General features: G+C 73.6%; 91 protein-coding genes, 1 tRNA gene and 1 pseudogene (1 of these 93 cut by a window edge). 45 read left to right on the plus strand and 48 right to left on the minus strand.

What is annotated here, in order from left to right; all coding sequences use genetic code 11:
- The first annotated feature begins 254 nt into the window (after window positions 1-254).
- The 13 genes from AB0J57_RS29205 (at window position 255) to AB0J57_RS29265 (ending at window position 17560) form a co-directional block, all read left to right on the plus strand.
- The gene (locus AB0J57_RS29205; protein ID WP_366131328.1) at window positions 255-1484 is read left to right on the plus strand and encodes an ROK family transcriptional regulator; all 1230 of its coding nucleotides are present in this window, start codon (window positions 255-257) and stop codon (window positions 1482-1484) included.
- Between the two features lie 23 nt (window positions 1485-1507).
- On the plus strand, window positions 1508-2836 hold the full coding sequence (locus AB0J57_RS29210; RefSeq protein WP_366131329.1) for an ABC transporter substrate-binding protein: 1329 nt from the start codon (window positions 1508-1510) through the stop codon (window positions 2834-2836).
- A complete protein-coding gene (locus AB0J57_RS29215) occupies window positions 2833-3774 on the plus strand; it encodes a sugar ABC transporter permease (protein WP_366131330.1) in 942 nt (313 codons plus the stop codon). Before AB0J57_RS29210 ends, AB0J57_RS29215 begins: the two co-directional genes overlap by 4 nt.
- Window positions 3775-3779: 5 nt before the next feature.
- Window positions 3780-4661 carry a carbohydrate ABC transporter permease gene (locus AB0J57_RS29220; protein WP_366131331.1) on the plus strand — a complete coding sequence of 294 codons (882 nt, stop codon included), beginning with the start codon at window positions 3780-3782 and terminating at the stop codon, window positions 4659-4661.
- A 5-nt stretch (window positions 4662-4666) separates the two neighbouring features.
- Window positions 4667-5932 carry a 6-phospho-beta-glucosidase gene (locus AB0J57_RS29225; RefSeq protein ID WP_366131332.1) on the plus strand — a complete coding sequence of 422 codons (1266 nt, stop codon included), beginning with the start codon at window positions 4667-4669 and terminating at the stop codon, window positions 5930-5932.
- A complete protein-coding gene (locus tag AB0J57_RS29230; protein WP_366131333.1) occupies window positions 5923-6984 on the plus strand; it encodes a BadF/BadG/BcrA/BcrD ATPase family protein in 1062 nt (353 codons plus the stop codon). Before AB0J57_RS29225 ends, AB0J57_RS29230 begins: the two co-directional genes overlap by 10 nt.
- Before the next feature lie 171 nt (window positions 6985-7155).
- A complete protein-coding gene (locus tag AB0J57_RS29235) occupies window positions 7156-8478 on the plus strand; it encodes a hypothetical protein (protein WP_366131466.1) in 1323 nt (440 codons plus the stop codon).
- A gap of 17 nt (window positions 8479-8495) precedes the next feature.
- Window positions 8496-9587: a glutamate ABC transporter substrate-binding protein gene (locus tag AB0J57_RS29240; protein ID WP_366131334.1), complete on the plus strand. Its 1092-nt coding sequence runs from the start codon at window positions 8496-8498 to the stop codon at window positions 9585-9587.
- Between the two features lie 40 nt (window positions 9588-9627).
- Window positions 9628-10896 carry a hypothetical protein gene (locus tag AB0J57_RS29245; RefSeq protein ID WP_366131335.1) on the plus strand — a complete coding sequence of 423 codons (1269 nt, stop codon included), beginning with the start codon at window positions 9628-9630 and terminating at the stop codon, window positions 10894-10896.
- The gene (locus AB0J57_RS29250; protein WP_366131336.1) at window positions 10896-13403 is read left to right on the plus strand and encodes a tetratricopeptide repeat protein; all 2508 of its coding nucleotides are present in this window, start codon (window positions 10896-10898) and stop codon (window positions 13401-13403) included. Before AB0J57_RS29245 ends, AB0J57_RS29250 begins: the two co-directional genes overlap by 1 nt.
- A gap of 3 nt (window positions 13404-13406) precedes the next feature.
- On the plus strand, window positions 13407-14849 hold the full coding sequence (locus AB0J57_RS29255; protein WP_366131337.1) for a protein phosphatase 2C domain-containing protein: 1443 nt from the start codon (window positions 13407-13409) through the stop codon (window positions 14847-14849).
- A 79-nt stretch (window positions 14850-14928) separates the two neighbouring features.
- Window positions 14929-16296, plus strand: a complete 1368-nt coding sequence (locus AB0J57_RS29260) for a VWA domain-containing protein (protein WP_366131338.1) — start codon at window positions 14929-14931, stop codon at window positions 16294-16296.
- A 52-nt stretch (window positions 16297-16348) separates the two neighbouring features.
- Window positions 16349-17560: an FHA domain-containing protein gene (locus AB0J57_RS29265; protein WP_366131339.1), complete on the plus strand. Its 1212-nt coding sequence runs from the start codon at window positions 16349-16351 to the stop codon at window positions 17558-17560.
- Here AB0J57_RS29265 and AB0J57_RS29270 read toward each other — a convergent pair.
- On the minus strand, window positions 17557-18534 hold the full coding sequence (locus AB0J57_RS29270) for a methyltransferase domain-containing protein (RefSeq protein WP_366131340.1): 978 nt from the start codon (window positions 18532-18534) through the stop codon (window positions 17557-17559). The two genes, AB0J57_RS29265 and AB0J57_RS29270, sit on opposite strands and share 4 nt — an antisense overlap.
- Before the next feature lie 94 nt (window positions 18535-18628).
- Between AB0J57_RS29270 and AB0J57_RS29275 the strand changes: the two genes are divergently transcribed.
- From AB0J57_RS29275 to AB0J57_RS29305, 7 genes are all read left to right on the plus strand, one after another.
- Window positions 18629-19033: a globin gene (locus AB0J57_RS29275; RefSeq protein ID WP_366131341.1), complete on the plus strand. Its 405-nt coding sequence runs from the start codon at window positions 18629-18631 to the stop codon at window positions 19031-19033.
- 161 nt (window positions 19034-19194) lie between these two features.
- Window positions 19195-19542, plus strand: a complete 348-nt coding sequence (locus tag AB0J57_RS29280) for a hypothetical protein (protein WP_366131342.1) — start codon at window positions 19195-19197, stop codon at window positions 19540-19542.
- On the plus strand, window positions 19515-20249 hold the full coding sequence (locus AB0J57_RS29285) for an ABC transporter ATP-binding protein (RefSeq protein WP_366131343.1): 735 nt from the start codon (window positions 19515-19517) through the stop codon (window positions 20247-20249). The genes AB0J57_RS29280 and AB0J57_RS29285 overlap by 28 nt, the downstream gene beginning before the upstream one ends.
- Window positions 20246-22462: a hypothetical protein gene (locus tag AB0J57_RS29290; RefSeq protein WP_366131344.1), complete on the plus strand. Its 2217-nt coding sequence runs from the start codon at window positions 20246-20248 to the stop codon at window positions 22460-22462. Before AB0J57_RS29285 ends, AB0J57_RS29290 begins: the two co-directional genes overlap by 4 nt.
- Window positions 22463-22610: 148 nt before the next feature.
- A complete protein-coding gene (locus AB0J57_RS29295; protein WP_366131345.1) occupies window positions 22611-25826 on the plus strand; it encodes an ABC transporter permease in 3216 nt (1071 codons plus the stop codon).
- 1 nt (window position 25827) lies between these two features.
- Window positions 25828-28644, plus strand: coding sequence for an FtsX-like permease family protein (locus AB0J57_RS29300; protein WP_366131346.1), 2817 nt, complete (start codon window positions 25828-25830; stop codon window positions 28642-28644).
- A complete protein-coding gene (locus AB0J57_RS29305) occupies window positions 28641-29600 on the plus strand; it encodes an ABC transporter ATP-binding protein (protein WP_366131347.1) in 960 nt (319 codons plus the stop codon). The genes AB0J57_RS29300 and AB0J57_RS29305 overlap by 4 nt, the downstream gene beginning before the upstream one ends.
- A 106-nt stretch (window positions 29601-29706) precedes the next feature.
- Here the strand turns inward: AB0J57_RS29305 and AB0J57_RS29310 are convergent, their stop codons facing one another.
- From AB0J57_RS29310 to AB0J57_RS29340, 7 genes are all read right to left on the minus strand, one after another.
- On the minus strand, window positions 29707-30366 hold the full coding sequence (locus AB0J57_RS29310; protein WP_366131348.1) for a hypothetical protein: 660 nt from the start codon (window positions 30364-30366) through the stop codon (window positions 29707-29709).
- Window positions 30363-30797, minus strand: coding sequence for a thioesterase family protein (locus tag AB0J57_RS29315; RefSeq protein ID WP_366131349.1), 435 nt, complete (start codon window positions 30795-30797; stop codon window positions 30363-30365). Before AB0J57_RS29315 ends, AB0J57_RS29310 begins: the two co-directional genes overlap by 4 nt.
- A 10-nt stretch (window positions 30798-30807) precedes the next feature.
- Window positions 30808-32472, minus strand: a complete 1665-nt coding sequence (gene ettA / locus AB0J57_RS29320) for an energy-dependent translational throttle protein EttA (RefSeq protein WP_366131350.1) — start codon at window positions 32470-32472, stop codon at window positions 30808-30810.
- A gap of 232 nt (window positions 32473-32704) precedes the next feature.
- Window positions 32705-34138 (minus strand): Cys-Gln thioester bond-forming surface protein, encoded by a 1434-nt coding sequence (locus AB0J57_RS29325; RefSeq protein WP_366131351.1) that lies wholly within the window; start codon window positions 34136-34138, stop codon window positions 32705-32707.
- Between the two features lie 244 nt (window positions 34139-34382).
- A complete protein-coding gene (locus AB0J57_RS29330) occupies window positions 34383-34862 on the minus strand; it encodes a single-stranded DNA-binding protein (RefSeq protein WP_366131352.1) in 480 nt (159 codons plus the stop codon).
- A 198-nt stretch (window positions 34863-35060) separates the two neighbouring features.
- Window positions 35061-36845, minus strand: coding sequence for a GTPase (locus tag AB0J57_RS29335; protein ID WP_366131354.1), 1785 nt, complete (start codon window positions 36843-36845; stop codon window positions 35061-35063).
- Between the two features lie 5 nt (window positions 36846-36850).
- The gene (locus AB0J57_RS29340) at window positions 36851-38452 is read right to left on the minus strand and encodes a dynamin family protein (protein ID WP_366131467.1); all 1602 of its coding nucleotides are present in this window, start codon (window positions 38450-38452) and stop codon (window positions 36851-36853) included.
- A 314-nt stretch (window positions 38453-38766) separates the two neighbouring features.
- Here AB0J57_RS29340 and AB0J57_RS29345 point away from each other — a divergent pair.
- The 8 genes from AB0J57_RS29345 (at window position 38767) to AB0J57_RS29380 (ending at window position 47800) form a co-directional block, all read left to right on the plus strand.
- Window positions 38767-38839: transfer RNA gene (locus AB0J57_RS29345), tRNA-Arg, on the plus strand.
- A gap of 477 nt (window positions 38840-39316) precedes the next feature.
- Window positions 39317-41332 carry a threonine--tRNA ligase gene (gene thrS, locus AB0J57_RS29350; RefSeq protein WP_366131468.1) on the plus strand — a complete coding sequence of 672 codons (2016 nt, stop codon included), beginning with the start codon at window positions 39317-39319 and terminating at the stop codon, window positions 41330-41332.
- 308 nt (window positions 41333-41640) lie between these two features.
- Entirely contained in the window at window positions 41641-43230 is a 1590-nt protein-coding gene (locus AB0J57_RS29355) for an aldehyde dehydrogenase (protein ID WP_366131355.1), read from the plus strand.
- On the plus strand, window positions 43227-43703 hold the full coding sequence (locus AB0J57_RS29360; RefSeq protein WP_366131356.1) for an SRPBCC family protein: 477 nt from the start codon (window positions 43227-43229) through the stop codon (window positions 43701-43703). The genes AB0J57_RS29355 and AB0J57_RS29360 overlap by 4 nt, the downstream gene beginning before the upstream one ends.
- Window positions 43704-43744: 41 nt before the next feature.
- A complete protein-coding gene (locus AB0J57_RS29365) occupies window positions 43745-45646 on the plus strand; it encodes an NAD(P)-binding domain-containing protein (protein ID WP_366131357.1) in 1902 nt (633 codons plus the stop codon).
- A gap of 37 nt (window positions 45647-45683) precedes the next feature.
- Window positions 45684-46277 (plus strand): YdeI/OmpD-associated family protein, encoded by a 594-nt coding sequence (locus AB0J57_RS29370; protein ID WP_366131358.1) that lies wholly within the window; start codon window positions 45684-45686, stop codon window positions 46275-46277.
- 104 nt (window positions 46278-46381) lie between these two features.
- A complete protein-coding gene (locus tag AB0J57_RS29375; protein WP_366131359.1) occupies window positions 46382-47098 on the plus strand; it encodes a 4'-phosphopantetheinyl transferase superfamily protein in 717 nt (238 codons plus the stop codon).
- Between the two features lie 96 nt (window positions 47099-47194).
- Complete coding sequence (locus tag AB0J57_RS29380; RefSeq protein ID WP_366131360.1) at window positions 47195-47800, plus strand: response regulator transcription factor; 606 nt, start codon at window positions 47195-47197, stop codon at window positions 47798-47800.
- A gap of 12 nt (window positions 47801-47812) precedes the next feature.
- Here the strand turns inward: AB0J57_RS29380 and AB0J57_RS29385 are convergent, their stop codons facing one another.
- The 11 genes from AB0J57_RS29385 to AB0J57_RS29435 all read right to left on the minus strand — a co-directional run bounded on the left by AB0J57_RS29385 (window position 47813) and on the right by AB0J57_RS29435 (window position 60996).
- Entirely contained in the window at window positions 47813-49021 is a 1209-nt protein-coding gene (locus AB0J57_RS29385) for a histidine kinase (RefSeq protein WP_366131361.1), read from the minus strand.
- A 165-nt stretch (window positions 49022-49186) separates the two neighbouring features.
- On the minus strand, window positions 49187-50713 hold the full coding sequence (locus tag AB0J57_RS29390) for a SagB family peptide dehydrogenase (protein ID WP_366131363.1): 1527 nt from the start codon (window positions 50711-50713) through the stop codon (window positions 49187-49189).
- A 47-nt stretch (window positions 50714-50760) separates the two neighbouring features.
- Window positions 50761-53043 (minus strand): TOMM precursor leader peptide-binding protein, encoded by a 2283-nt coding sequence (locus AB0J57_RS29395; RefSeq protein ID WP_366131364.1) that lies wholly within the window; start codon window positions 53041-53043, stop codon window positions 50761-50763.
- A gap of 136 nt (window positions 53044-53179) precedes the next feature.
- Window positions 53180-53320 (minus strand): hypothetical protein, encoded by a 141-nt coding sequence (locus AB0J57_RS29400; RefSeq protein ID WP_366131365.1) that lies wholly within the window; start codon window positions 53318-53320, stop codon window positions 53180-53182.
- Window positions 53321-53443: 123 nt separating this feature from the next.
- Window positions 53444-54799 (minus strand): GTP-binding protein, encoded by a 1356-nt coding sequence (locus AB0J57_RS29405; RefSeq protein ID WP_366131366.1) that lies wholly within the window; start codon window positions 54797-54799, stop codon window positions 53444-53446.
- A gap of 2 nt (window positions 54800-54801) precedes the next feature.
- Complete coding sequence (gene cysD / locus AB0J57_RS29410) at window positions 54802-55722, minus strand: sulfate adenylyltransferase subunit CysD (protein ID WP_366131469.1); 921 nt, start codon at window positions 55720-55722, stop codon at window positions 54802-54804.
- A 47-nt stretch (window positions 55723-55769) separates the two neighbouring features.
- The gene (gene cysC / locus AB0J57_RS29415; RefSeq protein ID WP_366131470.1) at window positions 55770-56357 is read right to left on the minus strand and encodes an adenylyl-sulfate kinase; all 588 of its coding nucleotides are present in this window, start codon (window positions 56355-56357) and stop codon (window positions 55770-55772) included.
- Between the two features lie 5 nt (window positions 56358-56362).
- Complete coding sequence (locus AB0J57_RS29420; RefSeq protein ID WP_366131367.1) at window positions 56363-58219, minus strand: M20/M25/M40 family metallo-hydrolase; 1857 nt, start codon at window positions 58217-58219, stop codon at window positions 56363-56365.
- Between the two features lie 48 nt (window positions 58220-58267).
- Window positions 58268-59038, minus strand: a complete 771-nt coding sequence (locus AB0J57_RS29425; protein WP_366131368.1) for an SDR family oxidoreductase — start codon at window positions 59036-59038, stop codon at window positions 58268-58270.
- Window positions 59035-60078: a sulfotransferase gene (locus AB0J57_RS29430; RefSeq protein ID WP_366131369.1), complete on the minus strand. Its 1044-nt coding sequence runs from the start codon at window positions 60076-60078 to the stop codon at window positions 59035-59037. The genes AB0J57_RS29425 and AB0J57_RS29430 overlap by 4 nt, the downstream gene beginning before the upstream one ends.
- 24 nt (window positions 60079-60102) lie before the next feature.
- A complete protein-coding gene (locus AB0J57_RS29435) occupies window positions 60103-60996 on the minus strand; it encodes a family 3 encapsulin nanocompartment shell protein (protein ID WP_366131370.1) in 894 nt (297 codons plus the stop codon).
- Window positions 60997-61256: 260 nt separating this feature from the next.
- On the opposite strand from AB0J57_RS29435, the gene AB0J57_RS29440 reads away from it, so the two are divergent.
- From AB0J57_RS29440 to AB0J57_RS29475, 8 genes are all read left to right on the plus strand, one after another.
- On the plus strand, window positions 61257-62186 hold the full coding sequence (locus AB0J57_RS29440) for a LysR substrate-binding domain-containing protein (protein ID WP_366131371.1): 930 nt from the start codon (window positions 61257-61259) through the stop codon (window positions 62184-62186).
- Between the two features lie 181 nt (window positions 62187-62367).
- Window positions 62368-62550 carry a lysine biosynthesis protein LysW gene (gene lysW / locus AB0J57_RS29445; protein WP_366131372.1) on the plus strand — a complete coding sequence of 61 codons (183 nt, stop codon included), beginning with the start codon at window positions 62368-62370 and terminating at the stop codon, window positions 62548-62550.
- A gap of 54 nt (window positions 62551-62604) precedes the next feature.
- A complete protein-coding gene (locus AB0J57_RS29450) occupies window positions 62605-63468 on the plus strand; it encodes a RimK family alpha-L-glutamate ligase (RefSeq protein ID WP_366131373.1) in 864 nt (287 codons plus the stop codon).
- Entirely contained in the window at window positions 63465-64490 is a 1026-nt protein-coding gene (argC, locus tag AB0J57_RS29455) for an N-acetyl-gamma-glutamyl-phosphate reductase (protein WP_366131375.1), read from the plus strand. The genes AB0J57_RS29450 and argC overlap by 4 nt, the downstream gene beginning before the upstream one ends.
- Window positions 64491-64523: 33 nt before the next feature.
- Complete coding sequence (locus AB0J57_RS29460; RefSeq protein WP_366131376.1) at window positions 64524-65423, plus strand: transketolase; 900 nt, start codon at window positions 64524-64526, stop codon at window positions 65421-65423.
- Window positions 65420-66388: a transketolase C-terminal domain-containing protein gene (locus tag AB0J57_RS29465; RefSeq protein ID WP_366131377.1), complete on the plus strand. Its 969-nt coding sequence runs from the start codon at window positions 65420-65422 to the stop codon at window positions 66386-66388. The genes AB0J57_RS29460 and AB0J57_RS29465 overlap by 4 nt, the downstream gene beginning before the upstream one ends.
- Entirely contained in the window at window positions 66385-68016 is a 1632-nt protein-coding gene (locus AB0J57_RS29470; RefSeq protein ID WP_366131378.1) for an AMP-binding protein, read from the plus strand. The genes AB0J57_RS29465 and AB0J57_RS29470 overlap by 4 nt, the downstream gene beginning before the upstream one ends.
- On the plus strand, window positions 68013-69158 hold the full coding sequence (locus tag AB0J57_RS29475) for an acyl-CoA dehydrogenase family protein (protein ID WP_366131379.1): 1146 nt from the start codon (window positions 68013-68015) through the stop codon (window positions 69156-69158). The genes AB0J57_RS29470 and AB0J57_RS29475 overlap by 4 nt, the downstream gene beginning before the upstream one ends.
- A gap of 74 nt (window positions 69159-69232) precedes the next feature.
- Here AB0J57_RS29475 and AB0J57_RS29480 read toward each other — a convergent pair whose 3' ends face one another.
- Complete coding sequence (locus tag AB0J57_RS29480; protein ID WP_366131380.1) at window positions 69233-69823, minus strand: CGNR zinc finger domain-containing protein; 591 nt, start codon at window positions 69821-69823, stop codon at window positions 69233-69235.
- Window positions 69824-69897: 74 nt separating this feature from the next.
- Between AB0J57_RS29480 and AB0J57_RS29485 the strand changes: the two genes are divergently transcribed.
- Both AB0J57_RS29485 and AB0J57_RS29490 read left to right on the plus strand, forming a co-directional pair.
- The gene (locus tag AB0J57_RS29485) at window positions 69898-71355 is read left to right on the plus strand and encodes an MFS transporter (protein WP_366131381.1); all 1458 of its coding nucleotides are present in this window, start codon (window positions 69898-69900) and stop codon (window positions 71353-71355) included.
- Window positions 71356-71458: 103 nt separating this feature from the next.
- The gene (locus AB0J57_RS29490; protein WP_366131382.1) at window positions 71459-72670 is read left to right on the plus strand and encodes an FAD-dependent oxidoreductase; all 1212 of its coding nucleotides are present in this window, start codon (window positions 71459-71461) and stop codon (window positions 72668-72670) included.
- A gap of 80 nt (window positions 72671-72750) precedes the next feature.
- Here AB0J57_RS29490 and AB0J57_RS29495 read toward each other — a convergent pair whose 3' ends face one another.
- Entirely contained in the window at window positions 72751-73713 is a 963-nt protein-coding gene (locus AB0J57_RS29495) for a YafY family protein (protein ID WP_366131383.1), read from the minus strand.
- A gap of 90 nt (window positions 73714-73803) precedes the next feature.
- Here AB0J57_RS29495 and AB0J57_RS29500 point away from each other — a divergent pair, with 90 nt between their 5' ends.
- Complete coding sequence (locus AB0J57_RS29500) at window positions 73804-74211, plus strand: VOC family protein (RefSeq protein WP_366131384.1); 408 nt, start codon at window positions 73804-73806, stop codon at window positions 74209-74211.
- A gap of 58 nt (window positions 74212-74269) precedes the next feature.
- Here the strand turns inward: AB0J57_RS29500 and AB0J57_RS29505 are convergent, their stop codons facing one another.
- The 11 genes from AB0J57_RS29505 to AB0J57_RS29555 form a co-directional block, all read right to left on the minus strand.
- Window positions 74270-76627, minus strand: coding sequence for a non-ribosomal peptide synthetase (locus AB0J57_RS29505; protein WP_366131385.1), 2358 nt, complete (start codon window positions 76625-76627; stop codon window positions 74270-74272).
- 76 nt (window positions 76628-76703) lie between these two features.
- Window positions 76704-77813 carry a 3-deoxy-7-phosphoheptulonate synthase gene (locus AB0J57_RS29510; protein ID WP_366131386.1) on the minus strand — a complete coding sequence of 370 codons (1110 nt, stop codon included), beginning with the start codon at window positions 77811-77813 and terminating at the stop codon, window positions 76704-76706.
- Window positions 77814-77868: 55 nt separating this feature from the next.
- Window positions 77869-78891 (minus strand): ketoacyl-ACP synthase III family protein, encoded by a 1023-nt coding sequence (locus AB0J57_RS29515; protein WP_366131387.1) that lies wholly within the window; start codon window positions 78889-78891, stop codon window positions 77869-77871.
- A gap of 104 nt (window positions 78892-78995) precedes the next feature.
- Window positions 78996-80948: an anthranilate synthase family protein gene (locus AB0J57_RS29520; RefSeq protein WP_366131471.1), complete on the minus strand. Its 1953-nt coding sequence runs from the start codon at window positions 80946-80948 to the stop codon at window positions 78996-78998.
- An 8-nt stretch (window positions 80949-80956) separates the two neighbouring features.
- On the minus strand, window positions 80957-81622 hold the full coding sequence (locus tag AB0J57_RS29525; RefSeq protein WP_366131388.1) for an isochorismatase family protein: 666 nt from the start codon (window positions 81620-81622) through the stop codon (window positions 80957-80959).
- A 37-nt stretch (window positions 81623-81659) separates the two neighbouring features.
- Window positions 81660-82430 (minus strand): 2,3-dihydro-2,3-dihydroxybenzoate dehydrogenase, encoded by a 771-nt coding sequence (locus tag AB0J57_RS29530; protein WP_366131389.1) that lies wholly within the window; start codon window positions 82428-82430, stop codon window positions 81660-81662.
- On the minus strand, window positions 82427-83971 hold the full coding sequence (locus AB0J57_RS29535) for an amidohydrolase family protein (protein ID WP_366131390.1): 1545 nt from the start codon (window positions 83969-83971) through the stop codon (window positions 82427-82429). Before AB0J57_RS29535 ends, AB0J57_RS29530 begins: the two co-directional genes overlap by 4 nt.
- Window positions 83971-84261 carry a phosphopantetheine-binding protein gene (locus AB0J57_RS29540; protein ID WP_366131391.1) on the minus strand — a complete coding sequence of 97 codons (291 nt, stop codon included), beginning with the start codon at window positions 84259-84261 and terminating at the stop codon, window positions 83971-83973. Before AB0J57_RS29540 ends, AB0J57_RS29535 begins: the two co-directional genes overlap by 1 nt.
- Window positions 84262-84267: 6 nt before the next feature.
- Complete coding sequence (locus AB0J57_RS29545; protein ID WP_366131393.1) at window positions 84268-86019, minus strand: AMP-binding protein; 1752 nt, start codon at window positions 86017-86019, stop codon at window positions 84268-84270.
- On the minus strand, window positions 86019-87089 hold the full coding sequence (locus AB0J57_RS29550; RefSeq protein ID WP_366131394.1) for a ketoacyl-ACP synthase III family protein: 1071 nt from the start codon (window positions 87087-87089) through the stop codon (window positions 86019-86021). The genes AB0J57_RS29545 and AB0J57_RS29550 overlap by 1 nt, the downstream gene beginning before the upstream one ends.
- Entirely contained in the window at window positions 87086-88432 is a 1347-nt protein-coding gene (locus AB0J57_RS29555; protein ID WP_366131395.1) for a salicylate synthase, read from the minus strand. Before AB0J57_RS29555 ends, AB0J57_RS29550 begins: the two co-directional genes overlap by 4 nt.
- A gap of 207 nt (window positions 88433-88639) precedes the next feature.
- Here AB0J57_RS29555 and AB0J57_RS29560 point away from each other — a divergent pair, with 207 nt between their 5' ends.
- Entirely contained in the window at window positions 88640-90778 is a 2139-nt protein-coding gene (locus AB0J57_RS29560) for an NB-ARC domain-containing protein (RefSeq protein WP_366131396.1), read from the plus strand.
- Here the strand turns inward: AB0J57_RS29560 and AB0J57_RS29565 are convergent.
- Both AB0J57_RS29565 and AB0J57_RS29570 read right to left on the minus strand, forming a co-directional pair.
- Window positions 90661-91134 (minus strand): transcriptional regulator, encoded by a 474-nt coding sequence (locus tag AB0J57_RS29565; RefSeq protein ID WP_366131397.1) that lies wholly within the window; start codon window positions 91132-91134, stop codon window positions 90661-90663. The two genes, AB0J57_RS29560 and AB0J57_RS29565, sit on opposite strands and share 118 nt — an antisense overlap.
- The gene (locus AB0J57_RS29570) at window positions 91131-92384 is read right to left on the minus strand and encodes a hypothetical protein (protein WP_366131398.1); all 1254 of its coding nucleotides are present in this window, start codon (window positions 92382-92384) and stop codon (window positions 91131-91133) included. Before AB0J57_RS29570 ends, AB0J57_RS29565 begins: the two co-directional genes overlap by 4 nt.
- A 286-nt stretch (window positions 92385-92670) precedes the next feature.
- Between AB0J57_RS29570 and AB0J57_RS29575 the strand changes: the two genes are divergently transcribed.
- Window positions 92671-95838: a tetratricopeptide repeat protein gene (locus tag AB0J57_RS29575; protein WP_366131399.1), complete on the plus strand. Its 3168-nt coding sequence runs from the start codon at window positions 92671-92673 to the stop codon at window positions 95836-95838.
- 1 nt (window position 95839) lies between these two features.
- On the opposite strand, the gene AB0J57_RS29580 is transcribed toward AB0J57_RS29575, so the two are convergent.
- The 5 genes from AB0J57_RS29580 to AB0J57_RS29600 all read right to left on the minus strand — a co-directional run bounded on the left by AB0J57_RS29580 (window position 95840) and on the right by AB0J57_RS29600 (window position 99680).
- A complete protein-coding gene (locus tag AB0J57_RS29580; protein ID WP_366131400.1) occupies window positions 95840-95986 on the minus strand; it encodes a hypothetical protein in 147 nt (48 codons plus the stop codon).
- Between the two features lie 75 nt (window positions 95987-96061).
- A complete protein-coding gene (locus AB0J57_RS29585) occupies window positions 96062-96697 on the minus strand; it encodes a class F sortase (RefSeq protein WP_366131401.1) in 636 nt (211 codons plus the stop codon).
- 5 nt (window positions 96698-96702) lie between these two features.
- Window positions 96703-97419, minus strand: a complete 717-nt coding sequence (locus AB0J57_RS29590; protein WP_366131402.1) for a DUF4142 domain-containing protein — start codon at window positions 97417-97419, stop codon at window positions 96703-96705.
- Window positions 97420-97539: 120 nt separating this feature from the next.
- Window positions 97540-98001, minus strand: coding sequence for an anthrone oxygenase family protein (locus tag AB0J57_RS29595; protein ID WP_366131404.1), 462 nt, complete (start codon window positions 97999-98001; stop codon window positions 97540-97542).
- A gap of 86 nt (window positions 98002-98087) precedes the next feature.
- Window positions 98088-99680 (minus strand): von Willebrand factor type A domain-containing protein, encoded by a 1593-nt coding sequence (locus tag AB0J57_RS29600; RefSeq protein WP_366131405.1) that lies wholly within the window; start codon window positions 99678-99680, stop codon window positions 98088-98090.
- 362 nt (window positions 99681-100042) lie between these two features.
- Here AB0J57_RS29600 and AB0J57_RS29605 point away from each other — a divergent pair, with 362 nt between their 5' ends.
- Window positions 100043-100681 carry a DNA-binding response regulator gene (locus AB0J57_RS29605; protein WP_366131406.1) on the plus strand — a complete coding sequence of 213 codons (639 nt, stop codon included), beginning with the start codon at window positions 100043-100045 and terminating at the stop codon, window positions 100679-100681.
- A gap of 9 nt (window positions 100682-100690) precedes the next feature.
- Here the strand turns inward: AB0J57_RS29605 and AB0J57_RS29610 are convergent, their stop codons facing one another.
- Both AB0J57_RS29610 and AB0J57_RS29615 read right to left on the minus strand, forming a co-directional pair.
- A complete protein-coding gene (locus tag AB0J57_RS29610; protein WP_366131407.1) occupies window positions 100691-101554 on the minus strand; it encodes an ABC transporter permease in 864 nt (287 codons plus the stop codon).
- A complete protein-coding gene (locus AB0J57_RS29615; RefSeq protein WP_366131408.1) occupies window positions 101551-104322 on the minus strand; it encodes an alpha/beta fold hydrolase in 2772 nt (923 codons plus the stop codon). The genes AB0J57_RS29610 and AB0J57_RS29615 overlap by 4 nt, the downstream gene beginning before the upstream one ends.
- A gap of 126 nt (window positions 104323-104448) precedes the next feature.
- Between AB0J57_RS29615 and AB0J57_RS29620 the strand changes: the two genes are divergently transcribed.
- Window positions 104449-104880 carry a GNAT family N-acetyltransferase gene (locus tag AB0J57_RS29620; protein WP_366131409.1) on the plus strand — a complete coding sequence of 144 codons (432 nt, stop codon included), beginning with the start codon at window positions 104449-104451 and terminating at the stop codon, window positions 104878-104880.
- Window positions 104881-104951: 71 nt separating this feature from the next.
- Window positions 104952-106142, plus strand: coding sequence for a S8 family serine peptidase (locus tag AB0J57_RS29625; protein WP_366131410.1), 1191 nt, complete (start codon window positions 104952-104954; stop codon window positions 106140-106142).
- On the opposite strand, the pseudogene AB0J57_RS29630 reads toward AB0J57_RS29625, so the two are convergent.
- From AB0J57_RS29630 to iolC, 6 genes and pseudogenes are all read right to left on the minus strand, one after another.
- Window positions 106139-106747 (minus strand): annotated as a pseudogene (locus AB0J57_RS29630) (DUF4291 domain-containing protein). The gene AB0J57_RS29625 and the pseudogene AB0J57_RS29630 overlap by 4 nt on opposite strands.
- Window positions 106748-106808: 61 nt before the next feature.
- Window positions 106809-108311: a CoA-acylating methylmalonate-semialdehyde dehydrogenase gene (gene mmsA / locus AB0J57_RS29635; protein ID WP_366131411.1), complete on the minus strand. Its 1503-nt coding sequence runs from the start codon at window positions 108309-108311 to the stop codon at window positions 106809-106811.
- Window positions 108312-108334: 23 nt separating this feature from the next.
- Window positions 108335-110224 carry a 3D-(3,5/4)-trihydroxycyclohexane-1,2-dione acylhydrolase (decyclizing) gene (iolD, locus tag AB0J57_RS29640; RefSeq protein ID WP_366131412.1) on the minus strand — a complete coding sequence of 630 codons (1890 nt, stop codon included), beginning with the start codon at window positions 110222-110224 and terminating at the stop codon, window positions 108335-108337.
- Entirely contained in the window at window positions 110221-111036 is an 816-nt protein-coding gene (gene iolB / locus AB0J57_RS29645; protein WP_366131413.1) for a 5-deoxy-glucuronate isomerase, read from the minus strand. Before iolB ends, iolD begins: the two co-directional genes overlap by 4 nt.
- A gap of 41 nt (window positions 111037-111077) precedes the next feature.
- The gene (locus AB0J57_RS29650; protein ID WP_366131414.1) at window positions 111078-111971 is read right to left on the minus strand and encodes a deoxyribose-phosphate aldolase; all 894 of its coding nucleotides are present in this window, start codon (window positions 111969-111971) and stop codon (window positions 111078-111080) included.
- Window positions 111968-112948, minus strand: coding sequence for a 5-dehydro-2-deoxygluconokinase (gene iolC, locus AB0J57_RS29655; protein ID WP_366131415.1), 981 nt, complete (start codon window positions 112946-112948; stop codon window positions 111968-111970). The genes AB0J57_RS29650 and iolC overlap by 4 nt, the downstream gene beginning before the upstream one ends.
- 125 nt (window positions 112949-113073) lie before the next feature.
- Here iolC and AB0J57_RS29660 point away from each other — a divergent pair, with 125 nt between their 5' ends.
- The gene (locus AB0J57_RS29660) at window positions 113074-113988 is read left to right on the plus strand and encodes a sugar phosphate isomerase/epimerase (protein WP_366131416.1); all 915 of its coding nucleotides are present in this window, start codon (window positions 113074-113076) and stop codon (window positions 113986-113988) included.
- A 28-nt stretch (window positions 113989-114016) separates the two neighbouring features.
- Here AB0J57_RS29660 and AB0J57_RS29665 read toward each other — a convergent pair whose 3' ends face one another.
- Window positions 114017-115343: the 3' portion of a serine/threonine-protein kinase gene (locus AB0J57_RS29665; protein WP_366131417.1), read on the minus strand. It continues 485 nt past the right edge of the window; 1327 of the gene's 1812 nt are visible here — the last part of the coding sequence; the start codon falls outside the window, past its right edge — the gene reads right to left on this strand; its stop codon occupies window positions 114017-114019.

The following is a 115343-nucleotide window of genomic DNA, read 5'->3' on the forward strand; positions in this document are numbered from 1 at the left end:
TCGTCAGCCGTGACCGTGCAGCGCGACGCGCCTGATCCCGGGCGCCTCGGTGTCGCCCGCCGACAGCACGGAGGCGGCCTGCTGGCACTCCCTCACGGCGCTCGTCCGACCCATGGTCGGAGTGTACGTCGGCCCGGCACCGCGGGATTCCGGACGGATCGGCGGACAGCTATTGACGGGCTCCGGACGTGCGCCTTACCGTCCCCACGCAATAGGAAAGTTTCCTAACAATGTGAGGGCAGGTGCATCGCGCCGTGACCGGAGCCTCCGGGAACACCCCCGGCACGCCGCGCGTGCTGCGGGCCATGAACGACCGGGCCGCGCTCGATCTGCTGCTGGAGCACGGGCCCCTGTCCCGGACCCGGATCGGGAAGCTGACCGGGCTGTCCAAGCCGACCGCCTCGCAGCTCCTGGCGCGGCTGGAGGCGGCCGGGCTGGTCGTGGCGACCGGGGTGACCGAGGGGCGGCCGGGGCCGAACGCACAGCTCTACGCCGTCAACGCGCGCGCCGCGTACGCCGCCGGGCTGGACGTGAACCCCCGGCGCATCCGCGCTGCGGTCGCCGACGTGACCGGCGCGGTGGCCGGGGAGTTCGAGCTGGCCACCCCGCAGCGGCCCGCCGGCGACGTCGTACGGCAGGTGACCGAGGCGCTGGACGGGGCGGTGAAGGCGGCCGGCATCACGCGGACCGAGGTGCACCGGCTGGTGATCGGCACGCCGGGCGCCTTCGACCCGTCGACCGGGCGCCTCCGGTACGCCTCCCACCTGCCGGGCTGGCACTCCCCCACGCTGCTGGACGAGCTGGCGGCGGCCCTCCCCATGCCGGTCGAGTACGAGAACGACGTGAACCTGGTGGCGGTGGCCGAGCAGCGGCTCGGGGCGGCCCGGGGGCACGGGGACTTCGTCCTGCTGTGGAACGAGGAGGGCCTGGGCGCCGCGCTGGTGCTCGGCGGGCGGCTGCACCGGGGGTTCACCGGGGGCGCCGGCGAGGTCGGCTTCCTGCCCGTGCCGGGCGCGCCCCTGGTGCGGCAGGTCACCAAGGCGGGCAGCGGCGGCTTCCAGGAGCTGGCCGGCGCCCAGGTGCTGCCCCGGCTGGCGCGCGAGTACGGCATCGACGACATCCCGCGCGGGGAGCGCGGCGAACACGCGGAGGTCGCCGCCGCGCTCCTGGCCCGGGCGGCGGCCGCGCCGGACTCCGAGCCGCACCGGCGGCTCCTCGACGCCTTCGCGACCGGGCTCGCGACCGGCCTCGCCTCACTGGTCGCGGTCCTCGACCCCGAGCTGGTGGTGCTGTCCGGCGAGGTGATCGTCGCCGGGGGCGAGGCGCTGCGCGCCCGCGTCCAGGCCGAGCTCGGCGAGCTGGCCGCCGCCCGGCCGCGGCTCGTCATCGGCGGCGTACAGCGACACCCCGTGCTGCGCGGCGCGCTGGAGAGCGCGCTGGCCGCCACGCGCGACGAAGTCTTCGACACCTCTCGCCACAGCTAGCCGACGAACAGGGAGACACCGCCATGAACCGCACAGCCCTTGGCGCGCTCGCCTCGGCCGCCGCCATAGCCCTGCTCACCTCCGCCTGTACGGGCTCGGCCGCGTCCGGCGCGAGCGACGACCCGAACGCCAAGGTCACGCTGACGTTCTGGCACGGCTGGTCGGCGCCGAACGAGGTGAAGGCGGTGAACGCCGCCATCGACCGGTTCGAGGCCGCGCACCCCAACATCACGGTGAAGGCCGTCCCCAACATCACCGACGACAAGATCCAGCAGGCGCTGCGCGCGGGCGGCTCGAACGCCCCGGACGTGGTGTCGTCGTTCACCACCGACAACGTGGGCAAGTTCTGCTCGTCCGGCGCCTTCGCCGACCTGAAGCCGTTCATCGACAAGGCGAAGATCGACCTGGAGAAGACGTTCGCCAAGCCCCGCCTGGCCTACACCCAGTTCGAGGGCAAGCGCTGCACGCTGCCGCTGCTGGGCGACGCCTACGGGCTGTACTACAACAAGGACGCCTTCAAGGAGGCGGGGATCACGGCGCCGCCGAAGACGTGGAGCGAGTTCGACAAGGCCGCCGAGCAACTGACGAAGCCGAAGGGCGACTCGTACGAGCGGCTCGGCTTCATGCCCACCTTCCACGGGTACGAGTCCACCCCCGGCCACCTGGTCGCCCAGTGGAGCCCGACATACTTCGACGAGAACGGCAAGTCCGCCATCGCCAAGGACCCCGCCTTCGCCGCCATGTTCACCTGGCAGAAGAACCTCATCCGGAAACTGGGCGGCTTCGAGAAGCTGGAGAGGTACCGCAACACCTTCGGTGACGAGTGGGGCGCCAAGCACCCCTTCCACACCGGTCAGGTCGCCATGCAGCTCGACGGCGAATGGCGGCTGGGCATGACCGCCGACGCCAAGGTGCCCTTCGAGGTCGGCGTCGCGCCGCTCCCGGTCCCCGACGACCAGGCCGCCGACTACGGCAAGGGCTACCTGTCCGGGACGATCGTGGGCATCGCCTCCACCAGCCGGAAGCAGAACGCCGCCTGGGAGCTGGTCAAGTACCTGACCACCGACACGGACGCGGTGGTGAACTTCGCCAACGAGCTGCGCAACGTCCCCTCCACGCACGACGCGCTCGCCTCGCCGAAGCTGAAGCTCGACCCGCGCTTCAAGACGTTCCTGGACATCGCCCGGCATCCGAAGTCCAACACCACCCCCGCGTCCGTCAACGGCGGCGCCTACCAGGTGACCCTCCAGGAGTTCGGCTACCGGCACGAGGCCGGCAAGGTGGCCGACCTCAAGGCCGGTCTGGAGCGGACGGCCGCGCAGATCGACACGGACATCGAGAAGGCGAAGTGACGGTGCACACGCTGCGTGCGAAGCGCACCCGTGGCACGCTCCGTACCGTCGCCTTCCTCTCCCCCTGGCTGGTCGGCTTCGGCGTCTTCTTCGCCTACCCGCTCGTGTCGACCGTGTACTTCTCGTTCATGGACTACGACGGGTTCGGGGCGCCCGTCTTCAACGGCCTGGAGAACTGGCGTTACGTCTTCGCCGACTACCCGGCCTTCTGGCCGTCGATGGCGAACACGCTGTGGCTGGTGGTCGTCATGGTCACCTGCCGGGTCGTCTTCGGGCTGGGCGTCGGGCTGCTGATCACCAGGATCAAGACGGGCGCGGGCGTCTTCCGCACCCTGTTCTACCTGCCCTACCTGGCCCCGCCGGTCGCCGCGACGCTCGGCTTCGTCTTCCTGCTCAACCCCGGTACGGGCCCGGTCAACGCGATCCTCGCCGACCTGGGCCTGCCCGCCCCGGGCTGGTTCAACGACCCCGCCTGGTCCAAGCCCGCGCTGACGATGCTCGCGGTGTGGGGCGTCGGCGACCTGATGGTGATCTTCATGGCCGCCCTCCTCGACGTACCGAAGGAGCAGTACGAGGCGGCCGAGCTGGACGGGGCGTCGGCCTGGCAGCGCTTCCGGTACGTCACGCTCCCCAACATCTCGCCGATCGTGCTGTTCGCCGTGGTCACCGGGGTCATCCAGACCATGCAGTACTACACGCAGCCCCTGGTCGCCGGGAAGGTCGCCTCCGGGATCATCGGCAACAGCGGGCAGCAGTTCGAGCCGGGCTACCCGGAGAAGTCGACGCTGACCCTGCCGCAGCTCGTCTACAACCTCGGCTTCCAGCGCTTCGACTACGGATCGGCCTGTGTCGTCGCCCTGGTGCTGTTCGCTCTCGCCATGGCCTTCACGGCGCTGCTCATGCGGCGGCGCGGCGGTCTCGTTCAGGTGGGTGACTGACCGCCATGACCCATGTGCTGGACACACCGCTGAAGGTCACGCCGGCCGCGCGCACGGCCCGCCGCAAGGCGGTGCTGCACTGGATCGCCGTGCACGCGCTGGGCGTGGCGGCCGCACTGTTCTTCGTGCTGCCGTTCGTCTTCCTCTTCCTCACCTCGCTGATGAGCGACCAGCAGGCGCTCACCCGCGATCTCACCCCCGACACCTGGGAGTGGGGCAACTACGGCCGGGTGTGGGACACCCCCGGCTTCCTGACGTGGTGGAAGAACACCCTGCTGTACGCGGGGCTGGGGACGCTGCTCACCGTGGTGTCGTCGATCCCCGTGGCGTACGCGCTCGCGAAGTTCCGCTTCCGGGGGCGGCGGCTCGCGCTGATGCTGGTGATCTCGATGATGATGCTGCCGCCTCAGGTGATCATCATCCCGATGTACCTGTTCTGGGCCCGGCAGATGGACCTGTCCGGCTCGCTGTGGCCGCTGATCATCCCGATGGCGTTCGGTGACGCGTTCTCCATCTTCCTGCTGCGGCAGTTCCTCCTCACGATCCCGGACGAGTACCTGGACGCGGCCAAGGTGGACGGCTGCGGCGAGCTGAGGACACTCCTGCGGGTGGTTTTGCCGATGGCGAAGCCGGGCATCGCGGCTGTCGCGCTGTTCCAGTTCTTCTACGCCTGGAACGACTACTTCGGACCGCAGATCTACGCGTCGGAGAACCCGGCCGCGTGGACGCTGAGTTACGGACTGGAGTCCTTCAAGGGCGCGCACCACACCGACTGGAATCTGACCATGGCCGCGACCGTGCTGGTCATGGCCCCCGTGATCCTCGTCTTCTTCTTCGCCCAGAAGGCGTTCGTCGAGGGCGTCACGCTGACCGGAGTGAAGGGCTAGAAGGTATGAAGCTGGCTGTTGTGGGGGGCGGTTCCACGTACACCCCCGAGCTGGTCGACGGGTTCGCGCGGCTGCGCGACACCCTCCCCATCGGTGAGCTGGTCCTCGTCGACCCGGCCGCCGACCGCCTTGAGCTGATCGGCGGGCTGGCCCGGCGGATCTTCGCCAGGCAGGGGCACCCCGGGCTGGTGACCACCACGGCCGACCTGGACGCCGGGGTCGACGGCGCCGACGCCGTCCTGCTGCAACTGCGCGTCGGCGGGCAGGCCGCCCGGCAGCAGGACGAGACGTGGCCGCTGGAGTGCGGCTGCGTCGGGCAGGAGACCACCGGGGCCGGCGGCCTCGCCAAGGCGCTGCGCACGGTGCCGGTCGTGCTGGACATCGCCGAGCGCGTACGCCGGTCCAGCCCGCGCGCCTGGATCATCGACTTCACCAACCCGGTCGGCATCGTGACCCGGGCGCTGCTCCAGGCCGGTCACCGGGCCGTCGGGCTGTGCAACGTCGCCATCGGCTTCCAGCGCAAGTTCGCCGGGCTGCTGGACGTCACGCCGGACGCGGTCCACCTGGACCATGTGGGGCTCAACCACCTGACGTGGGAGCGCGGGGTGCGGCTCGGCGGGCCGGAGGGCGAGGACGTGCTGCCCAAGTTGCTCGCCGAGCACGGGGACGCCATCGCCGACGACCTGCGGCTGCCGCGCGAGGTCCTGGACCGGCTGGGCGTGGTCCCCTCGTACTACCTGCGGTACTTCTACGCGCACGACGAGGTCGTACGGGAGCTGGGCACCAAGCCGTCGCGCGCGGCGGAAGTCGCGGCGATGGAGCGGGAGCTGCTGCGGATGTACGGCGACCCCGCGCTGGACGAGAAGCCGGAGCTGCTCGCCAAGCGGGGCGGGGCCTTCTACTCGGAGGCGGCGGTGGACCTGGCGGCGGCGCTGCTGGGCGGTGCCGGCCCGGGCACGCAGGTGGTGAACACGTACAACCGGGGCACGCTGCCGTTCCTGCCGGACGACGCCGTGATCGAGGTCCAGGCCGCCGTGGGTCGCTCCGGCGCCTCGCCCCTGGCCGTGCCCGAGCTGGACCCGCTGTACGCGGGGCTCGTCGCCCATGTGTCGGCGTACGAGGACCTGGCGCTGGAGGCCGCGCTGCGCGGCGGGCGCGACCGGGTGTTCAAGGCGCTGCTGGCGCACCCGCTGATCGGCCAGTACGCGGCGGCCGAGGGGCTCACCGACCGGCTGATCGCGCACAACCGGGAGCACCTGGCGTGGGCGTGACGGCCGCCGTCCTCGCGATCGACGCGGGCAACAGCAAGTCGGACGTGGCGTTCGTCGGCGAGGACGGCGCGGTCCTGGCCTCGGCGCGCGGGCCGGGCTTCCAGCCGCCGAGGGTGGGCGTCGGGGCCGCGCTCGACGTGCTGGAGGCCACGGCCGGCGAGGCGCTCGCATCCGCGCGGACGGACATCGACGGCGTACGGCACGTGTCGGCCTGCCTGGCCAACGCCGACTTCCCTTCGGAGGAGGCGGAGTTGGCGGCCGCCCTGCACGCGCGCGCGTGGGGGCGGTCGGCCGCGGTGCTCAATGACACGTTCGCGATCCTGCGGGCGGGCGTCGACGAGCCGCGGGGCGTGGCGGTGGTGTGCGGCGCGGGCATCAACTGCGTGGGCATGCTGCCGGATGGGCGCACCGCCCGCTTCCCCTCGGTGGGCCGTATCTCCGGTGACTGGGGCGGGGGTTCGTTCCTCGCGGACGAGGCGATGTGGTGGGCGGCCCGGGCGGAGGACGGGCGCGGTGAGCCGACGGAGCTGGCGCGTGCCCTGCCGGCGCACTTCGGTCTGGACTCGGTGTACGCGCTGATCGAGGCGCTGCACCTGGGGCGCGTCCCGGCCGGGCGGCGGCACGAGCTGACGCCGGTGCTGTTCGCCACGAGCGCGGCGGGCGACCCGGTCGCGCGTGCCGTGGTGGAGCGGCAGGCGGAGGAGGTCGTCGCCCTGTCGACGGTCGCCCTGGACCGGCTCGGGCTGCTGGACGAGGAGGTACCGGTGCTGCTGGGTGGCAGCGTGCTGGCGGCCCGGCACGCGGAGCTGAACGGCCGGATCGCCGAACTGCTGGCCGTCAAGGCGCCGAAGGCCGCCGTCCGCGTGGTGACCGAGCCCCCGGTGCTGGGCGCCGCGCTGCTGGGCCTGGACCACGTGGGGGCGCCCGCCGGGGCCCTCGCACGGGTGCGGGCGCACTACGGGCGGGGACCGGAACAGGGAACCGGCGGGCGCCGGCCGACGTATACAGAAGGGGGTTCGAAAGGTGGTGCGAGGGGGCCACGGGCACGATAAGAACAAGATCGAGTCAAGCCTGGTGTGAAGACCGGCCCCTTTGGCCATACTGCGGTGAGCGACCGAGGGGGAGGTCACGTGACATACGCACCGGATGCGCCGGCCGCGCCGAGCGCGCCACGTGCGCCGGCGACGCCCGCCGCGCCGCCGGCGCCGCCGCCACCGCCTTCCGTGGCGCCACCCGCCGGGCGCGGGGCGTGGGCCGAGGGCGTGGCGCGGCTGCGTGCCGCCGCGACGACCGAGCCGGGCCGGCTGCGGATCCTGGGTGCCGTCCTGGCCGTGCTGGTCGTGGCGTTCGGGGCGGTCACCGCGTTCGAGGTCGCCGACCGTGCGGCGGCCGCCGACGACGTGGTGAACCGCAGCCAGCCGCTGAGCGCGGACGCGGCGGACATCTACCGCTCGCTCGCGGACGCCGACACGGCGGCGGCCGGCGGCTTCCTGGCCGGGGCGCAGGAACCCACCGAGGTGCGCGAGCGGTACGAGAAGGACATCACCACCGCGTCCCGGCTGCTGGTCAAGGCCGCGGCGAACACGGACGGTTCCTCGCCGTCCGCCCGTGACATCGCCACCCTCAACGAGTACCTGCCGCGCTACACGGGGCTCATGGAGCGCGCCCGCGCGGCCAACCGGCAGGGCCTGCCGCTGGGCGGCGCGTATCTGCGGTACGCCAACCAGCAGATGAGCACCCAACTGCTGCCCGCCGCCGAGCGGCTGTACGAGGCCGAGACCGCGCGGCTCGCCCAGGACGACCGGGACGCCCGGGCGTGGCCGTTGCTGTCGCTGGGCGCCGGGATCGTCGTCCTGGCCGCCCTGCTGTGGGCGCAGCGCCGCACCTACCTGCGCACGAACCGGGTGTTCAACCACGGCCTGCTGGCCGCCACCGCCGCGTCCACGGTGGTGCTGCTGTGGCTGGCGGCCGGGCACACGGTGGCGCGGTCGGAGCTGAACGAGGCAAAGGTGCACGGCCAGGATTCGCTCAAGGTGCTGAACGAGGCGCGGATCAATTCCCTCAAGGCCCGTGCGAACGAGAACCTGACTCTGGTCGCCCGTGGCGCGGTGCTGACCGCCGACGGCAAGAGCGACAAGTACGAGACCGATTACGGCACGGGCATGCGTCAACTGACCGCCGCGCTCGACGAGGCGGGCCGGCTCGCCGACGACAACCCGGGCAAGGAGCCGGTCGCCGACGCCGCGCTGCGGGTGGCCGAGTGGCAGAAGCGCCACAAGGACGCCCGGGACACGGACGACGGAGGCGACTACGACGGCGCGCTGGCCAAGGTGATCGGCGCCAAGGGCTCCACCGGGGAGTCCTTCGACGACGTGGACGCGGCTCTGGAGAAGGCCCTGGACCATGAGCAGGGCGAGTTCACCCGGGCCGCCGACAACGGGCGCGGAGCGCTGACCGGCCTGCCGGCCGGGGCGGCCGCGCTGGCGGTGCTGGGCGCGGCCGGGGCCATCATGGGGGTCAACCGCAGGCTGTCGGAGTACCGGTGAGGGCGAGGGGAGGCACGATGAAGGGCGACGACGACGCGGCCGCGCCGCACCCGGCGGGGAGGGCGGCCGGCGCGTCCCCCGCCGGCCCGGCTCCCGGAGCGCCCAGGCGTGTGCGGGGCCGGGCGGCCGGGCGGCTGCGCGGGTGGGGCGGGGTCGCGGCGATGGCCGTGGCGTGCGGGCTGACCGCCGCGCTGACCCTGGTGCCGCTGTCGCGGAGCGACCTGGGCTCCTCCGAGGTGTCCGGCGTGGGCCGCGTCCTGACCGGCAAGTCCGACACCTGCGAGGACCCGGAGGCCTCCCTGACGCCGTCCGCCGCCGACGGTCCGGCCATCGACGCCATCAAGGCGCGCGGCAGGCTCGTCGTGGGCGTGGACCAGAACAGCTACCGGTGGGGGTACCGCAATCCGGCGAGCGGCGAGCTGGAAGGTTTCGACATCGACCTCGCCCGGGCCATCGCCGAGGACATCCTCGGCAGCCGGGAGGCCGTCATCTTCCGCGCCATCCCCACCAACCAGCGCATCGCCGCCCTGGAGAACGGGACGGTCGACCTGGTGGTGCGCACGATGACGATCAATTGCAGCCGCATCAAGCAGGTCGCCTTCTCCACCGCCTACTTCCAGGCGGGGCAGCAGGTCCTGGCGCCCGAGGAGTCCACCGTCAAGGGGTACGACTCCTCGCTCAAGAGCAAGCGGGTCTGCTCGGCGGAGGGTTCGACGGCGTACGAGGCGCTGGAGAAGAACTCGTTCGGCGCCGTCTTCAAGGACGAGCACGACGGCCGGCCCGAGGACGAGGACATCCTCACGGTGCCCAACCAGCTCGACTGCCTGGTGCGGCTCCAGATGGGCGAGGTCGACGCGGTGGTGACCGACAACGCGCTGGCCGCCGGCCAGGCGGCCCAGGACCCGGCCGTCGAGCTGAAGGGCAAGCCGTTCACGACGGAGTACTACGGCGTCGCCGCGAAGCTCGGCAACGACGACCTGGTGCGGCGCGTCAACCAGGTGCTCGTCGACTATCGCAAGGGGGCGTGGACGAAGGCGTACAACACCTGGCTGCGCCCCGTCCTGCCCGGCATAGCCGGGCCGCCGGCGCCGAAGTACCGGACCGGCTGACCTTCTTGAGACCCTGCGGGCACGAGTGGAGAGGTGATCGATGGGCGTCACGGGACCCCCTGGGCCGGTGATGGACCGGGACGAGGTGGACCGTGCGCTGGCGCGGCTCGGGGCGGAGCACAAGGCGGTCGAGGACTCGCTGCTCGCCCTCCAGGACCACGCGGGCCGCAGACTCCTCGAAGGCGCCGAGCTGACCGGCACGACCAAGGACCGCTGGGCCACCACCGAGCAGACGATCACCCTGCTGTGGACGTACTTCGACGCGTACACGGCGGCGTTGAACGAGGCGCGTGAGGTGCGCGCCCGGCGCCGGTGGCCCGGGCGCGAGGAGCTGGCCGAGCTGACGGAACGGCTGCGCGGCGAGAGCGTGACCGTGTCGGGTACGTCCGCCAAACTGGCCGAGCGGTTCACGCTGGAGCGGCTGGTCGACCGGATGAACGAGCTGTACGCCGACTCCCTCGACATGGTGGTGACGGCGGACGCGGTGTGGTCCGCGCTGCCCGCCCGGATAGACCTCCTGGCGGCCGAGCTGCACCGCACCCGCTCGCTGGCGCACTCGGTGGGTGTACGGCCCGGTGAGCACCCGGCGGGGGACGAGCTGGAGTCCATCACGCACGAGCTGACGACGCTGCGGGCGCAGGTGGTGACCGACCCGCTGGCCTTCTGGCGCCCGGCGATGGGCAGTTCGGCACCCGGCGGCGGGCGGCCGGACACCGACCGGTACGACCGGGCGGCCCGCGCGCTGGAGGACGTGCGCCGCGAGATCGAGGCGGTGCTCCAGGTCCGGCAGGACTCCGAGACGCGGCTGCTGCGGCTGCGGGACGTCCTCTCGCGCGCCGACCGGACGCTCGCCGAGGCGCGGGCGGCCCGGGGCGAGGTGCTCGCCAAGATCGCCGCATCGGAGGTGCCGGCGGTCAGCGGTCCGCCGACCGCCCTCCAGGAGCGGCTCGCGACAGCCGCCGAGTACCGGCGGCACGCCCAGTGGCACCGGCTGTCCCCGCTCCTTGAGGCGCTGGAGCGGGAGGCGGAGGAGGAACTGCTGCGAGCGCGCGAGCAGTTGACGGCGGTCACCGCGCCGCTCGCGGTCCGGGCGGAGCTGCGCGGCCGGCTCGACGCGTACAAGGCGAAGGTCGCCCGTCACGGCCTGGCGGAGGACCCGTTGCTGATCGAGCGGTACGACGTGGCGCGCCGGATGCTGTGGAGCGCCCCGTGCGACCTGCGGGTCGCCGAGCAGGCGGTGCTGCGCTATCAGCAGGCGGCCGCCGAGGCCCTGTCCGGGTCCGGGCCGGCCGACCGGAGGGGGATGTGATGAGCGGCACGTGTCAGCGGCCCGGTTGCAGCGGCTCGTACGAGGACATGGGCGGCGGTGAGCTGTACTGCGACACCTGCGGCCTGGCCCCGGTCGTGTCGGCGACGGGGATGGTGTCGTCGCCGCCGACGGGGATCGCCGGCGGCGGCAAGGGGTCGGCGGGCAGCTCCCGGTCGTCGTCCGGGTCCTCGTCGCGGTCGTCGCGGTCGTCGACGTCCCGGCGCTCGGTGTCGGGGCGGCTGTCGCGGTCGCTGTCGGGCGGGACCGGGTCCTCGCGGTCGGTGTCGGTGCGCAGTTCGGGGTCGTCGACCGGGCAGTCGGGGCGCAACCGGCTGGGCGCGGGGCTCGTGTCGATCCCGGCCGTGCCGCGCCCCGATCCGCGCTCGGTGGTGATGGCGAACCCGGAGGTACCGGAGCGGAAGCGATTCTGCTCCCGCTCGGACTGCGGGGCGCCGGTGGGGCGGGCGCGCGGTGACCGGCCGGGGCGTACGGAGGGCTTCTGCACCAAGTGCGGGCACCCGTACTCGTTCGTACCGAAGCTGCGCGCCGGGGACGTGGTGCACGGCCAGTACGAGGTGGCCGGGTGCCTGGCGCACGGCGGGCTGGGCTGGATCTACCTCGCCGTGGACCGGGCGGTCTCCGACCGGTGGGTGGTCCTCAAGGGCCTGCTGGACACCGGTGACCAGGACGCGATGGCGGCGGCGATCTCGGAACGGCGGTTCCTCGCCGAGATCGAGCACTCCAACATCGTCCGCATCTACAACTTCGTGGAGCACCTGGACCAGCGGACGGGCTCCCTCGACGGCTACATCGTCATGGAGTACGTCGGCGGCAAGTCCCTGAAGGACATCGCCAACGGGCGGCGCGGGCCGGACGGGCGGCGCGACCCGCTGCCCGTGGAGCAGGCGTGCGCGTACGGCATCGAGGCGCTGGAGGCACTGGGGCACCTGCACAGCCGGAACCTGCTGTACTGCGACTTCAAGGTCGACAACGCGATCCAGACCGAGGACCAGCTGAAGCTGATCGACATGGGCGCGGTGCGGCGGATGGACGACGACGAGTCGGCCATCTACGGCACGGTCGGCTACCAGGCGCCGGAGGTGGCCGAGGTCGGCCCGTCGGTGGCGTCCGACCTGTACACGGTGGCGCGGACGCTGGCGGTGCTGACGTTCGACTTCCAGGGCTACACGAACGTGTTCGTGGACTCGCTGCCGGACCCGGACAACATCGAGGTGTTCCGGACGTACGAGTCGTTCTACCGGCTGCTGGTGCGGGCCACCGACCCCGACCCGGCGCGCCGGTTCGCCTCGGCGCAGGAGATGGCCGAGCAGTTGACGGGCGTACTGCGGGAGGTGGTGGCCCTCCAGACGGGCCGCCCGCGCCCGGCCCTGTCGACGCTGTTCGGCCCGGAAACGCGCGTGACGGACACGCGGTTGTTCGCCGAGCCGGACGGCGAGGTGTCGGCCCTGGGCGCCCGGGAGGTGCCGAAGGGGCTGGGCCTGTTCGGACGCGGGAGCGGGACGACCCGGGGGGTCATTCCAGCGCCGCGTACGGAACCGGCCGCCGTGGCCCTCACGCCGCTGCTCGCCCCGCTCGACGCCCGCGCCACCGCGCTCGCGCTGCCCGTGCCACACGTCGACGCGGGCGACCCGAACGCCGGGTTCCTGGCCGGGCTCATGGCGTCCGCGCCGGCCGAGCTGATCGCCGCCCTGCACACCGCCCCGGAAGCCTCCCTCGAACTGCGGCTGCGCGAGCTGCGCGCCCGCCTCGAAATGGGCGAACCGGGCTCGGCCGTCCGGCTGCTGACGACCCTGGAGGCCCAGCACCCCGACGACTGGCGGGTCGTCTGGTACCGGGGAGTGGTGGCCCTGGCGACGGGCGACAACGAGAACGCCGCGCTGTCGTTCGACGCGGTCTACGACGCGTTCCCCGGCGAGCCGGCGCCCAAACTGGCGCTGGGCGTGTGCGCCGAGGTGCTGGGCCAGTTGGACAACGCGGCCGAGTACTACCGGCTGGTGTGGACGACGGACCCGAGCTACGTGAGCGCCGCGTTCGGTCTGGCCCGGGTGCGGCTGGCCGCGGGTGACCGGGTCGGGGCCGTCCAGGCGCTGGAGTCGGTGCCGGAGGCGTCGATCCACTACACGGCCGCGCGCGTGGCGGCCGTACGGGCCCGGCTGCGGCGGCGTTCCGCCCAGGAGCCGCTCATCGGCGACCTGACGGCGGCGGCCGACCAGGTGTCCGTGCTGCGGCAGTTCGGGCTGGACGCGGTCCGTCACGAACAGTTGTCCACAGAGGTGCTGGGCAAGGCCCTGGACTGGGTACTCTCCGGTAGTCCCGGAGCGGGGACCGTACGGACCCCGCTGCTGGGCAGCGAACTGGACGAGCGCGGCCTGCGCCTCGGACTGGAACGCTCCTACCGGGTGCTCGCCCGGCTCGCTCAGCGGGGCGAGGAGAGGATCGACATGGTGGAGCGGGCCAACCGCTTCCGCCCCCGGACATGGGTGTGATTGATGTCGCAGAGGCACCAGCTCTCCGCCTGTCCCGGCTGCCAGGAGCCGCTGGAGTCGGGCGACCTGTTCTGCGGTGCGTGCGGGTACGACCTGTCGGCCGTACCTCCGCCGCCGCAGGACCGTCCGACGATGGTCATGGGCTCCCCCGGCTCGCCCGGCTCCCCGGTGGGCGGGGCGGCATGGCCCGCGGCCCCGGCGCCGCCGCCCGGCGGCCTGCCGGGTGACCAGCCGGACGGCCGGCCCGCCCCGGGTCCTTCGGCGGTACGGTTCGACGCCCGCGCCACGAACGACGGCGACTTCGAACTCCCGGCGCCCGCGCCCGCGCCCGCCCCGGCCCCCGCGCCCGCGAGTGCGCCCGCCGCCGGTCCGGCGCCCGGGAGCCCGTCCGTCCCCTGGGAGGCGGCGCACGCGCCCGTGGTGGAGGGCGCGCCCCAGCCGGGGCCCGCGCCGGCCGGCGCGGCGCCCGATCCGCGGGCGGCCGGGCACGCGACGGCTCCGGCGGCCGCCGGGGCCAGGGTGTGCGTGGCCTGCCGGGCGGGGCAGGTGGACGCCGACGGGTACTGCGAGAACTGCGGGCACGCCCAGCCGCGTGAGCGTGACCACATGGAGGAGGAGCTCGGCGCGGTCGCCGCCGTGAGCGACCGGGGGCTGCGCCACCACCGCAACGAGGACGCGTTCGCCGTGTCGTCGACCGCTCTGCCGGACGGTTCACCGGCCGTAGTCGCGATCGTCTGCGACGGGGTGTCGTCGGCGACCCGCCCCGACGAGGCCTCGGCGGCCGCCGCGGCCGCCGCCAACGAGTCGCTGCTGGCCTCCCTCCCGCGCGGTACGCACCCGCAGGCGGCGATGCACGACGCGATCGTCGCCGCCTCCGAGGCGGTCAACGCCCTGGCGGCCGGCGACGGCGGCCAGGACGCGGGGGCCATGGAGCACGACCCGCACCGCCACCAGAACGCCCCGGCCTGCACGCTCGTCGGCGCGGTCGTCGCCGGTGGCCTGCTGGTCGTCGGCTGGGTCGGCGACAGCCGCGCCTACTGGGTGCCGGACGACCGGGGTGGCCCGCCCGCCCGGCTCACCGAGGACGACTCGTGGGCCGCGCAGATGGTCGCGGCGGGCCTGATGAACGAGGCCGAGGCGTACGCGGACGAGCGCGCCCACGCCATCACGGGCTGGCTGGGTGCGGACGCGTACGAACTGGAGCCCCACACGGCCGCGTTCAAACCGGACCGCCCCGGTGTCGTCGTGGTGTGCACCGACGGTCTGTGGAACTACGCGGAGGGGGCGGAGGACATGGCGCGGGTCGTACCGCCCGACGCGGCCGCCCGCCCGCTGCACAGCGCCCAGGTCCTGGTCGGACACGCGCTCGACGGCGGCGGCCACGACAACGTAACAGTGGCCGTCCTGCCGTTCGCCGTGGCGCCCGGAGGGGCAGGATCGGCCTGACCGATTCGTCCGGCGACCAACCGCCCTTCCCCTTCTGTCTGTTGTGTGTGCGGAGTCCGAGTCTCCAGGAGCCGATCAGATGGCGAACTTCTCCAAGTCGAACGTGCCGCAGTTCTCGGTGGACGTGTACCAGAACGAGTACCTGCCGGAGGGCGGGCGCGAGGTCAACGCGATCGTCACGGTCACCTCGACGGGCGGCGGCACCAGCGGAGGGGTGCCGCTGGCGGGGGCGTCGGTCTCGCCCTCCTACATACCGGGGCAGGCGCCGACCGCGGCGGTCGTGATCATGGTCGACTGCTCCGGCTCCATGGACTACCCGCCGACGAAGATGCGCAACGCGCGGGACGCCACGGCCGCCGCGATCGACACCCTGCGCGACGGCGTCGCCTTCGCGGTGGTCGCCGGCACCCATGTCGCGAACGAGGTCTACCCGGGCGGCGGGCGGCTGGCCACCGCCGGGGCGCGCACCCGCGCCGAGGCGAAGGAGGCGCTGCGCAAGCTCAGCGCGGGCGGCGGCACCGCGATCGGCACATGGCTGACGCTCGCCGACCGGCTGCTGGCGTCCGCCGACGTACCGATCCGGCACGGCATCCTGCTGACCGACGGCCGCAACGAGCACGAGACGCCGGAGGACCTGCGGGCGGCCCTCGACGCCTGCGCGGGCCGCTTCACCTGCGACGCCCGGGGGGTGGGGACCGACTGGGAGGTCAAGGAGGTCACCGGGATCGCCTCGGCGCTGCTCGGCACGGCCGACATCGTCGCCGATCCGGCGGGCCTCGCCGCGGACTTCACGCGGATGATGGAGAACGCGATGGGCAAGGAGGTCGCCGACGTCAGCCTGCGCCTGTGGACCCCGGTCGGGGTGGAGATCGTCTTCGTCAAGCAGGTGGCGCCGACGGTGGAGGAGCTGACGGACCGGCGTACGGAGGCGGGGCCCCGGGCCGGTGACTACCCGACCGGCTCGTGGGGCGACGAGTCCCGCGACTACCACGTGTGCGTCCGGGTGCCGGAGGCCGGGATCGGCCAGGAGATGCTCGCGGCCCGTGTCTCGCTGATCCTGCCGGACCCGGCGGGCGGTGCGCCGCAGCCCCTGTCGCAGGGCCTGGTGCGCGCGGTGTGGACCGACGACATGGCGGCCTCCACCTCCATCAACCCCCAGGTCGCGCACTACACGGGACAGGCCGAACTGGCACAAGTCATCCAACAGGGTCTGGATGCCCGCAAGTCCGGCGATTTCGATGGCGCGACGGCGAAACTCGGCCGCGCCGTGCAACTGGCGGCCGCCTCCGGGAACGCGGATACCGCGAAACTCCTTTCGAAGGTGGTGGACGTGGTCGACGCGGCGACAGGTACTGTGCGACTGAAGGCGAAGGTCGCGGAAGCGGACGAGATGACACTCGAAACCCGCTCCACCAAGACGGTTCGCGTGAAGAACGTCCGGAAATAGGTCACGATCTGCACGGCCCGCGGGCCGGTTGAGGAGAGGGGGAAGCGCCGACATGCCGACCTGCCCGAACGGACACCAGTCGGGTTCCGACGACTGGTGCGAGGTCTGCGGCCACCGCATGACCGGGGCGGGCGCGCCTGCGGGTGCCGTTCCGCCGCCGCCTCCTCCGCCCCCGCCGCCGCCCGCGTACGGCTACCCCGGCCCGCCCGGACCCGGTGGACCCGGTGGCCCGGGCGCTCCCGGGCAGCGCCCAGGTGGGCCCGGCGGCTTCGCGGGCGGGGACCCGAACGCCACCGCCCAGGCGGAGCTGTGCCCGCAGTGCCGTACTCCGCGCGAGGCCATGGCGCCGTTCTGCGAGGAGTGCCGGTGGAACTTCCTCACCAACACGGCGACCTCGTACACCCCCGTGGCACCGCCGCAGAGCCGCCCGGGCGGCCCCGGCGGTCCGCCGCCCGGGCTGAACCTGCCGCCCGGCTTCCAGTCCCAGCCGTCGCCGCCCCGGCCGCAGGCGCCGCGCCCGCCGGACCCGTACGAGTACCAGGGCTCCCGCCCGTCGCAGATGAACCGCCCGGCCGAACCGCTGCCGCCCGAGCCGTCCACGCCCCAGCGCCCGCCGCAGGGGCCCCCGCCTGGTTCGCCGCAGGGTCCGCCGCCGGTTCCCCAGGCGTTCCAGCAGCCCGGCCCGCCGCCCCCGCAGGCGTTCCAGCAACCGGGCCCGCCGCCCCCGCCGCAGGCCCAGCCGCATCCCCAGCCGACCGGTGGCGGCGGGGACGACTGGATGCTTCCGCCGCCCGCACAGCAGCAGCCGCAGCAGCACCAGGCACCACAGCCGCCCCATCAGCAGCCGCAGCAGGCGCCCGCGGGATGGACGGCGGTCGTCGCGCCCGACCGTGAGTACTTCATGGCGATGATGCGGCGCAGCGGACCCGAGGCCGCGGGCCTCAACCTGCCCGCGTACTCCCCTGAGCAGCGGCTGCCGCTGTCCGGGAACCAGATCAGCATCGGCCGCCGGCGGCACTCCACGGGCGAGTCCCCGGACATCGACCTGTCCGTGCCGCCGGAGGACCCGGGCGTCTCGCATCAGCACGCGGTACTGGTGCGGCAGCCGGACGGCTCGTGGGCGGTCGTCGACCAGAACTCCACCAACGGCACCACCCTCAACGGCGCCGAGGACCCGATCCAGCCCTACGTCCCCGTCCCGCTCAACGACGGCGACCGGGTCCATGTGGGCGCCTGGACGACGATCACCATCCGCCGGGGCTAGCCCCGCGTCCCCAGGGGCCAGCTATAGGGCCCCTCGGGGTCGTCCAGCCACGCCCACTGGTGCTCGCCGCTGACCGTCACGCCGAATCGTTCCCGCGCGGGGCGCCGCTCGCGCTGCCACAGCGAGTAGGCCTCGTGCGGGTCCAGGCTGCCCGCGGTCAGCGTCAGCAGGAAGCGGAACAGCTCGTTATCGGTGGCGTGCCGGGGCAGCCCGCCCGTGTGCACCGGCGCCGGCGGGGTGCCGCCGCGCAGCGGCACGAAGTATGCGGACGTGTGCAGGAACCGCCCCTCGGCGTGCTCGGCGTCCCGCACCCGCAGCCGGATGAGCCCCGTGGACAGCGGCGCGAGGACGCGGGCGCCGGGGCGGCACTGCGCGAGCCACGCGGGCGGTACGGAGGACACCGCGCAGGTGGCGATGACCGCGTCGAACGGGGCCCGCTGCGGGCAGCCGCGCGCCCCGTCGCCGGTGACCACGGCGGGGTGGTATCCGGCCGCCGCCAGGTGGGCGCGGGCCGCCTCCGTGATGTCCTCGTCCAGGTCGACGGTGGTCACCCGCTCGTCGCCCAGCCGGTGCGACAGGAGCGCCGCGTTGTACCCGGTCCCGGCGCCGATCTCCAGGACGCTGTCGCCGTCCCGCACCTCCAGCGCGTGCAGCATTCCGGCCATCAGGGAAGGCTGGCTGGCGGACGAGACCAGCTCCCCGTCCCGTACCCGGGTGGCGAGCGGCCGGTCCAGGTAGGCGCCCTCCAGCCAGCGCCTCCGCCGGTCCGGGTCGGGGTCCTCGCACCACAGCCGCTCGTATCCCCCCATGACCCCGATGTAGAAGTACGGCACGAACAGGTGCCGGGGCACCTCCTCGAACGCCGCCCGCCAGGCCGGGTCCTGGAGGTCCCCGCCGGCGGCGATCTCCCGCACCAGCTCGCGCCGCGCCTCGGCGGCGGCCCCGGCGAACGGATCCTCTCGCTGTGTGCGCATATCTCCACTGTGCTGCGTGCGGCGATCGGTGGCGAGTAGCCCGCGAGGTCCTAGGGCCCGGGTCCTCGGCCGGGGCGTCTGAGACGATGGACTCGTGAATGAGATCCCGCGCGGCACGCTTCAGGAGCAGACCTTCTACGAGCAGGTCGGCGGCGAGCCCACCTTCCGGCGCCTCGTCCACCGCTTCTACCAGGGCGTCGCCCAGGACCCCCTGCTGCGGCCGATGTACCCGGAGGAGGACCTGGGGCCGGCCGAGGAGCGGCTGGTGCTGTTCCTCATGCAGTACTGGGGCGGCCCCCGCACGTACAGCGACAACCGCGGCCACCCCCGGCTCCGGATGCGGCACGCCCCCTTCACCGTGGACCGGGCGGCCCACGACGCCTGGCTGAAGCACATGCGGGCGGCGGTCGACGAGCTCGGCCTCTCGGAGGAGCACGAGCGGACGCTGTGGAACTACCTGACGTACGCCGCCGCGTCGATGGTGAACACCCCGGACTGAGGCGGTTCACGCTCCGTGACCGGTAAGTGACAGAAAAGGTTCCGGCCAACTCTGCCGCGCCCCGTCCCCATGGGCACCCACGACCCCCTAAGTTCACAGCCGCAACACATCGAACGGGCATCCGCAGTCGGCGGGTGCCCCTCGTCTTGTGGAGGTGCGACGTGCGACGGAGGACCACACGGCTGGGTGCCGTGGCGATCGCGACGGTGACGGCGCTGCTCGGTGCCGGCACCGCCTTCGGTGACACCTTCTACGTCTACGAGGGCGAGGACTTCGGTTACATCGGCCGGGACCACAAGTACGCCGGGGTGTGCGACCGCGAGTACGACGGCTTCAACGTCTACGTCAACTTCAAGCGGACGACGCCGGACACCGTCGTGCGCATGGAGGAGACGAACGGCTACTGCAAGACCTCCTCGACCGGTACGTACTCGATCTACACCCTCCAGACGTGCGAGAACCGTCCGCTGGTGTCGGACGCGTGCTCCGCCTGGAAGAGGCACCCCTGACCGTCATGGCCGCACCCACCGTCATGGTCTCCGGACTGACCTGCGAGCTCGGCGGCCGCACCCTCCTGCGTGACGCCGGGATGACCGCGCGCCCCGGCGAGTCCGTCGCCGTCACGGGGCCCAGCGGCAGCGGCAAGTCCACCCTGCTCTCCTGCCTCGCCGGGCTGCACCGTCCCCGCGCCGGGACCATCCGGGTGTGCGGCACCGACACCGCCGCGCTGCGGCCCGCCAAGGCCGCGGCGTGGCGGCTGAACACCCTCGGTTTCGTCTACCAGTTCGGGGAGCTGCTGCCCGAGCTGAGCGCGGTGGAGAACGCCGCGCTGCCGCTGCTGATCGCCGGGAAGGGCCGCCGGGAGGCGTACGGGACGGCCGGGCGGCTGCTGCGCGAGCTGGGCGTGGGCAAGGTGGCCGACTCGCCCGCGGGCGTCCTGTCCGGCGGGGAGCGCCAGCGGGTGGCGGTGGCCCGCGCGCTGTCGACCCGGCCGCCGGTAGTGCTCGCCGACGAGCCGACCGGGGCGCTCGACGAGCGGGCCACGGACGATGTGTGCGCGCTGCTGTTCGGGCTGCCCGTGCAGTACGGCTGCACGCTGGTCGTCGTCACGCACAATCCCGTGGTCGCCTTCTACGCCGACCGCCAACTGACTCTCCGGGACGGCGCGTTGTACGAGTCCACGGACACCACCGACACCACCGCGGCGGGCGCGTGAGCCGGGCCCGGCGCCGTGGCGCGACCGCGCACCTGCTCGCCGTCGGCCGCCGCGCCTCGGCCGGGGCGGCCGGCCGGCGCGATCCCCGGCTGACCGTCCAGGCCCTGTCCCTGGTGCTCGCCGCGATGGCGGCCGCGCTGCTGGTGTGGTCCGCGCAGGCGGTCCACGCCGTGTACGAGGGGCGGGAGGCGCGCATCTCGGCGCGGCTGCCCGTGCCCGCCGCTCAGCCGGGTGCGAAGCCGGCCGCCTGGTGGACGCAGAGCGACGACAGTTACCGGGAGTGGGCCTTCTCGGTGGTGTACCTGGAGCCCGCCGCACCCTCCGCTCCCCTGCCGCCCGGCCTGCCCCGCTGGCCGGAGCCGGGAGAGGCGTTCGTGTCACCGGCCCTGCTCGACGCCATGCCGGCGGCCACCACCCGGTTCGGCCGGCTCGCGGGCACGGTCGCGGAGGAAGGGCTGGCCGACACGGGAGAGCTCTTCGTGTACGCCCGCCCGCCGGCCGGCGTGACGATCCAGGGGTACGAGACGACGCTGGGGATCACCGGCTTCGGCGCCGAGCGGCCGGCCGACCCGCCGTACTTCGTCAGCCAGTCGTTCGACCGGCCCGAAAGCGACCTGTACTGGCTGCTGGTCCCCCAGCTCGGGCTGCCCGCCGGCGTGCTCCTCGTCGTCGCCTCCCGGCTGGGGGCCCGGCAGCGGGACCGGCGGCTGGCCGTGCTGTACGCGATCGGCGGCGGGCGTTCCGTACGCGCGAGGATCGCGGCCGGGGAGTGCCTGCGCCCGCTGGCGGCCGGGACGGTCCTCGCGGGCCTGCCGCTGCTGGTCGTCACGCTGACCGGCGTACGGCTGCCGCTGACCGGTTACCGGGTGGCGGCCGCCGATCTGGCGCCGCTGCGCTGGCAGTTCCCGCTCGCGCTGGTGGCCGGGTGGGTGGCCCTGTGCCTGCTGTTCGCCGCGCTGCACCTGCGGGTGCGCCCCGCCGGCTCCGGGCGGCCCCGGCCCGCGCGGCCCCTGCCGTCGGCCTGGCCCGGCGTGCTGAGCGGCATCGGCGCCCTGGCGGTGGTCTCCGGGGCGGCGGCGGGCGGGGCGATGGGCATCCGGCTGTTCGTCCTGGGCACGACGCTGACGCTGATCGGGCTGCCCCCGCTGCTGGGCCGGGCGGCGGCCCGGGTGTCCGTCAGGCTGACCGGGCACGGCACGGGAAACGCGGCGCGGCTGGTCGGCGGGCGCTGGGCGGCCGCCCACCCCGCGGTGATCGCCCGGGCGGGCGCGGCCCTCGTCGTCATGCTGGGGCTGGTCGCGCAGGCCGTGGTGATGGTGACCGACCTGACGAGCGAGGCCCGCAACGCCACGGTGCTCGGCGAACGGCTGGACGACCGGCTCCTGGAGGTCTACAGCGCGCCCACGGGCGAGGCGGCGCACGCGCGGTTCGCCGCCGCGCTGGCCCCGGAGGACCGGGTGCTGCGGGTGGTGCCGGGCGGCGGTGCGTCCGGTACCGGCCCGCCCGTGCTGCGCGGGGACTGCCGCGACCTCGCCGCGCTGGGGGCCATGCGGTCCTGCCCCCGGGAGCGGCCCGTGCCGGTGCACGAGGTCTACCGCGAACGCACACCGCGCACGGAGGCACTGCGCTGGATGAGCTTCGGACTGGTGCACGTCCAGGCGGCCGCCTCCAGGGAGCGGTTGCTGAAGGAGCAGGGGCCCTTCGTCGTCCTGACGAGCGGGCCGGAGGGGCGCGAGCGGGCGGAACGGGCCGCCCGTGCGACGCTGCCGCTGCCGCACGTCGGTGTTCCCGGCGACGCCAATGTCATCGGTGCCCAGGCCCGCGCGCGGCAGGCCGACTGGGTGGTGCTCGTGGCGGCCGTCGGGTTCCTGCTGCTCGCGCTCACGGGGGCCGCCGGGTTGCTGCACGCCTTCCTGGACCGGGCCGACGAGCTGCGGGCGCTGGCCGGGTACACCTCGGGCGCGGGGTTCCACCTGCGGGTCGCCTGGTGGGGCATGGGCGTTCCGATGGCCTGCGCGCTGGGCCTGGCCGCGCTGTTGGCGGGGGTGCTGGCGGCGGTGAACCTCGGTTTCCTGTCCCCGTCGGGGAGTTCGCCGCTCGGGCTGCTCGGCGGCGGGCTGGCGCTGGCGGTGGTGGTGTGCGGGGCGGCGACCGTACTGGGCGGGTGGCTGGGCGCCCGGTTCACGCACCGGTGGGTACCGCGCGGCGACTGAAGCGTACGGACGTGCCCGCAGGGCGGTACCGCGGCGCCGGATAACGGTCACGATCCCGTCAAGGTCCGCCCGCAAGCGGTTACTCCGACGCGTGCCCTCTGAAAGCATCCGTTGAACGATCAGGCGTTCGACGGCGCTGGGGGGCTGTGTGACCGGCTTTGTGTTCCTGCGCGTCCGTGCGCACCGGTTACTGCTTGCCGCCGCGCTCCTCGCCGTCCTGCTGACCACGTCGGTGCTCGCCGCGCTGGCCGCGTTCTCGGGGTCCATCGGCGACGCCGCCCTCCGCCACACCCTGCACGGCCGGGCCGCCTCCGCCGCCTCGCTCGTCGTCACCGCCCACGTCCCGCTGGAGCGCCGCGACGACGCGGACCAGGCCGCCCGGGAGGGGGCGCGCGAGACGTTCGGCGGGCTGCCGGTGACCGTACGGAAACTGGAGCGCTCCGGTTCGTACGCCCTGCCGCGGGCGCTCCAGCCGCCCACCGCCCGCACGGGCGAGCCCGACCTCACGCACTTCGCCGCCCTGGACCGCTCGCGCGTCCACCTGGTCCAGGGCGCCTGGCCCGCCTCCGGTGCGGAGATCCGGGCCGCGCTCCCCGAGGCCGCCGCCCGGAGACTGAACCTGAAGGCCGGGGACCGGCTCACGGTCACCGACCGGCTCGGCGGGAAGCCCGTCACGGTACGGATCACCGGCCTGTACCGGCCGGCCGACCCCGCCGACCCGTACTGGCAGTTGGACACGCTCGGCGGCCGTGGCGTCCGCACCGTCGTCTTCACCACGTACGGTCCCCTGCTGACCGACCCGGCCGTGCTCGGCTCCGGCCGGGTCAGCACCGACGAGACGTCCTGGCTGGCCTCCGCCGACTTCCGCACGCTCACCACCGACAGGGTCGGCGCTCTGCGCGAGGCGGCGACGGCCGGTCCCGCCGCCCTCGCCGCCGACCCGGCGTTCGGCGGCGCGGCGACCGCACGTACCTCGCTGCCGGCCGTCCTCGGTGAGAGCGAACGGGCGCTGCTGGTGGCGCGCTCGACACTGATGATCGTGGCCGTGCAGTTGGTGCTGCTCGCCGCGTACGCGCTGCTGCTGGTCGCCCGGCTGCTCAGTACGGAACGGGCGGGCGAGACCGAGCTGTTGCGCGCGCGGGGCGCCTCGCGACGGCGGATCGCCGCACTCGCGGCGGTCGAGGCGCTGCTCCTGGCCGTGCCCGCCGGGGTGGCCGCGCCGTTGCTGGCGGGCCCGCTGACGCGGCTACTGGCGACGGGCGGTGCGCTCGACCGGATCGGGCTGCGGCTCGGGGAGGCCCCGGCCGGTCAGGTGTGGCTGGTGGCCGCCGGGGTGGCGGTGTGCTGCGCGGCCGCCGTGGTGGCGCCGGCGCTGGCGGCCGCCGCCGGTCCGGTGCGGTTGCCGCGCGGGCGGGCGGGCGCGTTGCCGGCGCCGGTGCGGGCGGGGGCGGACGTCGGGCTGCTGGTGATCGCGGCGGTGGCGTACTGGCAGCTCGACCGGCAGACGGCTGCTTCGGGCAGCGGGGTGCTGAGCGGGGGCCGGGACGGCGGCCTGGGCATCGACCCCCTGCTGGTGGCGGCGCCCGCGCTGGCGCTGCTGGCCGGGACGGTGCTGACGCTGCGGCTGCTGCCGCCCGCCGCCCGGCTGGCGGAGCGGCGCGCGGCGGGCGGGCGCGGGCTGTCGGTGGCGCTGGCGGGCTGGCAGTTCAGCCGGCGGCCGCTGCGCGGGGCGGGTCCGGTGCTGCTGCTGGTGCTGGCCGTGGCGATGGGCATGCTGGCGATCGGCCAGAGCGCGTCGTGGGACCGGTCGCAGCGCGACCAGGCGGACTTCGCGACCGGCGCCTCGATCCGTGTGCTGGACGACCGGACCGGTGATCCGGGCCGGGCGGGGGCGTACGCGCGGCTGCCCGGGGTGCGGGACGCGGCGCCCGCCCACCGCGCGGTGACGGAGCTGCCGGGCGACCGCTCGGCGACCGTACTGGCGCTGGACACCGCCCGTGCCCGCGAACGGCTGCTGCTGCGCGGCGACCTGGCGGACGGCCCGCCCGGCCGACTGCTCGACCGGGTCGCCCCGCCGCGCGAGGCACGGCCCGGGGTGCCCCTGCCGGACGGCACCGTGCGGCTGCGGCTCGCCACCCGGGTGACCGGCGCGGGCGGCCGCGTCGATGCCGCCGTGACGGTGGAGGACCGCCACGGCCTGGCCTACCGGCTGCCGCTCGACGAGGACGGCACCGTCGACCTGGGCGCGGCCTCCGGCGGCCCCGCCGGTCCGGTGACGCTGACCGGTGTGGAGCTGTCCGGCCCGCTGCCCTACGAAAAGGGCGAACGGCACCGGTTCACGCTGGAGCGGCTGGCCGCCGTCACGGCGGACGGCGACGAACGGCCGGTACCGGCCGCGCCGTTCGGCGCCTGGCGCGGACGGCTCACCGACAGCGAGGACGCCGCCCGGGCCGAGCCCGTCACGGTCACGTCCTCCGCCCGTACGCCGCTGACCCTGGCGTACGAACCGGGCGTCACGCCCGTCGACCCCCGCTTCGACCCGCACCACTTCACGGTCCTCGCCACCGCGCCGCCCCCGCCTCGCGCGGACGCGGTGCCCGCGATCGCGACCGACGCGTTCCTCGACGCCGCCGGGGCGGAGCGCGGCCAGAGCATGGACGTGACGCTGGCGGGCCGCCAGGTGCGGGTGACGGTCGTCGGCACCGTACGGGACCTGCCGACGACCACCTCCAGCGCCCTTCTGGTCGACCTGGACGCGGTGAACCGCACCGGGCTCGCCCTCCCGCCCACCGAATGGTGGCTCGCCCCCGCCCCGGGCCGGACCGCCGGGGTCGCGGCGGCGCTGCGGGCACAGCCCGACCGGGACCGGGCGCGGGTGCTGGTGCGCGACGAGGCGGCCGCCGAGCTGCTGGGCGACCCGCTGGGCGCGGGGCCGCGCTCGGCGCTCATGGCGGTGGCGGCGGCCGCGGCGGCTCTGGCGGCGGTGGGCTTCGCGGTGAGCGCGGCGGGTTCGGTGCGGGAACGGGCCGCCGAGTTCGCGGTGCTGCGTGCGCTGGGCGCGCCGCGCCGCCGGCTGGCCAGGCTGCTGGCGGCCGAACAGGGCCTGCTCGTCGGCATCGCGCTGCTGGTGGGCCTCGCCCTCGGCACCGTACTGACCCGGGCCGTCGTGCCGCTGGTGGTCCTGACCGGCCGGGCGGCGCAGCCGGTGCCGCGCGTGCTCGTCGAACTGCCGCCGGACCGGGTGGCCGTGCTGCTGGCGGCCGTGGCGGTGCTGCCCCTGCTGACGGTGGCCGCCATCGCGCTGCGCCGCCACGACCCGGCCGTCACGCTGCGGCACCAGGCCCCTGTCCAGGGAGGAAACTGACATGCGCCGGCCCGCTGTTGTCGCGCGTGCCGCGTCCGCCGCGCCTGTCGCGCCCTGGGTGCGGACCCGGCTGCGGGCCTTCCCGGGGGCTGCCGTGGCGCTGGCCCTGCTCGTGGCGGTGACGGCGTTCCTCGCCGCCGCGTTCCCGCGCGCCGTCGACGCGTACGAGACGGAGGGCCTGCGCCACCGGATCGGCACCGCCGCCCCGCGCGACAGCGTCGTCGAGGTGACCGTGCGGGCCGGCCGGGACACCGAGGCGGCGCACGTGCGGCCGCAGTCGTTGCGGGCGCTGCACCGGGCGGTCGTGGAGGCCCTGCCGGAGCCCGTACGGGCCGTCGCCGCGCAGTCGTCGTACGGGGTGCGGACCAACAAGCCGCTGCCCGCGACCGACGCCTCGCTCCCGGCACCCGACGGCCTGCCGCCCGAGTTCACCCTGGCCACGCCCTCGGAGCTGCCCCGGCACGCCACCGTGCGCGCCGGCCGCCTCCCGGCCGCCTCCGCGACGGTGACCGCCGCGGAGGTGGAGGCGGCCGTCACCACCGACACCGCGAAGTCCCTGAAGCTGTCCGCCGGTTCGGTGGTGCACCTGCCACGCGACGGGCGCGCGCCGCTCACCGTACGGATCACCGGCATCCTCCAGCCCCGGTCGCCCGAGGGCGCCTACTGGTCGGTCGAACCGCTGCTGCGGACACCCGTGCTCACCGCCAGGAACTCGACGGGCGCACCGAGGTTCTTCTGGGACGCCGCGCTGCTCCTGCCCCCCGACGCGGCGCCCGTGCTGCTGGGCACGGGCGGTGAGCCGCAGGCCTTCTGGCGGATCGCTCCCGGTACCGCGCACCTGACCGCCGGGGACGTGCCCGCCCTGACCGGCGCGGTCGCGTCGCTGACGGGCGGACCCGATCTGCTGAAGGTGCGCCGGCAACTCGGTGAGGCCGCGTCGGTGGACACCCGGCTCGGTGACCTGCTCGCCTCCTACGAGGGGATGCGGGCCGCCATCGGTCCGGTCGTCGCGGTCGCGGCGTTCGGGATCGGGGCGGTGGCCGTCGTCGTGGTGGTGATGGCGGGCGGGCTGGCCGCCGCGCGGCGGCGGGACGAGCTGGCGCTGCTGCGTTCGCGCGGCGGTTCGCTGCGCGGGATCGGCGGGCGGCTGCTGGCGGAGACGGCCGTGGTCGCGGTCCCGGCCGCCGCGCTGGGGCTACTGCTCGCCGTGTGGCTGGTGGGCTCGGGACGGCTCGGGTACGCGGTCGTCGGCGCGGGTGCGGTGGCGCTGGTGGCGTGCGTCGCGCTGCCGCTGCGGGCCGTGTACCCGCACCGGCGGCCGGGGGTGCACGGGGGCCGGGACGACCTGGTCGGCGCACGGCCTTCGCGGCGGCGCACGGTCGCCGAACTGACGCTGCTGGTGCTGGCCGTGGGCGCGGTGGCGGCGCTGCGGCGGCGGGGTGTCGGGGCGGATTCGGGCTCGGGGTCGGGGTCGGGGTCGGGCTCGGGCTCGGGCTCGGGCGACGTCTTCGCCGGCTCGGCGCCGGTGCTGGTGGGCCTGGTCGCCGCCCTCGTCCTCGTACGGCTGTATCCGCTGCCGCTGCGGTGGCTGGCCCGTCCGGCGCGGAGGCTGCGGGGCGTGGTGGGGCCGCTGTCGCTGGCGCGCGCCGGGCGGTCGTCGGCGGCCGGGGCGCTGCCGCTGCTGGCGCTGCTGGTCGCGTTGACGACGGCCGCGTTCGGCGGCTCGGTGCTGGCGGGGGTGGCGGCGGCCCGGGAGGACGCGTCGGTGCTGGCGACGGGCGCGGACGCCCGGGTGGCGGGCGCGGCGGAGGCGGTGCCGCTGCCGGACGGGCTGACGGAGGCGGTGCGGCGCGTCGGGGGCGTGCGGGACGTGGTGGCGGTCCAGGTCGAGTACGGCGTGCCGCTGGCGGCCCAGCCGGGTGTGCCGGGGTCGATGAGCGTGACGCTGATCGGCGTCGACCCCGACGCGTACGCGGAACTGACGCGCCGCACCGGCCTGGGCGGCTTCCCGGCCGGTGAGTTGAAGGACCCGGGCGCCCGGGACGGGGGCCGCGTGCCGCTGCTGCCCGCGATCGCCTCACCGTCGGTCGCGCGCCTGATCGGTACCGAGCAACGGCTGATCCAGTCGCACGCCGGGAACTTCCGGGTGCGGGTGGCGGGTGTGCGGGAGCGGACCCCGGCCGTGCCCGGCGCGGACTTCATCGTCGTGAACGCCGCCGACCTCACGTACCGGGCGGACACGGTGCTGCTGGTGAGCGGCTCCATGGCGGGCGGGGAGCTGCGCTCCGCCGTGCGGTCGGCGGCCGCCGGCTTCTCCGTCCTGCTCCGGTCGGAGGCGCGTGCGGCGTTCGTCGAGTCGCCGATGCAGATGGGTGCCGAGCGGGTCTACGCCGCGGCCGTCGCGGCGGGCGCCGGGTACGCCGCCCTGGCGCTGCTGCTGTCGGTGCTGCACAGCGCGCCGGAGCGGGCGGCGCTGCTGGCGCGGCTGCGCACGATGGGCCTGTCGCGGCGGCAGGGGCGGTGGTTGCCGGTCCTGGAGGCGCTGCCGCAGGCGCTGCTCGCGGCGGCCGGCGGGGCGCTGGCCGGGTGGGCGGCGATCGCGCTGCTGGCGCCGGGCGTCGACCTGGCGCGGCTCGCGCTGGCGGCGGCGCCGGGGCTCGCCACGTTCGACGGCGCGCCGCTGCGGGCCGACCCGTGGTCGCTGGTGCTGCCCGCGGCGGGGGTGGTGGCACTGGCGGTGGCGGTCGCGGTGGCACAGGCCTGGTGGGTGGTCCGCCGGGACTCGATCGGGGAACTCAGGGCAGGAGACGCGCGATGACGGACACCACTCCGGGGGCTCTGGCAACTCTGGCGGATCTGGAGCAGCGGGTCACCGCACGCCGCGACGGCCCCGCGTACGGCGACGGCGCGATGATCGCCTGCGACCGCCTCGTCCGCATCTTCACCGCCGACGGGGTGGAGGTGCAAGCGCTCCAGGGGCTCGATCTGCTGGTGCGGGAGGGCGAGTTGATGGCGCTGGTCGGGGCGTCGGGCAGCGGCAAGTCGACGCTGATGAACATCCTGGCGGGCCTGGACGTCCCGACGGCGGGCGCGGCGACGGTGGCGGGCTGCGACCTGCTCGCCATGGACGCGAAGGCGCGGCTGCGCTACCGGCGTGACGTGGTGGGCTTCGTCTGGCAGCAGACGGCCCGCAACCTCCTCCCGTACCTGACCGCCGCCCAGAACGTCGCCCTGCCGATGCAGTTGCGCGGCCGTACGAAGCGGGGGCGGAGGGCCGAACGGGCGCTGGAGCTGCTGTCGATGCTCGGCGTCGCGGACTGCCGCGACCGGCGCCCGCACCAGATGTCCGGCGGCCAGCAGCAGCGGGTCGCGATCGCCGTCGCCCTGGCCAACTCGCCGTCCGTGCTGCTCGCCGACGAACCGACGGGCGAACTGGACTCGGCGACCGGCGAGCAGGTCTTCGCCGCGTTCCGCCGGGCCAACGAGGAGCTGGGCACCACCATCGTGATCGTCACGCACGACCAGGCGGTGGCGGGCGAGGTCCGCCGCTCGGTCGCCATCCGCGACGGCCGCACGTCCTCGGAGGTGCTGCGGCGCACGGAGGTGGACGCGGAGGGCCAGGAGTCGATGGTGGCCCGCGAGTACGCCACCCTGGACCGCGCGGGCCGCCTCCAACTGCCCGCCGAGTACACGGAGGCGCTGGGCATGCGGCACCGGGTGCTGCTGGAACTGGAGCCCGACCACATCGCGGTACGCCCGGACGACGCCTCCTGACCCCCCTGACGCCCGCGTGCGCCGCATCCCGGCCGCCGCGGCCCGGCGGGACGCGAACGTGCCCCCGGGGCGCAGGACGGCGGTGACGGGCGCGCCCGTACCGGGGTCAGACCGCCGTGACGGTGAGCCCCGTACCGAGGCCGGCCTTGCGGACGGCGATCGATCCGTAGGGGGTGCGCAGCCGCAGCCATGCGCCCGCGGTGAGCAGGGCCACCGGCACGTCGTGCGGGGGCAGGAAGCCCAGCGACTGGGCGGCGTGCACCGCCCGCAGCGGCAGGCCGGTGGAGCCGATCGTCCGGGACCAGATCTCACGGCCGAGCCGGTCGCGCTCCGCGCGCGTGCGGCGCTCGGCCGGCAACTCGCCGTCGCGCGCCCGGAATTCGGCCACCGCCGCCGCGATCGCCCCGCGCAGCCCGGCGGCGTCCGGGAGGCCGGGGAGCTCCTGCCAGCCGCCGCGCGGAGGCAGGACGCCCGCCCACGGCGGGCCGGTGACGGGGGCGGGCACCATGGCCTTGCCCGCCGACTCCTCGATGCCCTCCAGGAGCTGCCCGGCGGACACGGTGACGTCCAGCGGCGCGTCGTCCAGGAGCGCGGCCGTACGGATGGCCAGCACGTCGAAGGAGGCCGGCCGGCCGAACACGGCCAGGGCACCGCCACCCGCCTGGAGGCGGACGGCGGCGGCCCGGTCGTAGTGGATCAGCCGGGCCAGGAAGGCCGCGAGGTCGGCGGCCTCCCTGGGGTCGGCGAAGTGCAGCGGCGGCGTCATGCTGCCGCCGGCTCCCCGTGCATGCCGTCGTCCACGTACTCCTCCAGGAACGAACGCTCCTCCGCCGTGATGCGGCGCGGGCGCTGGGCCTCCAGGTCGAACGGCACGACGACCGTCGAGGCCCGCACGTACACCTGATCGGGGTCCTTGATCTCGTACGCGATCGTCAGCGACGCCGCGCCGATCTTCGTGACCCACGACTCGATGGTCACCGGCTCGTGCCGGTGGACCAGCGGCCGTACGTAGTCGATCTCGTGCCGGGCCACGACGGACCCGCCGGAGAACGACGGCGAGCCGTTCCCCGGCGCCAGCCGGAACATGAAGTCGATCCGCGCCTCCTCCAGGTAGCGGAGGAAGACGACGTTGTTGACGTGCCCGAAGGCGTCCATGTCCGACCAGCGCAGGGGACAGCGGTAGATGTGACGAGCCACTGCCGCTGCCTCAGCCCCGGGTGAGCTTCTTGTACGTGGCGCGGTGCGGCCGGGCCGCGTCCGGGCCGAGGCGCTCGATCTTGTTCTTCTCGTACGACTCGAAGTTGCCCTCGAACCAGAACCACTTGGAGTCGCCCTCGTACGCCAGGATGTGCGTGGCGACCCGGTCGAGGAACCAGCGGTCGTGGGAGACGACCACGGCCGCGCCCGGGAACTCCAGCAGCGCGTTCTCCAGCGACGACAGGGTCTCGACGTCGAGGTCGTTGGTCGGCTCGTCGAGGAGCAGCAGGTTGCCGCCCTGCTTGAGGGTCAGCGCCAGGTTCAGGCGGTTGCGCTCACCGCCGGACAGGACGCCGGCCGGCTTCTGCTGGTCCGGGCCCTTGAAGCCGAACGCGGAGACGTACGCGCGCGACGGCATCTCGACCTGGCCGACGTTGATGTAGTCGAGCTCGTCGGAGACGACCGCCCACAGCGTCTTCTTCGGGTCGATGTTGGCGCGGCTCTGGTCGACGTAGGAGATCTTGACGGTCTCGCCGACCTTGATCGAGCCGGAGTCCGGCTCCTCCAGACCCTGGATCATCTTGAACAGCGTGGTCTTGCCGGCACCGTTCGGGCCGATGACGCCCACGATGCCGTTGCGCGGCAGGGAGAAGCTCAGGTTGTCGATGAGGACCTTCTCGCCGAAGGCCTTGTTGAGGTTCTCCACCTCGACGACGACGCTGCCCAGGCGCGGGCCCGGCGGGATCTGGATCTCCTCGAAGTCCAGCTTCCGCATCTTGTCGGCCTCGGCGGCCATCTCCTCGTAGCGGGCCAGACGGGCCTTGGACTTGGCCTGCCGTCCCTTGGCGTTGGAGCGGACCCACTCCAGCTCTTCCTTGAGCCGCTTGGCGCGCTTGGCGTCCTTCTGGCCCTCGACCTTGAGGCGGGCCTGCTTGGTCTCCAGGTACTTGGAGTAGTTGCCCTCGTAGGGGTAGGCGCGGCCGCGGTCGAGCTCCAGGATCCACTCGGCGACGTTGTCCAGGAAGTACCGGTCGTGGGTGATGGCGACGACGGTGCCGGCGTACTTGGCGAGGTGCTGCTCCAGCCACTGCACGGACTCGGCGTCCAGGTGGTTGGTGGGCTCGTCGAGGAGGAGCAGGTCGGGGGCCTCCAGCAGCAGCTTGCAGAGCGCGACGCGGCGCTTCTCACCACCGGAGAGGTTGGTGACGGGCCAGTCGCCGGGCGGGCAGCCGAGGGCGTCCATGGCCTGCTCGAGCTGGGCGTCGAGGTCCCACGCGTTGGCGTGGTCGAGCTGCTCCTGGAGCTTGCCCATCTCCTCCATGAGCTCGTCCGTGTAGTTCGTGGCCATCTCCTCGGCGATGGCGTTGAACCGGTCGAGCTTGCCCTTGACCTCGGCGACGCCGTCCTGGACGTTCTCCAGGACCGTCTTCGACTCGTCCAGCGGCGGCTCCTGGAGCAGGATGCCGACGGTGTACCCGGGCGAGAGGAACGCGTCACCGTTGGAGGGCTGCTCCAGACCGGCCATGATCTTGAGCACGGTGGACTTACCGGCGCCGTTCGGGCCGACCACACCGATCTTCGCACCGGGCAGGAAGCTCAGCGTCACGTCATCGAGGATGACCTTGTCGCCGTGCGCCTTGCGCGTCTTGCGCATCGTGTAGATGTACTCAGCCAAGAGAAACCGTCCGGCAATCCGAGAGTGGGCAGATACACCCCATCTTGCCTGACGTCCACCCCGCGAAGGAAACCAGTAAGACGGCCGGACCCGTACCGGCACCTCCCCCGCACACGGCCTCCATAGCCATCCGGTCACGGTACGTCGCAATGGTCGGGCGGGGGCGCCCGGGCGGGCGCCCGGCTGGGGCGCGCCCGGCTGGGGCGGGACAGGCGGGGCGGGGCCCCGGGGGTCAGTCGTTGTCGGCGCCCGGGTCCTTCTTCTTGCGGAGGAGGAAGAGGGCGGCGCCGCCGAGGACCACCATCGTCAGGGCTATGCCGGCGATCATGGGGGTGGCGCCGGACGCGCCGGTTTCGGCCAGGTCCGGGCCGTCGTCGGCCGCGCCGGGGCCGGACGAGGTGCCGCCGGCCGAGAGGGGGCTGGGCTGCGCGCCCTGCTGGCCGGTCATGGCCACGGCCGTGCTGCCGGTGGTCCGGCAGTCGAGGATGCCCTTGAACGTCTTCCTGAAGCCGCCGGGCCCGGTGATGGTGAAGTCGTACGCCTGGTCCTCGGCGACGGGAATGGTCACCGTCCGGGACTCGCCGGCCTGGACGGCGTAGGTGAGGCCCATGAGCTCGAAGCTGAACGGGGCGGTGCCCCTGTTGGTGGCCGTGACGTCCACGCCGCCCTCGGCGCAGTTCTTCCTGGCCGAGAGCGCCGGGATGGCGCCCGCCGTGGCCCAGGTGGCCGTGGCGGTCGCGGAGACGGTCGACTCGCTGGAGCCGGCCAGGATCTGCGTCTGGCTCTTGGTGACTCCGGCGAAGGCCCGGCCGACCGGCACGGAGGTGGTGGCCTGCACGGTCAGGGCGGCGGAGCCGTCGGCGGCCTTGGCGGGCACGTCGAAGTACAGGCGGCTGCCGTCGGCCGCCGACGTGACCGGCTTGCCGTTCTTGTCGGTGATCCGGATGCCGCTGGCGGCCGCGTCGGCGGGCGGGGTCACCGTGACGCGTCCGGCGTCGGTGCGCACGGTCACCGGGCCGATCCGGGTGCCGGCCGGGCCTGACACCGCGCTGGGCTCCAGGCTGAGCGAGGCCCTGGGCTCCGGGGCGTTCCCGGCCTCCTTCTCCAGCCAGTCGGCGAGCTTCTCGGCCGCCGGGTCGAGCGCCTGGACCTGTGCGTTGTCCGAGTAGCGCCAGATGGCGACCTGGGTGCCGGCGGCCGCCGTCGCGGCGGTCAGCGGGCCCGTGCCGGCGTCCTCGGCCAGCCCCACCAGGTCGTCGACCTGGGGGTAGGAGTGCTGGAGGATCCAGCGGATCCGGCCCGCGTCCCTGTTCCCGCCGAGGGAGGTCTGGTCCCAGGAGGTCTCCAGGTACCTGGCCTTGTCCTGGGTGGGGTTGTGGAGGTCGACGCAGTACGTCTTCAGGGTGCCGCCGCCGTCGACGGTCATCTCGAACAGGCCGGCGGGGATCTCCTGCTTCTCGCCGTCGAGGCGGAGCACCGCCTGGTCGAACGTGGTGAGCCCGTTGAGGGTGGCGGTGGCACCGCCCTGGTGCTGCGGCGCCTCGTCGGCCGCGGCGGCGGACGCCCCGGCCATGAGGCCCCCGGCGACCAGACCGGAGGTCACGACCGCGGCGAGGAGACGGGCGGGACGCCTCCTCCGCCTCCGTACAGAAAACGCAGCAAACACAGAATTCCCCTCCGGGCGAGACCCTTTCGCGTGTGGCGCGTGGGGGGAGTGCCTCGCCTGCCGACTCAAGTGCCCCGTGAGTACCCGGGAATCCTAGAGAGAGCCGACCCCGCACAGTCCCCTGTCATACCGTCAGACGACCATTCCGACTCGCAATCGTTATCGCGAACCCCGTTTCAGCAGGTCCGCGCCCGCCGAATCTCCACATCCCCACGCCGCTCGGTGCTCCCGCCCTGACGCACCGTCACGACACCAGCTCGGCCGGTCGGTCCACCTCGGCACCCGCTCCCCCGCCACCCGGCTCCGGCACCGCGTCCGGCACGGCCGGAGGCACCGCGACCGGCCGATCCACCGAGCGTGGCTCCCCCTTCAGCACCCTGCGGAACGCGGACGTCCCGCGCGTCAGGTCGTGGCCCACCGCCGAGGCGTCGATGTCCACGAACGTCCTGCGCTGACCGTCCCAGTCCTCCTCGCGCACCTTCAGCCGCCCGTGCACCACCAGCGGGTCACCGACCGCCACCGAAGCGGCCAGATTGGCGCCGAGCGCCCGCCACGCGCACACCGTGTAGAAACTCGTGTGTCCGTCGACCCAGCCCGCCTTCTCGCGGTCCCAGCGGCGCGCGGTCGCGGCGAACCGGAATTTCGCCATGCCTCCCGTAGCCGTCTCGCGGTAATCGACACTCGTCGCGACATTGCCCACTACCGTCACCATCGTGTCGTTCATGACACCCACCCCTCGCGGTCGTCCTGCTGACTGAGCTCCTGCTGACTGAGCTCATGCTGGCCCGCCCGCCGAAATCCCGCTCGGCCCTGTGGACAAGCCCCCGTTTGTGCAGAACTCCACCACCCGCAAGGAGGACGCCCAACCGGCCGACCCACCCGCCACCGGGGCAACCACCCCCAAGGCACCCCGCCACCGGCGTCACACCACGACCGCCGCAGCCCCCGCCCCCGCCCCCGCGCCCGGCCCCCCGCCCTCCGCGCGACCGCGCGCCACATGGGCGTACCGCTCACGCACCTCCCGGTACCGCATCAGCTCCGCGGCGATCGGGTCGAGGACCATCGCCCGCCCGCACCCCGCCGCCGCCTCCCGCAGCCGGCGCTCGGTCTCCTGCCCGTACCGCCGGGCGGGCCCCCGGGCCGCCGCCGCGCACGCCCACTCGACCAGGGGCCCGCCGAGGATGCCGGCCAGCATGATCAGCACCGGCGGGACCAGCCCCGGCTCCAGTACGCCGACGATCTGGCCGACCAGCCACAGGGCGCCGTAGAACTGGAGCAGCGTCATGGCCGCCTGGGCCAGGACCGCGGCCGGCCACCACGCGGGCCGGGGCGGCCGCCCGCCCGCCGGCGGCGCCCCCACCGACACGGCCAGCTCGTCCAGCGCCTCCGGCAGCCCGCGCGACCCGCGTACCGCCGCCTCGCGCACCGCCTGCGCCCACGGCACCGGCAGCCCGCGCGCCGCCTCCTCGGCGACCACCCGCACGGCCTGCTCGACGCGCTGGCGGGCCGTCAGCTCGTCCTCCGCGGCGACCACGGCCTCCGGTTCGCCGTCCCCTTCCGTACCGCCCCCCTGGGTGCGCAGCCGCTCGTACCAGCGCCACAGCCGCAGCCACGGCGTTCCGCACGCCCGTCCCGCGTTGCGCCGCCACTCGCGTTCCGCCGCCTCCCCGGCCGCCCGCGCGCCGACGGCGACCGCGAGCCGGGCGCCGAAGTCCTCGCGGGAACGTTCCCCCAGCCCGGGGTGCCCGTCGGCCACGTACACCGGGCGCAGCCGGGCCGCCGCCGCGTCGACGTCCGCCGACAGGCGCCGCTCGGCGGCGCGGCGGCCCTGTACGAACGCCCCGAGGATGTCGCGCAGTTCCCCCACGCCCTCACCCGTGAGCGCCGAGACGGCGAGGACGGTGGCGCCCGGTTCGCCGTGCTCGCCGAGCGCCATCCCGTCCTCGTCGAGCAGCCGCCGCAGATCGTCCAGCACCTGGTGGGCGGCGTCGCCCGGCAGCCGGTCGACCTGGTTGAGGACCACGAACGTGACCTCGGCGTGCCCGGCGAGCGGGCGCAGGTACCGCTCGTGCAGGGCGGCGTCCGCGTACTTCTCCGGGTCGACGACCCAGATGACCGCGTCCACCAGGGCCAGCACCCGGTCGACCTGCTCGCGGTGCGCGATGACGGCCGAGTCGTGGTCGGGCAGGTCGATCAGGACCAGGCCCTGCAACGCCTCGTCGCCGACCCCGCCCGCCAGCGGCCGGCGCCGCAGCCGGCCCGGGATGGCGAGCCGGTCCAGCAGCCCGGCGGCGCCCTCGGACCAGGTGCAGGCGATGGGGTTGGCCGTGGTGGGCCGCCGCAGGCCGGTCTCCGAAACGGGTACTCCCGCCAGCGCGTTGATCAGCGTCGACTTGCCGCTCCCGGTGGGCCCGGCGATCGCGACGACGGTGTGCCGCGACGACAGCCGCTGCCGCGCGGCGGCCTCGTCCAGCACCCGCCCGGCCTCGGCGAGCGTCTCGCCGTCCAGCCGGGTCCTGGACAGCCCGACCAGCTCCCGCAGGGCGTCGAGCCGCGTGCGCAGCGTCCCCGCGTACGCCTCACCGATCGGCACCGGCGGCTCGTCCGTCAGGGGTCCGCCGTCCTCCAGGGCCTGTTGCCGCAGTGCCTGTTCCTGCGCGCGGCGGGCGATCAGTCCGTCGTCCCAGCGTTCGTCAACGGCGCTCACCGCCGTCACCTCTCCTTCTGCAATCGGGACAGCGCGGCGATGAGCTCGGCCTGCGGTTCGGGGGTCACGTCGAGGGCGCGCAGCGGTTCCAGCCGCCGGGTCCGCTCCTCGTCCAGTACGCGGTCGATGTACGTGGTCACCAGCTCGCCGCCCCGGTCGCGCAGCCGCAGGGCGCCCTGGGCGCCGAGCAGCTCGGCGAGCCGTTCACCGGCGCCGCGCGCCCGGCGTCCGCCGAGCAGCGCGGCCGCCAGGAGCGCCGCCGCGGTCTCCGCGTCGGGGGCGACGGCCCGGTCCATCCGCCGTACCTCGTCCTCCGCGAGCTCCTCCAGGACGCGCCGCCAGCGCCGTACGGCCATCCCGATCCGCTCGCCGGTCTCCCGGTCGGGCCCGGCGGGCGCCCGGGGACCGGTGTCCAGCGCGCGGGCCGCCGGTTCGCGCCGCCACGATTCCCGTACGTGATCGTCGGCGGCGGCGACGGCGCACTGGAGCAGGGCGGTCAGGGACTCGGCGAGGGAGTCGAGCAGTTCGGTGGCCGAGCAGTCGCGGGGGTAGCCGCGCCAGCGGGTGCGGGCGTCGCCCGCGAGGACGGCGCCGCGCCGCAGTTCCCGGCGTACCCGTTCGCCCTCCTGCCCGTACGCCGCCTGGACGGCGCCGGTGAGCCGCACGGCGGCGGCGTACTGGGCGGCGACGGCACCGGCCAGCTCCGGCATGCGTACGTTCAGCGAGTCGATCACCCCACCGGCCGTGCGCCCGACGGCCTGCTGCCGGGCGGCGGGGTCCTGGGCGTGGTGCGCCAGCCAGGCGCGCAGCGGGGCGACGGCGGTGTCGGGCAGCAGGCCGCTGCCGCCGCCCGCCGACTCGGGCAGCTCGGGGATGGTGAACCGGGGCACGTCGCCCAGCCCGGCGCGGACGAGGAGCGCCTCGTACTGCCGCGACACCTCGTTGATCACCTGGTGCGGCACCCGGTCGAGGACGGTGACGAGCATGGCGTCGTACTCCTTGGCGGTACGCAGCAGGTGCCACGGCACGGCGTCGGCGTACCGGGAGGCGGTGGTCACCATCACCCACACGTCGGCGGCGCAGATCAGCTCGGCGGCGAGCTCGCGGCTCTCGACGACGAGCGAGTCGATGTCGGGCGCGTCGAGCAGCGCGAGCCCGCGCGGCACGGTGTCGGCGGTCTCCACCCGCAGGGCGCGCTCCTCCCCCGTGTCCCCGTCCGCCTCCCCGTCCCCGCCCTCGGGCGTCCACACGCGCGTGAGCTGCGGCAGCACCCGCATTCCGGCGAACCAGTGGTGATCCTCCGGATGACAGACGAGGACGGGGGTACGCGTGGTGGGTCTGAGGACCCCGGCCTCACTGACCCGCCGCCCGACGAGCGAGTTGACGAGCGTCGATTTCCCCGCCCCGGTGGACCCCCCGACGACGGCGAGCAGCGGCGCTTCGGGTTCCTTCAGGCGGGGCACCAGATAGTCATCGAGCTGCGCGAGCAACTCGGCCCGCGTCTGCCGCGCCCGTGGCGCACCCGGAAGGGGGAGTGGAAGACGCACGGCGGCGACACGGTCGCGCAGGGCGGAGAGTGCGTCGATGAGCTGAGGCCGTACGTCCAAGGTCACCACATGCGAAGAATGCCCAATTTCATGACCTTTTTGAAGCGTATGGCGCCCCCTGCGCGCCGATCCGACACACGGGACAGACGGGATGAGTGGGGCGCAGGCATAACGAGTACACAACACCCGAGGCGTGAGACGCGAAAAGCGCTGCGGGAATCGCACCTACCTGCGATTATCGGTTCGCTTCACCGAACCTCCACATCGTGCCACGCAGGTGAAGCGACCGGGTCAAGGCGATCGGAGCCCTATCCTTGTCCCCGGCGAGGTCACGGACCACCCAGCAGGGGCTCCAGGCCACAAGGCCACCACCGGCCCCCGTAGCTCAGTGGATAGAGCAGGCGCCTTCTAAGCGCTTGGCCGCAGGTTCGAGTCCTGCCGGGGGCGCCCAGAACACGGCTGGTCGCCGGCCCCGCTCCGCGCCGTCCGCGGGGCAACGACCTCTCCGGCGAGACGCCCCGGCTCCTCCGCTGCCCCGCCGGGCCCGCGTCGCGCTTGGCGGGCGTGTACACGGCGTCGACAAGGCCTGGCTTTCCTTCCGCACCGGTGAACAGCGCCGGGCCGTTCTCCTGGTGGAGCCCGACGTACTCCTCGAGCCCGCAGCTCGACCATTTGGTTGTAGCCGGCGGCCGACCCGGGGGTCGGTGAGCCCGCCGACGTGGCTGGAGTCAGCCAGAACGGGCCTGGTCAGGCACCCTGTGCGCGATCGGCGCGACCCTGGGCCGTTTCCGGGCTCCGGGACAATAATTGGGTTACGGCCCTCAACGGCGGCGTGGTTAGCATCGCGTGAAACATGCAATTCCGTTGGAGGAGCCTGCTGTGTCGCAATCAGGAGCTGACCAGTTCGTGATCCCGTCGAAGGTCATGGTGTCGACCGGGACTACCGCGGGTGCAGCGCTCCGCGACGCGGGACTCATCACCAAGGGGCCGAAGGCGATCGTCGTCGTCCGGGACGGTGAGGGGCGGCTGCGCGATCTGTCGTGGGCACCGGAGGCCGACACCGAAGTCGAGCCGGTCACCGCTGACAGCGAAGACGGGCGCAGTGTCATCCGGCACTCGTGCGCCCACGTCCTCGCGCAAGCCGTTCAGCAGGAGTTCCCCGAGGCGAAGCTGGGCATCGGGCCGCCGATCAAGGACGGCTTCTACTACGACTTCCAGGTCGACCGGCCGTTCACCCCCGAGGACCTGGCCGCGCTGGAGAAGCGGATGAAGCAGATCATCAAAGGCTCCCAGCGCTTCTCCCGGCGCGTCGTCGAGTCGGTGGAGGCCGCCAAGGCCGAGCTGGCCGACGAGCCGTTCAAGCTGGAGCTCGTCGACCTCAAGAGCGACGTCGACGACTCCGAGGTGATGGAGGTCGGTGGCGGCGAGCTCACCGTCTACGACAACCTCGATCCGCGGAGCGGTGAAACGGTGTGGGGGGACCTCTGCCGCGGCCCCCACGTGCCGACCACCAAGCACATCCCCGCCTTCAAACTGATGCGCTCGGCCGCCGCCTACTGGCGCGGCGACCAGAACAACCAGCAGTTGCAGCGGGTTTACGGCACCGCCTGGGAGTCGCAGGAGGCCCTCGACGCCCATCTGGAGCTGCTCGCCGAGGCCGAGCGCCGTGACCACCGCAAGCTCGGCACGGAGCTCGACCTCTTCTCCTTCCCCGACGAGATCGGCTCCGGACTCGCGGTGTTCCACCCCAAGGGGGGCATCGTCCGGATGGAGATGGAGAACTACTCGCGCCAGCGGCACATCGCGGCCGGCTACTCCTTCGTGAACTCCCCGCACATCGCCAAGGGCAACCTGTTCCAGACGTCGGGCCACCTCGACTGGTACCGGGACGGGATGTACCCGTCCATGCATCTCGACGCCGAGCTCGACGCCGACGGAAACGTCCGCAAGCCGGGCCAGGACTACTACCTCAAGCCGATGAACTGCCCGTTCCACGACTTGATCTTCCGGTCCCGGGGCCGCTCCTACCGCGAACTCCCGCTGCGCATGTTCGAGTTCGGCTCCGTCTACCGCTACGAGAAGTCGGGCACGATCCACGGCCTGACCCGGGTGCGCGGCCTGACCCAGGACGACGCACACATCTTCTGCACCGCCGACCAGGTGCAGGAAGAGCTGAAGTCCCTGCTCAACTTCGTCCTGGACCTGCTCCGGGACTTCGGCCTCGACGACTTCTACCTGGAGCTGTCGACCCGCAACGAGGAGAAGTACGTCGGCTCGGACGAGATCTGGGAGAAGGCGACCGAGGCGCTGCGCACCGCCGCTGAGGAATCCGGCCTCGAGTTGGTGCCCGATCCGGGCGGCGCGGCCTTCTACGGGCCGAAGATCTCCGTGCAGGCCCGGGATGCGCTCGGCCGCACCTGGCAGATGTCCACCATTCAGCTCGACTTCAACCTGCCGAACGCCTTCGACCTGGAGTACTCCGCCGCCGATGGTTCACGCCGGCGGCCCGTGATGATCCACCGTGTGCTGTTCGGTTCCCTGGAGCGGTTCTTCGGTGTGCTCACCGAGCACTATGCCGGCGCGTTCCCGGCATGGCTGTCGCCCGTCCAGGTCGTGGGCATCCCGATCTACGATGAGCAGATTCCGCACCTGCGGAAGGTGGAGGAGGCGCTGCGGCTCAAGGGCCTCCGGGCCGAGCTGGACGTCTCGGACGACCGTATGCAGAAGAAGATCCGCAACCACACCACGCAGAAGGTGCCCTTCATGCTTCTCGCGGGTGCCAAGGATGCGGAGGCCGGAGCCGTGTCGTTCCGCTTCCGCGACGGCAGCCAGCTCAACGGCGTGCCGGTGGAGCAGGCCGTGACGGCCGTGACCGACTGGGTCGCGCGCCGTGAAAACGCCTCGCCGACCGCGGAGTTGTTCCACGGCCTCCAAGGCTGACGTTCGCGCGGTGGTGCCCGGCTGCCCCTCGCCGGTCACCACCCAGCGGCCACAACGCACCGCGGCCCCGTGCGGTATGTCACGGGGCCGCCCGCGCGGCGGCCGGAGCGCGGCCCTGCTCCGGTGATCCACCCCGATGGGCGTCGGCGCCCGGGCGCCGGGGCACCGCGCGCGAGACCCCCGGCCGCCGGGGCGAACGGAATCGGCGCGATAAGCACCCCTGATCACCGGCTCGTTGTTCGCCGGAAAGCGCCCCCCTAGCTTGGGGACACACGTCAGCCATGTTCGGACTGACCGAAGGGGGCGAAATGAAGTTCGGGGTTTATCCGGCCTACATTGGTGGCCAGGACGTCACCGGAGAGAATCCGCGTTTCGTTCATACCATTACCGCCCGTGCCCTTATCGAGGAAACCTTCCCCAGTCTGCGTCTCAAGCGTGATCTCGACCTGGGGATCGTCGATCCGGACACGGCTGGGGAGCGCGTCGTCGGGGCCTGTGTCGTCGCCGATGAGGAGATGGCGGGGCGGGCGGTCGAGGCGGCTGCGCGGGCCGCGGTGGAGTGGCGGAGGGTGCCGCTCGGGGAGCGGATCGAGGTGGGGCGGCGGATCGGGGAGCGGTTGCTGGAGCACCGGGACCGGATCGTTGAGATTCTGGTCGCCGAGGGGACTCCGAAGTCCGCGGCCGAGGGAATGATCACGGGAATTCCGTTCACCAGTTGGAGCCGGGAAACGCTCGAATGGTGCGCCGGGCAATTGGAGTTCCGGCGGCAGGACGGTGAGCGGGAAATGGTCCTGCGGCGCATTCCCGATGGGGTCGTCTGTATCAATCCGCCGCAGAACGCCGCGACCGTGAACGCGCTGAACGGGCTCGTCGCGCTGCTGGCGGGCAACACCGTGGTGGTGCGGGCGCCGCGTGGGGTGGCGCTCAGTTGTATGTATGTGATGCGGGAGGTCGTGGCGCCCGTGCTGGAGGAGGCGGGCGCGCCGGCGGGGACGGTCAACGCGTACTGCGGGGCGCCCATGCTCGACGCGTGGCTGGCCAGTGAGCACGTCGACGACATCATCTACTTCGGTGGCAGCAAGAAGGGGCTGGAGTTCGAGGCCGACGCTATAGCGGCGGGCAAGAAGCCGATCCTGGAACTGGCGGGGAACGACTGCTGTGTGGTGTGGCACGACGCGGATCTGGACGCCGCGGTGGAGACCATCACGCAGTTCTTCCTGAACTCCGGCCAGATCTGCAACGTGCCCAACCAGGTCGTCGCCCACCCCGCGATCGCGGACGAGCTCATCGAGCGGCTCGTCACGGCCACCAGGGAGATCCGGCCCGGGTATCCGGACGAGCCCGGTGTGGTCCTCACGCCGGTCCTCGGGGTCGACTGGTTCTTCGGCTGCCTGGGCGAGGCGCTCGCCAAGGGCGCGAAGCTCGTCCACGGCGGCCGGCGGCTGGAGGTGGACGGATCACCGTCGAGCACCGGGTTCTTCGTCGAGCCGAGCATCGTCCGCGTCGAGGGCCTCCAGGGCGCCAGGTCGCTGTCGGTGGTCCGGGACGAGACGTTCTTCCCGCTCCTGCCGGTGATCGTGCCGGAGGCCGGCACCCCCGACGACGCCCTCCTGGAGGACGTGCTGGCGTTCGTGAACTCCAACGCGTACGGCCTGCGCAACTCCTTCTGGACCACCGGCGCCGCCACGATCCGACGCGTCCTGGACGGGGTCACCAACGCCGGCAACCTGAAGATCAACGACTCGCACAGCGGCTTCCTCCCCTTCCTGCCCAACCAGGGCGGCCCCGGCCTGACCGGCGGCGCCTTCGGAGAGGCGAGCCACCCCATGCTGCGCACCACACGCCTCCAGGGCGTCAGCATCCTCCGTCCGGCCGCCGACAAGGAGCCCGCGTCATGACGACCCGCGTACTGAAGGCCGTGGTCCCGGCCACGGCCGCCGAAGTGATCGAACGCCTCGGTGACGCGACGGCGTTCCCCGCGTACGCCGACGACATCGTGTCCGTCTCCGGCACCGGTGACGGGGACCAGCAGTGGGTGCTGGCCTTCCGTGGTGGCACCGCGAACTGGGTGCAGCGAAGTGAACAGCCCGCAGGGCAGCCGTACCGCATCGAATTCGCGCAGACCGGCGGGGACTTCCAGCGGTTCGAGGGCGCGTGGACGAGCACCGACGTCGACGGCGGCAGCGAGGTGACCTTCGAGGTGCGCTTCAGCACCAGCGTCCCCCACCTCGCCGGCGCGATCGACTCGGCCGTCGGGCGCGTGCTGCTGCGCAGCGCCCACCAGGTCATCCACGCCGTCGGAGGACCGGCCCGGGTCACCGCCGGCGGGCAGTACCTGGACGACCTGCCGGCGGACGCCCGGCGGCTGTGAACAACGACCGATCGGCCACGCCCACAGGGAGAACACACACCATGGAGAACGTCTGCATCATCGGAGCCGGCTGGTCGGGGCTCGCCGCCTGCCAGGTTCTGCACGAGCGCGGCATCGCCTACGACTGCTACGAGGCCGGCTCCCAGGTCGGCGGCAACTGGCGGTACCAGAACGACAACGGCATGTCCTCGGGTTACCGCTCGCTGCACATCAACACGTCCAAGAAGCTGTCGGAGTACCGCAGTTACCCGATGCCCGACGACTATCCGCACTACCCCGACCACGAGCTGATCGCGCGGTACCTGGACGACTACGTCGACCACTTCGGCTTCCGCGACCGGATCGCCTTCCGTACGGAGGTGATCCACGTGGAGCCGGCCGGGGACGTCGGCTGGTCCGTGACCGTGCGCAACCGTGACACGGGCGTCGAGACCACCCGTCACTACGGATCGGTGATCGTGGCCAACGGCCACCACTGGGACCCGCGCGACCCCGAGCCGGCCTTCCCCGGCGCGGACACCTTCACCGGCGTACAGATCCACTCGCACTACTACCGGGTCCCCGACGAGTACGCCGGCAAGCGGGTGCTCGTGGTCGGCTTCGGCAACTCGGCCTCGGACATCGCCGTGGAAACCTCCGCCGTGTCCGAGCGGACCTTCCTGTCGATCCGGACCGGTGGGTACGTCTTCCCCAAGTTCATGTTCGGCAAGCCCGGCGACGACATGATCAGCCCGTTCATCACCAGGGTGATGCCGCGCGAGACGCAGCGGTGGGTGATGGCCGCGCTGCTGCGGCTGTCGATCGGCAAGGTCACCGACTTCGGCCTGCCGGAGCCCGGCCACAAGCTGTTCAACTCCCACCCGACCGTCTCCGAGACACTGCTCCCGGCGCTCGGCCACGGCGGCATCGCCGTCAAGCCGAACATCTCCCGCTTCGACGGCGACACGGTGCACTTCACCGACGGCAGCAGCGAGGTCGTCGACGCGGTCATCTACAGCACCGGCTACAAGGTGAGCTTCCCGTTCCTGGACGAGTCCGTGATCGCCCCCACGGACAACGACGTCTCCCTCTTCCACCGGGTGGTCGACCCGAACCACGCCGGCCTGTACTTCGTGGGCCTCTTCCAGCCCCTGGGCGCCACCACGGTGCTGGCCGAGGCCCAGTCCCACTGGGTGGCCGACCTGCTGGAGGGCAAGGCAGCGCTGCCTCCGGCAGAGGAGATGCACCGGGAGATCACCCGGTACAAGACCAAGCTCGCCAAGCGTTACGTGACGTCCAAGCGCCACACCATGCAGGTGGACCACTACCCCTACCTGGCCGAGCTGCGCGGTGCGCGGCGCAGGGGCGCGCGGCTCGCCAAGTCGGCGTCCCGGCCCGCCGTCACTGCCGGGCAGGCACGTCCGGAGGAGGTGTCGATACGGATCGACGCCGCGCCCGAGGTGGTGTGGGACCTGATCAGCGACGTGACGCGGATGGGCCGGTGGAGCCCCGAGTGCCGTCGCTGCTACTGGCGCGGCGACAAGCGCGGGGTCGGTGCGCGCTTCATCGGGATCAACCGCCGCGGCTGGGTCGTGTGGGTCACCTCCAACACGGTCGAGCGGGCCGAGCGGGGCCGGTCCTTCGCCTTCCGCACCACGACCAACGGGGTGCGCTGGGGCTACCGGCTGGAGCCCGACGGCACGGGGGGCACCCTGGTCACCGAGGTGTGGGACGTCTCCGGGCAGAGCACCGGACAGCGCAAGCGCACCGCGTCCTTCGCGAACATGATGCTCGGCGGCTACGAGAACCACACCGAGGAGCTGCGCGAGGGCATGCGCGAGACGCTGGAGCGCGTCAAGGCGGCCGCGGAGGCGCAGGCCCGGCCGCTGGGCGGTGCGGCCCGCGACCCCGAGCGGGCGGAGACGCGGGGCCCGGACGTGGTGCGGGTGGACACGGCGGCGTGAGCGCGCGTGCCGGGAACAGGAGAACGGGAACGGTGAGATGACGACGGACGACAATCTGAGATGTTCCTCGGCCGAGGAGTTCGCCGCCTGGATGGAGGCGCATCACGACACCGCCGACGAGGTCTGGGTCGCCCTGCCGAAGAAGGGCACGCCCGCCCCCTCGATCACCAGGTCGGAGGCGCTGGACGTCGCCCTGTGCTACGGCTGGATCGACGGCAAGGCGTACTCCGGGAACGTTCCGGACGGCTGGTGGGCCCAGCGCTTCTCGCCGCGCAAGCGCCGCAGCCCGTGGTCGAGGATCAACTGCGCCAAGGTGGAGAAGCTGATCGCCGAGGGCAGGATGCGGCCGGCCGGGTTCGCGCAGATCGAGCTGGCGAAGGCGGACGGCCGCTGGGCCGCCGCGTACGCCCCGCAGAGCACGGCGGAGGTACCGGAGGACCTGCGGGCGGCGCTCGACGCGTCGAAGGCCGCGGCGGCCGCGTTCGACGCCCTCAGCAGGAGCAATCGGTACCAGATCCTGCTCGATGTCGAGAAGGCGGTGAAGGCGGAGACCCGGGCGCGCAGGATCGCCCGTCACGTCGAGCGCCTGGAGACGGCCGGTCCGCCGCGCCGCGCCCGGAAGACGCCGTGACTGCCGGGACACCCGTGGCAGCCGTGATATCCGGGACACCCGTGGCACCCGTGATGCCCGGGATCTCCGTGGCCGCCGTGACCTCCGCTGCTCGCGTGGCGCCCGTGGCATTCGTGCCATCGGTTGCCCCCGGAGCGCCCGTAACCCCCGTCCTGCCCACGCAGCGTGCGACGGAGGCGACGCTGTGGCTCGCCGAGGTGGAGACCTTGGCGGGCTGGGCGCAGCGGCTGGCTCCCCGGGTGCTGGACGCCGGGGAGCTGCCGCGCGCGGGCTCCCGGGGGCGGGCGGCGGGCCGGCGGGGCCGTCTGGTAGCCCATGTGGCGCTGCGGGTGCTGCTCGGCGAGAGGCTGGGCCTGGCCCCGGAGGCGGTACGGCTCGGCCGGGCGGCCTGTCCGTGCTGCGGCGCCCCGCACGGACGCCCGGTGGTCGAGGGGGGCGGGGCGCACTTCTCCCTCTCGTACAGCGGGTCGCTGGTGCTGCTGGGGCTCGGGCCCGCCCCGCTCGGCGTGGACGTGGAGCGGGTGCCCTCGCCCGGCCTCGTCGAGGACACCACCCCGGCCCTGCACCCTGCCGAGCGCGCCGAACTCGCCGCGCTGGACGAGGAGTCGCGCCCAGCGGCCTTCGCCCGGGCGTGGGCGCGCAAGGAGGCGTACCTGAAGGGCATCGGAACCGGCCTCGGCCGCTCCGCCGCACGGGACTACGTGGGTACGCGGCCCACCCCCGCGCCGGGGCCCGACGGCTGGACGATCCGGGACGTGGCGGCCCCGGCCGGCTTCGCCGCGGCGGTCGCCATGGCTCCGGATTCCCGGACCGGTCGCTGAACCGCGCCGGTCACGACACCGGCCAATTCGCGTTACTCCCAGTACCATTCGCGTCAGGACGGGCACCAACGGGGGTGCACGCGTGGGGGGGCCACAGTGATCAGAGTGCTGCTCGCGGACGACATGCTGATGCTCCGGCGCGCCCTGGTGTCGCTTCTGGAGCTGGAGGACGGCATCGCGGTGGTGGGCGAGGCCGACAACGGCGACCGGGTCCTTCCGGTGGCGCTGGAGACGCGGCCGGACGTCGCGGTCCTGGACATCGACATGCCCGGGATCGACGGCATCAGGGCCGCGGAGCTGCTCAGCCGGGAACTCCCGGAGTGCCGGACGATCATCCTGACGAGCCTGGGCCGGCCGGGGAACCTGCGCAGGGCGCTGGCGGCGAAGGTCTCCGGTTTCCTGCTCAAGGACGCCGATCCCACCCGGCTCGCGGCGGCGATCCGCCAGGTCGTGGAGGGCAAGCAGGTGGTGGACCCGAACCTCGCGCTGGCCACGCTCCAGACCGAGGCCAGTCCGCTGAGCGCCCGGGAGAGCGAGGTGCTGCAACTGGCCGCCCAGGGCCTCGACGCGCCCGAGATCGCCCGCAAGCTCTTCCTGTCCCCGGGGACCGTGCGCAATTACCTGACCACGGTGGTCACCAAGCTCGACGCCCGCAACCGCATGGACGCCCTGCGGATCGCCCGGGAGTCCGGCTGGCTGTGAGCCGGGGCGCGGCTACGACCCGGTGCTCCCGGAGGACTCCGCCTCGGGCGGCTCGGGCGCGGCGTGCGGGTCGGGTTCGCCCGACGGGCGCGGCGGGATGTCGACGGCGAGTTCGAACCAGCCGTCCGCCCGTACGCGGTGGGCCAGCCGTCCGCCCAGTGCCTCGGCACGCGCCGTCAGGCTGCGCAGCCCCACGCCCCCGGTGACGGCTTCCCCATCGGAGGAGCCCGAGGAGCCGGAGGAGCCGGCGGAATCGAAGGAGTCCCGGTCGCGCAGGCCGTCGTTGGCGATGCGGAGCCGGACGGTGTCCTCCTCCGCCCACGCCTCGATCACACAGTGCTGAGCCTTGCTGTGCCGCAGCATGTTGGTGACGCCCTCGCGCAGGACGGTCGCGAACACCGTTTCCACGGAGGGGTGAAGCGGCTCCTTCGTGACCCTGATCTCGGTGTGGATGCCCATCGCGCGCAGCAGCGAGACGGCGGATCTCACCTCGTGGTCCAGGTTCATCTGTACGTAGCTGCTGGCGACGGAACGGACGTCGGCGAGGGCCTGGCGGGCCGTCTGGACGATCTCGGTGATCTCCATTTCGGCGCGTTCGGGCTGGACGCGCACCAGTCGGTGGGCGAGTTCGCACTTGAGCTTGATGGTGGAGAGGCTGAAGCCGAGCAGGTCGTGCAGGTCGCGGGCGAAGCGGAGGCGCTCCTGGGTCAGCGCCATGCGGATCAGCTCCTCACGGGCCGCCTGTACCTCGCGTATCAGGCCGGACAGCCGGCTCAGCCCGTAGACGACCAGGCCGGTGAGGACCGTGGCCACGCAGTTGTAGGCGAGCTGGCCCACGCCGTAGCCCACGGCGAACTGCACGATCCCGGTCATCACGGTGACCGTGGTGAAGGCGGCCCATCCCAGCGCCGACTTCAGCACGAGCAGGGCGGAGCCCGCGAGGAAGCCCGGCATGCCGAGCCAGGCGGCGCCGAACAGTGCGAACGGGGCGAAGGTGAGCCCCGCCTGGAGCGCCAGGGTCGCCAGGCGGAAGGGGGCGACCCGGGGCGTCCACTCCGGGAAGGAGTGACTGAGCTGGAGGAAGAGCAGCGTCAGCATCAGCACGCCGCACAGGGCGAGCTCCCCGGCTCCGAACCCCGCGTCGACGGCATAGGTCAGTCCCACGGCGAAGAAGCAGAGGATGACGACGACGGTGATGGTGCGGGCGACCCGGGGTGCCAAGTCACCTCCCTCGGGAGCCCGGTGGCTGAAGAAGGCGTCTGAACCGGTGGCGCGAGACCATCGCACAGGAGCTCCCCATTCGGCTGCGATTTCGCATCGAAGTGCAGCATAGGTGGAGCAGATTACGTACCGAGCGGGCTTTCCGCTATGTGCTGTCGGGCGGATTCAGGTCCGTTCGGCGACCACCACCGTCCCTGTGGGCAGGCCGGCGACGACGAACTCGCCGACGCCCGACTCGGCCCGCCAGTCCAGGCCGAAGGCGCGGGCCGAGGTGACGGTGTCGCCGAACGCCAGCGCGCACGGTCCGATCCCCATGGCGGTGGAGACCAGGTACAGCGTCTGTTGCAGCGCGCCCACCTCCTTGAGGAGCACGCTGTAGGCGGTCCCCGGGTAGACGGCGCCCATCCGCCGGAAGCGTGCCGTCATGCTGATCAGGACCGGGGGCTCCTCGCTCATCCCGGCGTTGGTGCCCGCCTCGTCCAGCAGGGCGTCCACCAGGTCCGGTTCGGTGCCGAGCGCGAGCAGGGTGTGCGCGGCCGGGTCGTAGTAGTAGGTGCCGCGCGGCAGTTCGCCGGAACCGGCGACCGTGACGTACAGCTCCAGCGGGTAGACGGACAGGGCGCTCGGGTAGGGCCGCCCGGCCGCCGGGCGGGCGCGGGCGGAGCGGTAGAGCAGCTCGCCCAACTGCGCGAGCGACAGCGGCCGACCGTCGTCCACGCGGACCGAGCGGCGCGCCTCCAGCACGGTGGTCAGGCGCGGGTCGGCGGCCACGAGGCGGTCGAGGTCGGGCACCGGCAGCATGATGGGTACGCCGTCGGACCCCGGGGGCGCCTCGACCGGCATCCCGGCCGCCCCGGTCGCCCCGGCCACCCTCCCGGTCGCCGCCCCGGCCGCCCCGGCCGCCCTCCCGGTCGCCGTCCCGGCGGGGCCGACCGGCTCGTCGTGCAGGCCGGGCCTGCTCCGGTTGTGCAGCATCAGCTCGCGCGGTGACCAGTGCTCCAGAACGGGGTCCCGGTCCTCGGCGAAGGTGACCGGCTCCTGTCCCGGGCCCGTCGCGCCCGCCACCAGCATGCCGGAGGCCTCCAGGTAGCCGACGGCGGTGCGCACCTCGTCCACCGGCAGGCCGAGGAGCCGGGCCGTCTCACGGACCGACACGGGGCGTATGTAGCAGCTCACCAGCCACATGGCCTGCGGGGTGTGCAGCAGCACCCGGTGGGCGCTCAGCGGCGATTCGAGGAGGCTGCCCCGGGGGCCGACGCGCAGCGTGGCGAACCGGGACATCCGGTGCACGGTGTCCGCGGCGGGCCTGCCGGGGGTGAAGCGGGCCTCGCGCACGATGGGCACGACCGCCAACTGCTCCGTGCCGTCGGCCAGGGCGAGCGTGCGGACGACGGCGTGCCGCACCGCCTCCAGGGTGGAGTCCAGTGCGGCACGGCGCGGGTCGCCGGGGACGGGCGCCGGGTCGCTGAAGCCGGGCAGGACGTTGTCCAGCGACACCGGGCCGTACGTCATGCGCTCCAGGGCGCGGAAGACCAGGGGGTCGGTCGCCGGCAGCCGGATCTCGTCCCAGCGGGTGCTGACGAGAGCGGTCCCGGGATCGTCCGCCGCGGTCTCGAACGTGGTGTCCTCGCGGAGGGACCAGAGTTCGATCAGTCGGTTTTCCCGCGGAGCGGGCGGGGCGGAAGACTTCATGGCCGGGACCTCACGGTGGCGCGACGGTGTTGACGGTGTTGCCGGTGTTACAGGAAGAGCGGGACCGGGTTGAGGTCCTCGTACCGGGTGGGTGCGGCGAGGCGGCCCAGGCGTACCGGGACGTCGTAGAGGCGGCCGGGGGCGAAGCGGGCCCAGAAGGGGCGCAGTCCGGGCACGATCACCTTCACGACGGGCAGGCCGATGTCCGCCCTGGTCTGGTCGAGCACCAGCAGCTCGCTGCCGATGCTCCGGGCGAGCGCCTCGGCCGCGGCCACGTCGTCGGCCAGGTCGGCGCGCGGCGTGTACGGGAAGTCGGCGGGGGTACGGCCGGGGCGGGACGCGGCGGGCAGCAGGTAGGGCTGGTTGGCGGTGGTGGCGGTCCGCCACCAGTGCAGCGGGACGGGGTCGTCGCAGGTGTAGCCCGTGCCGTCCGCCGTGACGGCGACGACCGGCGGCAGCATCTGGTTGACCTCCGCCACGGCCCGTCTCATCGCCACCCGTGGGTCGAAGTGGGCGCCGAATCCGAGGGTGATGTCCTCGGCGGGTTTGTCGGTACGCCGGGAGAGGGCGGCGAAGACGGGGACACCGAGGTCGCTGGTGAGGTCGAGGACCCACAGCTCGCGGGCGAGGGCGGTGTGCGCTGCCCGTACCTCCTCGATCCAGGGGTCGCCGAAGGAGTCGAGGTCCACGCCGGGCTGGCGGGTGCGGTTGTACCACCACAGGGCGACGGCGTCCCGCTCGACGAGTTCCAGGAAGCCCTGGACGATGGCGTCCTCGCGGGAGCTGCCGGCCGCGGTGCCGTTGGAGTGGGCCGAGAAGAAGCCGGAGGGGCAGGGCGCGTCGTAGTAGAGCATCGAGGTGGGCAGCAGTCGGTGGCGCTCGCCGGTCAGGGACCAGACGGGCGTCCAGTCGACCGGGGTGTCCTCGTCGAACGGCTCGCACACGCGGTGCGCCGGGGCGTGTTCCGCGTTCCAGGCCGCCCGGTCGGGGAACTGGCGGGGGTGGAAGAGCTGCACGGTGTCGGGGTGGACGGCGCGGCCGGCGACCTGGCGGTATGTCGCCCGCAGTGCGGGTTCGTCGCCCTGGCGGTAGCCGCAGTGCCGTTCGACGGCCTCGCACAGGGCGCTGACCCGTGCCTGTAACGGGGTGGTGCCCTTGCCGGAGCTGTGGCTGCGCAGCCCGGACCGTACGGCGGCGATTCCGGTGGGCGACGCGGCCGGGTTGTGCCCGGAGTGGAAGCAGTTGAGGAAGCCGGGGTCGCGCCGGTCGCGGCGCACCTCCTTGACGACGCCGGTCAGTTCGTCCACCAGGTACCCGTACCGCTCCAGCATTTCCTCGGGCGTCAGTGACCGCTCGCCGGTGCCGGTGGCGGCCTTGGGCCGACTGACCGGCCGGACGGGGGACCAGACGCGGCGGGCCGTCGCGCCGGGGTCACCGCAGGAGGGGCACTGGGGTCTCCGGCGCACCGCGTGGTGGCGGCCGGCCAGGGTGAGGGTGTCCATGGTCCACAGCGCGTTCTGGCCGGAGTGCCGGTGCCCGGCCATCCACTTGACGGCTTCGAGGCAGGCCAGGTGGAGCCCGACGGCCCGCCCGGCTGCGAGGCCGGAGGGTGGCACGCTGACGGGGCGTCCGAGGGCCCGGACCAGGTAGGTCTCGGCGGGCCGGTTTCGGCGCAGCGGTTCGGCAAGGCAGTGCCAGCACGGTCCTTCGTCCGGCTGGAACACCGGTCCGATCCAGGGGCGTTCGCCCGTCAGGCGGACGGGCAGCCAGGGGGTGCCACTGGCCCGGTACGCGGCGTCCAGCTCCGCCAGCGCGGGGTCGAGGTAGGTGTCGCAGAGGACCACGGCCAGGCCGGGTGCCTCCTCGTCCGGGCCGGCCCGGTGGATGCGCAGGCCCGCGGCGGCCAGCGCGGTGAGCAGTTCCTCGGCGCCCGCGCCCGCCTCCGTGCCGCGGGCGACACCGGCGACGGTGCCGCTGCCGGTGCGGCGGGCGGCGGCGTCGCCGTCCAGTCCGGCCAGCTCCCAGAACGCCTCGCCCGAGGTGGCGGCGGACGAGTCGGGCGTCCGGTGGGCGAGCAGGCCGGAGCGGAGGAGGCGGGTGACGACCTGGCGCACCTGGTCGGCGGGGAGGGTACCGGCGGCGTCGGCGACCAGCCGGTCGAGGGAGCGGGTGCCGTCCAGCAGGGGCGCGAGTGCGGTGACGCAGGATCCCCGCAGTGCGGTGACGCCGCGTTCGGAGATGAGGAACACGCCTTCACCGGGGACGACTTCGGGCTTCAGGTGGGGCTTGAACCCCAGTCCGGCCGTGGTGCCCTGGCGGTGTGCCACCATGTTTCCCCCTGTTCTGGTGCGCGGACTGCGGACGGTTGCGTTGCGGTGCCTCGCTCTTGGTGCGCGGGTGCGGGTGCGCGGGGTGCGTGCGCCGGGTGCGGGTGCGCGGCGTACGGGCGCGCGGGTGCGTGCGGGGCTACTCGGCGTGCGTCTCGGGCGTCCAGCAGATGCAGGTGCCGGGCTGGTAGTACTCGGCGGCCGGCGCGCTGAAGTCCTCTATGACCAGGTCTTCGACGACCGGGGTGACGGTGACGGCGGTGACGGCTGCGAGGTTCATGTCGGCCCTTCCTTCGTGGGGTTGACCTGCTGACGGGGAAGAGTCTGCTGCGCGGGAGGAAGGGCCGACAGTGCCTGTGTCACCGGGCGGACATGAACTTCTCATGGTCGTTCCGCGACGGCCTCACTCCCCTTCCGCGGTGGCCGGGGCGTCCGCCATCGCGGCGGTCAGGGTGCTGCCGTCCACGGGGTCGATGAGCAGGAACGACCCGGTGCGGCGGTAGTCCGCGTAACCGTCCAGGGCGAGCGGTTCGGCGGTGCGCAGCGCGATGCGGCCGATGTCGTTGACGCCCAGCGTGCCGGTGCCCGGCCGCTCGGAGAGGTCCTGGAGGTCGAGCCGTGAGGAGACCTCGGCGACCACCGCCCGTACCGTACGGGTGGTGTGGCGCAGCAGCACCTGGCGGCCGGCGTGCAGGGGCTGCTCGCTCAGGTGGCAGACCGTGGCGGTCAGCCGCCGGACCGTGCGGGGCGCGGCGGCGGCCGGGGCGAGCAGGTCGCCCCGGGCGATGTCGAGCTCGTCGGTGAGCCGCACGGTCACCGACTGGGGCGCCCAGGCGGTGTCGGTGCCGGTTCCGTCCAGGGTGTCGATGGCCGCGATGGTGCTGGTACGGCCGGACGGCAGGGCGGCGATCCGGTCGCCGACCCGCAGCACCCCGGAGGTGATCTGTCCGGCGTAGCCGCGGTAGTCGCGGTGTGCGGCGGTGCCGGGCCGGATGACGTACTGGACGGGCAGTCGGGCCTCCTGGGTGCGCGGGTCGGTGCCCACCGGGACGGACTCCAGGTGTTCGAGCACCGTGGGCCCGGCGTACCAGTCCATGCGCTCGGAGGGACGCACCACGTTGTCGCCCGCCAGCGCCGAGATGGGGATGGCGGTCACCCGCTCGACGCCGAGCGCGGCGGCGCACTCGGAGAACGCGGCGACGGTACGGGCGAACACCTCTTCCGAGCAGCCCACCAGGTCCATCTTGTTGACCACGAGAGTCACCCGGGGGATGCGCAGCAGGGCGGCGACCGCGAGGTGGCGGCGGGTCTGTTCCACGACGCCGTTGCGGGCGTCGACCAGGACGAGGGCGAGGTCGGCGGTGGAGGCTCCGGTGACCATGTTGCGGGTGTACTGCACGTGGCCGGGGGTGTCGGCCAGGATGAACCGGCGGCGGGACGTGGCGAAGTAGCGGTAGGCCACGTCGATGGTGATGCCCTGCTCGCGCTCGGCGCGCAGCCCGTCGGTCAGCAGCGCGAGGTCGGGTGTGTCCTGGCCGCGCCGCCGGGAGGCGTGCTCCACGGCCTCCAACTGGTCGGCGAGGACCGACTTCGAGTCGTGCAGCAGCCGCCCCACGAGGGTGGACTTGCCGTCGTCGACGGAGCCGGCGGTGGCGAACCGCAGCGTATCGGCGGCCGCGGGCGGTGCGGCCCGGAACGGGTCCCTGCCGGGTGCCGTGGCCGTGCCGGGTGCCGTGGCCGGTGCTTCGGTGATGTTCATGGCTAGAAGTACCCTTCGCGTTTGCGGTCTTCCATGGCGGCCTCGGACAGTTGGTCGTCGGCGCGGGTCGCTCCGCGTTCGGTGAGCCGGGACGCGGTGATCTCGGCGATCACCGACTCCACGGTCCGGGCGGTGGATTCCACGGCTCCGGTGCAGGACATGTCGCCGACCGTGCGGTAGCGGACCAGCCGGGTCTCCAGCCGTTCGCCGGCGCGCGGGCCGCCCCACTCGCCGGGCGCCAGCCACATGCCGCCGCGGGCGAAGACCTCGCGGTGGTGGGCGTAGTAGATGGCGGGCAGGTCGATGCGCTCGCGCTGGATGTACTGCCAGACGTCGAGTTCGGTCCAGTTGGAGAGCGGGAAGACCCGGACGTGTTCGCCCGGGGCGTGCCTGCCGTTGTAGAGCGACCACAGTTCGGGGCGCTGGCGGCGCGGGTCCCAGGCGCCGAACTCGTCGCGCAGCGAGAACACCCGCTCCTTGGCGCGGGCCTTCTCCTCGTCGCGCCGGCCGCCGCCGAACACCGCGTCGTACCGGCCGGTGGAGATGGCGTCGAGCAGCGGCACGGTCTGGAGCGGGTTGCGGGTGCCGTCCGGGCGTTCGCGCAGCCGGCCGTCGTCGATGAAGTCCTGCACCCGGGCGACGTGCAGCCTGAGGCCGTGCTCGGCGACCACGCGGTCGCGGTAGGCGAGGACCTCGGGGAAGTTGTGCCCGGTGTCCACGTGGAGCAGGGAGAAGGGCAGCGGCGCGGGCGCGAACGCCTTGAGCGCCAGGTGCAGCATGACGATGGAGTCCTTGCCGCCGGAGAAGAGGATCACCGGCCGTTCGAACTCGCCCGCCACCTCACGGAAGATGTGCACCGCCTCCGACTCGGCGGCGTCGAGGTGGGACAGCCCGAAGGCGTCGCCGGTGCGGATGCCGGGCAGGGACGGGGCGACGGTGGGGGCAAGGGTCGGGGCGACGGTGGGGGCGGTCACAGCAGACCCCTCTCGGTGAGCAGGGCGAGCAGGGCGCCCGCGGACTCGGACACGGTCTGGGTGTGCGAGGCGATCCTGAGGTCGGGCGCGGCCGGCTCCTCGTAGGGGTCGTCCACGCCGGTCAGGCCGCTGATCTCGCCGGCCGCCTGGCGGGCGTACAGGCCCTTGACGTCGCGCCGGGAGCAGACGGACAGCGGTGCGGCGACGTGGACCTCCAGGAAGTCGGTGCCGCTCTCCCGGTGCCAGGAGCGCACCAGGTCGCGGGCTTCGGCGTACGGGGCTATGACGGGTACGAGGACGGTGACGCCGTTGCGGGCGAGGACCTGGGCGACCCGGCCGATGCGGGCGACGTTGTCGTTCCGGTCGGCGCGGGAGAAGCCGAGGCCGGCCGAGAAGGTGCGCCGCAGCTCGTCGCCGTCGAGCACCTCGACCCGGCGGCCGCGCGAGCGCAGCAGTTCGGCGGTGGCGTACGCGAGGGTGGTCTTGCCCGAGCTGGGCAGTCCGGTCAGCCAGACGGTCGAGCCGGGATAGCAGGTGCAGTGGACTGCGGGGGCCGCGGGCTCGTGGCCGGGGGCGGCCGTCAGGACGGTCACATCGAGCTCCATTCTCGGACCGCGGCGGTCAGCAGGCGCTGGGCCCGCCGGAACTCGTCCGCGTGCAGGTGTTCGTCGGGGGTGTGGTCGAGGCGGGCGTCACCGGGGCCGTAGGCGACCATGGGGATGCCCTGCCAGGTGGTGGCGAGGGTGTTCATGTCGCTGCTGCCCTTCTTCATCAGGTACCGGGGCGTCACGCCCTCGGCCCGGAACGCCCGCTGGAACGCCTTGACCAGCGGGCTGGTGCGCCCGGTGGCCACGCCGGGGGTGGCCCGCAGGACGTCGATCCGTACCGGGCCGGCGGCGAGCGCCCGCAGCGCGGCCACCGTCTCGTCCACGTCGAGGCCGGGCGGTACGCGGACGTCCACCACGGCCTCGCCCGCCTGGGTGTCGCCCTGGTTGAGCGCGGTGACGCCGAGGACGGCGGTGAGCGCGTCCGGGTGGAGCCGGGCCACCGCCCGGGGGACCCCGGCGAGCAGCTCGACCATCCGGTCGCCCGCGGTGCGGACGCCCTCGCCGGCGGTGTGCCCGGTGGCCTCGCGCACGCTGTACCGGACCTTGACCAGCCCGTAGTAGCCGAGGGTGAGGGCCTCGGCGCCGCTGGGCTCGCCGACGATCACGGCGTCGGCCCGGTAGGCGTCCCGGACGTGGAAGGCGCCGGCTCCGGTGATCTCCTCCTCCACCGCGCCGACCACCCGCACCTCGACGCCCTCGGGCGGGTCGAAGGCGGCCAGGGTCTGGAGGTACGTCACCAGGCTGCCCTTGGCGTCCACCGAGCCGCGCCCGGAGAGCACCTCGCCGTCCCAGCGGACCGGCCAGCGGTGCGGCACGGTGTCCAGGTGACCCAGCATCAGCAGCCGCCGGGGGCCGGCGCCCTTGGTGGCCACCAGGTTGGACGCGGCGTCGATCTCCGCCTTGATGCCGTGCTCGGTGCACCATTCGGCGAGGAAGGCGGCGATCTCGCGCTCGTCGCGGGAGACGGAGGACAGCTCCACCGCGCGGGAGAGCAGGGCGAGGTCGGGGGCGGGCGCGGGGGCCCGCCAGAACCAGGTGGCGCCGGCCGCCGACAGGGTGTGCGGGCCGGTAATGGCGGTGTCGGGGGTGCCCCTCAGGGCGATCTCGGCCGCCCTGACCTTCTGGCGCATCCTGCCCTTGGCGTACCGGCCGCCCTCCCCCTCGGTGAGGTGCCGCAGGGTGCTGGCGGGGTCGGCCGGGTCGGTGAGCAGCCCGGCGGTGCCGGTGACCAGCCGGAGGTGGTCGGCGTCGAGGGCCAGGGCGGCCTCGGCGGCGAGCACGTCGGCGTCCACGTTGAGCGCCGTGCCGCCTTCGGCGTCGGCGACCGGCGGGGAGAGGCAGACGACGTCGAAGGTGGCGAGCAGGCCGGTGAGCCGGGGGACGTCGACGGAGCTGACGGTGCCGGCGCGGTGGTCGCGCACCAGCCGGGTCCTGCCGTCCTCCTGGACGCGCAGCGGGCCGTTGACGGTGGCCTTGACGAGGGCGCCGGTGCGGGCGACGGAGGCGAAGACGGACAGCCCGCGCCGGGTCAGCTCCTCCTCCACCAGGGGCAGGGTGACCTCCTCGTACGCGGCGACGATGTGCCGCATCTCCTCCGGGGGGCAGTAGCGGATCTCGTCGCCGGTGCGGGAGACCAGGGTGCGGACCTCGCGGCCGGTGCGCCGGTAGTACTCGCGGATGCCGGCCGCTCCGCCGGCGATGACGAGCAACCGGGCGCCGCGCCGGTGCAGTTCGAGCAGTTCGTCGAAGACCTGACTGTGGAGCAAGGTGGCGCTGCCAAGTTTGACCACGTAGAGCGCGGCCTCGCGTGAGCTGGCGACTTCCCCGAGGGCTGTCATGTACGGGACTCCTTCGGCTGGTGGTGGGTGGCGGGGGCCGAACGGGGATCAGCCGATGCCGCGGGTGTTGCCGCCGTCCGCGACCAGTACGGCGCCGGTGACGAAGCCGGCCTGTTCACTGGCGAGGAAGGCGACCAGGGCGCCCAGGTCCTCGGCGCGTCCGATCCGGCCCAGCGGGATTCCGGCGGCGACCTCGGCGAGCCGCTCCTCGACCTCGTCCCCGTACTGCACGTCGAGGATCGGGGTGCGGTGGAAGCCGGGCGCCAGGACGTTCACGGTCACCCCGGCCGGGCCGAAGGCGTGGACCAGGCCCTTGGCGAACCCGAGGACGCCGAGCCTGGCCACCGAGGACAGGCCGCTGCCGGGGTGCGGCTGGCGCACCGACTCGGAGGTGATCATGACGATCCGGCCCCAGCCCGCCTCCCGCAGATGGGGCGCGGCGGCGAGCGACAGCGACACGTGGGGCAGCAGGTTGCCGTTGACCGCCTCGCGGTACTGGGCGACCTCGAAGTCCTCCACGGGCCCGAAGGGCACCCCGCCGGAGTTGGTGACCACCACGTGGAGCCCGCCGAACCCGTCGACGGTGCGGCGTACCCACCCGGCGGCGGCGTCCTCGTCGCACAGGTCCACGACGGTGCTCAGCACCCGGCCCGGGCCGCAGGCGTCGACCTCCTTGTGCGCGCGGGCGAGCCGCTCGGGGTCACGGCCGCAGATCGAGACGTCCGCGCCCTCGGCGGCCAGGACGCGGGCGACCGCGAGGCCGATGCCGCTGCTGGACGCCGCGACCAGGGCGGCCCTCCCGGCGAGACCGAGGTTCACCGGGACTCACCCCGCGACGACGCCGGTACACGTGGCTCCGGCGTACCGGCCGGCCGGCGGGCAGCGCCGGCCGGGCGGGTGCCCGTTGCCCGGAAGGGGCGGACGGGGGCCAGCGGGTAGCCGTACCGGGCCAGCAGGGGCGCGGCCGGTGCCGTGGCCGCCGCGATGTCGGTGCCGGGCAGCGCGGTGCGCCACCGCTCGTCGGGGCGGATGTGGGTGACGCCCCGGCGCAGCCGGTCGGGGTTGCCGGTGACGGTGTGGTTGGCGCCGAGCGTGATGCGGCCGGAGCCGTCCACCGGGGACTCGTCGTCGAGGCCCGCGAAGCGCAGCACCCGGGCCGTCACCTCGCGGGGGCTGCGGGACAGGTCCTCGTGACGGATCCTCAGGTAGCGGTCACCGGCCGTGCGGCCGACCAGTTCGGAGGCGAGGTTGAAGGCGGTCCAGTACCCGCTGCTGCGGGCCGGGGACATGGGGTCGATGTAGTCCTTGGCGCTGCGGTAGGACAGGGCGGTGGCGCGCGGGTCCCGCACGATGTGCAGCACCCGTACGTCCAGGTCGGTGCGGCCGAGCAGGGCGGCGGCCTCGGCCGGGTACTTCGAGCCGTCCACGACCAGGCGCCCGCCGCCGAGTGCGGCCACCCGGCGGTAGACGGAGGCGGAGTGGCCGAGGAGTTCGTCCACGCCGGGGGCGGTGGGCCGCTCGCCGCGCGCCTCGGCGAGGCGGGCGGGGGTGTGGCGGGTGCGCAGCAGGGTCTGCTGGAGGGCCGCCATCCGTCGGGCGGTGGTCTCGGCGGAGCCCTCGGGCAGCGCCGCGAGGACCTCCGACCACAGCGGGCACTCGCGCAGCGGCCGGCCGCAGCCGCAGGAGGAGTTGGTGCCGGTGGCGAGGACGCCGTTGCGCCACAGGTAGTACAGCTCCCCCACGTGCCGGACGCCGGGGATCTCGTTGAGGACGTTGCCGAGCAGCGTGCTGCCGCTGCGCATCCATCCGGTGATGTAGAGGACGCGCGGGCCGGAGCCGGGCGTGCTGGGGCCGGTCATGGTGGTGGGAGTCCCTTCGGCCGGTCAGTCGCGGGTCAGCAGCAGGAAGTGCTGCGGCAGGTGGACGGCGAGGCCGACGCGGCTGCTCGCCTCGATGGCGTCGGAGCCGTCCGGGCCGGCGCCCCGGCGCAGCGCCAGCGAGGCCACGCCCGGGACGAGCAGGGTGACGGCGGCGCGGAAGTCGCCCAGCAGGACGCGGTCGCGCGGGATCATGCGGGTGCGCGAGACGGTGATGCCCGCCGCGCCGAGCTGCCCGAGCACTCCGGCCCGGACCAGCTCCCAGTACGTGAAGGGGTGGACGACGATCCCGTCGCAGGAGCCGCCCGTCTCCTCGACCTCGGCGGCGGCCTCGGTGATGGAGGCGTACACGTCCTCGCCGAGCCGGCCCCGGCGCATCTCGGGGAGGTTGAGCAGGCCGCTGATCACCTTGTCGGCGCTGCCGTGCAGCAGCGTCTCGTTCTCCACCACGGACAGCCGGACGAGCACCCGGTAGTCGACGAAGGAGGCGAGCAGCGCCGGCTGGTCCAGCAGTCCGGTGGGCAGCGGCACGCGGACCGTCAGGTCGGTGAGCCCGGCCTGCTCCAGGCGGGGCGCGAACGCGCCTTCGGGCGTGGCGCGGTACGAGGTTCCGGCGGCGGCGAGAGGGGCGGCGGGGGGTTCGTGCACGAAAGGCACCGGCGCGTCGGCGACCGACGCCGTCTTGAGCAGGTGGCGGACGGCGTACCGGGGCCGGGTCGCGAACAGCGGGAAGACGGCCGGGAGATGGGCCTGGAAGGGCACCACGTGGTCCTGGTCCGGCGCCGCCGCGCGCACCGACCAGGCGAACTCCTCGCCCGGGCTGCGGCTGGCCAGGGCAGGGTCGGCGAGCTGTATCCGTACTCCCTGCTGCACTGCGGAATCTGCGGTGGCTGCCAGCATGACGTCTCCTGAAGTTTTCGGTGAAATGTTCGGCGGGTCATTAACATTAGGCATCTCCAGTCATATGGGGAGAGAAATTCGATGGCTCGTGTTTATGGCCCGAATAAGGCCTGATGATTCCCCCTTCTTGAGCGGTGCACACCGGCCGTATGAAGATCTCACATCGGTTCCGTGACCCTGTCCATGGCGGCCGCGGAACGGCCGGTCCTAGGCTGAGCCGCAGACTTCACGGAACGTCCTTCGACGATGTGGGTGGGAGAATGCATCACGACTTGCAAATAAACAGACTGAGGACGCTGGTGGCCGTGGTCGAACTCGGCGGCTTCCGGAGGGCGGCCGAGTCCCTGCACATCACCCAGCCCGCGGTCAGCCAGCAGATACGCCAGCTCAGCGGGTTCATCAGAAGCCCGGTGTTCGCCTCCACCGGACGCAACCTGCGGCTCAGCCCCCGGGGCGAGGAGCTCCTCAGATACGCCCGCCGCATGGTGGCGCTCAACGACGAGGCGGTCGACCGTTTCATCCCGCAGGCCGGCCACGTCATGCTCTCGATCGGGGTGGCCGGCCAGCTCGCCGAGGCGCTGCCGGAGTTCCTCCGGCTGGTGAACCGGGGCATGCCCCACGCCCAGCTCGGCGTCCGGACCGGGGCGAGCGAGGAGCTGGCGGCCCAGCTCACCAGCGGCCAGCTCGACGCGGCCCTGCTGCTCCAGGCCGAGCCGCCCGGAGCCGGCACCGACTGCCGGGAGCTGGGACGGATGCGGATGGCCTGGTTCGGACGGCCGGCCCACGGCGAGCGGGACGCCCTGCCGCTGGCGCTCTTCCCCGAGCCCTGCACGCTGCGCGGCCGGGTGCGCGAGGTGCTCGACGCCTCGGGCATCGAGTGGCGGGTCGCGTACGAGAGCAGCGAGCTGATCGGGCTGCGCTCGGCCGCCAAGGCGGGGCTCGGCATGACCTGCCTGGTGGCCAACGGGGACGAGCTGTGGGGCCTGACCGCGTCGGTGCGCCCGGGACTCCCGCCCCCGCCCGGGCCGGTGCCGGTGACCCTGGCCCTGGCGCCCGGGGCCGTACCGGACGGCTTCGCGGGCATCGCGGAGAAGGCCTTCCGACGGGCCCTGCGCGGCTACCCGCTCACCCCGCCCGCCACCTCCCCCGACGCCGGCGCCGCCCCCGTGCTGGCCACGGCCGCCGCCTGACGCTCCCCCACACCCCGGCCACCCCCCACCCCCTCCGTCGCCCGGGTCCCATAAGAATTCGCCACCGTTCCGATGCGGATCATTCATTGGCGGCGGCCGGAACGCAGGAAAATGCAGGGCTACAGTAATTTCCGATTCACCACCTTGCCGGAATCCCGCCGGAAGAATTGAGGAAATCGCCATGCAGGAAACACTGATCTCCCCCGAGTGCCCCGAGTGCGATGCCGAGGTTTCGCTCGGCACGGATGCCCGGGTCAGCGAAATAGTCGAGTGCCCGGAGTGCCGGCTGGAGCTGGAAATCGAGTCCATCGCGCCACCGCGTCTCCTCCTCGCCCCGGAGATCGAGGAGGACTGGGGCGAGTAGCGCGCCGGCCACCGCAGCAGATCCGGCCGCCGCAACAGACAAGGAGATGCCCTGATGAGCCCTGCGGCAGCGCGACTCGGTGTCCTCGCCTCCCGGGTCCGGTTCGAGGAGAAGAACATCCTGACCGCGCTGGAGAGGCGCGGCGTCGCATGCGAACAGATCGACCCCCGCGCCCTGTCGGTCCGGGCCGGGAGGCCCTGGGACGGCCCGCGGACCGTGCTCAACCGCGAAGTGGGCCACTACCGGGCGCTGTACGCGGCCGGCGCCCTGGAGTCGGCGGGCGTGACGGTGCTCAACACCTCCGCCGCAACGGCCGTCTGCGGGGACAAGTGGCAGACCTCGGCGGCCCTGGTCGCCCGGGGCCTGCCCACCCCCGACACCACGCTCGCCCTGACCCCCGACGCGGCACTCAAGGCCCTGGACGAGCTGGGCTACCCCGCGGTCGTCAAGCCGCTCGTCGGGTCCTGGGGGCGCCTGGTGACCCGGGTCACCGGCCGGGAGATGGCCGAGGCCGTGCTGGAGCACCTCGCCGCCCTGCCCTCGCCGCAGTCGCACATCGTCTACGTACAGCGCGAAGTGGCCAAGGCCGACCGGGACATCAGGGTCCTGGTGGTCGACGGCCGCGCGGTCGGGGCGACGTACCGCAGGAGCGAGGACTGGCGCACCAACGTGGCCCGCGGCGCGGTCAGCGAACGCTGCCCGCTCGGAGCGGACCTCACCGCGCTCGCGGTCGCGGCGGCGGACGCCGTCGGCGCCTGTGTCGCGGGGGTGGACCTCCTGGAGGAGCCGGACGGCCGGCTCACCGTCCTGGAGGTCAACGACCGGGTCGAGTTCCGGGGCCTGCAGTCGACATACGGAACGGACATCGATGTGGCGGACACCATCGCCGCCCTCCTGACAGCGAAGGCAGAGTCATGATCCGCGCGGCAGTGCTGGGAGCGGCCGGCTACATCGGCGGCGAACTGCTCCGGCTGCTCGTCAACCACCCCCAGGTCGACCTGGTGGCCGCCACCTCCCGCACCCTGCGGGGACGCCAGGTCGACGGCGTCCACCCCAATCTGCGCCACCGTACGAAGCTGACGTTCTCGGCGGAGGAGCAACTCCCGCGCTGCGACGTGCTCTTCCTGGCCACCCCGCACCGCGAGACGATGCGCCGGATGCCGGAGTTCCTGGACAAGGCGGGCGTGGTCATCGACCTGTCCGGCGACTTCAGGCTGCGGGACACCGACGTCTACGAGGACTACTACGGCACCCCGCACGAGGCGCCCGAGCTCATCGGCACCTTCGTCCAGGGGCTGCCCGAGCACCACCGTGAGCGGCTGCGCACCGCCGACCGGATCTCCGTGCCCGGGTGCATGGCCACCGCCGGCATCCTCTCCCTGGTCCCGCTGGCCGAGGCCGGGCTGATCAGGGACGAGGTCACGGTGGACGCCAGGACCGGCTCCAGCGGCTCCGGCGCGAAGGCGGGCGCGGAGAACCTGCACGCCGAACGCAGCGGCGCCCTGCGGGTGTTCGCCCCCACCCGGCACCGGCACGAGGCGGAGATCGCCCAGGCCACCGGGCACACCGTGCGGATGTCGGCGACCGGGGTGGAGGCGGTGCGCGGGGTCCAGTTGCTCAGCCGGGCCAACCTCGCCGACGGCGTCGACGAGCGTGCCATCCGGTCCGCCTACCGCACCCGCTACGCCGGCGAGCCGTTCGTCCGGATCGTCGCCGCCCGGCGCGGGCTGCACCGCTTCCCCGACGCGAAGATCCTCTCCGGCTCCAACTTCTGTGACATCGGTTTCGCCCTGGACCGGGGCGCCTCCACGGTCACCGTGATCGCGGCGCTGGACAACCTCGTCAAGGGCGGCGCGGGCAACGCGGTCCAGTGCATGAACGTGCGCTTCGGCGAGCCCGAGGAGCGCGGTCTCGAATTCACCGGCCTGCACCCCAACTGACCGTCGTCCACGTACCAGCCGAAAGGACCAGGCATGAGCAGCCCGCCTCTGCTGCGGGGCGCCCCCGCCCGCACCGACATCACCGGCCTCCAGCCCCCGCCCGGCCCCGACGCGGCGGAGACCGCCCGGATCGCCGGCCGGATCAGGGAGCACATCGTGTCCATGTGCGCCGGCCCCGAGGGCGGCCACCTGGGCGGGTCGATGTCGCTCGTCGAGATCCTGACCGTCCTCTACTTCCGGGTGATGCGCCACGACCCCCGCTTCCCCGGCCTGCCCGAACGCGATGTGCTGCTCCTGAGCAAGGGGCACGGCGGCATCGCCCTGTTCGCGACGCTCTGCGAGGCCGGGTACTTCCCGGCCGAGGCGCTCGACGAGTACGCCCGCCCCGGCAGCCACTTCATGGCCCACCCGCACCCCGAGATCCCCGGTGTGGAGATCGCCTCCGGCTCGCTCGGGCACGGTCTCGCCCTCGGCGTCGGCTACGCGCTGGCCAACCGCCTCGACGGCTCGGACCGCCGCTGTTTCGTGGTGATGGGCGACGGTGAGCTCCAGGAGGGCTCGGTCTGGGAGGCCGCGTCGGTCGCCTCCGCGCACCGACTGAGCGGCATCACCGCGATCGTGGACCGCAACGGCCTCCAGATCACCGGCGAGACCGAGACCGTCAACTCCCTGGAACCGCTGGCCGACCGCTGGAGGGCCTTCGGGTGGCGGGTCCTGGAGGCCGACGGCCACGACACCGAGGCGCTGACCGGCGCGCTGACCCTGCCCGCCGACCCGCAATCCCCGACCGTGGTCATCGCCCACACCGTCAAGGGCAAGGGCGTGCCGTTCGTCGAGGGCCAGGCGCGCAGCCACTACGCGCGGCTCAGCGGCCGTCAGCACCTGCGCGCGCTCAACGCGGTACGCGCCTCGGCCGGGGGTGACCGACGGTGACCACCGCCCTCGCCCCCGCCCCGGCCCGCGCCGCCCGCGAGGTCTACCGCGACACGGTGGCCGAGCTGCTGCCCGGCGAGCAGCGCCTCGTCGTCCTGGACAGCGACACCGGGCTGTTCGGCGGAGTGGACTTCGGCAGCGCCGCCGACCGTTACCTCAACCTCGGCATCGCCGAGCACACCCTGATGGGCGCGGCCGCCGGGCTGGCCCGGGAGGGCCGTATCCCGCTGGTCAACACGATGGCGGCGTTCGCCTCCTCCCGCGCGGTGGAGGCCGTGAAGATCGACATCGCGATGGGCAACCTGCCGGTGCTGATCGCGGCCACCCACTCCGGTGTCTCGGCCGGGCACCTCGGCCCGACCCACCACGCCCTGGAGGACCTCGCGGTGATGCGGGCCCTGCCCCACATGACCGTGGTCGTCCCCGGCGACGGCGCGGGCACCGCCGAACTGCTGCGCCAGGCCCTCGCCCTGGGCGGGCCCGTCTACTTCCGGCTCGGCCGGGGCGCCACGCCCGACCTGCCCGCGGGCCCGCCGCTGCGGCTCGGCAAGGCCCAGCAGCTCCGCCACGGCACGGACATCACGCTGGCGGCGTGCGGACCGTACCCGGTGCTGGCCGCCCTGGAGGCGGCCGATCTCCTGGAGCGCGACGGCATCACGGCGAACGTGCTGCACCTGCACACCGTCAAGCCGCTGGACTCCCGGGCGCTGCTGGGCGCGCTGGGCGTGCGCAACACGGTGATCACCGTGGAGGAGCACTGGGGGGCCGGCGGGTTCGGCTCGGCGGTCGCCGAGGCGCTCAGCGCCGTACGCCCGGTGCGGGTGCACCGGATGGCGCTGCCGGACGAATTCGTGCCGGTCGCCGGGGACCAGCGCCATCTGCTCGAACGGGGCGGGGTCAGCGCGCGGGCCATCGCCGACCGCGCCAGGGCGTCGCTCGACTCGCACCCCGGGGGTGTCCGGTGAGCGCCGCCGACACCTACCGTGCCGCCGGCTGGTGGCGGGACGAGACGGTGCTGCACGACCTGCGCCGCTGGGCCCGCGAACGGCCGGACAAGCCGGCCCTGGTCTGCTACCGGGGCGCCTCGTACGAGACGGTGAGCTACGCCGAGCTGGCCCGCCGGGTCGACCGGCTCGCGGTCGGCCTGCTGCGCCTCGGGGTGGGCCGGGGCGACGTGGTGACCCTGCAACTGCCCAACTCCTGGGAGCTGGTCGCGCTCTGCCTGGCCGCCGCCCGGGTCGGCGCGGTCGCCGGGCCGGTGGTCCCGGTGATGCGCCGCCGCGAGGTGGAGTTCATGACCCGGCTCACCGAGAGCCCGGTCTACATCGGCGCCGCCGAGCTGCGCGGCTTCTCGTACGCCGGCATGAGCGCCGAGATCGCCGGGGCCGTCCCCACCCTGCGCCACCGGGTGCTGCTGGGCGCCGATGACGGCGACGGCGCGCTGGACTTCGTACGCGACCTGTACGGGCCGGAGCCCGATCCGGAGCTGCTCGCCTCCCTGGACGCGATCGAGGCCGGGCCGGACGACGCCGCCCAGGTCATGTTCACCTCCGGGACCACCGGTGAGCCCAAGGGCGTGGTGCACAGCCACAACACCCTGTACTCGATGAACCGGGCGCAGGCCGACGTGCTGGGGCTGACCGGCGACGAGGTCACCGCGATGGGCTCGCCCACCACCCACCAGGCCGGGTTCACCTGGAACTTCGTGATGCCGCTGCTGCTGGGCGCCACCGCCGTCCAGGTCGACCGCTGGGACCCCCGGCAGATGCTGCGCACGCTCCAGGAGCAGCGGGTGACCTTCTTCATGGGCGCGCCCACCTTCCTGTCGGACCTGATCGACGCCCAGCGCGAGACGCCCCACGACCTGTCGGCGCTGCGGAGCTTCGCCACCGGCAGCGCGCCCATAGCGCCGCTGCTCGTGGAGGACGCGGACCAGGTGCTCGGCTGCCGGGTGTACGCCCTGTGGGGCATGACGGAGAACGGCTGTGTCACCGTCACCCGGCCCGGGCAACCGCCGCTGCGGGCGGCGGAGTCCGACGGCACGACGGTGCCGGGCATGGAGGTCCGCATCGTCGGCAAGGACGGCCGGGCGGTGGAGCCGGGCGCCACCGGGCTGCTCCAGGTACGGGGCTCGGCCCAGTGCCTGGGCTACTTCCGGCGGCAGGAGGTGTACGACGCCTCGGTCACCGCCGACGGCTGGTTCGACACCGGTGACCTGGCCCGCGACGACGGCCACGGCGGGATACGGATCACGGGCCGGGTCAAGGACGTGATCATGCGCGGCGCCGAGAACATCCCGGTGGTGGAGGTGGAGGCGGCGCTGCTGCGCCACCGCGCGGTCAAGGACGTCGCGGTGGTCGGCTACCCGGACCGGCGGCTCGGCGAGCGCGCCTGCGCGTTCCTGGTCACCACCGGCCCGGCCCCCGGCCTGGAGGAGGTGCGCGGCCACCTGGCGGGGCTCGGCATGGCACGGACGTACTGGCCCGAGCGGCTGGAACTGGTGCCCGCCCTGCCGAGGACACCCTCCGGAAAGATCCAGAAATTCGCCCTGCGGGACCGGCTCCGGGCCCAGGAAGGACCCACAGCGTCATGAACCTCGCCTTCACGGCCCGGCACGATGAACTGGCCAAGCGGATCGAGGAGTTCGCCGCCGGCGAGATCGCGCCGCACCGTCAGGACAACGACCGGCGCGGCGCCTACCGCCCGGGGACGGTCGAGGACCTGGCGGCGGCCGGCCTGTTCGCGCTGCGCGTGCCGGAGCGGTACGGCGGTCTCGGCCTCGACGCGGTCAGCGCGGGCATCGCGCTGGAGAAGCTCGCGGCGGCCGACCTGTCGGTGTGCTTCCCCGTGCTCAACGCCGCGCTCATCGGCGGCGTCCTCGCCTCCAGCGGCAGCCCGGAGCAGTTGGAGCGCTGGCTGGGGCCGATCGCCCGCGGCGAGGCGGTGGTGGCGCTCGCGCTGACCGAGCCCGGCCACGGCACGGACGCGGCGGGCATCGAGATGCGCGCCGAGCCGGACGGCGACGGCTGGCTGCTCACCGGCGAGAAGACCTCGATCATGGTGACCGCCTACGCCACCCACGCGCTGGTCTTCGCCCGCACCGGCGGCGAGGGCGCGCACGGCATCAGCGCCTTCTACACGAGGCTCGACGGCGACCGGGTCCGCAAGGAGCGGCTGACCGACCTCGGCTGCCGGGCGGGCGGCCGCGGCAGGCTGATCTTCGACGGGCTGCGGGTCGGGCCCGAGGACCTGGTCGGTTCTCCCGGCGGCGGCTTCACCGCCGTGATGCGCGGGTTCGGGGTCTCCCGGGCGCTGATCGCGCTGATGGCGATCGCCGTCGGGGACGCCGCCCTGGCGGAGGCGTACGCCCACGCGTCCGGGCGCACCGCCTTCGGGCAGCCCATCAGCCGGTTCCAGTCCGTGGTGTTCCCGCTGGTGGAGCACACCACGATGCTGCACGCGGCGCGGCTGGTCTGCTACGAGGCGCTCACCACGGCGGACCGGGGCGAGGACCCCCGTATCCCGTCGAACATGGCCAAGTGGTGGGCGCCGAAGGCGGCGGTGGAGGCGGTGCACCAGGCGCTGCTGACGATGGGTCACCGGGGCTGGAGCGAGGACGGCCCGGTCGCCCAGCGGCTGCGCGACGTGATCGGCCTCCAGCTCGCGGACGGTACGGCGGCGGCCACCAAGCTGACGGTGGCCCGGCTGCTGCTCGGCAAGGAGTACGCGCCGTGACCGCCCCGGTGGCCGAGGGGCCGGCGGGCGCGTTACGGACGGCGGACGCCGTACGGTCCGTGGCCGCCCTGCTGTCAGCGGGCGCCGGCCGGTGCCCGCAGCCCCTGGCGGTAGGTGCGCATCTTGGCGCGCGTCCCGCACACGGCCATGGAGCACCAGCGGCCGCTGCGGTTGCGGGCGCGGTCGTAGAAAGCCCACTCGCAGCGGTGCTCGTGACAGGCCTTCAGGCGCTGCCAGGTGCCGTCGGTGGCCGCCTCGACGACGATCGCCAGGACCTCGCCGATCATGCCGCGGGTTCCGGTGGCGCCGGGGCGGAGGCGGGGCGTGCCGGTCTCGTCGAAGGCCAGGACCAGCGGGCAGTCGGCGGCGACGCGGGCGACGACGGCGCGGGCCGCCGGGTCGGCTCCGGCGCCGTTGTTCTCCCGCAGCAGGGCGCGCAGCGCCTCGCGCACCTCGACCGCTTCACGCCGGTCGGCCTCGGTGGGGGCCGGGGCGCCGGCGGGGAAGCCCTGCCGCTCCATCCAGCGCGTCAGCCCCCCGACGGACGCGAACTCGTCGGGTCCGAACTCGACATTGACGCTGTTGACGAAGGACTGCACCAGCGCGAGGCGGCCGGGGGCCACCTCCCGGTCGCCCGGCTGCCGTACGGGCCTGTGTTCCGTCATCCCCCAGACCTTACCGGCCAACCACTTTCGCCGGTATCCCCCGCTCCTGTCCCTCCCCCCGTGAAAGGAACGTCATGACCAGCTCCAACAGCGCGACCGGAACACGGCCGCCGCTCCTCCTGCTGTGCGCCGCACAGTTCATGCTCGTACTCGACTTCGCCATCGTGAACGTCGCCCTGGTCCACATGCAGCGCGACCTGGGCTTCACCGCCAGCGGGCTCCAGTGGGTCGTGGGCGCCTACGCGCTGTTCTACGGCGGTTTCCTGCTGCTGGGCGGCCGGGCCGGTGACGTCTTCGGCCGCAAGCGCATGTTCGTGGGCGGCCTCGCGGTGTTCACCCTCGCCTCGCTCGTGGGCGGTATCGCCACCGAGCCGTGGGTCCTCGTCCTGGCCCGCGCGGTCCAGGGCCTGTCGGCGGCCGCCGTCTCCCCGGCGGTCCTGGCGATGATCGGCAGCGGGTTCCCGGAGGGCCCGGAGCGGGTGAAGGCCATGGGCATCTTCGGCGCCGTCTCCTCGGCCGGGTTCACCGGCGGTGTGGTCGCCGGCGGCCTGCTCACCGAGTACCTCACCTGGCGCGCGGTGATGCTGGTCAACGTCCCGGTCGGCATCGTGCTGGTGGCACTGGCCGCCCGAAGGCTGACCGCCGACCACCGCGCCACCGGTTCGGCCCGCCTGGACCTGCCCGGCGCGATCCTGGTCACCTCGGCGATGTGCGCCCTCACCTACGGCCTGACCATGGCCTCCGACCGTGGCTGGGACTCGGCCGTGGTGACGGTGTCGCTGGCGGCGGGCGCGGCCCTGCTGATCGCCTTCCTGGTGGTGCAGACCCGGGTCACCGGGCCGCTGGTGCCGCTGTCCATCTTCCGCAACCGCGCGCTGTCCTCGGGCAACGTGGTCGCGTTCCTGTCCGGCGGCGTGATGTCGGTGTCGACCTTCTTCATCACCATGTACATGCAGCAGGTGCTCGGGTACTCCGCGCTCAAGGCCAGCATGGGCTTCTTCCCGCAGGCCTTCGTGGTCTTCCTGGCCAGCCTCCCGGTCGTCAAGCTCACCCACAAGCTCGGCGCCCGCACCGTGCTGATCATCGGTGGTCTGCTGCTGGCCGTCGGGTCGGCGATGCTGGCCCAGGTGACGGCGGACAGCTCCTACTGGCTCGGCGTGCTGCCCGGCGGGGTGCTGCTGGGCCTCGGCGTGACGGTCATGATGATCGCGACCGCCATCGCCGGCACCAGTGGCGTCAGCGGCCCGCAGATGGGCCTCGCCTCCGGTCTGTTCAACTCCAGCCGCCAGCTCGGTGTCGGGCTCTGCCTCGCGGTGGGCGTGGCCCTGGCCGGTGTGGTGCACGGAACCGTCGCCAAGATCCCGGTCGGCGGCTTCCAGACGGCGTTCTGGTTCACCACCGCCCTGTCCGTGGGCATCACCGCGGTCTCGGTCCTCGGTCTGCGGCGCACCGCCGTGGCCTCGGCCGCGCCCGCCGCCCCGACCGCCACGGCGGCCGCTCCCGGCACGCCGGCCGGGGCCGCCGCCAAGTAGGCCCGCTGGTGACCGACGGCGGCCGGCCCCGTGGCGACGGGGCCGGCCGCCGCGCCGCTTCATGGCCGCGCGGCCGACAACCCGAGGAGAAGAGGAACAAGCGATGACACACGTACTCGTCGCGGGCGGCGGCATCGGCGGGCTCGCCGCCGCGCTGGGCCAGGCCCGGGGCGGACACCGGGTGACGGTCCTGGAGGGCCGGCCGGAGTTCTCGGAGATCGGCGCGGGCATCCAGCTCGCCGCCAACGCCTTCCACGCGCTGGGCGCCCTGGGGGTCCGTGACCGGGTGACCGGGCGGGCCGACTTCATCGACGAACTGCGCTTCATGGACGGCACATCGGGGCAGCGGGTCGCCGCCATGGAGCTGACGGGCGCGTACCGGACCAGGTTCGGCGGCCCGTACGCCGTGGTCCACCGCGGCGATCTGCACCGGGCGCTGCTGGACGGCTGCCGCGAGGCCGGCGTGGAACTGCTGGCCGGTCACCGGGTGACGGGCTACCGGCAGGACGGGGCGCGGGTCACGGCCCTCACCGCCGCCGGGGAGCGGTTCTCCGCCGACGTGCTGGTGGGCGCCGACGGGCTGCGCTCGGCGGTTCGGGCCCGGCTCGTCGGCGACGGCGGCCCCCGGATCTCGGGCCACACCATCTTCCGCTCCGTGATCCCGATGGACGAGGTGCCCCCGGAGCTGCGGTCCAGGAGCGTCACCCTGTGGGCGGGCCCGGGCTGGCACTTCGTGCACTACCCCATCGGCGGCGGGGCGTTCCTCAATCTCGCGGCCACCCGCGACGACGGTGCCCGCGAGGAGATCACGGGAGCACCCGCGAGCCGGTCCCACGTCCTGACCCGGTTCCCCGGCCTGTGCGACGACGCGCGGGAACTGCTGGAACTCGGGCGGGACTGGCGGATCTGGGTGCTGTGCGACCGCGACCCGGTCGACGGCTGGGTGGACGGCCGGGTGGCACTGCTCGGCGACGCCGCGCACCCGATGCTCCAGTACGCCGCCCAGGGCGCCTGCATGGCGCTGGAGGACGCGGTGGTGCTGGCCCGGCTGCTGCGCTGTGAGCCGTACGAGATCCCGGGGCGGTTGGTGGCGTACAACGCCCTGCGGCGCGACCGCACCGCCCGGACCACCCTGACGGCGCGCCGGATGGGCGACGAGCTCTACCACGCGGCCGGTGCGGGCGCGGCGTCGCGCAACGCGATGCTGTCGGGGCTCTCGCCCGAGGAGCTGCGCGAGGCCGTGGCCTGGCTGCACGGCTCCACCTCGTTCACCGAGGCCCCGGAGGCCGTGCTCGTACGGGCCGAGGGGGCATGAGCGATTCCGCCGCCGCACGCTCCGACGACCACCGCCCCCCGCCGGCCGATCCCCCCGGCGAGGGGCGGCGGCCGTGCGCGTCACGTCCCGCCACCGCACCGGCCCCGGTAGCGGTCGGCGAGCTCGGCGCCGATCCGGCCCAGCTCGGCCCGAACGGTGTCCGGTTCCACCACCTCCACCAGCGCGCCCCAGCCGGCCAGATTCCGGGCGAGGTCCAGCGGCGTCGGTGCGGCGAGGCGGACCCGGGCCCGCCCGTCGGCGGCCTCGCCGTCGGAGTGGCAGTGCCGTCCGAACCGGTCGCGCAGGACCGGCACGAACCGCGCCTCGATGAGCACGGTCGCCCAGGTCCGCGACCGCCGCTGCTCCACGTCGCCGACGACCTCCTGCCACGCCGTGGCGAGCGTGAAGTCGTCCGGGCGCTCGGCCGGTTCACCGGTCTCGTCGGCCGCGCCGATCCGGTCCACCCGGAAGGTGCGCCGCCCGCGTGCGGTGCCGGCGATCAGGTACCAGGTGTCGTCCTTGTCGACCAGGCCCCAGGGGTCGACGACCCGTTCGGTCCGCTCCCGGGCGCTGTCGGTGTACACCAGCCGGACCTTGCGCCGGCGGATCACGGCGCCCTGGAGCAGCTCGACCATCGCGGGCCTCGGGCGGTCCCGCTCGCCCCACGGGGTGGGGTCGACCATGGTGGAGTCGGCGGCGGCCACCGCGTCGGCCCGGAAGGTCTGCGGCAGCGCCCGGATCAGTTTGCGCAGCGCCGCCTTGACGTCGCCCGAAACGGCCGCGGCCGGGCCGACCAGCAGGAAGAGCGCCTGTGCCTCGGTGGCCGACAGGCCGCTGAGGTCGGTGCGGGCGCCGCCGACGAGCGACCAGCCACCGCCCCGGCCGGGCTGCGGGTACACCGGGATGCCCGCGGCGGACATCGCCTCCAGGTCGCGACGGGCGGTGGCGACGGACACCTCCAGCTCTCCGGCCAGCTCGGCGGCGGTCACCCGGCCACGGGCCTGCATGAGCAGGAGGGCCGCCACCAGACGGTCAGCGCGCATGCCCCCCACTTTCTCTCGAAAAGTGCTCAGTTGGTGAGCACTTTGGGTCAGAGGATGGTTACGGTCACGGAACGAAGGAAGGAACCACCCATGCTGCGAGGACTCGCCACCGTCAACTTCTTCGCCGACGATGTGGAAGCAGCCAAGAAGTGGTATGCCGAACTGCTGGGCGTCGAGCCGTACTTCGAGAGCCCGGGTGACGGCCAGCCGGCCGCCTACTACGAGTTCAGGATCGGTGACTACCAGACCGAACTGGGCATCATCGACCGGCGTTTCGCCCCGCCGGGCCTGCCCGGTGCCCCCGGGGGCGCGATCGGCCACTGGCACGTCGACGACGTGCGGGCCGCCCTCGACCGGCTGCTCGCCATGGGGGCCACGCCGTACACGCCGCTGACCGAGTACGGTCCCGGGTTCGTCACCGCGTCCGTGACCGACCCCTTCGGCAACGTCCTGGGCGTCATGTACAACGAGCACTACCTGGAGATGCTCGGCGGCTGACCCACGAGCCGCGGCCCCCGCGCGGTGGGCGCGGGGGCCGCGGCGGTCCAGGTGGTGGTCAGGCAGCGGCGGTGGTACGGGCGACCAGTTCGGCCATCTTCACCACCGTCGGCTCGTCGAAGAGGTCGACCAGCTCCAGGTCCACCCCGTGCAGTTCGCGGACCAGTTCCGTCAGCCGGGCCGCCCGCAGCGAGTCGCCGCCCAGGTCGAAGAAGTTGTCGAGCACCCCGACCCCGTCCAGTTCCAGGACCTTGGTCCACAGCCCGTGCAGCGACTCCTCCAGGGCCCCGGACGGAGCCTGGTAGGGGGTGTCGACCTCCGGGCGGGAGCGCGGCGGCTCGGGCAGCGCGGCCCGGTCGATCTTGCCGTTGGTGCTGGTGGGCAGCCCGCCGACGACATAGGCCGCGGGCACCATGAAGGACGGCAGCCGCTGGGCGAGGCCGCGCCGGATGTCCCGCACCGAGGGCGCCGCCCCGGCGCCCGGCTCGATGTAGGCGGTGAGCTGTACGTCGCCCTGCCCGTCCTGCCGGGCGAGCACGGCGGCCTGCCGGACGCCGGGCAGCGTGGTCAGGACGACCTCGATCTCGCCGAGGTGGACGCGGTTGCCGCGCACCTTGACCTGGTTGTCGGTGCGGCCGACGATCTCGATGCTGCCGTCCGGCCAGTACCGGGCGAGGTCGCCGGTGCGGTACATGACGGGGTGCCGGGCCGGGTCGATCGGGTTGGTGATCCACTTCTCGGCGGTGGCCTCCGGGCGGCCCAGGTAACCGGCCGACAGGCTGACTCCGGCGATGCACAGCTCGCCGACCAGCCCCGGCGGCAGCGGGCGGAGGTCCTCGTCCAGGACGTAGCTGGTGACGTTGGTGGTGGGCCGGCCGATCGGCGGCAGCCTGCGGGCCCGCCCCTCCTCGCCGAGTTCCGCCCCCAGTTCGGTGATGTCGCAGGCGGCGACGACGGTCGCCTCGGCGGAGCCGTACAGGTTGATCAGCTTGAACGGCAGCCCGGCCGGCGGCCAGGACTGGATGCGCTCGCCGCAGACCCGGATGTTCTCCAGCGGGGTGTCCTCGGGCCACTCCAGGCGCCACAGCCGCTCGGCCATCGGCTTCATCAGCAGGGTGGTGGTGATGCCCTCGCGCAGGAACCACTCCTGGAGGCGGTACTCGGAGGCGACCACGGACACGTCCGGGATGTGCACGGTGCCGCCGACGGCGAGCACCGGGAAGCACTCGACCTCGATCATCCCGTAGCCGGGGGCCGCCAGCCAGGTGCCCTGGGAGGCGCTGGTCATGCCGCACAGCTCGCTCATGCTGTGGATCAGGTTGCGGGCGGCCCCGAAGCGGACCATGACGGCCTTGGGGGCGCCGGTGGAGCCGGACGTGTAGCAGATGTGGATGGTGTCGTCCGCGCCGACGGGCTCGCTGACCTCGGTGACCGGCTCGGAGCGCCAGTCCTCGGTATCGAGGGCGATGACCTGAGCGGAACCGGCCACCTTCGACTCGTGGGCGGCCAGGGTCAGTACGGCGGCGGCCGAGGCGTCCTCGATCATGAAGCGGATGCGGTCCGCCGGGAAGTCGCTGTCCAGCAGGATCGCGGCACAGGCCAGCTTGAAGCAGGCGAGCTGGGCGATCAGGCTCTCCGCACCGCGCGGGAAGCAGACGCCGACCCGGTCGCCGGGCCGCACGCCGCGGGCGGTCAGCCGGTGGGCGAGCTGGTTGGCCGCCTGGTCCAGCTCGCGGTACGTCAGCCGGGCGCCGGGCAGGATCACGGCCAGCGCGTCGGGGGTGCGCCGGGCGTGCTCCGCGACCCGCTCGTGGAAGAACGGCTCGGGGACCGGTCCGGCGGTGTCGTTCCACTCGACCAGGATGCGGTGGGTCTCCTCCTCGGTGAGGAGCGCGATCTCGCGCACGGTGCCCTCGGGCGCGGCGGCCAGCGCGTCGAGCACCCGCTCCAGGTGGCGGGCGTACTGCTGGGCGGCGTGCTCGTCGAACTCGGCGCTGTCCAGGGTGAGTTCCATCGCCCCCTCGGGCACGGAGACGGCCAGGGTGAGGGCGGCGGGCGCCTCGCCGGCGGGCCGGCCGGTGGTGGTCACCGCCGCGTGCGCAGGACGCCCGGCGGGCGCCCCGGTGCCGGTGGCCCCGGCCCGCGCGGCGGCGTCGAGGAGCTGCGCGGCGGTGGTGTCGCCGGCCACGCGTATCGCGGCGGACTCGAAGGAGCCAGGGCGTCCTTGCCGCGCGATGAGCAGTTCCGTCTCGCCCGTGTAGCGGTGCACGAGCGCGGCCAGCGCGGCCGTCGCGTACTCCTCGGGGCGGGCGGCGGCGGGCGCGGGGACAGCGAGGGCGTGCCGGTGCGGTGCGGCGGTCCGCGCACCGTCGAGGACGCGGGCCAGGGGCAGGGTCGAACTCGTGTTGACTGCCACGGTCTTGTTTTCCTTTCGGGTCGTTCACGAAGTCGTCAGGACGGCGCGGGGGCCGGGGCGGCGCGGGGGCCGCGGGTCAGATCCGGGGCGCCGGACGGGCGGCCGTACGGCGGGCGGCGACGGCGGAGGCGAGTTCCTCGACCATCCGGGCCGTCTCCGGCCAGCCGACGCACGCGTCGGTGACGCTCTGCCCGTAGGTGAGCCGGTCGGTGCGGCCGATCTGGAGGTCCTGGCGGCCCGGGGACAGGAAGCTCTCGATCATGACGCCGGCGACCCCCTGCTCCCCGGTGGCGATCCGCCGCGCGATGTCGCCGATCACCAGGGGCTGCCGCTCGTGGTCCTTGTTGCTGTTGCCGTGGCTGGCGTCGACGATCAGGCGCTGCGGCAGCCCCGCGGCGGCGAGCTGCGCCAGGACCTCGGCGACCGGCTCGGCACCGTAGTTGGGGCCCGTGCTGCCGCCGCGCAGCACCACGTGGCCGTCGGGGTTGCCCTCGGTGCTGACCACGGCCGCCCTGCCGTCGTCGCCGATGCCGGGGTATACGTGGGGGTGCGAGGCGGCGACGATGGCGTCCAGCGCGTCCTCGACGCTGCCGCCGGTGGCGTTCTTGAAGCCGATCGGCATGGCGAGCCCGCTGGTGAACTGGCGGTGCACCTGGCTCTGTACGGTACGGGCGCCGATGCAGCCCCAGGAGACCGCGTCGGCGAGGTAGTGCGGGACCAGCGGGTCGAGGAACTCGCAGGCGACCGGCAGCCCGCCGCCCGCGATCTGGGCCATCAGCCCCCGGGCGAGCCGCAGCCCGCTGGGCAGGTCCTGGGAGCCGTCCAGCCGGGGGTCGCTGAGCAGACCCTTCCAGCCGACCCGGGTACGGGGCTTCTCGACGTACACCCGCATGACCACCAGCAGGCGGTCCTCGAACTCGGCGGCGAGCGCGGAGAGCCGCTCGGCGTAGGTGAGTGCGGCGTCCGGGTCGTGGACGGAGCAGGGGCCCGCGATGACGACCAGGCGGTCGTCCTGGCCGGCGAGCACGCGGGCGATCTCCCGCCGGGCTCTCTGGGTGGTCTTGCGGGCGAGTGGCGGTAGCGGGATCTCCTCGCGCAGCTCGGCGGGGGCGGGCAGCCGGGTGGCGGCCGGGGCGCCGGGGAACGTGGTGGCGGTGAGGGCGGCCGGGGTGTGGAAGAGGCTCATGTGAGTACGTCCCTTTCCGGGGCGGATGCGGGCAGGAGGGGTGGGGCCTGGGAGATCAGATGCCGTCGGCGGTGAGGACGGCGGCGGAGAAGGTGAAGCCCATGCCGGTGCCGAGCACGAGGACGCGGTCCCCGGGGCTCAGCAGGTCATTGCGAAGCAGGTGGTCCAGGCCGTAGAGCTGGTCGCAGGGGCCGAGGTGACCGATGGTCAGCCCCAGCTCGTGCAGGGAGTGGCGCGGGGCGATGTCCAGGTGGCGTACGAAGCTCTCGCGGTGCAGGGTCCGGCCGACGAAGGGGGTCACGAACCAGTCGATGCCGTCCGGGGCCACGTCCGCCTCGGCCAGGGCGCGGCCGACGACGCTGCGGGTGCGCTCGACCGACCTGGTCTGCACGTCCCGCAGCGACACCTCGCCGGTGGCGAGGAACTCGCGGGTCCGGCGCCGCATGTCCGGCTGCTCCCCGGGCGCGGTACGGAAGGGCTCGGCGCCCCGGGACAGGCCCTCCAGGACCGTGTCGGTCTCGCTGACCAGCGAGCGGAGCCGGAGCCGCCCCGTGTCACGGGTGACCACGGCGGCCGCGGCGCCGTCCCCGAAGACCATGCCGGGCGAGGTGTACCAGCGGTCGCTGGGCGGCGCGAAGCGGTCGGCGAGGGTGATCAGCGCGGAGGGCACGTCGGGGCGGGCGATCAGGGTGGAGGCGGCGACGTCGAGCGAGGCGAGGGAGCCGTTGGACCAGGCGGCGACGGTCATCGGCATGCTGTTGAGGCGGGGGCCGAGCAGTTCGCGGGCGATCCAGCAGGCGGCGGGCCACATGTCGATGCCCTGGAAGTGGCCGTGACTGTGCAGGACCAGGGAGTCGGGGTCGACCCGCGCGCCCTTGTCGCCGGCCTCCTTCACGGCCTGCCGGCCCGCGGTGACCGCCATCTCCGGAGGCGCCTCGGCCGAGCGGGAGTAACTGATCATCCCGGTGCTCGCGGCGGCCTCGGCCGAGTACGAGCCGTCGGCCACCGCCTCGGTCACCGGCACGGTTTCGCCGAGGACACCTCCGGTGCCGGCGATCCAGATGTTGTCGAAGCGCATCGGACATGTCCTTTCGTGGGGAGGGGGCGTTGGGAGGGGCGGGGATGGTACGGACCCCGGGGCGGGGGTGGTTCGGACCCGAACTCCCGTTACCGGTAATGACGTTATGCAGGTATCACCATGGGGACAACGGCCTGCCCATAAGGCCCCCTTACCTCTCCGAGCAGCTCGCCGATGAGGTCCGCGAGCAGCTCCCCGCCACGTCGGGTGAGCACCGAGGCGGGGTGGAACTGCACCGAGGCGAACCCCGGCCCCCGCAGGGCGTGCACCTCTCCGCTCTCCTCGCGGAAGACCCGCACCTGGCCCGGGCGGGCCGGGCAGTCGATCAGATCGCTCGGGGCGTGCGCGGCGAAGGTGTTGTAGAAGCCGACCGGTTCCCTCCGGCCGAAGCAGTCGATGTGGCGCTGGAGACCCTGGGTGGGCATCGGATGCCGCACGAGCGGGAGCCCCAGCAGGGTGCTCAGCACCTGGTGGCCCAGGCAGACGGAGAGGAACGGCACGCCCCGGTCGAGGAGTTCCCCGGTCAGCCGCCGAAGCCTGGCGATCTTGGGGTCGGCCACGTCCCTCGGGTCCCCGGGCCCGGGGCCGACGATGACCAGGTCGTGCGCGGCCGGTTGGACGTCCTCGTCGAAACGCCGCACCACGACCCGCAGCCCCTGCGCCTCCAGCAGGTGGCGGGCCATCGCGGTGAAGGTGTCCTCCGCGTCGATCACCAGCACCCGCCGGCCGGCCAGCGCGGGCACCGGACGGGCCCGGTCCCCGGGCGGCCGGAACCAGAAGCCGGCCAGCGGCCGGTTGCGCGCGGCCAGCGTCCGCAGCACCTCCGGGTGCGTCGCGAGCGCGGCCGCCGGCGCCGGCCCCGCCGTGGCGCCCACGGGGGAACGCAGCGCCTCGATGAGCCCGGCGGCCTTGGCCCGGGTCTCCGCCGCCTCGCCGGCCGGGTCGGAGTCGCGCACCAGGGTCGCGCCCACCGGGATGCGGAGCTGACCCGCCGCGTCGATCTCCGCCGTACGGATGAGGATCGCCGAGTCCATGCTGCGGGCCCCGTCCTCGTCCCGGCCGATCAGCGCCGCCACTCCGGCGTAGTAGCCACGGCCCTCGGGCTCATGACGGCTGATCACCTCGCAGGCGCTCTCCAGCGGCCCGCCGGTGACGGTAGGGGCGAACAGGGTCTCCCGGAGGATGTCGCGTACGTCCAGGGAGCTGTGGCCCTCGATGAGGTACTCGGTGTGGGCGAGCCGGGCCATCTGCTTGAGGGCGGGCCCGGTGACCCGGCCGCCCAGGTCACAGACGCGGCCCATCATCTTGAGTTCCTCGTCGAGCACCATGTACAGCTCGTTGGCCTCCTTGGGGTCGGCGAGGAAGTCGAGCACGCCCGCCAGCTCGGGGCCGTCCGCCGGGTAGCGGTAGGTGCCGCTGATCGGATTCATCACCACCTGTCCGGCGTCCAGGCTGATGTGGCGCTCCGGGGACGCCCCGACGAAGGTGCGGTCCCCGGTGTGGATGACGAACGTCCAGTAGCCGCCGGGGTCGCGGCCCGCCAGGCGGCGGAAGAACGACAGCGCGGTGCGGGCCGACCAGTCGTCGATGCGCGCGGTGAAGGAGCGCTTGATGACGAAGTTGGCCCCGGCGCCCCGGCCGATCTCCTCGGTGAGCACCCGGCGCACCCGGGCCGCGTACTCGGCGTCGTCGGCGTCGAAGCGGCCCTCCTCCATGCCGATCGGTACGTCGGGCAGCGCGGCCAGCACCTCGTCGAGCTCCAGCACCGCCTGGTCCTCGACCGCCATCGTGAGCAGCGGCGCCCCGTCGTCGGGGCAGGCGAAGCCCCGTTCGCGGATCTGCCGGTAGGGCAGCAGGGCGAGGACCTCGTGCCGGGCGCCGCCGCCCGCCGGCTCCGGCGCGGGCGGCAGCGGGATGTCGGCGATCAGCTCCCGCTCGGTGGTCCGGCCGGTGATCAGGTCGATCCGGTCAGGGCCGGTGGCCCCGGGCCGGTGGAGCAGGGCGAACGGTGGCGGATCGGCGCCCAGCACCCGGTACAGCAGCGGATGCACGCTCATCGCGGTGCTCATCGCGACGCACCTCCGTCCAGCGCGGCGAGGACCGCCCGGGTGGACAGGGTGACCGAGCAGCGGGAGGAGACGTACTCCAGCGTCTCCCGGTGGCGGTCGGCGGAGAAGTCGGCGACCGCGTCGCCCACCACGAAGGTCTGGATGTCGTGCGAGAAGCCCTCGTGGGCGGTCATCAGGATGCCGACGTGGGCGTAAACGCCGCAGATGACGAGCTGGTCGCGGCCGGTGCGGCGCAGCAGGGCGAGCAGGTCGGTACGGCAGAAGGCGCTGGGCCGCCACTTGGTGAACACCCGGTCCCCGGGGGCCGGCGCGATGCGCTCCGGGATGGCGCGGTGGTCGGGGTCGGCGCTCATCCCGGCGCCCCAGAAGTCCTTGAGCAGTCCGCGCTGTTCGTCCGTCATGCCTCCGGGCTGGGCGGTGTAGACGACCGGCGCCCCGGCGGCGGCGAAGGCGCGGCGCAGCGCCTCGGTGTTGTCCAGCAGGTCGGTCAGCGGCTGGCGGCCGTCGTCCGGGCCGCCGTGCCCGAAGGGGCTCAGGAAGTATTTCTGAAGGTCGTGCACGAGCAGCACGGCACGGTCGGGGTCGACCGCCCAGGGAGCGGTGTTGCGCGGCAGCTCGTGCTCGGCCGGCATGGGATACGAGTCGATCAGCGGGATCGCCATGGTGGCTCCAGGAAAATGAGAACGTGAAGTAAGGGGTTCAGACGCCGAGCGCGGCGCCGCCGTCGACCGTCAGGCCGTGCAGGGTGATGTGCGCGGCCCGGTCGGAGAGCAGGAAGAGCACCGCGTGCGCGATGTCCTCGGGCTGGGCGAGGCGGCGGAGCGGAATCCCGACGCGGTAGGTGGCGGGCGAGCCCTCGACGGAGGGCCGGGTGGCGTCGCCGTCCGCGTACATCGAGGTGAGCATCGGCGTCTCGGTGGAGCCGGGGGCGACCACGTTGCAGCGGATGCCGTACCGGGCGAGTTCGAGCCCGAGGGTCTTGGTGAAGCTGGTGGCCGCCGCCTTCGAGGCCGCGTAGGCCGCCATGTTCCAGCGCGGGATGCCGGCCGCGTTCGAGGCGACCGTGACGATCGCCCCGGACCTGCGCGGCACCATCCGGTTGGCGACCGCCCGGCTGACGTGGAAGACACCGGTGGCGTTGACCGCGAAGGTGGTGTCCCAGTCCTCGTCGCTGAAGTCCGCGACCTCGCCGGTACGCAGCACACCGGCGGCGTTCACCAGGTGGTCCAGGGGCCCCAGTTCACTCTCCGCGCGGTCGACGGCGGCGTCCACCTCGGCGCTGGAGCGCACGTCCACGTCCAGCGCCAGGACGGCCGCGCCCTCCGTCCGCAGCTCCTTCGTCAGCGGTTCCAGGGCGGCCGGGTCGGCGTCGAGCAGCGCCACGCGGGCGCCCTCCGCGGCCAGGGCGCGGGCGACCGCCGCGCCGATCCCGCCCGCAGCCCCGGTGACCAGGGCCGTCTTGGTGTTCATCGCCGTTCCTTCCGGTCGGTGGGGAGGGGTGCCAGGCCCGCCCCGGCCAGCCGGCGGGCCGCGAGCGTCTCGGTGCGCTGCCGCAGCCGGGCGGCGACCGCGTCCGCGTCCACCCCGAGGCAGCGCACCGTGAAGGAGCTGAGCGCCTCCAGGTAGTCGGCCTCCAGGGCGTCCTCGTCGAGACCGGTGGACCGGCCGTCCTCGATCAGGACGCGGCCCGCGACGACCACGGTGTCCACGTCCATGGAGCCGCCCAGGGACAGGAAGCCCTCCAGCGGGCGGGGGTTGAGCAGGTAGCGCCAGTCGTCGGTGCTGACCAGCAGCAGGTCGGCCTGCTTGCCGGGTTCGAGGCTGCCGATCCGGTCGGCCTGGCGGAGCCCTCGGGCGGGCAGCCGGGTCGCCATCGCGAGCGCGTCGGTGGGGAGCACCTCGGTGGGGTCGGCGTACATCTCGTTGTAGATCTGCCAGGCCGTCCGCATCGCCTCGGCCATCCCGCCCAGCGGCATGGCCGCGCCGTCGGTGGACAGCGAGACGTCGAGCCCGGCCCGCCGGAACTCCGGGAACGCCCGGGTCTCGGTGAGCGAGGCCTCCCCGGCCTGGCCGTACTTGGCCGGCGAGTGGCTGATGTGGGCGCCCGCGCCGATCAGCAGCGCCCGCTCGCCCGCGTCGGCGAACGCGCAGTGCACCGCCATGAACCGGTCGGACAGCAGCCCGAGGTCGGCGAACCGGCGCACCGGGGTGGACCCGTGGTAGGCGAGCATCACGTCGGCCTCGTTGCGCAGCGCCCCGACGTGAGCGGCGAAGGGCACGTCGAAGCGGGCGACCAGCTCGGCGAAGCCCGCGCCCAGTTCGTCGGTCATGTTGGTGCCGTAGACGGCGGTCGGCCAGGCCCGGACGAGCCCGGAGGGGTCGGACTCGCAGTCGGTCAGGAGCTTCTCGATGCGCTGGAGCTCGCCGTCGGCGTCGCGGGTGCGGCGGAACCGGGAGTCCCCCGGGGCGCACACCGCGTCGGACGCCCAGGTGCTCACGGTGATCCGCATCCCGAGGTCGCGGGCGGCGCGGGCGAGCGCCTCCGGCTTGTTGAGCGAGCCGACGTCGCCCAGGGCGGTGACGCCGGAGCGGAGCTGGGTCCACATCGAGTAGCGGGCGATGGCGAGCGCCTCGTCGGGGGTGAGCCGGTCGACCTGGCCGTGGAAGGAGTCGAAGATGACGGAGATCTGCGGGACGTCGCCGCCGAGCGCCATGAACACCGGCTTGTCGTCGCGGTCGGAGGCGTCGCGCAGCGCGCCCTTGAAGGGGAAGCGCATCGCGAACATCTCGTGCCAGTGCGGGTTGACGAAGCCGGGCAGGACCATCCGGCCCCGGGCGTCGATCGTCCGCAGCCCGGCGCGGTGTTCGGGCCGGATGGCGGCCTCCACCTCCGCGACCGTGCCGACGGCGACCACCACGCCGTCATCGGCGAGGACGGCGCCGTCGGGCACGACGCGGTCGGTGTGGTCCGCCGGGTAGAGGCAGCCGCCCTTGACCAGCAGGGCGTTCATCACGCCACCTCCGTGGTCCGGGCGTGCCAGGCGGCGGTGAGGTGGCGGTGCCAGTCGTCGAGCGTGGGCGCGGCGGCGAGTTCGGCGAACTCGGCGGGCAGGCCCTGCCTGCGCCAGCGGGTCACCAGGCGCATCATCTCCAGTGAGCCGAGCCCGAGGTGGACGAGGTGGGCGTCACCGGGTATCGCGCCGGGCGGTGTGCCGAGCACGGTGGCCACTTCCTGCCGGAGTTCCTCGGCGGACAGCGGCGTCGTACGAGGTGCGGTACGGGAACCGGATATACCGGCCATGGCGGATCACCCCTTCTGTGGGTACGGGACGGGCGTGGACGTGCCGGGCGCCGACGGGACCCCGGCCGGTGCGGCCGCGGCCTGTGCGGTCGCGGCCTGTGCGGTCGCGGCCGGTGCGGCGGGCCGCGGGAGCCAGTCGCGCGGCAGCGCGGGATCGGCGGCGGCGGTGGTGAGGACCTTCTTGTCGACCTTTCCGAGCGGGGTCAGCGGCAGGGCCGGGACGTATTCGGCGCGGTCCGGCAGCTTGTAGTCGGCGAGCCCGCGCGCGTGCAGCGCGGCCTTGAGTTCGGCGAGCACCGGGGGCGCGTCGTCGCGGGCGACGAGGAAGGCGTAGATCCGCTCGCCGAGGAACTCGTCGGGCACGGGCACCACGGCCGCCGCGGCGACGCCCGGGCAGGTGACCAGGTGCGCCTCCACCTCACCGGCCGCGATCTTGTCGCCGCCCCGGATGACGACGTCCTTGAGCCGCCCCTGGACGATCAGGCGGCCCTCCGGGGTGAGACTGGCGAGGTCGCCCGTGCGGTAGAAGCCGTCGTCGGTGAACGCCCTGGCGTTGTGCTCGGGGGCGCGGTAGTAGCCGCGCAGGGTGTACGGCCCCCGGGTGAGCAGCTCTCCGGTGGCCCCGGCCGGCAGCTCCGCCCCGCGCTCGTCGACGATCTTCACCTCGTCGGCCGGGGACACGGGCCGCCCCTGGGTGTGCAGGACGGAGTGCGGGTCGTCGTCCGGCCGGGACATCGTCAGGAGCCCCTCCGCCATGCCGAACACCTGCTGGAGCCGGCAGCCCAGCTCGGGGGTGATGCGGGCGGCGAGCTCCGGTTCGAGCCGGGCGCCGCCGATCTGGAGCACCTCCAGGCTGGACAGGTCCGCGTCGGACCACTCGCGCTCGTCCAGCCAGAGCCTGGCCACGGTCGGCACCACGGACGTCAGCGTGACCCGCTCCCGCTCGATCAGCCGGAAGCAGTCGTCGGCCGTGGGGTCCGGGGCGAGCACCACGGTGCCGCCGGACGACAGCGTGCCGATCACGCCGGGGCAGCCCCAGGTGAAGTTGAACTCCACCGGCAGCGCCGCCAGGTAGACGTCGCCGGGCGTCAGACCGGCGAGGGCGGCCACCGTACGGGTCTGGTACGCGTAGTCGTCATGGGTGCGCGGGATGAGCTTGGGCAGCGCGGTCGTCCCCCCGGAGAGCAGGAAGAACGCCACGTCGGAGGGGTCGTTGGGAGGAAGCGGAACCGGGTCGGCGTCGAGCGAGTCCAGCGGTACGACGCCGGGCGCGCCGGCGGCGTCGCCCTGCACGAAGATCCGCCGCAGCGCGGGCAGTTCGGCCGCCAGCTCCAGGGCGAGCGCGGTGTGGTCGAAGCCCCGGAAGACGCCGGGGACGACGTAGCCGGAGGCCCCGGACAGCTCGATCAGGTGCCGGATCTCGTTCCTCCGGTGCGAGGCGAGCGAGAACACCGGCTTGGCACCGGCCCGGAACAGGGCGAACGCCACCTCCACGAACTCGGGCACGTTGGGGAGCTGGAGGACGATCCGGTCCCCCCGCGCGACGCCCTGCCGGACGAACCCGGCGGCCAGCCGGTCCACCCGGTCGGCGAGTTCGGTGAAGCCGATCCGGCGCTCACCGGCGACCAGCGCGGTGGCGTCGCCGTACCGGCCGGCCCAGGCACGGGGCAGCGACCCGAGGTCGGTGCCGTTCCACAGCCCCTCCCGCCGGTAGCGCTCGGCCGTGGCGGCCGGCCAGGGGGTGCATCCTTCGAGCATCACAGGTCTTCCTCCTGTCGTGCGGTGCCGGGCAGATAGGGCGCGGTGATCTCCACGACCGCGCAGGCGACCTCCATGCCGGGGCCGGCGGCGAGCAGCAGCACGTGGTCCCCGGGGGCGACCTCGCCCCTGGTCCACAGGCGTTCGAGCCCGATGAACGGGTCGGCGGCGCCGACGTGCCCGACGTGGCGGGTGAACTCCCAGGTGCCGTCGGCGGCTTCGACGTCCAGCGGATCGAGGTAGATGGTGTGCAGGGCGCCGTCGGCGTACCCGGTGTGGCAGATCCTGGCCACCTTCTCCAGGCCGGTCCCCGCCTCGTCGAGGGCGCGCCCGACGGCTTGGGCGACCACGTCGCCGAGGTGCGTCTTCGGCGGCGCCGCCCCCTGGGCCCACTGGCGGCGCCAGTGGTCGCTGCGCTCCTCGAAGTTGAGGGAGCGGCCGACGGTGATGCCGGGCGGGAAGAGCTGCTCCCCGCCCCGGTGCAGCTCCTCCATCGAGGGGGCGGACACCGCGCCCACCGACAGCAGGCGGGCGAAGCCCTCGCGCCGGGACAGCACGGCTGCCGCGCCGCCGTCGCCGAGGAGGAACAGCCGGGAGGAGCGCCAGCGGTCCACCAGGGGGGCGGAGAAGTTGTCGGCCGCGGTGATCAGTACGGCGTCCTCGCCGCCGTCGGAGGAGAGCCGGTGCGCGGCCATCTCCAGGGCGGTCAGCATCCCGAGGCAGCCGGGGCCGACCTGGGCGGCGCCGATGGGCCGGTCCAGGGTGCGGTGGAGGACGTAGTGCGGTGCGGACCAGCCGTCGGGGCCCTGGTGGTAGGTGGCGCAGTGCAGCAGGGCGCCGTAGTCCTCCCGGGCGAGCCCGGTGCGGCCGGCTCTGCGGAGGGCGGTGCCGGCGGCGCGTACCGCCATGTCGGGGGCCGGGAGCTCCCCGGCGACCCGCACGGCCAGCATCCCGGACGCCGTGCGGTCGGCCTCCTCGTACCAGCCGCGGGCCACCGCGTCGGCGGTGCTCACCTCCCCGGGCAGCCAGCTCCCGATGCCCGCGAGGTGGAGAGCGGCGGTCACCCTCATCGGGCACCGCCCGCCCCGGCCGGCACCAGGAACCGGGCGACGCTGTCGAGCTTCTCGCAGGTCTCCTCGAACTCGCGCTCCGGCGTGGAGTGCCCGACGATGCCCGCGCCGGCCCGCAGCCAGGTGCGCCCGTCCCTGCGGTAGGCGCTGCGCAGCACCAGAGCCGCGTCCATGGCTCCGGTGTGGTCGACGGTCAGGACGGCGCCGCTGTACAGGCCGCGGGGCTCCGGCTCGTGGCGGCGTATGGAGTCGTACGCGGCCGCCTTGGGCACCCCGGAGGCGGTGACGGCGGGGAAGACCGCCCCGAAGGCGTCCCACGCCTCCCGGCCGGGCGCGAGCCGGCCGGCGACCCGGGAGGCGAGGTGCTGGACGCTGCCGCGCTCGCGGATCGCCATGAACTCCGGGACCTCGACGGAGCCTTCGACGCAGACGTCGTGCAGCTCGTCGGCGCCGACCTTGACGGAGATGGCGTGCTCGTAGACCTCCTTGGGGGAGCCGAACAGGTCGGCCCGCAGGCTCTGGTCGACGACCGCGTCCCCGGTGAGGGCGCGGGTGCCGGCCAGCGGCTGGCTGACGACCCTGCCGTCGGCGGTGACCTGGACGACGATCTCGGGGCTGAATCCGATGGCCTCGGTGCCGCCCAGGTTGAGCATGAAGGAGCGGGCCGGGTTGTTGCCCCGGCGCCCGGCCACGTAGGTGCGGGTCAGGTCGACCTCGCCGTCGACCTCGACGACCCGGGACAGGATCACCTTGTGCAGTTCGCCCGCGTTGATCTCGTCGACGGCGAGCCGCACCGCCTCCCGGTACCGGTCGCCGCCGGTGGCGTGCACGTCCAGCGGCCGGGGCTGCCCGGCGGGGGCCGGGGAGGCGCTGGCGACGGTGGCGAGCAGGGCGTCGAGGGCGGCCTGGTCGGCGGCGCGCAGCAGGGCGTGCCCGGCCTCGAAGCGGACCTCGGCGCGGGGCACGACGAGGTGCATCAGGCGGCCGGGGCCGATGCCGTCCAGGTTGCCGTCCTTGGCGTACGACAGCTCGAAGGCGGCCCAGCCGTAGGCCCGCCAGTACGGCACGGCGACGGTGTCGAGCAGCTCGGACACCAGGTGCAGCGGCTGGTCGCTCCAGGGGCGGAAGGCGTCCGGGACGTCCTCCTGCGTCAGCCGGGCGCCGGTGCGGTCCAGCGTCAGCTCGGCACGCACGCCACCCGCGTAGGACCAGTCGCCGCCGTTCTCGTAGATGACGTACGACTCGTGCAGACCGGAGTCCGCGAGGCGGGCGGCGACCGCCAGCGGGTCCTCGGTGAGCTGGAGCTGGGTCTCGAAGTAGTGGCGCGAGGCGAGGGGGCTCATCGGAAGGTTCCTCCTTGGTAGCGGTTACCTTCAAAAACGATACGGAGGTAACAGCCCCTGCCCCAGCGCCCGTTGATTAGCCCCCGTGATGGGAACGCGAACCTGTGGCGTTATCGCGCCTCATATGCCGGGCGGCGGATATCGATTGCCTGTACGGAAAGGATGTCGGCAGGACCGGTACTCGCGCGTTCGGAGGGGGACGGGTGCGTGGAGAGCGAGCGGAGCGACCACAACGACCTGAGCGGTACGGTCCACGGCCCCGCCGTGCAGGCCGGCGCCGTGTACGGGGGGATACACATCCGCTCCGGCGACGGGGACGCGGCGGCGCGGCAGCCCTGGCAGTTGCCGCCGTCGGTGCGGATCACCGACCGGGCAGCGGAGCAGGAGGCCCTGGAGCGGCACCGGGCGCGGACCGAGCGGGAGGGGCACCCGACGCTGGTGGCGGTCAGCGGGCTGGGCGGGGTGGGCAAGACCGCCGTCGCGCTGGCCTGGCTGCACTCCTTACGGACCCGCTTCCCCGGCGGCCAGTTGTACGCCGACCTGGGCGCCCGGTCCCCCGGCGGGCCGGTCAGCCCGGGCGAGGTGCTGAGCCGGTTCCTTCGGGCGCTCGGGGTGCCCGCCGCCCAGGTGCCGGCGGCGATGGCCGAACGCGCGGCGCTGTACCGGTCCTTGACCGCCGGCCGGCCGTTGGTGGTCCTCCTCGACGACGCCGCCACCGCCGCCCAGGTGCGGCCCCTGCTGCCGGGCGGGCGGAGCGTGACGGCGGTGACCAGCCGCTGGCGGATGCCGGGGCTGACCGTCGACGGCTGCTACGCGCTGCATCTGGAGCCGCTCACCCCGGACGCGGCGGTCGAGCTGCTGGCGGCCGTGCTCGCCGACGACCGGGTGGCCGCCCAGCCCGAGGAGGCCCGGGCCCTGGTCGAGCTGTGCGCCGGGCTGCCGCTGGCGGTACGGGTCGCCGGGGCGCGGCTGGCGTCCCGGCCGAGGCGCCGGCTCACCACGATGGTGCGCGCGCTGAGCGAGGAACACGACCGGCTGGAGGCGTTGGCCATCGAGGGCGACCACAACGTGGGGGCGGCGCTGGACCTGTCGTACCAGGGCCTCCCGGCCGGGGCCGCCCGGCTGTACCGGCTGCTGGGCCTGCACCCCGGGCGGGAGTTCGGCGCCGCCGCGGCCTCGGCGGCGCTCGGGACGGACGCCACCGAGCTGCTGGAGACGCTGCACGACGCGAACCTGCTCATCGAAACGGGCGACGAGCGGTACCGCTTCCACGACCTCGTACGGCTGCACGCCGCCGCCAAGGCGGAGGACGACGAACCCGCGCCGGACCGGGCCGCGGCGCTGCGCCGCGTCGCCGACCACTACCTGGCCTCCGCCACCCGCGCCGAGGAGCTGGTCGACCCCGCGCACCGGACGCTGCGCCGGGACCACGACCCCCGGGTGGTGACGGCCGGCTTCCCGCGGAGCCCGGAGGCCGCGCTGGACTGGCTGGAGCGGGAGCTGCCCAATCTGATGGCGGTGATCCACCGCGCCCGCCCGGACGGCTTCCCGGAGGTGGCCTGGCAGCTCGCCGACGCCCTGTGGCCGCTGTTCCTGCGGCGCAAGTTCTACGAGCAGTGGCGGGCGGCCCACCGCGAAGGGCTCGTGGCGGCCGAGCAGTTGGGCGACACGGAAGCCGCCTGCCGGATGCTCACCTCCGGCGGGGTGGGCGAACTGGGCCTGGGCGCCCACGAGCGGGCCCTGGAGATGTTCGAGCGGGCGGCGGAGCTGTTCCGGGCCCATGGCGACGCGCTCGGTCACGCCCGCACGCTCAACTACCGGGGCCTCGCCCACCAGAGGCTCGGCCGGCCCGACCTGGCGGCGGAGCTGTACGCGCGGGCGGCCGAGGAGCTGCCGGCGTGCGGCGACCACCGGGCGGGTGCGCTGGCCAGGCTGAACCTCGCCGATGTCGCCCTCGCCCGGGGCCTGCCCGGCGAGGCGGCCGCCGACGCCGAGGCGGCGCACCGGGCGCTGCGGGAGGCGGGCGACCCGTACAACGCCGCCCGCGCGGCCACACTGCTGGGCCGGGCGCTCCTCGGCCAGGGGCGGCTCGACGAGGCCGAGCGCCGGCTGTCCTGGGCGCTGACCACCCTGCGCGGCATGGCCGCCGGTTACGAGACGGCCCGCGCCCTGGAGGGCCTGGCCCGGCTCGCCGAGCGGCGCGGGCAGCCGGACCGGGCCCTGGAGCACTACCGCGAGGCCCTCGGTCTGTACGCGGCGGCGGGCCGCGCGGATTCCGACGGCGCGCGGGCGGTACGGGACCGGATCGACACGCTCGCCCAGCCGGCGAGCCGTCCACCGGAGTGATCGCACAGCGTCTCGACGGGCAGCCCGGCCACCAGCCAGGCATGGGCCAGCGACGCCCACACCTCCCCCGCCCGCAGCCGCAGTACGCACCCACCGGCGCCGCCCAGCCACATCCAGCAGTACGTGCCTCGCTGCACGGCCGCCACCAGGGCGCCCGGGTGCCGGTTGGCCAGTTCGCCCGCCGTGCGGGGCCCGTCGCCGACCGCGTAGAGGTCACCCGCCGCGTACAGCACGTCGGCGAGGGAGGGCCACGGGTCGGGGGCGGGCAGCCGGACCCGCAGGTGCTCGTCCACCACCAGGCGCCCGGAGTGCGGGTGCAGCAGCGCGACCCGGGTCCGCCGGCCGGGGCCCGTCATGGCGTCACGCTCCCCGGCTCGTCGTAGGGCAGCGTCTCCGGCAGCCGCGCCGGCTCGGTCGTCGGCCTCGGGGACGGCGCCCGAAGGCGCAGTTGCCGGTAGATCAGGGCGCGCATCTTGTGGGCGAACCGCCCCGGCTCGGAGGTGATCCGTGCCGCGACCCGCTCGTAGTGCTGCGGGCGGTAGGTGGCGGAGCTGCGCGCGAGCTGCCGCAGCAGGGGCCGGTCGCCGCGCAGCCGGTGCGCGAACGACCGCAGATCGGCCAGGGGCGAGCCCGGGTCCACCTCCGGCTCCCGGGTGTCGGCCATCAGCACGGGCGCGCCGGTCATCACCCCGTACAGGGACACGGAGCCGTGGTCGCCCACGATGTAGTCGGCGGCCACCAGCGCCCCCGTCCAGTCGCTGTACTGGCTGATCAGCGTGAGCCCGGAGCGCCCGAGCCCGGCCAGCCAGCTCCGGATCTGCCATTCGCCGTGGGCGTTCCACACGTGCGGGTGCAGCAGCGCGGCCACTCGGTACTCGTCCCGGGGCAGCTCGGTGACCAACCGCTCCAGTAGCTCCCAGCCGCGCCCCAGCAGGGAGTCGGGGCCCCAGGTGGAGCAGACGAGGACCAGCCGCTGCCGTGCCCGGGTGCGCAGCGCCTCCCGGTACAGCGCCCGGGAGGGCAGGCTCGCCCGGATGCGGTCGAAGCAGGGGTCGCCGACGACCTCGGCGGCGGGCAGCGCCTCGGGGCACTCCCGGCCGAGGCGGGCCAGCTCCTCCTGGTGGGCGAGCACGATCACCTCGGGCACCACCGTGCCGTCCCGGATCAGCCGCTGCCGGCTGAGCCCGTACACCCCCCGCTCCGCCACCGCCCGGCCGCGCCGCCCGGCCGGGGTGAGCTTGTTGTGCCCGGCACCGTGCGGCAGCACGATGACGGGGGCGTGCAGTTCGTGCAGGCTGCCGTGGCTCGCGGCCAGCGCGAGGTCGAACTCGGTCTGCACGGCCTGGCTCCACGGCAGGACCAGCCCTTTGAGCTTCTCCAGGAAGTCGGCCACCCCGTGGCTGAACACATCGGGTGCGGAGGTGAAGAACACCTGCACCCTGGAGTCGCCCTCCAGCAGGCGCACCGCTTCCAGCAACCGCTGTCCCGCGGTCACCGTGTGCACCACCGCGAGGACCCTCCTGCGGATCTGTCGGGTGGCCCAGCGCTCGACGTCCAGACGCACCGGCACGTGCCGCCAGTGCGGTTCCGGCACTGTCACGCTCATCGAAATCGATCCCCCGGTCTTCCCCCTCGGACGGACCGGCAGCCCGGCCCGTCGGCGACCGGCCGCGACGGTTCGCGGCCACTTGCGCTCTGCCCGGCCGGGTGGATGGACGACTTGCAGAAATCCTGCACTCCGCGTGGGCGGGACGGGGGCGCCGCCGTGCGCCGGTCGCGCTTCCGTGCGCCTCTGGCCATCGCCTTCGCGGCGCGGGAAACAGTAAGTTGAGTGCCGTACGAAAGTACGAGCGCTGCCGGATGCGGTGAAAGAAGCACACCCGTCGGGGGCGATGGTGGAACTTCTTGCTCTGGGACCCCTTGAGCTGTGGGAGAACCAGCGGCAGCACGAGCTGGGTTCCGTGAAGGAGCGCTGCGTGCTGGCCGTGCTGGTGCACGCCCGGGGCGAGCCGGTGGCGGCGGGCACGCTGATGGAGCGGCTGTGGGACGGTGACCCGCCCCGGACGGCCCTGGACACCCTGCACAGCTACCTGTCCCGGCTCCGGGGGCGGTTACGCCGGTCGGTCGGCGACCTGGCGAAGCTGGAGCGGCCCTCCTCCCGCCTGTACCAACTGCGCGTCGCCGACCCGGAGGACGTGGACCTGCTGCGCTTCCAGCGGCTGCGCAGCGACGCCGCGGCGGCCGCCGCCCGGGGGGAGCGGGACCTCGCGATCGGCCTGCTGCACGCGGCCGAAGCCCTGTGGCGGGGCGAGCCGTTGACCGAGTTCACCGGCACGTGGGCGGCTTCGGCGCGGGCCCGGCTGGTCGAGGACCACCGTCGCGTACGGGAGGAACGGATCCGGCTGGAACTGGAGTCGGGGCGGCACGCGGACCTGCTCGGGGAGTTGCACGAGCTGGCCTCGCAGAACCCGCTCGCACAGCAGGTGATCGCCTCGCTGATGCTGGCGCTCTACCGCAGCGGGCGGCACGACGAGGCGCTCGCGGTCTACCGGACCACCCACCGGCGCCTCCTGGAGGACCAGGGCATCGAGCCCGGGGCCGAGCTGCGCGAGCTCCAGCGCCGCATCCTCGGCCAGGACCGCACCCTCTTGCAGACCCCGGACCTCGGGGCCACCGCCCTCGCTCCGCCGCCCGCTCCCGGCCCGTGCGACAACCTGCCCCGCGACACCCCCGACTTCACCGGCCGCACCGCCGAACTGCGCATCCTTCTCACCGACCCCGCGGCCCAGGGCACAGGAGACACCGCCACCGCCCTGCCCGTCACCGTGGTGCACGGCATGCCCGGCGTCGGCAAGACCGCCCTCGCCGTGCACGCCGCGCACCGGCTGCGCGCCGCCTACCCCGACGGCCAGTTCTACGTGGACCTGCACGCCTACAGCGGCCGGCCGGCCTTCGAGCCCGCCGAGGCGCTGGCGGTCCTGCTGCACGCCGCCGGGGTGCCGGAGCCGCTGCCCGCCTCCCTCGACGAGCGGGCGGCGCGGTGGCGGCAGTGGACCGCCCGCCACCGGGTGCTGCTGGTGCTGGACAACGCCCGGGACGCCGACCAGGTGCGGCCGCTGCTGCCGGGCGCGGCCTCCTGCCGGGCCATCGTGACGAGCCGGAACCGGCTCACCGGCCTGGCCGGCGCCACCTCGCTGTTCGTGGACGTGCTGTCCGGGGCGGAGGCGGCGGTGCTGTTCACCCGGATCGCCGGGGCCGCCCGGCTGGTCGGCGACGTCCCGGCCCTGGGGCGGGTCGTGGACGCGTGCGGCTGCCATCCGCTGGCCGTGCAGTTGCTCGCCGGCCACTTCCGGCACCGCGACTCCTGGGACCTGCGCCACCTGCTGGACCGGCTCGCGCAGGCCGCCGACCCGCTGGACGAGCTGGACGACGCGGTCGCCTCGGCGTTCCGGCTCTCGTACGCGGCCCTCAGCGCCCCGGCGCAGAAGCTGTTCCGCCTCCTGGCGCTGCACAGCGGCCCCGACATCACCCTCCGCGCGGCCACCGCGCTCGCCGGCGGCGCCCCGCGCGTACGGGGGAGCCTGGAGGAGCTGCTCGACTGCCACCTCCTCGAAGAGCCGGTCCGCGACCGCTACCGGCTCCACGACCTGGCCCGTGCCTTCGGCCTCCAGACCGGCGCGCGAACCGATCCGGACACCGCCCGCCGGGCCGCCGTCGAACGGCTCCTCGGCTACTACCTGACCGCCGCCCACCGCGCCGACCGGCTGGCCCACCCGCACCGCCGCGCCCTGCCCCTGGCCGGCCACCCGGCCCTCCGGTCCCCCGCCGCACCGCACTTCGCCGACGCGGACGAGGCGTCGGTGTGGCTGACCGTGGAACGCGCCAACCTGCTGGCCGTGGCCCGTACCGCGGCCGTCGAAGCCCCCGCCCACGCCGCGCTGTTCCCGCACGTCCTGGCCACCTCGCTGAAGCAGTGGGGTACGTGGGACATCGCGGCCGAGCTGTACGCGGCGGCCGTGCCCGCCCTCCGCGCGCACGGCGACCGGGCGGTCCTCGCCATGACGCTGACCGAGCGGGCGGACGTCCTGGCCCAGAAGGGCCACGCCGAGGCGCTGCGCTGTGCCGCCGAGGCCCTGTCCCTCTACCAGGAGCTCCACGACACCGTGGGCTGCGCGGACGCCCTCCACCAGGCGGGCCGCGCCCACTTGGCGGCGGGCGACGGCGGCAGCGCCATGGGGCTGCTGGACCGGTCGCTGGCGCTGTACCGGCAGGCCGGGGACCGGCACGGCGAGGCACGCTGCCTCAACGTGCAGGGCGCGGCGCTGTATTACGCGGGGCGCTACGGCGAGGCGCTGCGCGCGTTCCGCGAGATCCTCGCCCTCAACGAGGAGCTGGGCGAGCTGCTCGGCCAGGCCATGGCGCTGAACAACATGGGCGAACTGCACTGCCTCCAGGGCCGGTACGAGGAGGCCCGCACGTACTACGAACGCTCACTCGCCCTGGTACGGAGGTGCGGCGGCCGACAGGAACTGGCCATTCTGGACACCAACCTGGGCGGCGTCCACCAGGCGACCGGGCAGACGGAGAAGGCCCTCGCCTGCTACCGCCGGGCGCTCGACAGCCACCGCGCCGGCGGCGACTCGCTCGGCGAGGCGAACGTCCTGATCAGCATGGGCACGGCGTACGCGGAGACCGGGCGCCGCGGCGAGGCCCTGCTCCACTTCAACCTGGCCGAGCGGGTCGCCGACGGCATCGGCAACGCCTACGAGCGGCAGCGTGCCCTGATCGGCGTCGCCGACGTCCAGCGTGAGTCGGGGCGCCTCGGGGCCGCGATGAAGGTCTACGAACAGGCGCTGGAGGTCGCCCGGGAGATCGGGTTCCCCCTCGGCTCCGCGCGTGCGCTGGCGGGCCTGGCCCGCACCGCGCTGTCCTCGCACAGCATCGAGCCGGCCCGCACCTACGGACGGCAGGCGGTCGCCCTCTATCGGAGTCTCGAAGCCGACTCGGAGGCCGAGACCCTCCGCCGTCTCCTCCTTGACCACGGGGTGACCGGCTCCTGAGTCACCACATCAACTGCGCCTCCGTCACCGCGCCGGCCCGCACGGTCGTCACCTGCCCGGCGGGGGCCGCGCACGCGGCGAGCGCCGCGATGGCGGCGGCGATGAAAAGGGTGCTCACGACGGTCCTCGTCACTTTGATCCACTGCACGGCGCAAAACGTATCGGCAACCGGGACCAGCGTGGCGACTTCTCGTAACGCAAAGACAGGGGAGCATTTCGCGTGCTATGGGACCGGCTCCCCGTAGAGGACCAGGTTCTCGTCGTACGCGTGCGCGTCGGGGTCGAAGTCACCCGCACAGGTGACCAGGGCCAGCCGGGCGGTCCCCCGGGGCGTGAACAGGTCTTGCGGCAGGGCCTTCTTGGCGTGCGTGCGACGGGCGACGATCTTGTACGTGTGGCGTGCGCCGTCCGCCGTGGTGACCTGGGCACGGGTGCCCATGGGCACGTCGTGGAGGGCCTCGAAGGGGCCGGCCCCCTCCTCGGCCGAGTCAAGGTGGCCGGCCAGCAGGACGGTGCCGTGCGCGGCGCCGGGCGGTGCGCCGAGGGCCCACCAGCCCAGGCGCGTGGGGGACTCCGGCACGGCCATGGCCCCGCCCGCGTCGGCGGTGACCGGGTCGACCGGCGTGGGGCGCAGGTGGCCCGGGATGCTCAGGGAGACGGGCGGGGAGTACGCCGGGGCCCGCCCGGCCTCGGTCGGGCGCGCGGCGGCCGCCCCGGGCAGGGTGCCGGTGTCGGGCGCTCGCGTGGGGGCCGGGAAGAACGGGAAGAGGTACGCCACGACCGCCGTGGCGACCGCGGCGAGCCCGGTCCGGACCAGTACGCGGTCCGGACCGGGCCCGGCACCCGGCCAGGCGCCCATCGGCGTCAGCGGTTGTCGTTGCGGCGGATGCGGGACGCCGCCCAGAAGGCTCCCCCGGCCACCAGGACCCCGCCCACCGCCAGCGCGGGCACGGCCAGGACGACCGGTACGTCGGCCGCCAGGGAGGTGGCGGCCTGGCCGCCGTTGCCGGCGTGGATCCGCTTCGGCTTCGCGGCCCCGTGGTCGCGGCACTCGCCGCCGCGCACCATGTCCAGGTGCATGGCGACGACCGGGCGGGCGGCCTTGGCGGCGGCGGTCACCTCGGCGTTCTTGCCGTTGGCGATCTGGTTGTCGATCCGCGCCAGGGTCTTCTCGTGGGCGGCGGCCTGGGCGTTCAGCCAGGCGGTGTCGTACGCCTTGGTGCCCGCCTTGGCCATGATGGCCGCGAGCGTGTCCTGCTGTTCCTTGGAGGGCGCGACGGGCAGGTCGACGCCCTGCTTGTCGGCGAGGGCCCTGGTGTCCGCGTCGAGCTTGGTGTGGTCGCGGACGAGCACCTTGGCGACGTTCTTCACACAGGCGGTGGTGGCGTTCTTCTGGGCGTCCTTGCCCGCCGCGATCTCGGTCAGGTTGCCCTGGTGGGAGGCGCGCAGGAAGCCGGCGTCCGTGGGGTGGCCGGTGGTGGCGCCGTCGGCGGGCGCCGTGGCGAGGGCGGGGCCGGCGGCTATGCCGGTCAGGGCCAGACACGTGAAGGCCGTGGCGGCCCAGCGGTGGGTGCGGGTCACGATTGGTCGTCCGTTTCTCGTCGGTCGGCAGGTGACCCTCACGGTCGAGGGTCACGTGACCATCCGGACACGGCACGGTGCCGCCCGCCACTTGCCCTACTGCATACGGCGCACACTCGTTCAGGTGAGCGAGGCGGTGACCAGCAGGGCGAAGGACGCCGTGACCAGCAGCGTGCGCAGCAGGTGGAAGGCGTTCCAGCGGGACTCGAACGCCGACCGGGCGGGACCGGGCGCGCCGCCCTCCGAGCCCGCCAGCGCGTTGTTGAGCGGCACGTTCCCGCCGATGGTGACCAGGTGGTTGAGCACGGCACAGACCAGCCCGGCGACGATCAGCCACCGCTGGCTGTCCGACCGGCCCTCGACCGGTACGCCGAGGGCCAGGGCCGGGAAGACCACCACGCCCGCGAAGGCGGTCATGAACACCGCGCGGGGCACCTGCGCGTTGATGAGCCGCATGACCGTCACGAACTGCTCGTCGGAGAGCCGGGCGAGCGCGGGCATGATGCCGGTCCGGAAGATCAGCATGAAACCCGCGTACAGGCCGGTGGAGATGATCGCGAGGGCGAGCAGCAGCGTCGGCATGCGGCAATCATGGCAGCCGGCCCGATACGGCGTCAGTGCTTGAGACGAGTTCTCGAGTCGGGCTCTTGCCCGCGCGGCCGGTCGGTTCAGTCCCTGAGGCCGTTGGCCCGGCGGATCGATTCGGCGAGCTGCGCCACCACCTTGGACTCGGTCGTACGGGCCAGTTCCCCGGCCCGCTCGGCCAGCTCACCGCGCGAGGGCGCGCCCGGCAGTTCACCGCCGCGCAGCGAGTCGGCGAAGTACGCGGCCACGGCGGCGATCCGGAGGCCCGGCGCGGTGCCCTCGTCCCAGAGCCGGGCGCCGAGGGCGCCGGACTCCAGCGAGCCGGAGCGCTCGTGCGGGGCGCGTGAGGCCGGGTCGAGCCACCGGACGGTGGCGGTGGCCAGGTGGCCGCCCCGGCCGGCGGCGCCGGGCCGGGTCTTCACGGCGTACAGCGCGGTCACCTGGTGGCCGGGGCCGACCTCGCCGCCGTCCACCCGGTCGTCGCGGAAGTCGTCGTCGGCGACCTCCCGGTTCTCGTAGCCGATGAGCCGGAACGTCTCCACCGTCTTGGGGTCGAACGCCACCTGTGCCTTGGCGTCCCTGGCGCGCAGCTCGATGTGGGCGGGCAGTTGGTCGACGAACACCTTGCGGGCCTGCTCGGAGGTGGAGACGTACGTGGTGTGGCCGTCGCCCTTGTCGGCGAGCTGTTCCATCAGCGCGTCGCCGTACTCGCTGCCGACGCCCACCCCGAAGAGCGTGATGCCGTACTCGCGGCGCTCGTCCTCGATCCGCTCCAGGATGGCCTCCGCCTCGGTCGCGCCGGTGTTGGCGAGCGCGTCCGACAGCAGGACGACCCGGTTGGTGGCGCCCTTGCGGTGGCCTTCGACGGCCGTGTCGTAGCCGGCGGTCACGCCCGCCTCCACGTTGGTGGAGGAGGTGGTCTCCAGGCCGTCGATCACGTCGTGGACGCGGTCGCGGTTGCCTTCGACCCGGGTCATGGGCAGCCGGGTCTCGGCCACGTCGCTGAAGGTGACCAGGGCGATCGAGTCGTCGTCGCGGAGCTGGTCGGTGAGGACGCCGAGGGACTCCTTGACCAGGTCCAGGCGGCCCGGTTCGGCCATCGAGCCGGAGATGTCGACGACGAACGTCAGGGCGGCGGGCGGGCGTTCGCCGTGCCGGTCCGAGGGACGGGTGGCCAGCCCGACGCGGACGAGGGACCAGTCCCCGGACGCCGTACGGGCGCCGTCGAGGGTCACGGAGAAGCCGTTGCCGTCGGGCTTGGGGTAGTTCTGGCGGAAGCTGTTGACGAACTCCTCGGGGCGTACGGTGTCGGGCGCGGGCAGCCTGCCGTCGGCGAGGGTGCGGCGGGCGTAGCCGTACGAGGCGGTGTCGACGTCCAGCGCGAAGGTGGACAGGTAATCGGCGGGCGGGGCCTCACGCGCCGCGTCGCCCCGGCCGTCGGCTCCGGGGCGCTGTCCGCCGTCCGGTGCGCCGGGCGCGGGCGCGGGCACGCCGGGCGCGGGTGCACCGGGGGCGCGGTTGCCGCTGTCGCGCGCGGCGGTGCGGTCGGTTCCGCTACCGCCCGAGCAGCCCCCGAGCAGCAGCCCTCCGGCGAGCGCCGCCGTGACCGCCGCGACCGCCGCCCGGCGTGTCCGCGCCCGGCCCGCCCCGCCCTTCCTCCGTCGGTACACAGCCATCCGAACCCCCCATGTCTCATGTCGCCTCATGTCCCGGTGGACGTACGGCACTTGTGAATGTGACGTCCGAGGGGCCCTGGAGGAGCAGACGAAGGTGTTGCGGATGGGTCTCAATGCGGCAACACGGGGCAGTCCTGTGAGACAAACCGCAGGGGTTGGCTTGGACTCGCCAACCCCTGAACTTGCTCTTGTCACCGTGCGCAGTCACATGCGTACATGGAGTTGCGTACGTTCCAAGGGGATGGCGGGGGTGGTCAGCCGTGGCGAACGTTCCGGGCTCCGTGCTCGGTCGAGCGGCTTTAAGAGACACGACACCGGGGGGCGCCGTGCCGCCGCAGTCACCGCGGCCGGCCGGGCAGCCCGTGCGCGGGACGAGACAGATCTGCGCGACGCTCGCCGCGCTCACCGAGTCCGCCCGTCGTGAGGTGCTCACCTTCGACGACCCGGCCGCCTGCCTGGGCCTGTCGATCCCCGCGCCCTTCCTGGAGCTCGCCGGCACATGTGTGCGCACGGCGACGGAGCGGGTCCGTACGGTGCGTCAGATCGTCCCGCGCCACGCGCTCTCCAGGGTCACCGCCGCCGACGCCCCGGGGGCGGCGCGGCTGCCGGGCCGGGCCAGACTCACGGAGTCCATCCCGTTCAAGATGATCTTGGTGGACCGTACGGTCGCCGCCATCCCCCTCGATCTCGAACTGCTCTACAACGGGTTACTTCTGATCCGGGACCCGGTGGTGGTGCAGGCCCTCGTCCGGGCCCACCACGCCTGGTGGGAGATGGGCGAGGAGGTCACCGCGCGCCCGTCACCGCCCGGATCGCTGCCGACGCACCTACGGCCGGTGCTGGAGGCCCTGCTCGCCGGCCTCACGGACGAGACGGCCGCCGCGCGGCTGGGGATATCGGGGCGTACGTACAGCCGGCGTGTGGGCGAGCTGCTCGCGGCCCTGGGCACGACGAGCCGCTTCCGTGCGGGAGCGGAAGCGGCCCGTCGTGGCTGGCTGTGAGGCGGCGGCCTAGGACACGATGTCCTTGCGCGCGAACCCCCGGAACGCGAGCGCGAACAGGACCAGGGCGTAGGTCACGGACACCGCCGCGCCCTTGAGCATCCCACCCCACTCCAGTTGCGGCTGGAGCGCGTCGGCCCAGGCGAACTGCCAGTGCGCGGGCAGGAAGTCGCGCCACGAGCCGAGCGCCGTCACCGCGTCCAGCACATTGCCGATGATCGTCAGACCGACCGCGCCACCGACCGCGCCGAGCGGGGCGTCGGTCCTGGTCGAGAGCCAGAAGGCGAGGCCCGCCGTGACCAACTGGGAGACGAAGATGAACGCGACGACCAGCGCGAGGCGCGGCACCGTGTCGGCCGTGGCGAGGGAGCCGCCCGTGGGCAGCTCCAGCGGCCCCCAGCCGTACGCGACCGTGCCCGCCGCCAGAGCGACCAACGGCAGCAGCAGCATCGCCGCCGCGCTGAACGCGAGCGCCACGGCCAGCTTCGACCACAGCAGCCGGGCGCGCGGCACGGGCGCGGCCAGCAGATAGCGGAGGGAGGACCAACTGGCCTCGGACGCCACCGTGTCGCCGCAGAACAGCGCCACCGGCACCACCAGCAGGAAGCCGGCCGAGACGAACAGGCACGTGGCGGCGAAGTTGGCGCCCGACGCGGTCGCCGTGTCCATCAGGGTGATGCGGTCGTTGCCGCGCCCGTCCGGTCCGCCGCCGATCGCGAAGGCGGCGATCAGCACGAAGGGCAGGGCGGCCAGCACCGCGCCCATGACGAGGGTGCGGCGCCGCTTCAACTGGCGTACGGCTTCGACGCGCAGCGGCAGGGTGTGCCCGGCCCGGTAGCCGGGCGCGGCCGGGGTGCCGGTCGTGGTCGTCACGCGGGTCCTCCTCCGATCAGGGTGAGGAACGCGTCCTCAAGGCGGCGGTGCGGGCCGACGCCGGTCACCGGCACGTCCAGCCGGACGAGTTCGGTGATCAGGGCGGTGGCGGTCGCGCCGTCCAGCCGTACCAGCAGGCCGCCGTCCGTCCGTACCACCGAGCCGATGCCGGGCAGGGCGCCGACCTTGTCGAGCAGCGGCTCGGGCACGTCACCGGCGGTCGTGACGAGCAGGGTGTCGCCCGCGCCGGTGATCTCGGCGACCGGGCCCGCCTGGACGAGCCGGCCACGGTCCATGACCACCAGGTGCGTGCAGGACTGCTCGACCTCCGACAGGAGGTGGCTGGAGACGATGACGGTCCGGCCACCGGCCGCGTACCGGATCATCACGTCCCGCATCTCACGGATCTGCGGCGGGTCCAGTCCGTTGGTCGGTTCGTCGAGGATGAGGAGGTCCGGCAGGCCGAGCATCGCCTGGGCGATGGCGAGCCGCTGCCGCATGCCCTGCGAGTAGGTGCGCACGGCCCGGGCCAGCGCATCGCCGAGACCGGCGATCTCCAGGGCCTCGTCGATGTGGGCGTCCTCGGCGGGGCGGCCGGTGGCCCGCCAGTACAGCTCCAGGTTCTCGCGCCCCGACAGGTGCGGCAGGAAGCCCGCGCCCTCGACGAACGCGCCGACCCTGGACAGGACGGGCGCGCCCGGCCGGATGGCGTGGCCGAAGACCCGGATCTCCCCGTCGTCGGGGGTGATCAGGCCCATGAGCATGCGCAGGGTGGTGGTCTTGCCGGCGCCGTTCGGCCCGAGGAGCCCGAGGACCTGCCCCTTCTCGACCCGGAAGGAGAGGTCCCGGACGGCGTACCGGTCGGCGGACTTGGCGTACTTCTTCGTCAGTCCGGTGATCTGGAGCGGTACGCCGGCGAGCGCCGGATCGGGTGCGGGCGCGGTGGTGCGGCGGTGGGCGGTGAGCAGCAGGGCGCCGGCGATCAGGGCGCCGCCGGCCGGGAGGCCCCACACCCACCAGGGCAGGCCGGCGGCCTGGGTGCGTACGGCGGGGGCGGTGGGTACGGACAGGCCGCCGGTCACGCCGGCGGTGTACGCCGCCGGGGCGGCCGGGGTGGCGTAGCCGAGGTCGGTGGCGGCGAGGACGAGGCGCAGCCGGTGCCCGGCCTCCACCTCGTGGTCGATGGCGGGCAGCGTCAGCTCGACGGCCTTGCCGTTCTTCGCGCCCTCGACGCGGACGGGGCTGACGAGCTGGGCGGGCAGCACCTGTTGGCGTCCGTCCGGCCCCACGTCGTACACCTTGCCGAACAGGACCGCCTCGCCGGTGTCGGACGCGACGGTGACGCGAACGGTGGGCGAGCCGGTGATGCGCAACGGCTCGGTGAGGGGCTGGGACTCGAACCGGGCGAACTGCCCCGGGAAGTCGAGCGACAGGCCCACCCCGAGCGACGACAGTTGCGACAGCCCGCCGCCGAGGCCGGGTACGGCGGAGATGGCGGGCGGGGTGGCCCCGGCGGGGTTGCGGAACGTCTGCGGGCGGCCGGTGAGCGCGAGGGTGCGGGCCCCGCTGCGAAGGCCGGGGTAGCTGTCTCCGGTGGCGCCGCGCAGTTGGGCCTGCCCGTCGGTGGAGTCGACGCCGCCGGTGCGGCTGACCCGGAAGGCGGGGCCGGTGCCGGCGCCGGTGTCCTCCTTGAGGTACCGGTCGAACCAGGCGCCGATGCGTGCCTCGACGCGCCCGGCTTCGCGGTCGCCGCCGTCGTGCCCGCCCGCGATCCAGTCGACGGCGACGGGTGCGCCGTTGGCGCGGATGGCCTTGGCCATGGCGTCGGCGTGGGACAGCGGGAAGAGGGAGTCGGCCTGCCCCTGCACGATGAGCGCGGGCACCTTGATGCGATCGCCGACGGCGGAGGGGCTGCGTGCTGCGAGCAGCGCCCGCGCGGCGGCGTCCGGCTTCCCGGCGACGGCCACCCGCTCGTACATGGCGCACAGCACGTCCTGGAACCGCCCGCAGGCGGCCGCACCCGGCGCGGTGGCACGGGTGGGCCCGCCGGCCGTGTCCGGCGCCTCGGCACCGCCCGCGTTCCGGCCCGGGGGCTGGTCGCCCTCGCCGGGAGGCTCGCCCGGAGGCCGGGCCGGGGCCTCGGGCCGGTCGGACGAGGCCGCCGTGCCCGTGGTGAAGAAGATGCCGGCCCACAGTTTCTTGAAGACGCCGTCCGGGAAGAGCGCGTCCGCCAGATTCCAGTACGTGATCTGCGGGGCGATCGCGTCCACCCGCTTGTCGTACCCCGCCGCCAGCAATGAGATCGCCCCGCCGTACGACGAGCCCGACACGCCGACCCTGGGGTCGCCGTCGCCGTCGAGCCGCACCTCGGGGCGTTTCGCGAGCCAGTCGATGAGCCGCGAGACGTCCTTGACCTCGAAGTCCGGGTCGTTGAGCCCGATGCGTCCGGTCGAGCCGCCGAAGCCGCGCGCGGACCAGGTCAGCACGGCGTACCCGTCCCGCGCCAGCGTCTCGGCCTGGGCCCGCACGTCCTCCTTGCTGCCGCCGAAGCCGTGCCCGAGGAGCACGGCGGGGCGGCGGCCGTCGCCCTGGCCGGAGGTGAAGAACGACGTGTCGATCCTCGCTCCCGGCATCTCCATCACCGTGTCCTCGCGGTGCACGGACGGTTCACCGTCCGACGCGACGGCGGTCCAGGTGCCGGCACCCGCGAGCAGCACGACGGCGGCGGCGGTGGCGGCCGCCCGGCGGCCGGGGAATCGGATCTGCATGCCTAGACCCTAAGCGCCACGCCACCCCCGTCCTGGCGCCCTACGGCGGAACTCGGAGGCCTTCCTGAGGTGTACGCACTACGGTCGCCGTACACCGGACGCGGTACACGAGAGGACAGGAACGCCATGGAGATCCGCCGTGCGGCGACCGTCGCCGAGCTCATCGAGGCGCAGCACCTCTACGACGGCCCGGCGCGCGCCGAGTGGGCCGAGCGGTTCCTCGCGGCGCCCGGCCATCTGATGCTCATCGCCCATGTGGACGGCGTACCGGCCGGGATGGTGTCGGGCGTCGAGATGCTGCACCCGGACAAGGGCACGGAGATGTGTCTGTACGAATTGTCCGTCGACGAGCGGTACCGGCGGCGTGGCATCGGCCGGGCGCTGACCGAGGCGCTGGCCGCCGTCGCCCGTGAGCGGGGCTGTTACGACATGTGGGTCGGGGTGGACACCGACAACGATCCGGCATTGGCGACGTATCGCTCGGCCGGGGCTTTGGACGATGGAGAATTCGCCATGCTGACGTGGGAATTCGGCGACGAAGTGAAGAGGTCCGAGTAGAACCCTTGTGCGGTACATGACCAGCCGAGACGCTGTGGGGCCGTCCGGAAGAAAGGTCAGGTGCCCCCGAGATGAGAGCCCCATCCCGCAGGCCCCACCGCCGCCTCGGCGCGCTGATACCCGTCGTCGCCCTCGCGGCCGGTCTGCAGTTCGCCGTCACCCCCACCGCGCACTCCGCGCAGGTCGGCGACCTCCGTCTCGCCCCCACGGAAACCGCCGTTTCGAATAGCTGGATCGTCGTCCTCAAGGACGGCTCGACGCGCGCCGCCGACCTCGGCGTCACGCCGCAGCACACCTACCGCAGCGCCCTCGACGGGTTCTCCACGACCATGTCGAAGGCGAAGGCCGCCGCTCTCGCCGCCGACCCGAGGGTCGCGTACGTCGAGCAGAACCAGACGGTCCGCCTCAACGCCACCCAGCCGAACGCCACCTGGGGCCTGGACCGCATCGACCAGCGCGACCTGCCGCTGTCGACCACGTACACGTACAACACCTCCGCGTCGAACGTGAACGCGTACATCATCGACACCGGCATCCGGACCTCGCACAGCGAGTTCGGCGGCCGGGCGGTGGTCGGCACGGACACCGTCGGCGGCGGCCAGAACGGGCAGGACTGCCAGGGCCACGGCACGCACGTCGCCGGCACGGTCGGCGGCAAGACGTACGGCGTGGCGAAGGCGGCCAAGCTGATCGCCGTCCGCGTCCTGGACTGCAACGGCTCGGGTACGACGGCCGGTGTCATCGCGGGCGTGGACTGGGTGACGGCGAACGCCGTGAAGCCGGCGGTCGCCAACATGAGCCTGGGCGGCAGCGCGAACACGTCGCTCGACAACGCCGTCAAGCGGTCGATCGCGTCGGGCGTCTCGTACGCCATCGCGGCGGGCAACGGCAACATCCTGGGCCTGCCGGAGAACGCCTGCAACACGTCCCCCGCCCGCGTCCCGGAGGCGATCACGGTCGGCGCCACGGACAACGCGGACCGCCGGGCCTCGTTCTCCAACTACGGCACCTGCGTGGACCTCTTCGCCCCGGGCGTGAAGGTCACCTCGGCCTGGCGCACCAGCGACACGGCGACGAACACCATCTCCGGTACGTCGATGGCGGCGCCCCACACGGCGGGCGTGGCGGCCCTGTACCTCTCGAAGCACCCCACCGCCTCCCCGGCACAGGTGCGGGACGCACTGGTGAACAACGCCACGACCGGCAAGGTCCAGAACGCGATCACGGGCTCCCCGAACAAGCTGCTGTACTCGCTGTTCTAAGACCCCTGCGGCACGAGGTGCCCGAGGAGCTCCGCACCCGCCGGGTACGGACGCTCCTCGGGCATCAGCCGTTGCGCGCCCTCCAGGTCCCCTGCGCGCACCAGGGCGTGCATCTCACGGGCGAGCGGCGTCACGTCCCGTATGGAGACCATCCACTCGTCGGCGTACCGCGCGGACGCCTCACCCGCGAGCCCGAGCTGGAGCGAGCGGTACGGCAGCGGCGCGAGACGCAGGTCCCGCTCGGGGTCCCACTGGACGCGGGCCGGCGACTGGCGCAACTGCCGCTTCCAGGTGGCCTGGTCGGGGTGGAACCCGATCTTGTAGTGCGACAGGCAGGCGTGGCGCAGCGCCCATTCGAAGCCGTCACGGGTGATCTCGACGGCGAGGACCGTCTCCTGGCCCTCCTTGGCGGCCCAGCCGCAGCGGTACATCATCCACAGGAAGCTCGGCTTGATTCACGTCATCCGGTCCCGCTTCCAGGAGGCGGGGAAGCGGCCGTCGCGGGCGGCGGGGACGCCGATGGCGGGCCGGTACGCCTGGTAGACGGTCACCGTGTCGTCGGTGTGCAGGGCCCGGATGCGGTACTTGGGTTCCTCTTCGTACATGGCGAAAGGATCAACGGCCGGCCCCGGTCGGGGCCAGCCGTTTTCTCCGGGCCGGAATGCGTCAGTGGTTGCGCGGGAAGCCCAGGTCGACGCCCGCCGGGGCTTCGGACGGGTCGGGCCAGCGGGTGGTGACGACCTTGCCGCGGGTGTAGAAGTGGACGCCGTCGTTGCCGTAGATGTGGTGGTCGCCGAAGAGGGAGTCCTTCCAGCCACCGAAGGAGTGGTAGCCGACGGGCACCGGGATCGGCACGTTCACGCCGACCATGCCCGCCTGGATTTCGAGCTGGAAGCGGCGGGCGGCGCCGCCGTCGCGGGTGAAGATGGCGGTGCCGTTGCCGAACGGCGAGTCGTTGATGAGGCGGACGCCCTCCTCGTAGGTGTCGGCGCGCAGCACGCACAGCACCGGGCCGAAGATCTCGTCGCGGTAGGCGTCGGAGTCGGTGGACACCTTGTCGAGCAGGGACAGGCCGATCCAGTGGCCGTCCTCGAACCCGTCGACGGTGTAGCCGGTGCCGTCGAGGACGACCTCCGCGCCCTGGGCGGCGGCGCCGGTGACGTACGAGGCGACCTTGTCGCGGTGGGCGGCGGTGATCAGCGGACCCATCTCGGAGGTGGGGTCGTTTCCGGGGCCGATCTTGATCTTCTCGGCGCGCTCGCGGATCTTCTCCACGAGCTCGTCGCCGATCGCGCCGACCGCGACGACCGCCGAGATCGCCATGCAGCGCTCGCCCGCCGAGCCGTACGCCGCCGAGACCGCCGCGTCGGCGGCCGCGTCGAGGTCGGCGTCGGGCAGGACCAGCATGTGGTTCTTGGCACCGCCGAGGGCCTGGACGCGCTTGCCGTTCGCCGAGGCGGTGGTGTGGATGTACCTGGCGATCGGCGTCGAGCCGACGAAGGAGACGGCGGCGACGTCCGGGTGCTCCAGCAGTGCGTCCACGGCCACCTTGTCGCCGTGGACGACGTTGAGGACGCCGTCGGGCAGGCCCGCCTGGGAGGCCAGCTCGGCGAGCAGGTTGGCGGCGGACGGGTCCTTCTCGCTGGGCTTGAGCACGAAGGTGTTGCCGCAGGCGATGGCCAGCGGGAACATCCACATCGGCACCATCGCCGGGAAGTTGAACGGCGTGATGCCGGCGACCACGCCGAGCGGCTGGCGGATGGCGGCGACGTCGACCCGGTTGGAGACCTGGGTGGACAGCTCGCCCTTGAGCTGGACGGTGATGCCGCACGCCAGCTCGACGATCTCCAGGCCGCGCGCGACCTCGCCGAGGGCGTCGGAGTGGACCTTGCCGTGCTCGGCGGTGATCAGGGCGGCGATCTCGTCGCGGTGGGCGTCGAGCAGCGCGCGGTACTTGAACAGCACGGTGGTGCGCTGGGCCAGCGACGACGTCCCCCACGTCTCGTACGCGGCCCTGGCCGCGGCGACGGCCGCGTCGACCTCCTCGGCGGACGCGAGGGCGACCTTCGTGGTGACGGCGCCGGTCGCCGGGTCGGTGACCGGTCCCCAGTTGCCCGACGTGCCTTCGACGGTCTTGCCACCGATCCAGTGGTTGACGATCTTCGTCATGACGAAAAGCTCCTTCAGATGCTTCACAGATGGCGGCGTCGGGCTGCGACTTGCCGGTCGTACTCCTCCCGGGCCTTGACCGCCGGTGTACGGGTCGCGGTCTCGGCCACGGGCACATCCCACCATGCCTCGGCGGCGGGCGCGCCCGACACTGTGTCTGCCGTTTCGGTCTCGACGTAGACACATGTGGGGACGGTCGCCGCGCGGGCCTCGGCGAGGGCTTCTCGCAGGTCACGGACGGTGTGGGCCCGCAGGACGCGCATGCCGAGGGAGGCGGCGTTGGCGGCGAGGTCGACGGGGAGCGGGTCGCCGGTGTACGTGCCGTCGGGGGCCCGGTAGCGGTAGGCGGTGCCGTACCGTTCGGCGCCCACGGACTCGGAGAGGCCGCCGATCGAGGCGTACCCGTGGTTCTGGAGGACGACCACCTTGATGGGCACGTTCTCCTGGACGGCGGTGACGATCTCGGTGGGGTTCATCAGGTACGTACCATCGCCGACGAGGGCCCAGACGGGGCGGCCGGGGGCGGCGAGGGCGACGCCGATGGCGGCGGGGATCTCGTAGCCCATGCAGGAGTACCCGTACTCGACGTGGTACTGGTCGTGGGAGCGGGCCCGCCAGAGCTTGTGCAGGTCGCCGGGGAGCGATCCGGCGGCGTTGATCAGGATGTCGTCGCCGTCGACCAGGGTGTCGAGTGCGCCCAGGACCTGCGGCTGGGTGGGGCGCGCGTCGTCGCTCTCGGGGGTGTACGCGGAGGTGACGCGCGCCTCCCAGCGGATGCGCTCCTCGTGGTACTCGATCTGGTACTGCGCGGGGACGGTGTACCCCTGGAGGGCTCGCGCGAGGTGGTCCAGGCCCTCGCGGGCGTCGGCGACCAGTGGCAGCGCGGCCATCTTGTGGGCGTCGAAGCCGGTGATGTTGAGGTTGACGAACCGGACGCAGGGATGGGCGAAGAGCGTGGCGGACGCGGTGGTGAAGTCGGAGTAGCGGGTGCCGACGCCGATCACCAGGTCGGCGGTGCGCGCGAGGCTGTTGGCGGTGGAGGTACCGGTGTGGCCGATGGCGCCGACGTCGGCGGGGTGGCCGTGCGGCAGGGCGCCCTTGCCGGCCTGGGTGCAGGCGACGGGGATGCCGGTCGCGCCGGCGAGGGCGGCCAGGGCGGGTTCGGCGCGGCTGTGGTGGACGCCGCCGCCGGCGATGATCAGGGGCCGCTCGGCCGCCGTGATCGCCTGGACGGCGGCGTCCAGTCCGGCCGGGTCGGGCTGTGGGCGGCGCACCTGCCAGACGCGTTCGGCGAAGAACTCCTCCGGCCAGTCGAACGCTTCCGCCTGCACGTCCTGCGGCAGCGCGAGCGTGACCGCGCCGGTGGTGGCGGGGTCGGCGAGCACACGCATGGCGGCGAGGGCGGCGGGAACCAGCGCCTCGGGGCGGGTGACCCGGTCGAAGTACCGCGACACGGGGCGGAGGGTGTCGTTGACGGACACGTCACCGGCGTGGGGCACTTCGAGCTGCTGGAGGACCGGGTCGGCGGGCCGGGTCGCGAAGGTGTCGCCGGGCAGGAGCAGCACCGGGAGGTGGTTGATGGTGGCGAGCGCGGCGCCGGTGACGAGGTTGGTGGCGCCCGGGCCGATGGAGGTGGTGACGGCGTGGGCGGACAGGCGGTTGGACTGGCGGGCGTAACCGACGGCGGCGTGCACCATGGCCTGCTCGTTGCGGCCCTGGAGGTAGGGCATCTCGTCCCCGTACTCGACGAGGGCCTGGCCGATCCCCGCCACATTGCCGTGGCCGAAGATGCCCCAGGTGGCGTTGATGAGCCGGTGGCGCTGCCCGTCGCGCTCGGTGTACTGGCGGGCCAGGAAGGCGACGAGCGCCTGGGCGGTGGTGAGCCGCCGGGTGCCGGTCTTCGGGCTGCTCATCGGTATCCCTCCGTGCGGTGGTCGGGGTGGAAGCGGATCTTCCACTCCCGTTCGTCACCCGGCCCGGCCATGACGTTGAGGTAGTACATGGTGTGGCCGGGGGCGGCGATGGACGGGCCGTGCCAGCCGTCCGGTACGAGGACGGCGTCGCCGCCGCGGACCTCGGCGAGGACGTCGGCGCCGCCGGGGCGGGACGGCGACACGCGCTGGTAGCCCACCCCGTCGCCCTCGATCTCGAAGTAGTAGATCTCCTCCAGCTCCGCTTCCTCGCCCGGCAGGTGCTCGTCGTGTTTGTGGGGCGGGTAGGAGGACCAGTTGCCGCCGGGGGTGATGACCTCGACGGCGATGAGCCGGTCGCAGTCGAAGGTGTCGGCGGCGGCGAAGTTGTGCACCTCGCGGGCGCAGACGCCGCTGCCGCGCGCCTCGACCGGTACCTCCGGCGCGGGGCCGTAGCGAGCGGGGAGTCGTCGCTCGCACTTCGCTCCTGCCAGGGCGAAGCGGCCTCCCGCGCCGGAGGCGATCTGGGCGTGGGCGTCACGCGGTAGGTACGCGAAGTCGGTGACGCCGCTGAACACGCTTTCCCGGCCGAGCAGTTCGATGATCTCGCCGTCGACCTGCACCGTACAACCGCCGGTGAGGGGAAGCACCACCCACTCGCTGTCTCCGGTGGCGAAGAGGTGGGACTCGCCGGGGCCGAGGACGAGGACGCGGAGGGCGCAATAGCCCCAGCCGGCCGCTTTCGGGTCGATGTGGAGCGCGTAGGGCCCCTGGGCGGCCTCGCCCCTCGGTACGTACAGCTTCTGCTCGGTCATGCTCTCTCCGTACCCCTCTCCGTACCCCTTCGGACCGGTCATCAGAGTCCTTGAAGCAGGCCCACGGCCGTGTCGACGGCGGCGGCGACGTCGCCGTCCGCCGGATAGAGCAGCGAGCGGCCCACCACCAGGCCCTGGACGGTCGGCAGCCGCAGCGCCTTGCGCCACTTCTCGTACGCCGTGTCCTGGTCGGGCCCCACGTCGCCGCCGAGGAGGACGGCGGGCAGGGTCGTGGTCTCCATGACCCGCGCCATGTCGTCGGGGTCATCGGTGACGGGCACCTTGAGCCAGGTGTACGCGGACGTCCCGGCGAGCCCGGAGGCGATGGCGAGCGAGGTGGTCACCGCGTCGGGGCTCAGGTCGTTGCGCACGCGGCCGTCCACCGGGTCGCGGCGGGAGAGGAACGGTTCGACGAAGACGGGGAGCCGCCGCTCGGCCATGGCGTCGATGGTGCGGGCGGCGGAGGCGAGGGTGGTGAGGGAGCCGGGGTCGGTGTGGTCGATGCGCAGCAGCAGCTTGCCGGCGTCGAAGCCGAGGCGGGCCAGGTCCTCGGGGCGGTGGCCGGTGAACCGGTCGTCCAGCTCGAAGGCGGCGCCCGCGAGGCCCCCGCGGTTCATGGACCCCATCACCACCTTGTCCTCCAGGGCGCCGAGGAGGAGCAGGTCGTCGAGGATGTCGGCGGTGGCGAGGACGCCGTCGACGCCGGGGCGGGAGAGCGCCAGGCAGAGCCGTTCCAGCAGGTCGAGGCGGTTGGCCATGGCGAGCGGCCGGTCCCCGACGGCGAGGGCGCCCCGGGCGGGGTGGTCGGCGGCGACGATCATCAGCTTGCCGGATTCGCCGAGGAGCGCCCGGCGCCTCCGGCGGGCGGCGGCCTCGGCGACGGCTTCGGGGTGCCGGGTGCGGACGGCGACGAGGTGCGCGAGGTCGACGGTCATGGCGTGCCGCCGCTCTCGCTGGTGAGCGCCTGCTCCACCTCGTCGGGGAAGGGCATCGCGGAGGAGCAGGCGAGGCGGGAGGCGACGATGGCGCCGGCGGCGTTGGCGTACCGGACGGTCCGCTCCAGGTCCCAGCCGGCGAGCAGGCCGTGGCACAGGGCCCCACCGAACGCGTCCCCGGCGCCCAGGCCGTTGACGACCTCGACCGGGACGGGCGGTACGTCGGCGGTGTCGCCGTCGGCGGTCATGGCGAGGACGCCCTTGGGGCCCTGCTTGACGACGGCGAGGCGGACGCCCGCGTCGAGGAGGGCGCGGGCGGCGGCGTACGGCTCGCGCTCACCGGTGGCGATCTCGCACTCGTCGAGGTTGCCGACGGCGACGGTGGCGTGCCGGAGGGCCGCGCGGTAGTGGGGCCGGGCCTCGTCGGCACCGGACCAGAACATGGGGCGCCAGTCGAGGTCGAAGACGGTGAGCCGCCCGTCGTGGGCGGTGGGGGCCGACCGGGCGGCGAGGGCCGCGAGGGTGGCCGTCCGGCTGGGCTCGGCGCAGAGCCCGGTACCCGTCATCCAGAACACCCGGGCGGCGGCGATGGCGGCCAGGTCCAGCTCGTGCTCGTGGATCTCCAGGTCCGGGGCCTTGGGCTGCCGGTAGAAGTAGAGCGGGAAGTCGTCGGGCGGGAAGATCTCGCAGAAGGTGAGCGGGGTCGGGTACGCCTCGACGGGCGTCACCCACCGGTCGTCCACGCCGAAGGCGCGCAGCTCCTGGTGGAGGTACTCGCCGAACGGGTCCGCACCCGTGCGGGTGATCAGCGCGGTCCGCCGGCCGAGCCGGGCGGCGGCGACCGCCACGTTGGAGGCCGAGCCGCCGAGGAACTTGCCGAACGTCTCGGCCCGCGCCAGTGGCACGCCGGTCTGGAGGGGGTAGAGGTCCACCCCGATGCGCCCCATGGTGATGAGGTCGTACGGATCGGTCGCCATCCATGTCCCCTTCGCGTCGGCACCGTGGTCAGGTCTAGCCGCCCCCGGAAGGCCTGTCAACATTTTGTCCTTACATTCGGACCAACTCTTGACGCCCCGCTCCGGCCCCGACCAAGCTGGCCCTCATGACGCCGCTGTCACCAACGCCGCTGTCCCGTATCCGGATCGGTTCCGCCCCCGACTCATGGGGTGTGTGGTTCCCCGACGATCCGCAGCAAGTCCCCTGGCAGCGCTTCCTCGACGAGGTCGCCCAGGCCGGGTACGAGTGGATCGAACTCGGGCCGTACGGCTACCTCCCCACCGACCCCGCCCGGCTCACCGAGGAGACCGCCCGCCGCGGGCTGAAGGTCTCGGCGGGCACGGTCTTCACCGGCCTCCACCACGGCGAGGCCGTCTGGGAGAAGACCTGGGCACACGTCGCGGACAACGCCACGCTCGCCCGCGCAATGGGCGCCGACCACCTCGTCGTCATCCCGTCCTTCTGGCGCGACGACAAGACCGGCGAAGTACTGGAGGACCGCGACCTGACGGCCGCTCAATGGCGCGACCTGACCCGCCTGACCGAGCGCCTCGGCCTGGAGGTCCAGGACCGCTTCGGCCTCCGCATCGTCGTCCACCCGCACGCCGACACCCACATCGACAGCGAGGACAACGTCGCCCGCTTCCTCGACGCCACCGACCCCGACCTCGTCGCCCTCTGTCTGGACACCGGCCACTACGCCTACTGCGGCGGCGACAGCGTCAAACTCATCGAGACCTACGGCGAACGCATCGGCTACCTGCACCTCAAGCAGGTCGACCCCGAGATCCTCGCCCAAGTCGTCGCGGACGGCATCCCGTTCGGCCCGGCCGTCGCCCGCGGCGTCATGTGCGAACCCCCCACCGGCATCCCCGCCCTCGAACCCGTCCTCGCCGCCGCCCAGGCCCTGGACGTCGACCTCTTCGCCATCGTCGAACAGGACATGTACCCCTGCCCCCCGGACAAACCCCTCCCCATCGCCGAACGCACCCGCCGCTTCCTGCGTTCTTGCGGGGCGTGAGGGCGGCGCTCAGTTGTGGCTGCCGGCACTAGCAGCGGGCCAGTGTGCCGCTCTCCCTGGTGAGTTTGGGACTGTGGGCCCACCCTTCGGTGTTCGTCCCCTCGATACGGGCGTAGATCCACTTATTGCCGTAGGCGTTGGTGACGTAGCAGTGGTAATAGAGCTTTACGCCGGTCTTGACCACGGTCACGTACTGGCATTCCGCGTACGGCCCAGTGTAGAGGTGGGAGTTCTCCGCCAGGTAGCCGTAGCCGTCGCTGCGGTTCTCGTGGGCCCAGCCGGTGCACGCCGTCGACACCGGGGTGGGCTCCTTCACCGTCGGACTGGGCTTGGTCTCCGGAGGGGCCGACGGGCTCTCGGCCGGCTTGCCGCCTCCGTCGCCGGGCGCCGTCGTGGGGCCCGTCTCCTTGTCCTGGTCCTCGCCTTCGTCCTCGTCCTTGGGACCGTCCGCCTCCTCCGAGGGGGACGCCGACTGCGAGGGCGCGCTGGGAGAACCGGCGGACGTCGGGGTGCTGCTCCCGGGCGGCTGGTGGCTGCCCGTCGGGGAGCTGACGCCGGGCGGGGCCGGCTGCGTGACGTCCAGGGTCTTGCCGCCCTGTGGGGCTGTCAGGGCGTAGGTGATGCCACCGCCCACGGCGAGGAGCAGAACGGCCGCCGCCGACGCGGTGAGGGTGGTCCGGCTGCGCTTCCGTGCGCGACGGGCGACGGAGCGGCTCGTCTCGGGGGCGGGGACTCCGGCCGGGCCCGCCACCGGCGCGCCGGCCTGCGGAAGCGTCGACGGCAGGTGGGGCTGCGGGTAGCCCGCATGCGGCGGCTGGGGCTGCGGGGCGGGCTGGGGGAACAGCGGGGGGCCGAACCCGGGGGCCGGTGCGGCGGCGGCCGCGGCCCCCGGGTCCGGCGTGGGAGCGGGAGCGGGAGCGGAAGCCGGCTCGGTGGACGCGAGGGGCACCGTCCCGCCCGAGGCGACGTGCTCCAGCATGCCGCGCGCCTGGTCCGCGGTGGGCCGGTCCTCCGGTTCCTTCGCCATCAGCGCCCGGAGCACCGGCGTGAGCGGTCCCGCCAGTCGGGGCTCCGGCAGCGGTTCGGTGACGATCGCCGACAGGGTGGACCAGGCGGACGTGAGGCGGAACGGCGAAGTGCCCTCCACGGCCGCGTACAGCGTCATGCCGAGCGACCAGATGTCCGACGCGGGACCGGGCTCCCGGCCCTGGGCGCGCTCCGGCGGCAGGTAGTCGAGAGAGCCGACGATGTCACCGCTGCGGGTCAGCTTGGCCATGGCATCGTCACCGGACGCTTCCATGGTGGCGATGCCGAAATCGGTGAGGACGACCCTCCCGCCGTGCTCCAGCAGCACG

It is taken from the genome of Streptomyces sp. NPDC049837, from assembly GCF_040674455.1.
Lineage (GTDB): Bacteria > Actinomycetota > Actinomycetes > Streptomycetales > Streptomycetaceae > Streptomyces.

Excerpts from the sequence above, each read along its gene's own strand:
- AB0J57_RS29520 (WP_366131471.1), bottom strand. The coding sequence starts at position 80,948 with ATGAGCGTGCATCCGCTGCTGTACCGGGTGCTGGGCGCCGATCCGCCA.
- AB0J57_RS29250 (WP_366131336.1), top strand. The coding sequence starts at position 10,896 with ATGAGCGGCACGTGTCAGCGGCCCGGTTGCAGCGGCTCGTACGAGGAC.
- AB0J57_RS29435 (WP_366131370.1), bottom strand. The coding sequence starts at position 60,996 with ATGCTGGCAGCCACCGCAGATTCCGCAGTGCAGCAGGGAGTACGGATA.
- AB0J57_RS29535 (WP_366131390.1), bottom strand. The coding sequence starts at position 83,971 with ATGAACGCCCTGCTGGTCAAGGGCGGCTGCCTCTACCCGGCGGACCAC.
- AB0J57_RS29220 (WP_366131331.1), top strand. The coding sequence starts at position 3,780 with ATGACCCATGTGCTGGACACACCGCTGAAGGTCACGCCGGCCGCGCGC.
- lysW (WP_366131372.1), top strand. The coding sequence starts at position 62,368 with ATGCAGGAAACACTGATCTCCCCCGAGTGCCCCGAGTGCGATGCCGAG.
- AB0J57_RS29550 (WP_366131394.1), bottom strand. The coding sequence starts at position 87,089 with ATGAGGGTGACCGCCGCTCTCCACCTCGCGGGCATCGGGAGCTGGCTG.
- argC (WP_366131375.1), top strand. The coding sequence starts at position 63,465 with ATGATCCGCGCGGCAGTGCTGGGAGCGGCCGGCTACATCGGCGGCGAA.
- AB0J57_RS29600 (WP_366131405.1), bottom strand. The coding sequence starts at position 99,680 with ATGGCTGTGTACCGACGGAGGAAGGGCGGGGCGGGCCGGGCGCGGACA.
- AB0J57_RS29555 (WP_366131395.1), bottom strand. The coding sequence starts at position 88,432 with ATGAGCCCCCTCGCCTCGCGCCACTACTTCGAGACCCAGCTCCAGCTC.
- AB0J57_RS29245 (WP_366131335.1), top strand. The coding sequence starts at position 9,628 with ATGGGCGTCACGGGACCCCCTGGGCCGGTGATGGACCGGGACGAGGTG.
- thrS (WP_366131468.1), top strand. The coding sequence starts at position 39,317 with ATGGTGTCGACCGGGACTACCGCGGGTGCAGCGCTCCGCGACGCGGGA.
- AB0J57_RS29305 (WP_366131347.1), top strand. The coding sequence starts at position 28,641 with ATGACGGACACCACTCCGGGGGCTCTGGCAACTCTGGCGGATCTGGAG.
- AB0J57_RS29420 (WP_366131367.1), bottom strand. The coding sequence starts at position 58,219 with ATGACAGCCCTCGGGGAAGTCGCCAGCTCACGCGAGGCCGCGCTCTAC.
- AB0J57_RS29440 (WP_366131371.1), top strand. The coding sequence starts at position 61,257 with ATGCATCACGACTTGCAAATAAACAGACTGAGGACGCTGGTGGCCGTG.
- AB0J57_RS29510 (WP_366131386.1), bottom strand. The coding sequence starts at position 77,813 with ATGAGCCTCTTCCACACCCCGGCCGCCCTCACCGCCACCACGTTCCCC.
- AB0J57_RS29525 (WP_366131388.1), bottom strand. The coding sequence starts at position 81,622 with ATGGCGATCCCGCTGATCGACTCGTATCCCATGCCGGCCGAGCACGAG.
- iolC (WP_366131415.1), bottom strand. The coding sequence starts at position 112,948 with ATGGCGACCGATCCGTACGACCTCATCACCATGGGGCGCATCGGGGTG.
- iolD (WP_366131412.1), bottom strand. The coding sequence starts at position 110,224 with ATGAGCAGCCCGAAGACCGGCACCCGGCGGCTCACCACCGCCCAGGCG.
- AB0J57_RS29485 (WP_366131381.1), top strand. The coding sequence starts at position 69,898 with ATGACCAGCTCCAACAGCGCGACCGGAACACGGCCGCCGCTCCTCCTG.
- AB0J57_RS29625 (WP_366131410.1), top strand. The coding sequence starts at position 104,952 with ATGAGAGCCCCATCCCGCAGGCCCCACCGCCGCCTCGGCGCGCTGATA.
- AB0J57_RS29310 (WP_366131348.1), bottom strand. The coding sequence starts at position 30,366 with ATGACGCCGCCGCTGCACTTCGCCGACCCCAGGGAGGCCGCCGACCTC.
- AB0J57_RS29260 (WP_366131338.1), top strand. The coding sequence starts at position 14,929 with ATGGCGAACTTCTCCAAGTCGAACGTGCCGCAGTTCTCGGTGGACGTG.
- AB0J57_RS29450 (WP_366131373.1), top strand. The coding sequence starts at position 62,605 with ATGAGCCCTGCGGCAGCGCGACTCGGTGTCCTCGCCTCCCGGGTCCGG.
- AB0J57_RS29650 (WP_366131414.1), bottom strand. The coding sequence starts at position 111,971 with ATGACCGTCGACCTCGCGCACCTCGTCGCCGTCCGCACCCGGCACCCC.
- AB0J57_RS29460 (WP_366131376.1), top strand. The coding sequence starts at position 64,524 with ATGAGCAGCCCGCCTCTGCTGCGGGGCGCCCCCGCCCGCACCGACATC.
- AB0J57_RS29585 (WP_366131401.1), bottom strand. The coding sequence starts at position 96,697 with ATGGGCGCCTGGCCGGGTGCCGGGCCCGGTCCGGACCGCGTACTGGTC.
- AB0J57_RS29265 (WP_366131339.1), top strand. The coding sequence starts at position 16,349 with ATGCCGACCTGCCCGAACGGACACCAGTCGGGTTCCGACGACTGGTGC.
- mmsA (WP_366131411.1), bottom strand. The coding sequence starts at position 108,311 with ATGACGAAGATCGTCAACCACTGGATCGGTGGCAAGACCGTCGAAGGC.
- AB0J57_RS29480 (WP_366131380.1), bottom strand. The coding sequence starts at position 69,823 with ATGACGGAACACAGGCCCGTACGGCAGCCGGGCGACCGGGAGGTGGCC.
- AB0J57_RS29355 (WP_366131355.1), top strand. The coding sequence starts at position 41,641 with ATGAAGTTCGGGGTTTATCCGGCCTACATTGGTGGCCAGGACGTCACC.
- AB0J57_RS29570 (WP_366131398.1), bottom strand. The coding sequence starts at position 92,384 with ATGAGCGTGACAGTGCCGGAACCGCACTGGCGGCACGTGCCGGTGCGT.
- AB0J57_RS29390 (WP_366131363.1), bottom strand. The coding sequence starts at position 50,713 with ATGAAGTCTTCCGCCCCGCCCGCTCCGCGGGAAAACCGACTGATCGAA.
- AB0J57_RS29530 (WP_366131389.1), bottom strand. The coding sequence starts at position 82,430 with ATGAACACCAAGACGGCCCTGGTCACCGGGGCTGCGGGCGGGATCGGC.
- AB0J57_RS29495 (WP_366131383.1), bottom strand. The coding sequence starts at position 73,713 with ATGCGCGCTGACCGTCTGGTGGCGGCCCTCCTGCTCATGCAGGCCCGT.
- AB0J57_RS29475 (WP_366131379.1), top strand. The coding sequence starts at position 68,013 with ATGAACCTCGCCTTCACGGCCCGGCACGATGAACTGGCCAAGCGGATC.
- AB0J57_RS29540 (WP_366131391.1), bottom strand. The coding sequence starts at position 84,261 with ATGGCCGGTATATCCGGTTCCCGTACCGCACCTCGTACGACGCCGCTG.
- AB0J57_RS29545 (WP_366131393.1), bottom strand. The coding sequence starts at position 86,019 with ATGCTCGAAGGATGCACCCCCTGGCCGGCCGCCACGGCCGAGCGCTAC.
- AB0J57_RS29405 (WP_366131366.1), bottom strand. The coding sequence starts at position 54,799 with ATGAACATCACCGAAGCACCGGCCACGGCACCCGGCACGGCCACGGCA.
- AB0J57_RS29300 (WP_366131346.1), top strand. The coding sequence starts at position 25,828 with ATGCGCCGGCCCGCTGTTGTCGCGCGTGCCGCGTCCGCCGCGCCTGTC.
- AB0J57_RS29620 (WP_366131409.1), top strand. The coding sequence starts at position 104,449 with ATGGAGATCCGCCGTGCGGCGACCGTCGCCGAGCTCATCGAGGCGCAG.
- AB0J57_RS29270 (WP_366131340.1), bottom strand. The coding sequence starts at position 18,534 with ATGCGCACACAGCGAGAGGATCCGTTCGCCGGGGCCGCCGCCGAGGCG.
- AB0J57_RS29430 (WP_366131369.1), bottom strand. The coding sequence starts at position 60,078 with ATGACCGGCCCCAGCACGCCCGGCTCCGGCCCGCGCGTCCTCTACATC.
- iolB (WP_366131413.1), bottom strand. The coding sequence starts at position 111,036 with ATGACCGAGCAGAAGCTGTACGTACCGAGGGGCGAGGCCGCCCAGGGG.
- AB0J57_RS29225 (WP_366131332.1), top strand. The coding sequence starts at position 4,667 with ATGAAGCTGGCTGTTGTGGGGGGCGGTTCCACGTACACCCCCGAGCTG.
- AB0J57_RS29255 (WP_366131337.1), top strand. The coding sequence starts at position 13,407 with ATGTCGCAGAGGCACCAGCTCTCCGCCTGTCCCGGCTGCCAGGAGCCG.
- AB0J57_RS29360 (WP_366131356.1), top strand. The coding sequence starts at position 43,227 with ATGACGACCCGCGTACTGAAGGCCGTGGTCCCGGCCACGGCCGCCGAA.
- AB0J57_RS29490 (WP_366131382.1), top strand. The coding sequence starts at position 71,459 with ATGACACACGTACTCGTCGCGGGCGGCGGCATCGGCGGGCTCGCCGCC.
- AB0J57_RS29595 (WP_366131404.1), bottom strand. The coding sequence starts at position 98,001 with ATGCCGACGCTGCTGCTCGCCCTCGCGATCATCTCCACCGGCCTGTAC.
- AB0J57_RS29565 (WP_366131397.1), bottom strand. The coding sequence starts at position 91,134 with ATGACGGGCCCCGGCCGGCGGACCCGGGTCGCGCTGCTGCACCCGCAC.
- AB0J57_RS29395 (WP_366131364.1), bottom strand. The coding sequence starts at position 53,043 with ATGGTGGCACACCGCCAGGGCACCACGGCCGGACTGGGGTTCAAGCCC.
- AB0J57_RS29660 (WP_366131416.1), top strand. The coding sequence starts at position 113,074 with ATGACGCCGCTGTCACCAACGCCGCTGTCCCGTATCCGGATCGGTTCC.
- AB0J57_RS29370 (WP_366131358.1), top strand. The coding sequence starts at position 45,684 with ATGACGACGGACGACAATCTGAGATGTTCCTCGGCCGAGGAGTTCGCC.
- AB0J57_RS29615 (WP_366131408.1), bottom strand. The coding sequence starts at position 104,322 with ATGCAGATCCGATTCCCCGGCCGCCGGGCGGCCGCCACCGCCGCCGCC.
- AB0J57_RS29365 (WP_366131357.1), top strand. The coding sequence starts at position 43,745 with ATGGAGAACGTCTGCATCATCGGAGCCGGCTGGTCGGGGCTCGCCGCC.
- AB0J57_RS29330 (WP_366131352.1), bottom strand. The coding sequence starts at position 34,862 with ATGAACGACACGATGGTGACGGTAGTGGGCAATGTCGCGACGAGTGTC.
- AB0J57_RS29500 (WP_366131384.1), top strand. The coding sequence starts at position 73,804 with ATGCTGCGAGGACTCGCCACCGTCAACTTCTTCGCCGACGATGTGGAA.
- AB0J57_RS29515 (WP_366131387.1), bottom strand. The coding sequence starts at position 78,891 with ATGCGCTTCGACAACATCTGGATCGCCGGCACCGGAGGTGTCCTCGGC.
- AB0J57_RS29575 (WP_366131399.1), top strand. The coding sequence starts at position 92,671 with ATGGTGGAACTTCTTGCTCTGGGACCCCTTGAGCTGTGGGAGAACCAG.
- AB0J57_RS29210 (WP_366131329.1), top strand. The coding sequence starts at position 1,508 with ATGAACCGCACAGCCCTTGGCGCGCTCGCCTCGGCCGCCGCCATAGCC.
- AB0J57_RS29240 (WP_366131334.1), top strand. The coding sequence starts at position 8,496 with ATGAAGGGCGACGACGACGCGGCCGCGCCGCACCCGGCGGGGAGGGCG.
- AB0J57_RS29400 (WP_366131365.1), bottom strand. The coding sequence starts at position 53,320 with ATGAACCTCGCAGCCGTCACCGCCGTCACCGTCACCCCGGTCGTCGAA.